This window comes from Acidovorax delafieldii, from assembly GCF_007993815.1.
Classification (GTDB): domain Bacteria; phylum Pseudomonadota; class Gammaproteobacteria; order Burkholderiales; family Burkholderiaceae_C; genus Acidovorax; species Acidovorax delafieldii.
In genome coordinates, this window is record NZ_VJWE01000013.1 from 115,071 (window position 1) to 227,814 (window position 112,744).

The following is a 112,744-nucleotide window of genomic DNA, read 5'->3' on the forward strand; positions in this document are numbered from 1 at the left end:
GGTACCAACATCACCGTGTTGGGGACCCTGACGCTTCAAGGAGCACCGGGACAAAACATCCAGCTGATCTCTTCGGGTGGCGGCACTGCCGTCATCAACCTCGGGCCCGGCGCAACAGTCAACCGCACCTTCGCCACTGTGGCGGGTAACGTTCAAATCGGCGCGGCCGTTGCGGCCAGCAGCATCCCGACACTCAGCGAGTACGGCTTGATGCTTCTGGCACTCCTGATGGGCATGGCTGCCTTCTGGCACCACCGCCGTGGTGCCACAACACCGCACGCTTGATATCTGCAACCAGGAGCGATTTGCCATGACATTCCCCTTCCATCCCCTTCGCCTGATGGTTGCACTGAGCGCAGCCTATGCCTTGCACACGCCGCTGGCCCTGGCCGCCGACATCTCCGCCACTGTCCCCAGTGGTGGTGGCTTTGTGATCAAGAACTCCGCCGGCACCCAGGAACGCTTTCGGGTACAGGACAGTGGTGAAGTGCGGGCCCCGGGCCTGAGCGGCGCAACGCCCAACACCAGTCTCACCTGCTTTGATGCTCCCACAGGTCGCCTGGGCCCTTGCGCCAGCGGTATCGGCACTGGCGCCACCGGTGCAACAGGCCCGACAGGCGCTACTGGAGCCATTGGAACGACCGGCCCCACAGGCAGCGCGGGAGCAGCAGGTGCCACTGGGGCAACTGGCGCAACGGGACCCACCGGGGCCACGGGCGCCACCGGTGCCACGGGAGCAGGCGCTACCGGTGCAACCGGCCCAACCGGTGCAACAGGCCCTGTGGGAGCCGCTGGAGCGGTGGGCCCCACAGGCGCCACCGGGGCCGACAGCACTGTGCCCGGACCACAGGGCACCCAGGGGATTCAGGGGATTCCAGGTCCTACGGGGCCGACCGGCCCCACAGGCAGCGCTACCGTATCGTTGACAGAGTATTCCAACGGATCCAATTGCGACAACGTCACACCACCGTACACGGTCCAGGTAGAAGCCACCTGTGGCGCAGGAAAAGCTGTGGTCAGTGGCGGATGTGAGACGGCCTCCCCGCGCGACGACGTGTTTTCGATCAGCAAACGCGTGGGCACAGACAAGTGGAGCTGTACCTTCTCTTGTGGAAGTGCGAGCGCCATCACAGCCTACGCCTACTGCCAATAAGGGGCGCCACCGCCGCCATTCGCACACGGACGAAATCGATCTTCAACCACGCGCTGCAATCATTGGCTCCGCTCCGCATTTGCCTGAACATGATCGTGAAGGACGAGGCACCGGTGATCACCCGGTGCCTCGCTTCGGTGAAGCACTGGATAGACCATTGGGTCATCGTTGATACGGGCTCTACCGATGACACACAGGACATCGTCCGTGAGTTCATGCGAGACATTCCCGGCACTCTGCATGAGCGCCCCTGGAAGAACTTTGCGCACAACCGCAACGAAGCACTGGAGCTGGCACGCCCTCATGGCGACTACCTGCTCTTCATTGATGCCGATGAGCAACTGCGCGTATCGCCAGACTTTGTCTGGCCCGCGCTCTCGGCCGATGGGTACACCCTCACCTGCCATATGGACGGCTGGGAATACCAGCGCAACAGCCTGGTGGCCACACGCATCGGCTGGCGCTGGGAGGGTGTGCTGCACGAGTACCTTACGGCCAAGCAGCATGGCCCCTGGCAGACCCTGCAAGGGCCCGTCATCCACGTATCCCACGATGGCGCCCGCGCGCGCGACCCGGAGACCTACCTGCGCGACATGGCGCTGCTGGAACAGGCAGTGCGGGATGACCCCACGAATACACGCAACGTTTTTTACCTTGCCCAGAGCTGCCGCGATGCCGGGAAAATCGAACCCAGCTTGCAGTGGTACCAGCGACGGGTTGACATGGGGGGGTGGGACGAAGAACGCTGGTATGCCCTGTTCCAGATCGCCGTGCTGCATGAGCGCAACCAGGCCCCACCCACCACCGTGCGCAATGCTTATCTGGCTGCCTACGCGGCCCGCCCGCAGAGAGCTGAGCCCCTGTGCGAACTGGCCCGCTATCACCGCGAACGGGCCGAACATGCACTTGCCACCGTGTTTGCCTTGCAGGCGTCACAGATTCCGCAACCTGCGGACATTCTTTTTGTGGATACACAGGTGTACGCATGGCGTGCACTGGATGAACTGGCCGTCAGTGCCTTCTACACCCCCCACCGAGACCTGGGCCGTGCTGCGCTGCAGCGGCTGCTGGCCGAGCGCCGATACCCGACGGACCAAGCCCAACGCATTGAAGCAAATCAGGCGTTCTACGGACTGTGACCTCCAGCACGGTACAGGCTGAAGGCGCTGCGACAATGCGCACATGCAGATCCCGCCCTCCCCTACTCGATGGCTCCACGAAGCCATCGCCCGCATCGAAGCAGACTACCAGCGCAGCGCTGACACCCACCTGATCCCACTGCGCCTGCCCGCGTTTGCCGCACATGGCATTGACCTGTACCTCAAGGACGAATCCACCCACCCCACGGGCAGCCTCAAGCACCGGCTGGCGCGGTCGCTGTTTCTGTATGCGCTGTGCAATGGCTGGGTGCATGAGGGCTCGACCATCGTCGAGTCGTCCAGCGGCTCCACAGCGGTGAGTGAGGCTTACTTTGCCCGGCTGCTCGGCCTGCCGTTTGTGGCGGTGATGCCGCGCAGCACGTCACCCGAGAAAGTGGCGCAGATCGAGTTCCATGGCGGGCGTTGCCACTTTGTGGACAGCGCGGGCGCTGTGTATGACGCGGCCCGTGCGATTGCCGGGGAGACCGGCGGCCACTACATGGACCAGTTCACGTACGCCGAGCGCGCGACCGACTGGCGGGGCAATAACAACATTGCCGAGAGCATGTTCACGCAGATGGCGCGCGAGCCGCACCCTGTGCCGCGCTGGATTGTGGTGGGCGCGGGCACGGGTGGCACCAGTGCGACCATTGGCCGCTATGTGCGCTACCAGCGCCATGCCACGCAGGTGTGTGTGGCCGACCCGGCGGGGTCGGTGTTCAGCGCCTACCACCGCACAGGCGATGCCCAGCTGACGGCGCCAGGATCGCGCATTGAAGGCATTGGGCGCCCGCGTGTGGAGCCGAGCTTCATCCGCACGCTGGTGGACCGCATGGTGGATGTGGCGGACTGCGAATCCATCGCCGCCATGCGCGCGCTGTCGCAGTTGCTGGGGCGGCGCGTGGGCCCGTCCACGGGCACCAACTTTGTGGCCATGCTCACGCTGGCCAGCGAGATGCGCGAGCGGGGCGAGCGCGGCTCCATCCTGTCGCTGCTGTGTGATGCGGGCGAACGGTATCTGCCCACGTACTTCGACACGGCATGGGTGGACCGCACGTTTGGCGATTGCTCGGCTGCGCAGCAGAAGGTGGATGGCCTGATCGGCTGATGCCAGCCACGCACTGCACCATGCCCTCCCACCCATTGCCCCCAGGTTCTTTGCCGCTTGCCCCCGGTCCCATGGTCACGCGCCGGCGGTGGCTGGCGCAACAGATGCACTGGGGCCTGGCCGCCATCGGGGCTGCGGGGTGGTTGCCCCTTTCCGCGCATGCCTTGCCTGCACGCACGCTGGCCTTTCCGCGCGACCACGGCAGCCACCCGGAGCTGCGCACCGAGTGGTGGTACATCACCGGCCATGTGCAGGCGCAGGGGCAGCCCTGGGGTTTTCAGATCACGTTCTTCCGCTCGCGGGTGGATGGCACGCAGCAGTTGCAGTCCGCCTTTGCGGCCAAACACCTGCTGTTTGCGCACGCCGCCATCACCGATGTGCGAGGCCAGCAGCTGGTGCATGACCAGCGGATTGCGCGTGCCGGTTTTGGGGTGGCGCAGGCCAGTGAGGCCGACACCCGCATCCGCCTGCAGGACTGGACGCTGGAGCGCAGCGACACATCGCGCGGCAAGTCAGACTTTGCAGCCAGCCGCTACACCACCCACATCGTGGGCAGCGATTTTGGGCTGGACCTGGTGTTTGACAGCACCCAGCCCGTGCTGCTGCAGGGGCAGCAAGGGCTGTCCCGCAAGGGGCCGGACGCCGAGCAGGCCAGCTACTACTACAGCCAGCCCCAGCTCGCCGTCAGCGGCACCTTGCAGGTGGGCAACAAACGCATGGCGGTGACACCCGACACGGGCCGCGCCTGGATGGACCACGAGTGGAGCGAGGCACTGCTGCACCCCGACGCGCAGGGGTGGGACTGGATCGGCATGAACCTGCACGACGGCAGCGCGCTCACGGCATTCCGACTGCGGCGGGCCGATGGATCAGCGCTGTGGGCTGGGGGATCGTGGCGGGCACCCGGGCAGCCGGTGCAGGTGTTTGGGGCGCAGTCTGTGGCGTTCACCCCCATGCGGTGGTGGACCAGCCCACGCAGTGGCGCGCGCTACCCGGTGCAATGGCAGGTGCAGACGCCCGCAGGCAGCTTTGCAGTGAACGCGCTGCTGGACAGCCAGGAGCTGGACAGCAGCGGATCGACGGGTGCGATCTATTGGGAAGGGCTGTCGGACCTGATGGGTGCCACAGGCCAGCCCGTGGGCAGGGGTTACCTGGAGATGACTGGATACGCAAAGCCGCTGCGCCTGTGAAGGCTGCAGCGGCTTGATGTCAGAAAGATACCGCCAGATCGGGCGGCGTCACCCCCTCAATGCTTGGCGGAGTTGCCTGCGCGGCGCTGCGCCAGCCAGGCGATGATCTCGCCCATGATGCCGCGGCGGAAGGCCAGCACGCAGATCACGAAGATCAGGCCCGTGACCATGGTGACGGATTCGCCCAGGGTCTTGAACCATTCCACGCTGGTCAGTGCGGCCAGCAGGTTGCCGAATTCGCCGATCTTGTTCTCCAGCAGCACCACCACGGCCGAGCCGATGAGCGGGCCCGACAGCGTGCCCAGGCCGCCTACCAGCGTCATCAGGATGACCTGGCCCGACGCGGTCCAGTGCACATCGGACAGCGTGGCAAAGCCGAGCACCAGGGTCTTGAGAGAGCCTGCAAGGCCCGCCAGAGCCGCCGACAACACAAAGGCCAGCAGCTTGAAGCGGTGCGTGTCATAGCCCAGCGAGATCGCGCGGGGCTCGTTCTCCTTGATGCCCTTGAGCACCTGGCCAAACGGCGAGTGGATGGTGCGCACGATCAGCAAGAACGCTGCGACCACGATGACCAGCGCGACGTAGTACATGACGAGGTCGCTTTGCAGATCGATCACGCCAAACAGCTTGCCGCGCGGCACACCCTGCAAGCCGTCCTCACCACCCGTGAAGGGGGCTTGGAGACAGGCGAAGAACAGCATCTGCGCCAGCGCCAGCGTGATCATGGAGAAGTAGATGCCCTGGCGGCGAATGGCCAGCCAGCCAAACAGCAGGCCCAGCAGCGCGCCACCGGCGGTGCCGAGCAGCAGGCCCACTTCAGGCGTCAGGCCCCACACCTTGATGGCGTGGCCAGCCACATAGGCGGCGCCACCGAGGAAGGCCGCATGGCCAAAAGACAGCAGGCCGGTGTAACCGAGCAGCAGGTTGAACGCGGAAGCAAACAGTGCAAAGCACATGAGCTTCATCACGAAGACGGGATAGGCGCCGAGAAAAGGCGCGGCAATGAGGGCCAGCAACAGCAGGCCGTAACCAATGGTGGCAGTGTTCTTGGAATTCATGCTGGCGGCCCCTTATTTTTCTTTGCCGAACAGGCCGGCGGGGCGAATGAGAAGAACGATGACCATGATGACAAACACCACGGTGGAAGACGCTTCGGGGTAGAACACCTTGGTGAAACCTTCGATCACTCCCAGGCCCAGCCCGGTCAAGATGGAGCCCATGATGGAGCCCATGCCGCCAATCACCACCACGGCAAACACCACGATGATCAGGTTCTGGCCCATGAGCGGGGTGACCTGGTACACGGGGGCGGCCAGCACACCGGCAAAGGCGGCCAGTGCGGCACCAAAGGCGTAGGTCAGGGTCACCATCACCGGCACGTTGATGCCGAAGGCCTCCACCAGGCGCGGGTTTTCGGTACCGGCACGCAGATAGGCGCCGAGCTTGGTTTTTTCGATCACATACCAGGTGGCCAGACAGATCACCACCGACGCGACCACCACCCAAGCGCGGTAGTTGGGCATGATCATGAAGCCGAGATTGGTCGCGCCTTCCAGCAGTTCGGGTGTGTCGTAGCCCAGGCCCGACACGCCATAGATGGAGCGGAACACGCCTTCGATCAGCAGGGTCAGGCCCAGCGTGAGCAGCAGCCCGTACAGGTGATCAAGCTTGTAGATCCAGCGCAGCAGCAAGCGCTCGATCAGCACCCCGAACAGCCCCACCACGAGCGGCGCCAGCACCAGCATCAACCAGTAGTTGATGCCGAAGTAGTTCATGGCCATCCATGTCAGCAATGCCCCGGTCATGAACAGTGCACCGTGCGCAAAGTTGATGACGTTGAGCAGGCCGAAGATCACAGCCAGCCCCAGGCTGAGGATTGCGTAGAACGATCCGTTGACCAGCCCCAGAAGGAGCTGGCTCAACAGGCCGGGCAATGAGACACCAAAGATTTCCATGGGAGGCAGCAGCAGGTGGAGAGAGTTCAGGTCAGAGGACCACACCGGGCCCGGCGCCCCGCAGGGACAGCCAGGCCGGTGTGCGCCCTCTCAGGGGTTTACTTCCAGAGCGGGCACTTGCTCTCGGCCTTGGTGGTGAACACCGAGTCACCAGGCAGCTTCTTGATCAGCTTGTAGTAGTCCCAGGGCTTGGTGGACTCTGCGGGCTTCTTCACTTCCATCAGGTACATGTCGTGCACATAGCGGCCATCAGGACGAATCTGACCAGAGGCGAAGAAGTCATTCATCTTCATCTTGCGCCAGGTTTCCATGACCTTGTCGGCATCCACCGACTTGGCTGCTTCCACGGCCTTGAGGTAGTTCATGGTGGCTGAATAGTCAGCAGCTTGAATTTCACCAGGCATGCGCTTGGTTTTCTCGAAGAAGCGGGCAGAGAACTTGCGGGTCTCGTCGTTCAGGTCCCAGTACCAGCTGGTGGTGAACTGCAGGCCTTCGGTATTGCGCAGGCCCAGGCTGTGCACGTCGGAGATGAAGATCAGCAGGCCGGCGAGCTTCATGCTCTTGCCGATGCCGAACTCCTTGGCAGCCTTGATGGAGTTGATGGTGTCACCACCTGCATTGGCCAGGCCCAGGATCTGTGCCTTGGAGTTCTGTGCCTGCAGCAGGAAGGACGAGAAGTCGGACGCGTTCAGCGGGTGGCGCACGGCACCCACCACATTGCCGCCCTTGGCCTTGACCACTGAGGTAGTGTCGGCCTCGAGCGCATGGCCGAAGGCATAGTCTGCCGTCAGGAAGTACCAGCTCTTGCCACCGCCATCCACAATGGCCGAGCCAGTGCCCTTGGCCAGCGCCACGGTGTCATACGCATAGTGGACGGTGTAAGGCGAGCACTGTTCGTTGGTCAATGCCGAACTGGCAGCGCCGTTGTTGATGTAGACGCGCTTCTTCTCGGCGGCTACCTTGGCAATGGCCAGTGCGGTGCCGGAGTTGGTGCCACCAAACACCATGGTCAGGCCCTGGGTGTCGATCCACTCGCGGGCCTTGGAGGCTGCGATGTCGGCCTTGTTCTGGTGGTCGGCGCTCATCAGTTCGATGGGCATGCCCAGCACCTTGCCGCCAAAGTCATCAATGGCCATCTGGATGGCGACTGCGCCGTTCTTGCCTTCCACGTCCGCGTACAGGCTGGACATGTCGGTGATGAAACCGATCTTGACCTTGTCCTGTGCGTGCGCGGCCGAGGTGGCCAAGCCTGCAACGCCCAGCATCAGTGCCAGCACTTTGAGTTGTTTCTTCATGGATTTGTCTCCTGTGGGTGTGGTGGAAGAAAGCGGTAGGGAAAGGGTGTGGGCGTGGCTCAGACGCCCAGCAGTTCGTTGAGCACAGGCATCTTGGCTTCCAGCTCGGCAGCGCCGAACTTCTCCACGATGCGGCCGTGCTCCATCACGTAGAACCGGTCGGCCAGCGGTGCGGCAAAACGGAAGTTCTGCTCAACCATGACCACGGTGTAGCCCTTCTGGCGCAGCATGGTGATCATGCGGGCCAGGGCCTGCACAATGACGGGCGCCAGGCCTTCGGAGATTTCATCGAGCAGCAGCAGGTTGGCGCCGGTGCGCAGGATGCGGGCCACGGCCAGCATCTGCTGTTCACCGCCCGACAGGCGCGTGCCCTGGCTGTTCTTGCGCTCGGCCAGGTTGGGGAACATGGCGTAGATCTCCTGCACCGACATGCCCGGCGTGCCCGTCTTGAGGGCGGGTGGCAGCAGCAGGTTTTCTTCGCACGACAGGCTGGAGAAAATGCCACGCTCTTCAGGGCAGTAGCCCACGCCCAGGTGCGCAATACGGTGCGTGGGCATGTTCACGGTTTCCACGCCGTTGATCTTGACCGAACCCTTGCGCGCACCGGTCAGCCCCATGATGGCGCGCATGGTGGTGGTGCGGCCTGCACCGTTGCGGCCCAGCAGCGTGACCACCTCGCCCGGCTGGACGACGATGTCCACGCCGTGCAGCACATGCGACTCGCCGTACCAGGCTTCGAGGTTCTTGATTTCGAGTGCGGGAGCGCCAGCCATCAGTGCGCTCCCTGCAGTTGGCCGTCGGTCGTGCCCATGTAGGCTTCCATGACTTGGGGGTTGTTGGAGACTTCTGCGTAGGGGCCTTCGGCCAGCACGGCGCCGCGCTGCAGCACGGTGATACGGTCTGCGATGGTCGACACCACCTTCATGTTGTGTTCCACCATCAGGATGGTGCGGCCTGCCGAGACCTTCTTGATGAGCTGGGTAACGCGGTCCACGTCTTCGTGGCCCATGCCCTGCGTGGGCTCGTCCAGCAGCATCAACTCGGGCTCCATGGACAGCGTGGTCGCGATCTCCAGTGCGCGCTTGCGGCCGTAGGGCAGGTTCACGGTCACTTCATCGGCCAGGTCTTCCAGTCCCACCTCGGTCAGCAATTGCATGGCGCGGTCGTCCAGTCGCCGCAGGGTGCGCTCGCTGCGCCAGAAATGGAACGAAGTGCCCAGCTTGCGCTGCAGGCCCAGGCGCACGTTCTCGATGAGTGTCAGGTGCGGGAACACGGCCGAGATCTGGAACGAGCGGATCACTCCACGGCGCGCAATCTGTGCGGGCTGCTCCCGCGTGATGTCATGCCCGTTGAAGCGGATCACACCCGAAGTCGGCTCCAGAAACTTGGTGAGCAGGTTGAAGCACGTGGTCTTGCCTGCACCGTTGGGGCCGATCAGCGCGTGGATGGACCCGCGCCGAACGGCCAGGTTCACGTCACTGACGGCGGTGAAGCCCTTGAACTCTTTGGTCAGGCTGTTGGTTTCAAGAATGACGTCGCTCATTGCGCCTTGGCCGCTCCGTAAGGTGCTGAAATGAGGAGCCTTGCAACAAGGTCTCCGGGGAGGTTGGATCGCAACGCATCGTATGTCTCCCTACCCCGCGGTAGATACTGGGACTAATGCCTATGTATAAATGCCTACGTACCCGCCCTGAGGGCGCATGGCGCTGGGGATGTACGGGCGCGGGCAGCGCGCCAATGCTCAATCTGGCGCCGTGGCAGGCACAGAAGACCACACGCGGTGGTGGTGCAGCGCCGCGCCCATCACTGACTTTTTACTGACAAGCCTTGGTATTCACCGCCGTGGGCACCACTTATAACCATAGAGGGGCCTGACCGCGCTCCTTCTGCGGCACCCAGCTGCGCCGCCTACACTGCCACGATGCCCTCCCCCTCCTCCTCCACACCCGCCCGTGGCGCCCCCCGCTCGCTCACGGGACTGCTGCCCTTTTTGCGCCCTTATCGGGCGCGCATTGCACTGTCGCTGGTGTTCCTGGTGCTGGCGGCATTGGCCACACTGGCGTTTCCCATGGCACTGCGCAATCTCATCGATGGAGGCCTGGTCTCTGCAACGGGTGACCGGGGAGCGCAGGCCATGGCCCTTCGCGGGCATTTTGAAGAGCTGTTTGCGGTGGCCATGGCACTGGGCGGGTTTTCGGCCGCGCGCTTTTATATGGTGAGCTGGCTTGGCGAGCGCGTTACCGCTGACCTGCGCAACGCCGTCTACAGCCATGTGCTGCAGCAAAGCCCCCAGTTCTTCGAGACCACCCAAACCGGCGAGGTGCTGTCGCGGCTGACGTCGGACACGACGCTGGTGCAGACCGTGGTCGGCTCATCGCTGTCCATGGGGCTGCGCAATGCGGTTCTGGGTCTGGGTGCCCTGGTCATGCTGGTGTGGACGAATCCCTATGTGATGTCGGTGGTACTGCTGGCCGTCGTGCTGGTGGTGCTGCCCACGATGTGGATCGGTCGCAGGGTGCGCCGATTGTCACGCGACAGCCAGGACCGCGTGGCCGACTCCAGCGCCATCGCGGCCGAAGTGCTCAACGCCATCCCGGTGGTGCAGAGCTATACCGCTGAGCCACGCGAGGCCTCAAGGTTTGCGCGGGCCACGGAAGACGCCTTTCGCGCGGCGGTCAAGCGCACCAAGGCACGCGCCTTGCTCGTGGCCTTCATCATCATCGCCAACGCGGCCCTTCTGCTGTGGGGGTTGTACCGGGGCACAGAAGCCGTGCTGGCAGGGCAGATGAGTGCGGGCCACCTGGGCCAGACCGTGGTGTACGTGATTCTGCTGGCGAGCGCGGTGGCAGTATTGGGGGAAGTGTACGGAGACCTGCTGCGTGCTGCCGGTGCCACCGAGCGCTTGATGGAATTGCTGTCGAGCCGTTCCCCCGTGGCAAACCCTGCGACACCCAAGCGGCTGCCCACTTCGGATCAAGGGCTGGAGGTGCAGTTTGACAACGTGCAGTTTCACTACCCGTCGCGCCCGAACCAGCCCGCGCTGCAGAACTTCTCTCTGCACCTGTCACCCGGAGAGACCGTGGCACTGGTGGGCGCCAGCGGGGCAGGCAAGACCACGGTGTTTCAGTTGCTGCAGCGCTTTTATGACGTGGATGGGGGCAATGAAGGGGGTGCTCAAGGTTCACGAGAGAGAGGCATCCTGTTGAACGGCGTGGACATCCGCGACCTGAGCCTGGACACACTGCGCGCCCATACGGGCACCGTGCCCCAGGATGCCGTGATTTTCTCCGCCTCGGCCATGGACAACGTCCGCTATGGCAGTCCGGATGCCTCCGACGAAGAGGTCATGGCGGCCACCCGGGCTGCCTTTGCGCATGACTTCATCGCAGCCCTGCCCGAGGGCTACCACACGTTTCTGGGCGAACGGGGTGTACGCCTGTCGGGCGGCCAGCGCCAGCGTATCGCCATTGCCCGAGCCATGCTCAAAAATCCGCCCCTGTTGCTGCTGGACGAGGCCACCAGCGCACTGGACGCAGAAAGTGAGCGCATGGTGCAGGCCGCGCTGGACACCGCCATGCAGCGCCACACTGGCAGAAGGACCACGCTGGTGATCGCCCACCGCCTGGCCACGGTACAAAATGCCGACCGCATCGTGGTGCTGGACCACGGTCAGATCGTGGAGCAAGGCACCCATAGCGCATTGATGGCACAAGGTGGGGTGTATGCGCGTCTGGCTGCACTGCAGTTCACCAGTTGATCCCGGCACCATTCCGCAAGGTTTACCCCCAGGACCGGGTGCAGTGGCTACTGCAGGGTTTCCTTGACTGCCGCTGGCAGCGGCATGACGGCAATGCCCTCATCCAGCAACTGCAACGCCTCCTGCGCGGTGGCCTGGCCACGAATGGCCCGATCCTGAACCTCGCCGTGGTGCATGCGCCTGGCTTCGTCGGCAAACCGGGAGCCGACATCTTCGGTATTCGCGACGACCTTGCGGGCCAGCTCCAGCCACGCTACCTGTAGTGCTGGGGGAAGCGTCGATGCCTCGACCTGCGCGCTGGAAACAGCATGTGAAACAGAAGTTGTGCCGGGCGGTGCCGCCGCAGCTGCGGCGGGCTCACGGGCGCCCAGATTCAGGCGCGGCGCGCTCAGCCGCTTGTCGATATGGACGTCTGCGCACAAAGGGCACTGCACCAACCCGCGCTGCTTCTGGCTCTGAAAGTCATCTTCAGAACCAAACCAGCCTTCAAACACATGGCCGTGCTGACATTGGAGATCCAGTACCTTCATAAGATGCATCGTACGCTGGTGAGCGCAATCCCATGATGGGCGCTACCAGGCACATCAACGTCCAGGTGCAGAGTTGTGTTCAGAAGTGCTCCACCCCATCTGCCGGCCTACAGCTGGCAACGGGGAAGTGCCCTCAAGGCTTTGTCGAATGGCTCTGCCCGGAACCGACCGCTGCTTCAACCGTGGCGCCGCAGCAGATACCGATAGACAAACCCGGGGAAGGCCAGCGTGAGAAACATGGTGCCGGTGATGGCGTAAAACTCCCAGCCCTGAGGTGCAATTTGGCCTGCACGACGCTCCAATAACAGAGCCATCCCGCCCACCAAGAAGTACAAAACGATCAGTTCGGCCATGCGCCCGACCAGAGGCTTGCCGTTGGCGACGGAGGGGCCCACCACCAGCCAGCGCTGATTGACGAAGGGCAGATTGGCGGCAATCAAAGCCGCCACAATCACAAGCCAAACCGAACCGGTAAGTGACACAGAGGAACTGATCGAGGCAGCAAATTGGGAATGGGAGCAGTAGCCCGCGCGGCGTGTGCGCGCAGGCTACCGATCAGGTCGCCAGTGCGCGGACCACGGCGTCGGCACACAGGGCCATCAAACCGCCTGGCAGCAAGCCCAACACCAGCACCAAAGCGCCGTTGATGGTCAGCACCACGCGCACATCGGCGGGCGCCGATACATTGGTAGCGGTCAGGGGCGCGTCGAAATACATGACTTTCACCACCCGCAGGTAGTAGAACGCACCGATCAACGACATGATCACGGCAAACACAGCCATCGCCATGTAGATGTTCTGCCCCGAAGCGATCAGGGCTTGAAGAACCGCCAGCTTGGCATAAAAGCCCACCAGAGGAGGAATACCTGCCATGGAGAACAGGCAGACAGCCATCACGCCAGCGTACAGGGGGCTTCGCTGGTTGAGGCCTGCGAAATCGGAAATCTCTTCGCTCTCAAAACCTTCCCGGGCCAGCAGCAGGATCACACCAAAGGCCGCCAGCGTGGTCAACACATAGGTGATGACGTAGAACATCGAGGCGCTGTAGGCGTTCTCCACCGCAGTGGCGTCCACGTTGCCATTGATGACCCCGGACATCAGGCCCAGCAACACGAAGCCCATCTGGGAGATGGTGGAGTAGGCCAGCATGCGCTTGAGGTTGGTCTGCGCAATGGCTGCCAGGTTACCCACGAGCAAAGAACCAATCGCCAACACGGCCAGCATCTGTTGCCAGTCGATAGCCAGGGGCAGCAGACCATCCACCAGCAAACGGATGGTGATGGCAAATGCAGCCAGCTTGGGCGCACCACCAATCATCAGCGTCACTGCAGTGGGTGCGCCCTGGTAGACATCGGGAATCCACATGTGGAAGGGCACCACCCCCAGCTTGAAGGCCAGACCGGCTACCACAAACACCAAGCCGAACACCAGCACCTGATGCTTGATCTGACCGGAATTGACTGCCTTGAACACCTGACCAATATCCAGCGAACCCGTGGCACCGTACACCATGGACAACCCGTACAGCAGAAAGCCACTGGCCATGGCGCCCAGCACAAAATACTTCATGGCCGCTTCTGTAGCAGTAGCGTTGTCGCGACGCAATGCCACCAGGGCATAGCTCGACAGCGTGAGCAACTCAAGCCCCAGGTAGATCACCAGGAAGTTGTTGCCCGAGATCATGATGAACATGCCGAGCAAAGCGAACATGGACAGCGTGAAGAGCTCCCCCCCCCGCAACATGTCGCGGTCGGCAGCATAGGGGCGGCCATACACCAGGGTGACCATCATGGCCACGGTGGCAAAACACTTGAGCCAATTGCCCATGGCATCACTCACCACCATGTTGCCAAAACCGTAGAAGGTGTTACCGCTGCTGGCATACATGGCCTGCAGGGCAGCCACCACGGCCAGCGTGAGCATGGTCAGCACGTAGGTGCTGGTGCGACGAGGGCTGTGTACGCCCAGATCAACCAGCGCAATCACGCAGGCCATCGTCAACAGCACAATTTCGGGGTAAATCGCTAGCCAGCTGATGTTGTCAATCATCTCGAATCTCTCAGTTCAGTCTGGTCTGTTCAGTTCAGCTTGGTCTGCGCGACATGCTTGAGCAGTTCTGCCACCGAGGTGTCCATCACGTCGGTGAACGGACGGGGGTAGAGGCCCATGGCCAGCACCGCGATGCCCAGTACAGCAAGCACCAGGAACTCGCGGCTGTCGATGTCCGTCAAGCCCTTGACGTTGTCATTGCCCACGGGGCCCAGGTACACACGCTTGAACATCCACAGGGTGTAAGCAGCACCAAAAATCAGCGCAGTGGCGGCAGCCAGACCGATCCAGAAATTGGCCTTGACGGCACCCAGGATCACCATCCACTCACCCACAAAACCGGCCGTACCCGGCAGACCGCAGTTGGCCATGGCAAACAGCAGGGCAAACGCCGTGAAGTTCGGCATGGTGTTGACCACACCACCATAGGCGGCGATTTCACGGGAGTGCACGCGGTCGTACAAGACACCGATGGACAAGAACATCGCACCGGACACAAAACCGTGCGCAATCATCTGGACAATACCGCCGGACACGCCCAGATCGTTGAAGATGAAAAAGCCCAAGGTCACAAAACCCATGTGCGCCACCGACGAGTAAGCCACCAGCTTCTTCATGTCCTTCTGGACCATGGCCACCAGGCCCACATAGATCACGGCGATCAGCGACAAGGCAATCATCAGCCAAGCCCACTGGCGTGCAGCGTCAGGAGCGATTGGCAGCGAAAATCGCAGAAAACCGTAGGCACCCAGTTTCAGCATGATGGCGGCCAGCACTGCTGAACCGCCCGTAGGCGCCTCCACGTGCACATCGGGCAGCCAGGTGTGGACGGGCCACATGGGCACCTTCACAGCAAAGGCGGCAAAGAATGCGAAGAACAGCAGGGTCTGTGCACGTCCGCTCAACGGCAGCTGATGCCAGGTCGCAATGTCAAAGCTGCCACCCGACTGGTTGTACAGGTAGATCAGCGCGATGAGCATCAACAGCGACCCGAGCAGCGTATACAGGAAGAACTTGAACGCTGCGTAGATCTTATTGGGGCCGCCCCAGATGCCGATGATCAGATACATCGGGATCAGCGTTGCCTCAAAGAACACATAGAACAGAATGCCATCGAGTGCGCTGAACACACCGATCATGAGCCCCGAAAGGATCAGGAAAGCGCCCATGTACTGGTTCACGCGCTCCGTGATCGACTCCCAGGAAGCAATCACCACAATGACGGTGATGAATGCTGTCAGCGGCACGAACCAGAAGGAAATGCCGTCCACCCCAAGGTGGTAGTGGACGTTGAAGCGCTCGATCCAGTCAGCCTTCTCCACAAACTGCATGGCTGCTGTACCCAGCTTGAAGCCATCGTACAAAGGCAGCGTGACCAGGAAGCCGATCAGCGCGCCGACGAGCGCCAGCCAGCGCACGGCACGCGCGTGCTCATCGCGCCCCATGGCGAGCAACAGCACGCCAAACGCAATCGGTGTCCAGATTGCAAGACTCAACAGACCCATTTTTATTCTTCTCCTACTTGTTGAGCCAGACGAAATACGTCATGAGCACGAAAACACCCAGGATCATGACCAGCGCATAGTGGTAGATGAACCCCGACTGCACCCAACGCACAACACCGGCCACCCACCGCACCAGCTTCCAGGACCCGTTGACCAGGGCGCCATCGATCACAGCCTGATCCCCGCCCTTCCAGAGACCCACGCCCAGCGCACGTGCACCACGGGCCAGAATGTTCTCGTTGATCCAGTCGAGGTAGTACTTGTTTTCAAGCAATGTGTAGATGGGCTGTACGCGCGCCTTGATCGCCGTGGGCAACGCAGGATTGACCATGTACATGTAGTACGAAAGCGCAACACCTGCCAATGCGAGCCAGAACGGCGCCGTCTGCAGACCATGCAATGCCATGGCCCAGGCGCTGTGGAAATGCTCCGCCATGTGTGCCATGGAAGGATGCTTGGCCGCATCCACAAAAATGACATCCTTGAAGAAGTCCCCAAACAGCATGGGCTGGATGAATAGAAAACCCACCACCACCGAAGGAATGGCCAACAGCACCAGAGGCACCGTCACCACCCAGGGAGACTCGTGCGGTTCGTGGTGATCATCGTGGCCGTGGCCATGGTGATCGTCGTGGTGGGCATCCGGATTCTGGTCGTAACGCTCCTTGCCATGGAAGACCAGGAAGTACATGCGGAAGGAATAGAACGCCGTGATGAACACACCTGCGAGCACTGCGAAATGTGCAAAACCGGCTGCTGGCAGATGGCTGAAGTGCACCGCCTCAATGATGCTGTCCTTGGAATAGAAACCCGAGAACAGCGGCGTGCCGATCAGGGCCATCGAACCCAGCAGCGAGGTGATCCAGGTGATGGGCATGTGCTTGCGCACACCGCCCATCCAGCGGATGTCCTGGTTGTGGTGCATGCCCATGATGACCGAGCCTGCGCCCAGGAACAACAAGGCTTTGAAGAACGCATGGGTCATCAGGTGGAACACAGCCACCGAGTACGCCGAGGCGCCAAGCGCTACTGTCATGTAGCCGAGCTGCGAAAGCGTCGAGTACGCCACCACGCGCTTGATGTCGTTCTGGATGATGCCCAGGAAACCCATGAACAATGCTGTGATGGCACCGATCACCAGGATGAAGTTGAGCGCAGTGTCCGACAGCTCGAACAGAGGCGACATGCGCGACACCATGAAGATTCCGGCGGTCACCATGGTGGCAGCGTGGATCAGAGCGGAGATGGGAGTCGGACCCTCCATCGAATCAGGCAGCCAGACGTGCAAGGGAAACTGCGCTGACTTGCCCATAGCGCCGATGAACAGGCAGATGCAGATCACCGTGACGAGCATCCAGCTGGTGCCGGGGAACGACAGAGAGCCCAGTTCACCCGCCTTGGCGAAGATCTCGCCATAGTTCAAGGTGCCGGTATACGCTGCGATCAGGCCAATGCCCAGAATGAAGCCAAAGTCGCCGACACGATTGATCAGAAACGCCTTCATGTTGGCGAAGATGGCAGAAGGCTTGTTGAACCAGAACCCGATGAGCAGGTAGGACACCAGACCCACGGCTTCCCAGCCGAAGAACAGCTGCAGCAGGTTGTTGCTCATGACGAGCATGAGCATGGAGAAGGTGAACAGCGAAATGTAGGCAAAGAAGCGGTTGTAGCCCTCGTCTTCTTCCATGTAGCCAATGGTGTAGATGTGAACCATCAGCGACACAAAGGTCACCACCACCATCATCATCGCCGTGAGGCTGTCGATCAGGAAGCCCACTTCCATCTTCAAGCCACCCACCACCATCCAGGTGTACAGGGTTTCATTGAACCGGGCACCATCGAGCGCCACGCTCTTGAGCGTCATCGCCGAGAGGATGAAAGCAACCAGCACCCCGAGGATGGTCAGGGTATGGCTCAGGCGACGACCGATCCAGTTACCACCGAAGGTCGTACCGAAGACGCCGGCCAGTAAGGCGCCTGCCAGCGGTGCCAACGGCACTGCCAGGAGGGTTGAAGCAGAGAGGGTTTGACTCATTCTTGAGAACCTTGGGAATACTCGCGACCCATCAACCCTTGAGGGTGTTGAGGTCTTCCGCGTTGATACTGGATTTGTTGCGGAACAGCAGCACCAGGATGGCCAGGCCAATCGCCGATTCAGCGGCTGCCACGGTCAGGATAAAGAACACGAACACCTGGCCGTGCATGTCTCCCAGGTAGTGGGAGAACGCCACGAAGTTCATGTTCACGGCCAGCAGCATGAGCTCGATCGCCATCAGCAGCACGATCAGGTTCTTGCGGTTCAGGAATATGCCGATCACAGCGAGTGCAAACAGCATGGCGCCCAGCGACAAAAAGTGGCCCAGAGTCAATGTCATGCTTTTTTCTCCTCAGCAGCAGCTTGCGCAGGCTCTTCAGCAGCAGGCTTTTGGGTGGCGGCCACCTTGACCACTGCCAGACGATCGGCCGCACGCACTCGGATCTGCATTGAAGGATTGATGGCCTTGCTGTCCTTGCGCTGACGCAGGGTCAGTGCGATGGCAGCCACCATGGCCACCAGCAAAATGACTGCAGCAATCTCAACGGGATACAGATACTGGGTGTACAGCAGCTTGCCCAACGCCTTGGTGTTGGAGTACGGGACCACATGACCAGCGGCATCGACCATGGCAGCGACGGCCTTGGGCTCTTCCATGCCGCGGAATCCGCCCATCAACACGGCAGCCATTTCCAGGGCGATGACCGCCCCAATGAGGGCCGCCAAAGGGAAATGCTTCCAGAACCCCTTGCGTACGGTATCGATATGAATGTCCAGCATCATCACCACGAACAGGAAGAGCACCATGACCGCGCCCAGGTACACCAGCACCAGCGCAATTGCCAGGAACTCTGCCTTGAGCAACAGCCAGACAGCCGCCGCCTGCGAGAACGCAAGGATGAGATACAGCACTGCATGCACAGGGTTGCGTGCAGTGATCACCCGGAAGGCTGCAAACAGCAACACCACCGAGAAGAGATAGAAGAAACCAGTCTTGGCGTCCATGAATCGGGTCTTTATAGAAAGTCTGGCAAAGAGGCTGAACCCCGTACCGCTCAGCGGTACTTGGCGTCTGCAGCCTTGGCTGCCGCAATTTCACCTTCGTACCGGTCGCCCACAGCCAAGAGCATGTCCTTCGTGAAATACAGGTCACCACGCTTTTCGCCGTGGTATTCAAAGATGTGTGTCTCGACAATCGAATCGACCGGACAGCTCTCTTCGCAGAACCCGCAGAAGATGCACTTGGTCAGGTCGATGTCATAGCGCGTGGTGCGACGCGAACCATCTGCTCGCACATCCGATTCGATGGTGATGGCCATCGCAGGGCATACGGCTTCGCACAGCTTGCAAGCGATGCAACGCTCCTCGCCGTTGTCATAACGGCGAAGTGCATGCAGGCCACGGAAGCGTGGCGACAAAGGCGTCTTCTCTTCGGGAAACTGCACGGTCACCTTGCGGCGAAACGCATAGCGGCCAGTCAGGGCCATCCCCTTGAGCAACTCCACGAGCATGAAGCTCTTGAAGAAATCCTTGAACGAAAAAGGTGCAGCAGCAGCAACAGCAGTCATTTGTGTCCCCGCTTATTTCCAGATATTCCAAGGCGAGAGCAACCACCCGCCAACAAACAACAAGTACACCAGCGTGACCGGAATGAAGATCTTCCAGCCCAGACGCATGATCTGGTCGTACCGGAACCGCGGGAAGGTAGCCCGGATCCAGATGAACATGGATACCACAAGGAAGGTCTTGAGACCCAGCCAGATCCAGCCTGGAATCCAGTTGAACACCGCGCTATCGATGGGAGACAGCCAGCCGCCCAGGAACATGAGAGCCGCCAGGATGGACACGAGCCACATGCTGGCGTACTCGGCCAGGAAGAAGATCGCGAAGCCCATACCGGAGTACTCGACCATGTGGCCGGCCACGATTTCTGCCTCGCCTTCCACCACGTCGAAGGGATGGCGGTTGGTTTCTGCCACGCCAGAGATCAGGTACACAAGGAAGATCGGCAGCAGGGGCAGCCAATTCCAGGACAGGAACGTCAGGCCCTTGTCTGCGGCCATGCCCCGCCCCTGACCCAGCACGATTTCCGTCAGGTTCATACTGCCCGACACCATGATCACGACGAGGAAACAAAAGCCCATCGCGATTTCGTAGCTCACCATCTGTGCCGAGGCCCGCAGTGCGCCCAAGAATGCGTACTTGGAGTTGGAAGCCCAGCCCGCAATGATCACGCCATAGACTTCGATGGAAGTGATGGCCATCACCAACAACAGACCAGCATTCACATTCGCCAAGGCCACATCGGGGCCGAAAGGAATGGCCACCCAGGCAGCCAGGGCCGGCATGATGGCCATGACGGGCCCGAGAACAAACAGGCCCTTGCTGGCCGCCGTAGGCTGGATGATTTCCTTGGTCAGCAGCTTCAGTGCGTCAGCAATGGGCTGCAGCAGCCCCATCGGTCCCACGCGGTTGGGACCGTGGCGCACTTGCATGAAGCCCAGCAGCTTACGCTCCCACAAAGTGAGGTAAGCCACGGCACCCATGAGCGGCGCCAAGATGCAGACGATCTTGATCAGTATCCAGAGCACTGGCCAGACGATGCCGGTCCACCACCCAAAGGAGAGCAGGTTCAGGCCCGCGTTGTAGATCGCGTCGATCATGCGGCCACTCCTTCGCGTGCCATGCGTGCGTCGGCAGTGAGCTGCAGCGACGTAGAACGGCGCACCAAGCCGTCCAGTTGATAGATGGATGCCACGACCGGATCACCAGCTGCAGCCGTTGCGGCTGGCGGCGCCTTCACTGCATTCGACAACTGTGCGGCGGGCACCTGCGTAACGGCACCGGCAGCAGCGTTCGTCGCACGAGCCAGGACGTCCTGGGAGGTCTCAAAGTCAAAGCCTGGCACACCCAGCAGGTTGGCCAGCACGCGCAGAACCTTCCAAGCGGGACGGGTATCGCCCAGAGGGCGCACCACGGCGTGGAAACCCTGTATGCGTCCCTCGGCGTTGACAAAGCTGCCCGAGGTTTCCGTGAACGGAGCAATTGGCAACAAAACGTCACTGAACTCCATGTTGGCCTTGAAGGGGCTCAACGTGACCACCATTTCTGCACCAGCAAGAGCAGTTGCAGCTTGAGCACCCGTCGCAGAATCATGGACAGGCTCGGTGTTCAGCAGCACCGCCGCCTTCAAACCACCGGAGAGCATTTGAGCCGCATTCAGTCCATCGTTGACAGGGTGAGCGCCCGCAAACTGCGCGCCCACCGTATTGGCGGCCTCAGTCAGGTAGCCCACCGTTGCACCGGTGTTCTCTGCAATCCAGTTGGCCCATGCCAGCAACTGCGTAGCTTGCGCGTGGTGCGCCGCCGCATTGCCCAGCAACACCGCCTTGCGCTCGCCGCCCAGCAGCGAGCGGGCGATGGCCTGGGCAGCCTCGTTGGCCGCGCTGGCACCTTGCGGAGCGGCAATGCCCTTTTCATGGGCGATGGCGGAAGCAATGCCTCCGAGCATATCGACCCACTGGCCGGCACCTTGTGCCACAAATGTCTGCACCGGCATGGCCCAGTCATGGGATACCGAAGCGATGGCACTGACCTGGCAGCCATGGCGGGCCGCCTGACGGATGCGCTGCGCAAACAACGGATGGTCCTTGCGCAGGTTGGAACCCACGACCAGCACGCGCTGGAGCGTGGACAACGAAGCGATGGACGTACCGAGCCAGCGAATACCTTCGGGAGCAGCGAACTCGGCGTTGCGCAGACGATAGTCGATGTTGTCGCTACCAAGACCGCGCACCAGGGCGCTGGCCAGATACAGCTCTTCCAACGTACTGTGAGGACTCACCAGCGCACCAATGCTGGCAGCGCCGTGGTCGTTCTTGATGTTCTTGAGGCCATTGGCCACGTATTCCAACGCAGTCTGCCAGTCCACTTCCTTCCACACCCCGCCCTGCTTGAGCATGGGCCGGGTCAGGCGGTCGTCACCGTTGAGCGCTTCATAGGAGAAACGGTCGCGGTCGGCAATCCAGCATTCGTTGACAGCCTCGTTTTCAAACGGGACAACGCGCATGACCTTGTGGTTCTTGACCTGAACAATCAGGTTGGCGCCGGTGGAGTCATGTGGACTCACCGAGCGGCGGCGCGACAGTTCCCAGGTGCGGGCGCTGTAACGGAAAGGCTTGCTGGTCAATGCACCCACGGGGCAGATGTCGATCATGTTGCCCGACAGTTCGGAGTCCACCGTGTCGCCGGTGACCGTGGTGATTTCAGAATGCTCGCCACGATGGATCATGCCGAGTTCCATCACGCCCGCCACTTCCTGGCCGAAGCGCACGCAACGGGTGCAGTGGATGCAGCGGCTCATCTCCTCCATGGAGATCAGCGGGCCCACGTCCTTGTGTAACACCACGCGCTTTTCTTCCTCGTACCGCGAGGAGGAGCCACCGTAGCCCACGGCCAGATCCTGCAACTGGCACTCGCCGCCCTGGTCGCAAATGGGGCAGTCCAGAGGGTGGTTGATGAGCAGAAACTCCATGACCGACTGCTGCGCCTTGATGGCTTTGTCGCTCTTTGTACGCACGATCATGCCCTGCGTGACCGGCGTGGCACAGGCTGGCATGGGCTTGGGAGCCTTCTCCACGTCCACCAGGCACATGCGGCAGTTGGCGGCGATCGAAAGCTTCTTGTGATAGCAGAAATGCGGAATGTAAGTGCCAGCCTTTTCAGCCGCATGCATCACCATGCAGCCCTCGGCGACTTCCACTTTCTGACCGTCCAGTTCAATTTCAACCATATGTTTTCTCGCGATCAGACGGAAGTCGCGGCTTGTGGAGCCTTGTTCCGGATCAGTGCCTCAAACTCGGGACGGAAGTGTTTGATCATGGCACGCACAGGCATGGCGGCAGCATCACCCAGCGCACAGATGGTGCGGCCCTGGATGTTGTCCGCCACCGAATTGAGCAGATCCAGGTCACCCTCACGACCCTGGCCATGCTGGATGCGATCGATCACGCGCCACATCCATCCCGTGCCTTCACGGCAGGGCGTGCACTGGCCGCAGGATTCATGCGAATAGAAATACGACAGGCGCAGCAGACTTTCGACCATGCTCCGGGAATCGTCCATGACGATCACGGCACCAGAGCCCAGCATGGAGCCAGCCTTGGCGATTGAGTCGTAGTCCATCGTGCATTCCATGATGACGGATGCAGGCAGGACAGGGGCCGATGAACCACCAGGAATCACCGCCTTGAGTTGACGGCCTTTGCGCACGCCACCGGCCAGTTCCAGCAGCTTGGCAAATGGGGTACCCAACGGCACCTCATAGTTGCCTGGTTTTTCGACGTCACCAGACACCGAGAAAATCTTGGTGCCGCCGTTGTTGGGCTTGCCGCACTCCAGATAAGCCGCACCGCCATTGCGGATGATCCAAGGCACAGCCGCAAAGGTTTCCGTGTTGTTGATGGTGGTGGGCTTGCCATACAAGCCAAAGCTGGCCGGAAACGGTGGCTTGAAACGGGGTTGCCCCTTTTTCCCTTCCAGCGATTCGAGCAATGCAGTTTCTTCACCACAAATGTAGGCACCAAAACCGTGGGCTGCGTGCAGCTGAAAGCTGAAACTGCTGCCCAGGATGTTGTCGCCCAGATAACCTGCTGCCCGCGCTTCTTCCAGAGCGGCTTCAAACCGTTCGTAGGTCTGGAAGATCTCGCCATGGATGTAGTTGTAGCCCACCGAGATGCCCATCGCATAGGCTGCGATGATCATGCCTTCGATGACGATGTGCGGGTTGAACTGCAGGATGTCACGGTCCTTGCAGGTACCAGGCTCACCCTCATCGGAATTGCACACCAGATACTTCTGGCCAGGGAACGAGCGGGGCATGAAGCTCCACTTGAGACCCGTAGGAAAGCCTGCACCACCCCGACCACGCAAGCCAGACTCCTTGACAGTGGCAATGACCTGATCCTGCGTCAGGCCCTCTTCACCGTCCTTGCCCAGGATACGACGCAGCGCCTGATAGCCACCACGCGCTTCGTAGTCCTTGATGCTCCAGTTGCTGCCATTCAGGCCCACATAGATTTGGGGGTTGATATGGCGGTCGTGGAAACAGGTCTGAACACCCGTAGCCTGGAACTGGGAAAGTATTTGTGCTGCCGTGGTCATCACTGGCCCTCCGCGGCCCGCAGGCCGTCAACGAGCTGGTCGAGCTTGTCGTTGTCCATGAAGCTGCACATCGTGCGATCGTTCACCAGCATCACAGGCGCATCAGCGCAAGCACCCAGACATTCGCATTGCTGCAGAGTGAACAGGCCGTCAGGTGTGGTCTCACCCATCGAAACACCCAGCTTCTTTTCCAGGTGATGCAGCGCCTTTTGCCCGTCGCGCAGCTGGCAGGGCAGATTGGTGCACACGTTGAGCTTGTACTTGCCCACCGGTTGCTGGTTGTACATGTTGTAGAAGGTCGTGACTTCGTGCACAGCGATCTGAGCCATGCCCAAATAGTCGGCGATCACTGCCTCGCTCTCGGCGCTGACATAGCCCTGTTCTTGCTGAACGATGGACAAGCAAGCCATAACCGCAGACTGCTTCTGGTCCGCAGGGTACTTGGCCACTTCGCGCGCAAACCGCGCCTTGGTCGCTTCGGTAATCATCGGTCAATCTCTCCGAACACGATATCCATGGTGCCAATGATGGCGACAGCATCCGCGATCATGTGGCCACGCGCCATTTCGTCGAGCGTCGCCAGATGCGCAAAACCCGGCGCCCGGATCTTGAGTCGGTAAGGCTTGTTGGCACCATCACTCACCAGATAAATACCGAATTCGCCCTTGGGATGTTCCACCGCCGCATAGGCCTCGCCTTCCGGCACGTGGAAACCTTCCGTGAAAAGCTTGAAATGGTGGATCAGCTCTTCCATGTTCGACTTCATGGATTCACGCGCAGGCGCAGCCACCTTGTGGTTGTCCGTGATCACAGGACCGGGGTTGGCCTTGAGCCAGTCCACGCATTGCTTGATGATGCGATTGGACTCGCGCATTTCCTGCACACGCACCAGGTAGCGGTCGTAGCAGTCACCGGTCTTGCCCACCGGCACATCGAAATCCACACGGTCGTATACGTCGTATGGCTGGGTCTTGCGCAAGTCCCAGGCGATACCGGAGCCACGGAGCATGGGGCCAGTCATACCCAGATTCAGGGCCCGCTCGGGCGGCACCACGCCGATGCCTACCGTTCGCTGCTTCCAGATGCGGTTGTCGGTGAGCAGCGTTTCGTACTCGTCCACACAGCCTGGGAAACGCTGGGTGAAATCGTCGATGAAGTCCAGCAGAGACCCTTGACGATTCTGGTTCAACGCCTCCAGCGCCTTGGCATTCTTGATCTTGCTGACCTTGTACTGCGGCATGCTGTCGGGCAGATCGCGGTAGACGCCGCCCGGGCGGAAATAGGCCGCATGCATGCGCGCGCCAGAAACCGCCTCATACATGTCGAACAGGTCTTCACGCTCGCGGAAGGTGTAGATCAGGATGGTGGAGCTGCCGCAGTCGTTACCGTGCGAGCCCAACCACATGAGGTGGTTCAGCAAGCGCGTGATCTCGGAGAACATCACGCGGATGTACTGCGCGCGCACCGGCACTTCCAGGCCCAGCAGCTTCTCGATGGCAAGGCAGTAGGCGTGCTCGTTGCACATCATCGACACGTAGTCCAGCCGGTCCATGTAGGGCAGTGACTGGATGTAGGTCTTGTGCTCGGCCAGCTTCTCGGTGGCGCGATGGAGCAGACCGATATGCGGGTCAGCGCGTTGCACAACCTCGCCGTCCAGCTCCAGCACCAGGCGCAACACACCGTGCGCCGCAGGGTGCTGCGGACCAAAGTTCAGGGAGTAGTTCTTGATTTCAGCCATGATGGATCACATGAGGCGCGAGGCGGCTCAGTGCAGGCCTCCGTACTTGTCTTCGCGGATGATGCGGGGCGTGATTTCCCGCGGCTCGATGGACACGGGTTCATACACGACACGGCGCTGCTCGGCGTCGTAACGCATTTCGACATGTCCAGACAAGGGAAAATCCTTGCGGAAAGGGTGCCCGATAAATCCGTAGTCCGTGAGAATGCGGCGCAGGTCGTTATGGCCATCAAACACGATGCCAAACAGATCGAAGGCTTCGCGTTCGTACCAGTTGGCTGCATTCCACAACTCAGCTACCGAAGCAACAACCGGGAAATCATCGTCTTGGCAGAACACCTTCACGCGCACTCGCTGGTTGAGGCTGACCGACAACAGGTGCGACACCACACAGTAGCGTGCACCCTCGTGGGCTGCATCGCCATATGCAGAATAGTCCACACCGCACAAATCGATCAGCTGCTCGAAACGGCAACGTTCCGAGTCGCGCAGCAAGCGCATCGCATCCAGATAGTCCGCAGCAGCGACCACCAGGGTGACCTCATCGAGAGCGATCGAAATCTGGCGCACTTTGGCACCCAGCGCCGCAGAGATATTCTCTTTAAGCTTCTCAGGCCGAATGGCAACAGCTGTCATCATCAACCCTTCAGACACGAGCAATGGTGTTGGTGCGGCGGATCTTCTGCTGCAGCTGGATGATCCCGTAGATCAGAGCTTCTGCCGTCGGAGGGCAACCTGGCACATAAACATCCACCGGCACGATGCGGTCACAACCGCGCACCACCGAATAGCTGTAGTGGTAGTAACCACCACCATTGGCACACGACCCCATCGACAGGACCCAGCGCGGCTCGGACATCTGGTCGTACACCTTGCGCAGTGCGGGGGCCATCTTGTTGCACAGCGTGCCCGCCACGATCATCAGGTCGGACTGACGAGGGCTGGCACGGAACACTTCCGCACCAAAACGACCGATGTCATACCGGGCCGCCGCAGCGTGCATCATCTCCACAGCACAGCAAGCCAGACCAAACGTCATCGGCCACAGAGAACCGGTCTTGGCCCAGTTCACCACGGAGTCGTAACTCGTGGTGATGAAGCCTTCCTTCATCACGCCTTCAATCATTGCATTGTCCTTGTTGAAGTCCGCTCATTCCCAATCCAGGGCACCCTTTTTCCATTCGTAGGCAAAACCCACGACCAGAATGGCCAGGAAAATCACGACCGCCACAAAACCGGCCACACCCACCTCGTGCAGCGTGACCGCCCACGGGAAGAGGAATGCGATTTCCAGGTCGAACAGAATGAAGAGAATGGCCACGAGGTAGTAGCGCACATCGAATTTCATGCGCGCATCCTCGAAGGCTTCAAAGCCACATTCGTAGGGGGAGTTCTTTGCGGCATCCGGGCGGTTGGGGCCCAGTATGTAGCCGAGTACAAGGGGGACAACGCCTACGGCGATGCCGACCAAGATGAACAAAAGGACGGGGAGGTACTGATCGAGGTTCATCTTGAGGATGTGCTCACCGCTGTGGCCTTGCCCGTCAGGACCCGAGCCGGGTCATGCAGGCAGGCCTTTGTTTTGGTGCCGTCGGCGAGACTCGAACTCGCACAGCTTTCGCCACTACCCCCTCAAGATAGCGTGTCTACCAATTTCACCACGACGGCTGATTTTTGCATCTGGATGGCATGAGGAACCTTGCGGCTTTGGCTTTCCAGACAATCCAGAATTCTACTCCGGAAAAACCCTGCTTCGGCCCTGCGGGCCGAAATTCAGTTCAATTATTTGGTCGGGATCTGCGCGGCGCCCGAAGCGGGAGCGGCAGGCGCTGCAGGCACCTCAGAAGCAGGTCCGCCGGCAGGCACGGCAGCGGCTGGCGTTTCCAGAACGCTGCCCGAACTGGCGGGACGAGCGTTACCAAAGTAGGCCAACGCGAGCGTAGAAACAAAGAACACTGCAGCCAGCACGGCCGCGGTACGGGACAGGAAGTTGGCGCTGCCGCTGGCGCCAAAGAGGCTGCCCGAACTGCCGCTACCGAAAGCCGCCCCCATGTCGGCTCCCTTGCCATGCTGAATCAAGATCAGGCCGATCATGGCCAGGGCCGCCAACATCTGCACCGCCAAAATCACATTCACGATCACGTTCATTCTCTGTTCACTCCTGATTGAATTGTTTGACTCGCAGCCGCCTCAACGAGCGGCCGCAATGATTTGTAGAAAGTCGGGCGCCTTCAGCGAAGCACCACCGACCAGGCCACCGTCGATATCGGGCTGCGCCAGCAACTGGGCTGCATTGGCCGCATTCATGCTGCCGCCGTACAGCAACCGGATGCGGTCCGCATGCTCGCTCGCAGCTGCCAGCTGGGTGCGCAGCACGGCATGCACGGCTTGCGCCTGCTCCGGCGACGCAGTGCGACCCGTGCCAATGGCCCACACAGGCTCGTAAGCCACCACGATCTCGCTGATGCAATGACCGTTGAGATGAATTACCGCTGCCAGTTGCCGCTTGACCACCGCCTCGGTCAGTCCCGCTTCACGCTCCTGCAGTGTTTCCCCCACGCAGACCACCGGCGTCACACCGGCCGCCAGCGCGCGCTGGGCCTTCTCCGCCACAATCGCGTCCGTTTCACCATGGTACTGGCGGCGCTCAGAGTGCCCAACCAGCGCATAGCGCACACCAAAATCCTTCAGCATGGCCACCGATACCTCACCAGTGTAGGCACCCGCCTCGTGCGAAGACACATCCTGTGCTGCCACCGCAATGGCAGTGCCGGCCGTCAACGCCTGCACCTGCGCCAGATAGGGCGCTGGCACTGCGACGGCCACATCACAAGCCACATCTGCAGCACCCGCAATCAAGGCCTTCAACAAAGCTTCGTTGGCAGCGAGGCCGCCATTCATCTTCCAGTTGCCAGCGATGAATTTTTTCTTGTTGTTCATGATTACCACGTCAAAACAATCTTGCCAACATGCTGGTTGGACTCCATCAGCGCATGGGCTTGTGCCGCATCCGCAGCAGCAAACGTGCTGTGGATGACCGGACGCACCTTGCCCGCTGTCAGCAAGGGCCAGACATGCTCACGCAGCGCCCGTGCAATCGCACCCTTGAAAGCCACGGGACGCGGACGCAGTGTGGACCCTGTGATGGTGAGCCGCTTGCGCAGCACCAACCCGGCATTGAAACCGCTCTGCACACCCCCTTGCACGGCGATGATGACGATCCGGCCGCCCTCGGCCAGGCATTCGACCTCGCGGGCGACATAGTCACCCGCCACCATATCGAGCACCACATCAACACCACGCGCCTCGGTGATTCGTTTCGCCTCGGCCACAAAGTCCCGAGACTTATAGTTGACGGCGTGGTGCGCGCCCAGCGCCAGGCACGCTGCACACTTGTCATCGCTCCCAGCGGTGGCAATCACGGTAGCACCAAAGGCACGTGCCAGCTGAATAGCCGTCACGCCAATGCCACTCGTACCGCCTTGCACCAGGAAGGTTTCACCGGCTTGCAAACGCGCACGGTCAAAGACATTGCTCCACACCGTGAAGAACGTCTCCGGAAGTGATGCAGCCTCTACGTCACTGAAGCCGTCAGGCACCGGCAGGCATTGCACCACCGGCGCCACACACCACTGGGCATAACCACCACCCGCCACCAAGGCGCAAACACGGTCACCCACACGAATGCCCGCCTCTGCCATCGCCAAAGCATCGCCCGACTCAACCACCCCCGCGACCTCCAGCCCCGGAAGGTCCGAGGTGCCAGGAGGCGGCGCATAGTGGCCCATTCGCTGCAATACATCTGGGCGGTTGATGCCACTGGCCGCCACGCGGATCAGCAGCTCACCCGCACCCGCTACAGGAGCGGGGCGCTCACCCAGACGCAGCACCTCAGGCCCGCCAAACGATGTGATCTCAACAGCATGCATAACGGGGTTTACCGAAGATGGATTCAGATGATTTAGGCCGCTAGCGCATGATTTATATGCACCAGCAGCTACCAAATCAATAGCAGATCAACAATTTAGCCATTCACCTGAACAGACGCACCATCTGCAGGCAGGGCCTGCTGCTGTTGCTGCTCTGCGGGATGACGGCCGCCATCGCGACCATGATCACGGCGGGGTTCGCGATCGCCACGTTCTGCAGGCGCTGGACGGTCGCTGCCACCGGCGGGACGATCTGCCAACACCTTCATGGACAGCTTGATACGGCCCTTTTCGTCGGTTTCCATGACCTTGACCTTCACGATCTGGCCTTCGGTCAGGTAGTCAGACACCTTTTCGACGCGCTCGTGAGCGATCTGGCTGATGTGCAGCAGACCATCCTTGCCAGGCAGCAGATTGATCAGCGCGCCAAAGTCGAGGATCTTGGTCACAGGGCCTTCGTAGATCTTGCCGATCTCGACTTCTGCCGTGATCTGCTCGATGCGCTTCTTGGCTTCGTCGGCCTTCGCAGCGTCGGTGGCGGCAATGGTGATGGTGCCGTCTTCCTCGATGTTGATCTGGCAGCCAGTTTCTTCGGTCAGCGCACGGATCACCGCGCCGCCCTTGCCGATCACGTCACGAATCTTCTCGGGGTTGATCTTCATGGTGTACAGCTTGGGCGCGAAGTTCGACACTTCGGTCTTGGCTTCACCCATGGCCTCCTGCATCTTGCCCAGGATGTGCATGCGCGCTTCCTTGGCCTGGGCCAGTGCCACTTGCATGATTTCCTTGGTGATGCCCTGGATCTTGATGTCCATCTGCAGGGCCGTGATACCGCCCGTGGTACCCGCCACCTTGAAGTCCATGTCACCCAGGTGATCTTCATCACCCAGGATGTCGGTCAGTACGGCGAAACGGTTGGCGTCCTTGATCAACCCCATCGCAATACCAGCCACGTGGGCCTTCATGGGCACGCCGGCATCCATCAGCGACAGGCAGCCGCCGCAGACCGAAGCCATCGACGAGGAACCGTTGGACTCAGTGATTTCCGACACCACACGCATGGTGTAGGGGAATTCTTCCTTGGTCGGCAGCACAGCAACCAGCGCGCGCTTGGCCAGACGGCCGTGGCCGATTTCGCGGCGCTTGGTCGAGCCCATGCGGCCCACTTCGCCGGTGGCGAAGGGAGGCATGTTGTAGTGCATCATGAAGCGGTCTTCGTACTCGCCAGCCAGTGCATCGATGCGCTGTGCATCACGCTCGGTGCCCAGCGTGGTCACGACCAGCGCCTGGGTTTCGCCACGTGTGAACAGGGCTGAGCCGTGGGCGCGGGGCAGCACGCTGTTGCGGATCTCGATGGGGCGGACGGTGCGCGTATCGCGGCCGTCGATGCGGGGCTCGCCAGCCAGGATCTGGCTGCGCACGATGCCCGCTTCGATGTCGAACAGCATGCCTTCAACCTTGACGGCGTCGAACTCAACACCATCGGCCTTCAACGCCGCCATCACGGCTGCATAAGCTTCGCGGCAGGCCTGGGTGCGGGCTTGCTTGTTGCGGATCTGGTAGGCAGCGCGCAGCTTGTCGTCGGCCAGTGCCACCACCTTGGCGATCAGGGCTTCGTCCTTGGCAGGCGCTTCCCATTGCCACACGGGCTTGCCCGCGTCGCGCACCAGTTCGTGAATGGCGTTGATGGCCACATTGCCTTGCTCGTGACCGAACACCACGGCACCCAGCATGATTTCTTCAGACAGCTGCTGGGCTTCAGATTCGACCATCAGCACTGCGGCTTCGGTACCCGCCACCACCAGATCCATCTGCGAGTTCTTGCGCGCAGTCTGGCCAGGGTTGAGCACGTACTCGCCGTTGATATAACCCACGCGTGCGGCACCAATGGGTCCGTTGAACGGAATGCCAGAGATGGCCAGGGCAGCACTGGTAGCGATCAACGCAGCGATGTCGGCATCTACTTCAGGATTCAGCGACACCGTGTGGATCACCACGTGCACTTCATTGAAGAAACCTTCGGGGAACAGCGGACGGATCGGGCGGTCGATCAGGCGGCTAGTCAGGGTTTCGTGCTCGCTGGGCTTGGCTTCGCGCTTGAAGAAGCTGCCAGGGATCTTGCCGGCCGCGTACGTCTTCTCGATGTAGTCCACCGTCAGGGGAAAGAAGTCCTGGCCGGGCTTGGCGGACTTGGAGGCGACCACAGTGGCCAGCACCACGGTGTCGTCAATATTCACCAGCACGGCGCCAGAGGCCTGGCGGGCGATTTCGCCGGTTTCCATGATGACGGTCTTGTCACCCCATTGGAAGGTCTTGGTGACTTTGTTGAAAATGCTCATGTTCAGCTCCTGTTTTAATAGCTGGTAGTGCCCTACCAGATTGTCTTGGAGAGCAATTCAGAACACGATGCCATTCCAGGGAAGTTCTGCGCCAGGCAGTAACAACAACTTCATTGGAATGACACAGCTTCGCTCTGTTTTGCGGCTCCGAAGTAAAAAACGCCTGAGCTAGCGGACTAACCCAGGCGTTTTGGCATGCAATGAAGATTACTTGCGCAGACCCAACTTGGCGATCAGCGCGGTGTAACGGTCAGCGTCCTTGGCCTTCAGGTAGTCCAGCAGCTTACGACGGCGGCTCACCATGCGCAGCAGGCCACGGCGACCATGGTGGTCCTTGGCGTGCGTCTTGAAGTGGGGAGTCAGTTCGTTGATGCGAGCGGTCAGCAGGGCCACTTGCACTTCTGGGCTACCAGTGTCATTGGCAGCACGGGCGTTCGCCTTGACGACTTCGGCCTTGATGGAGGATGCGATCATGTTTTTCCTTGAATGTAGTCTGCCGCAGGCGGAAGACCATGGTTTTTACTTGCGCCAGCAGCTGGAACGGCCGCAGGCGTGCGTCTTGCACCATGCAAAACCCGCGGATTATAACCCGAGGCCCTCAATTCGCCTCTGCCCGGCCTATCGGCACCTTGCCAGCCCGATATCGCCGGACCAGAACACGGGGGCTTGCTGCCGCCCTTCGCCGCCGGTATAGCGTAGAGAATACGCCGCAGCACAGGCCTCATCGGCGTGAGCCCGCCTCGACGCATTGCAGCCCAAGCTCACCTTAAGATCACCCGGCGCCCCGGCATCCCAACATTCACTCCCCCGGACCACTCAACATGCCATTCCCCCCGGCCCTCCACCCATCGACCAACGTGGCACTGCGCAAGGTTATCGCTCCCCTGCTTTTGTGGATGCTGGCCCTTGGCCTCGGGCTGCATACCGGGGCAAGCCACGCCACCACCAAAAATGCGACCCAAAGCGGCCATAGCGAAGTGAGCAAGAAAAAGAAATCCACCAAAGTAAAACAGGAGCGAAGCTCATCCGAGGAGAGCCGCTCGGAACGCGACCGCCGGCTGTATCGGGAGTGCAAGGGGCGCGCCAATGCGGGCGCCTGCCTCGGATACACCCACAAACCGTGACCCCACACACCACGCTGCCAAGCCTGAAGTCATCCGCATCCCTCAGAGACACCCCGGGGCGTGGCGCCGGCGCTGCGAAAAGGCCGTGGCTTGTTCAGGCGTTGGCCGCCGTGATCCCCCAGCGCGCGAGCGCTGCATCGTCACTCACCCGTGCATCCACCCAGCGAGCGCCATGTGAGGTTTGCTCTTTTTTCCAGAACGGCGCCTGGGTCTTGAGGTAGTCCATCAAAAACTCGCAGGCCTGAAAACTCTGACCCCGGTGGGCACTGGTCACCGCCACCAGCACGATCTGGTCCAGGGGCTGCAGCAGACCTACGCGGTGAATCACGCGGGCGCCAAAAATATCGAAGCGCCGAAAGGCCTCGTCCACCATGGCCTCGATAGATTTTTCGGTCATGCCAGGGTAGTGCTCTAACTCCATGGAGGACACCTTATCCCCCTCGTTGCGATCACGGACAGTGCCCACGAAGCTGCAGACAGCGCCCACACCCTTGTTCTCACGACGCAAGGTAGCGATTTCGATGGACAGGTCAAAGTCCTCGGTCTGAATAGAAACGCGGGGCAAGGTCATGACAAAAGGCTCTCAGCAGGGAGTGTGGAGTTCAGACAGGAAGTCGCGTCAGGGCGAACGATGCAGCCGTGGTGCAGCCAGCAAGGCGCGTTCTTCCTCCACCACCTTGTTCAACTGCACCAGTGCGGGCGATGGGGGCAACTGCGCCAGCAATGCCTGCAGCCGAGTGACGTCGCCCACGGTCGGTGCCACCTTGATCTGAGCAATGGCAGCGGGCAGGTTGCCGCCCCGAACCAACGCCAGCACCTTGGCGGGCCATTCACTTTTATTGCGTGCCATAGATTGGTAATAACGTTTGTCTGTACGATTCGCCCGCACTGTACCCGCATGCGATCCGGTACGTGATCTTCCAAGCCCTTTCCACCCATGGCCACACAAACGATTCAGACCGATCTCTACAAGCTCTACCCATCCCCGCGCAATACGGTCCGCGATGTGTTCGAGCACCAGGTCTTCGTGCCCCACCCCTACGCCATCATTGACTTGGATGTGATGGAGCTGGCGGGCAAAACGACGCTGTTTGGTGCCTGCCGCCTGTCGGACATGAAAATGGGCCAGGTGGTGACTTTCGAGCTGGCCTCCGATCAGGCCAAGTTCGAACGGCTGTTCACCCCCGACTAAACCACCCCATGGATGACGACAACCAGATCCACGTGCCGCCCTCCTTCATGGCGGTTTACACCGACACCCGAGGGCGCCTGACGGAAAAGGCGGACGGCGTGCGCGCCCGCTACGAACTGTGCGAAGACCTGGCAGGCCACCTGGTGGAGCACGCGCAGACGCTGTACCACGTGCAGGCGCCTTCCGAGACCGAGATCCTGCAGCGCATCCACGCGGGGCTGTGCACGGCCGAATCCGGCGTGGCGGTGGCCGAAGCGACATGGATCGTCACCCGGCTGGCAGAGCTGCTGGTGTGGCAATGCCCCGTGCTGGTGCCGCCGCAGCCTGAATCTGCAGCCGACGCGGCCCAGCCACCGCAGGCAGGCTGACCAACCTTGGGACACGGTGGGCGCTTGGCTATACTGCGGCCCATGTCCACGCACACCCCCTTTGCCATGACCGCCGCACTTGCGGTGGCGTTGCAGTGCGTGGGCAAAACCAAAAAACCAGAGCTCATCTGACCGGAGCTGTGGTTCCGTCCGGATGAGCGACGGAACCACCTGGTAGGGAAATTTCCTTTTCTCTTTTCACTCCCCGGCATTCCGCGCGCGCTCCCTCCGGACGGTTCTTCCCCTGGTCGAACCCTGAAAGGACGCTTCGCATGTCTGCCACCGATACCGCTACCTCCCACCAGCCGCTGTTCAGCGGGCTCTGGATCGCCTTGGTCACACCGTTCAAGGACGGCGCCGTGGATCACCCGGCCCTTGCCGCCCTCACCACCCGGCTGCGTGCCGACGGCGTTGCGGGCTTCGTTGCCTGCGGCTCGACCGGTGAGGCCGCGGCCCTCGACAAGGCCGAGCAACTGCAGGTGCTGGATACCGTGCTCAGCGCCGCCCAGGGTTTGCCCGTGGTGATGGGCGTGTCGGGCTACCACCAGGGCCAGGTGCTGGAGCAGGTGCAGGCCCTTGCACACTACCCGGTGGCAGGCCTGCTGGTGTCCGCCCCGCACTACATCCGCCCCTCGCAGGAGGGCCTGCTGCACTGGTTCCGCACTCTGGCCGATGCCAGCGCGGTGCCCCTGCTGATCTACGACATTCCGTACCGCACAGGCGCCACGCTCACCACCGAAACGCTGCTGGCGCTGGCGGCACATCCGCGCATAGAGGCCATCAAGGACTGTGGCGGCAACACGGCCAAGACGCAGGCCCTGATCGCCGATGGCCGGCTGCAGGTGCTGACGGGCGAAGACGCGCAGATCTTCCATACGCTGGCCCTCGGCGGCGCAGGCGCCATCTCTGCCTGTGCACACTGGCAGACGCCGCTTTTTGTGGAGTTGATGGCATTGCTGCGTCAGGGCGACCTGCCCGCAGCCCGCCATTTGTGGCAGGCCTTGCAACCCTGGGTGGAAGCGTGTTTTGCAGAGCCCAACCCTGCCCCGCTCAAGGCCATGCTGGCGCATGCAGGGTGGATGCACAGTGAACTGCGCGCGCCGATGATGCCGGCCTCAAAGGCGCTGCAAGATCGTTTGAAGGCGCTTTGAGGTGACGTGCTGGCGAGCGCGGGAGCGCCCTGGCTAGCCGCCCGTCACCGGGGGGAAGAAAGCCACCTCGGCCCCATCGGCCAGGGTGGCGGACTCGTCGCTCAAGGTCTGGTTGAGTGCCATGCGCACGGCCCGGCCCCGCGCCAGGCTGCTGGCATGGGCACCACCGCGTGCGATGAGCTCGTCGCGCAAGGCGCCCAGCGTGGTGGCAGCGGTTTCGACCGCCTCGCTGCCGTGCCCAATGGCCTCACGGATCGAGGCAAAGTAGCGCACAGAGACCTTCATCCCAGCAACTCCGAAAACGCGATAAACCGCACCATATCGCCTGGCGCAATCGTCTGGCCCGCCGGGTTGTCCACCACGCCATCACCCCAGGCGGCCGAAGTGAGCACGCCCGAACTCTGGTTGTTGAACAGGTCCAGTCCGCCCGCCGCGTTGTGCCGCACGCGCAGAAATTCGCGGCGTTTATCGGCTTTGGGCCAGGTGAAATCGGCACGCACCGCCACGGCCTCTGGAGTCACGTCCTGCACGCCCTGCAGCCGCAGCACAAAGGGCCGCACCAGCAATGCAAAGGTCAGAAAGCTAGACACCGGGTTGCCGGGCAGGCCCATGAAGTGGGCAGCACCGCCTTCACGCGGGATCTGGCCATAGGCAAACGGCTTGCCGGGCTTCATCGCTATCTGCCACAGGTCCAGCGTGCCCAGAGTCTCCACAGCAGGCTTGATGTGGTCTTCCTCACCCACACTCACGCCCCCGCTGGTCAGGATCAGGTCGTGCGCGCTGCTGGCCTGGCGCAGGGCGTCGATGGTGGCCTCGCGCCGGTCGGGCACGATGCCCAAATCGGTCACCTCGCAGCCCAGGCGTAGCAGCATCGCACGCAGGAAAAAGCGGTTGCTGTTGTAGATGGCACCGGGGCGCATCTGCTCGGGCGGGACTTCGCCGGGCATGACCAGTTCATCGCCCGTAGAAAACAGCGCCACGCGCGGGCGGCGCACGACCTGCAGCTGGTGCTGACCAATGCTGGCGGCCAGGCCCAGTTCGGCCGGAGTGAGACGCGTGCCAGCCGACAGCACCACCGCACCCCGGGTGATGTCTTCGCCAGCACTGCGAATCCACTGGCCCGCTTGGGGCACAGCGTTGACCCGCACCGAACCCAGGCCATCGGCGGCCGCCAAGGCCTCGCAGTCCTCCTGCATCAGGATGGCATCGGCGCCTGCAGGCACCGGCGCGCCGGTGAAGATGCGCGCCGCCGTGCGAGGCAGCAGCGGGTCGCCCGCACTGCCCGCAGGAATGCGCTGCGACACGGGCAACACCACACCGGCCGCCGCCACATCGGCGCAACGCACGGCATAGCCGTCCATCGAGCTGTTGTCCTGCGGGGGCACTTGCAAGGCCGACACGCAGTTCTGCGCCAGCACACGGCCGTCGGCATCAAAAGTGGTGACCGTGTCGGTGCCCGGCAGCGGGTGGGCTTGCGCCAACAGGTCTGCCAGTGCCTCGTCCAGCGGCTTGAGTGGCTTCATTGCGGAGCGCATGGCAGCAGCCCCCCGTGCAGTTCCCAGTTGTATTCAAAGCGGTGTTCGTACTGGATGAGCCAGTCCACCACCTGGTCGGGCGCGTTGAGGTCCAGCAGCGGTAGTTGCGTGGGCACCGGCAGGCTCTCGGGCGCATCGGTGGCCACAGCCACCACAAAGTCATCTTCCGGGTAGCGCACGGGCTTGGCCAGTTGCCCGGGCTCTGGCGCGCGCCAGACCTCGATCTTGAGCAGGTCGCTGTCCTTGAAACCCTCCACCAGCACCCAGTCCACGCCCTGGTACAGCTCCGCCAGCAGGTGGTGCACGCTGAGAGTGGCGGGCTGCTCGAACTCGCGCACCAGCATCAGGCGCTTGTCCGATGCCGCGACCACCTCGAAAGCCCCCGCCTCGCGGTGGCGGTAGGTGTCCTTGCCCGGGTGGTCCACATCAAAACTGTGGTGGGCATGCTTGACCACCGACACTCGCAGGCCCCGCAGCCGCAGCGCGGGGATCAACTGCTCGACCAGCGTGGTCTTGCCACTGCCGGAAAACCCGGCAAAACCGACAACCTTCATCCACTGCTCCTTGATTAGCTATGTTATTTATAGCTTTAAGTGCATACCAGACTAGCGCCCGGGGCAATATTGACCACAAAAGAGCCTGTCCTGGCCCGCCCGGCATCTGCCGGCCGCTCACGCGGACAGGCAGGTACAGACCGTTCACCCCAACGCTGCAGGGGAGCAATGGCGTTCGATGTAGGCCTTGACCAGGTCCACATCGGCGGGCATCACCTGTACACGCTTGGGCAGGTCTTCGATGCCTGCAAACTTGGCAGGCCGCTCGGGCGCATGGCCCAGCGCTTCGACGATGGTTTCGGCAAACTTGATGGGCAGCGCCGTTTCCAGCACGATCATCGGTACGTTGGGGTCTTGGTGATGCTCCAGGGCCACCTTCACCCCGTCGGCGGTGTGGGTGTCGATGGTCACGCCATGTCGCTGATAGTTGTCGCGGATGGTGGCCAGGCGGTCGGCGTGGGTGCTCTTGCCACTTTCAAAACCGTATTTGGTGGCGGCATCGGCAAACAGCGGCTCTGCGCTCAAGTCAAAGCGGCCGTAGGTTTGCAATGCAGCGCCGAACAAGGCCTTGGTACGTTGGCCGTTGCGGCCCAGCAGGTCGAAAATGAAACGCTCGAAGTTGCTGGCCTTGCTGATATCCATCGAAGGGCTGGACGTCTCGTGCGTGTCGGCACTGCTGCGCACGCGGTACACGCCGGTGCGGAAGAACTCGTCGAGCACGTCGTTCTCATTGGTGGCCACCACCAGCTTGGCAATGGGCAGGCCCATCATGCGCGCCACATGGCCCGCGCACACGTTGCCAAAGTTGCCCGATGGCACCGTGAAACTCACCTTCTGGTTGTTGGTCTCGGTGGCCTGGATGTAGCCCGCAAAGTAGTACACCACCTGTGCCAGCAGGCGCGCCCAGTTGATGGAGTTGACGGTGCCGATCTTGTACTTGTGCTTGAAGGCGTGGTCATTGGAGACGGCCTTGACAATGTCCTGGCAGTCGTCGAACACACCTTCGATGGCGATGTTGTGGATGTTCTCGTCCTGCAGGCTGAACATCTGCGCCTGCTGGAAGGCGCTCATGCGGCCGTGCGGGCTGGTCATGAAGACACGCACGCCCTCTTTGCCGCGCATCGCGTATTCGGCGGCGCTGCCGGTGTCGCCGCTGGTGGCGCCCAGGATGTTGAGCTGCTCGCCACGGCGGCCCAGCTCGTACTCGAACAGGTTGCCCAGCAGCTGCATGGCCATGTCCTTGAAAGCCAGCGTGGGGCCGTTGGACAGGGCTTCGAGCCACAGACTGTTTTCGAGGTGGCGCAGGGGCACGATCTCGCCCGTGCCAAACACTTCGGCGGTGTACGTCTTGGCGCAGATGGCCTTCAAATCGGCGGCAGGAATGTCGTCGATGTAGAGCGACAGGATCTGAAACGCCAGCTCGGCGTAGCCTTGCTCGTGGTAGGCCTTGCGCAGGCGCGTGAGCATGGCGTCATCCACCTGCGGGTAATGCTCGGGCAGGTACAGGCCACCATCGGGCGCTAGGCCTTCGAGCAGGATGTCGCAGAACTGTTTGCGGTCTGCATGGCCGCGGGTGCTGAGGTACTTCATGAAGGATTCCCGTCGGTATCGGTGAAGGTGGTGAACTGGCTAAAAGCTGATGCCGTACACACGGATGTCAATGTAGAGACGCGAGGCGATCAGCAGGAAGAACCCGCCGATCAGGATGAGCCAGTGCAGCGCCCGGTCCTGGCGGTTGTCGGTGCACTCCAGCAGCACAAAGTACAGCCACGCGGCCAGAAAGCTGCCCACACCGTTGAGCAGGGCCTGTGTGCGCGACATGGCCCCGAACAGGGCCAATGCGACCAGCAGGCCGAACCAGAACGCCAGATGCCAGCGCGGCAGATCGACATGCGCCATCTTGAGCAGCGCCGACAGCGTGAGGGCGGCAACCAGAGTGGGCATGGCGAGGCAGCATCATGGTGTGGCGTGGCCCATCATCAGTTGAGTTCTTCCTTGCGAATGCGCGTGATGGGTGCCAGCACGGTCGGCAGCGCCTGCATTTGTGCAATGACGGCATCCATCGTGCCTTCGCGGGTGTCGTGGGTCAGGATGATCAGGTCGGTCTGCGTCGATCCCTCGCCGCCCACTTCGTCAGCCTCGCGCTGCAGCACGGCATCGATGCTCACGCCTGCCTCGGCCAGCAGGCCGGTGACCTTGGCCAGCACGCCAGCCTGGTCGGCGACGCGCAAGCGCAGGTAGTAGCTGGTGACCACTTCGCTCATCGGCAGCACGGGCAGCTGGTCCATGGCGCCCTGCAGCGTGTTGGCCTGGAAGGCCAGGTGCGGCACGCGGTGTTCAGGGTCGGCCGTGTGCAAGCGTGCGATGTCTACCAGGTCGGCGATCACTGCACTGGCGGTGGGCTCACTGCCTGCGCCCTTGCCGTAGTACAGCGTGGTGCCCACGGCATCGCCCTGCACCACCACGGCGTTCATCGCGCCTTCGACGTTGGCAATCAGGCGCTTAGAGGGTACGAGGCTCGGGTGCACGCGCAGCTCGATGCCCTTTTCGGCGCGCTTGGTGATGCCCAGCAGCTTGATGCGGTAGCCCAGTTGTTCTGCGTATTTGATGTCGGCGGCGGAGAGTTTGGTGATGCCTTCCACATAGGCCTTGTCGAACTGCACCGGGATGCCGAAAGCGATGGCGCTCATCAACGTCGCCTTGTGCGCGGCATCCACGCCTTCAATGTCGAAGGTGGGGTCGGCCTCGGCATAGCCCAGGCGTTGCGCTTCTTTGAGCACCACGTCGAAGTCCAGGCCCTTGCTGCGCATCTCGGACAGGATGAAGTTGGTGGTGCCGTTGATGATGCCGGCGATCCACTGGATGCGGTTGGCCGTGAGGCCTTCGCGCAGCGCCTTGATGATGGGAATGCCACCGGCCACGGCGGCCTCGAAGGCCACCATCACACCCTTGGCCGATGCGGCCGCAAAAATCTCGGTGCCATGAACGGCCAGCAGCGCCTTGTTGGCGGTGACCACATGCTTGCCTGCAGCAATGGCTTCGAGCACCAGTGCACGTGCGATGCCGTAGCCGCCAATCAACTCGATCACGATGTCGATGTCGGGGTTGGCGATGATGGCACGGGCGTCGTTGACCACCTGGATGCCGTCACCCACCACAGCCTTGGCGCGCGCTACGTCCAGGTCCGCCACCATGGTGATCTCGATGCCACGGCCAGCACGGCGGCTGATCTCGTCCTGGTTGCGCTGCAACACGTTGAACACGCCGCTGCCGACGGTGCCGATGCCCAGAAGGCCTACTTGGATGGGTTTCATAGCAATGGGAAGGGAAAGAAAAACAATGATTCGGGAGGGATGTAGAGGGCGCGGTGTCGAGCAGCAGATCCCTCAACGCGTGACATAGGTCGGCAACTGCCAGGCGCCGCCCGCAAAGCCACGGCACATGCCGTCGCCAGACTCGCCGCGCAGCACAAAACCCTGGCCGTCGAACTGCCACTCACGCACCCACCAGCAGTCGCCAATGCCCCGGCCCTTCATTGCCGAATGCACCGTGCCCGAGGCCGGATCGAAATCGCCGTCCACGTCCTGCAAGGGCTCTGGCTTGTAGGGCGGGCGGTCGTTGGCCACCCACAGCAGGCTGCTGAAGTTGTAAGCGCCCATGCCACAGGGCACGGACAGCAGCACCTTGCGCTCTGTGAGCCGGTAGACCTGCACATTGGCGGGGTTGAACGCATCGTCGCCGTTGCACTGGCCTTCGGTACTGGCGCGGTCCAGCACAGCCACCAGCGGCTTGGCCAGTGCGGCATCCCCCTTGCGCGCAGGCATCGGGGTCACAGCCTTGATGACAGGGGCAGGCAAAGACGGCAGCACGGAAGCCTCTGGCTTCGTGCCCTTGCGCACCAAGGCGCCCGGTGTGCCCACCCGGCCCTGGGCCTCGTCCATCTTGAGCAGAACCGCGGTGACACCCGCCAGTGACAGCAACCAACGGTCCTTGCCAGCGGCCACCATGGCCTCTTCGTTCTTGAGCAGCTCCTGCAGCAGGCGGGGCACCTGCGCTGCAGGCACTCTGGGGGTGTCGCCCTTGAGCCCTGGCAAAGACAGTGTGCCCACCTTGAGGTGCAGCGACGCTGGAGTGGCTTTCTCGGTGGACACCTGCAGGTCCACCAGCACCGGCGTGTCAGGTCCCGCCTCGCGGGTCAGGCGCATGGAGACCGGCTCCGACTCGCCACTCTCCGACTGGTACCCCACAGCCCTGCAAGTGCGGGTGTTGTCGCATTGCAAGGCCCAGTCCTTGTGCTGGAAGCTCACGGGCTCTTTGCCCTTGTCGGCAGCCTGCACAGCAGCGCCGTGCAAGCCCGCTGCCACCAGCCCACAGGCGGCGACATGCCGGGCCAGGTCAAGAACGGGGGGGCTGTGCATGGAGCGTATCGCCTTGTCTTCTGGGCAACGCGACGGATCAGGCCGCGACGGCTGCCGCAGCGGTCTGCTTGCGCTTTCGGTATTGCTCCAGGAAACGCGCCACGCGGCCAATGGCATCGCGCAGGTCGTCTTCATGGGGCAGGAACACGATGCGGAAATGGTCCGGAGCAGGCCAGTTGAAACCCGTGCCCTGCACCAGCATGACCTTCGTCTCCTGCAGCAACTCCAGGAAGAACTGCTGGTCGTCCTCGATGGGATACACCGCCGGGTCGAGGCGCGGGAACATGTACAGCGCGGCCTGAGGTTTCACACAGGTCACGCCCGGGATGGCCGTGATCAGTTCATAGGCCAGATCACGCTGCTTGCGCAGGCGGCCGCCCTCACAGACCAGTTCGTTGATGCTCTGGTAACCACCCAGCGCCGTCTGCACGGCCCACTGGCCAGGAACGTTGGCACAAAGTCGCATGTTCGAGAGCATGTTCAGGCCCTCGATGTAGTCCTTGGCGGGCTTCTTGTCGCCCGAGACCACCAGCCAGCCAGCACGGTAACCGCAAGACCGGTAGCTTTTGGACAGCGAGTTGAAGGTGAGCGTAAGCACATCCTCGCTCAGCGAGCCGATGGCCGTGTGCTTGGCGCCGTCGTATAACACCTTGTCGTACACCTCGTCCGCAAAGATCACCAAGCCGTGTTCGCGGGCGATGGCCACGATGCCCTTGAGCAACTCGACTGAGTACAGCGCACCCGTGGGGTTGTTGGGATTGATGACCACGATGCCTTTGGTACGCGGCGTGATCTTGGCGCGGATGTCCTCGAGGTCGGGCATCCAGCCATTGGCCTCATCGCACAGGTAGTGCACGGGCGTGCCGCCCGACAGGCTGGCCGCAGCGGTCCACAGCGGGTAATCCGGCGATGGCAGCAACAACTCATCGCCCGTGTCCAGCAACGCATTGGTGGCCATCACGATCAGTTCGCTGGCGCCGTTGCCCAGGTAGATGTCATCCAGCACCACGCCCTTGATGCCCTGCTTCTGGGTCTCGTGCATCACGGCCTTGCGTGCGGCGAAGATGCCTTTGCTGTCCGAGTAGCCCGCCGAGTTGGGCAGGTTGCGGATCATGTCCTGCTGGATTTCTTCGGGGGCATCAAAGCCAAACACCGCCAGATTGCCGATGTTGAGCTTGATGATCTTGTGCCCATCCTCCTCCATCTGCTTGGCCGCGTCCATGATCGGGCCCCGGATGTCGTAGCAAACATTGGCGAGCTTGGCGGATTTTTGGACGGTTTTCATGCGCTGACAGTAGTGCGGTGGGGTCAGGAGGCCGCCGGAGCCGGCGCCCTCAGGCGAAACCTATAATTTGACCACAGAACCGTTGCCATCCCCTGGCGCCGGGCGCCGCTGCCACACCCCGCAGCACCTGAGGCCCACCACTTCCTGCCATGAAATTCCAGCCCGACCGCTCCAACGCTCAGACCATCAGCGGCTACGGCCCCGGCTGGATCGGCATCGACGCCGACAAGATCACCCACAGCGTCATCATCGGGTCGGCAGGCCTGCGCCAGCCCTGGCCCTGCACCCGCTTTGAGGACCTGACCCCGGAGCATTTCGCCCAGTTGGCCGGGCTGGAAACCGAACTGGTCATTTTTGGCAGCGGGCTGCGCAATCGTTTTCCCCCGCCCGCATGGCTGGCTCCCCTGATAGCGCGGCGAGTCGGGCTGGAGACCATGGACACCCAGGCAGCATGCCGCACCTACAACATCCTGGCGAGCGAAGGACGCAACGTGGTCGCGGCCCTGATTCTGGAAGTCTGAACGGGCGCTCACGGCCTGCATCAAAGTCTGGCGCACCGGGAATGCCACTTATGCACGGCCGTGCCAAAGTGCCCGCCGCCCCACGCAGGACACACTGTCTTACATTTGGCCGGGAACCGATTTCAGGGTAAAATCACCGGTTGCGGTCGGGGGCACCACCAAGAGCAATAACACACCCACTCCCCCGGCTTACCAACGACTACATCCTAAGAGATTGAAGTGATATGGCGATCGTTGTCAACAAACCCCTCCCTGAATTTGAAGCCAACGCAACCGGTGGTATCAAGGTCTCCAACACCTCCCACCTTGGCCAAATTCTGGTTCTCTACTTCTATCCCAAGGACAACACGCCGGGCTGCACCACGGAGGCCATGCAGTTTCGCGACAAGTACAAAGATTTCGTGAAAGCTGGCGCCGCAGTGTTTGGCGTCTCTCGCGACAACATGAAGTCGCACGACGACTTCAAGGAAAAGCTGGAACTGCCGTTCGAGCTGATCGCCGACACCGAAGAAAAGATGTGCCACATGTTCGGCGTGGTCAAGAACAAGATCATGTACGGCAAGAAGGTCAAGGGCATCGAGCGCAGCACCTTCCTGATCGGCCCCGATGGCCTGCTGGTGCAAGAGTGGCGTGGTCTCAAGGTACCAGGCCATGTGGACGAAGTCCTCAAGACCGTCAAATCCCTCAAGGCCCTGAAAAAGGCCGCCTGAGCGGACAACCTGATCGCATCAGCGCTGCGGCGACCGTTGCAATCCACCAAAGGGCACTGGAGCATCCACGCGACACACCGCCCGTTTTGCTCTGGCAAGACACATGGAGTGGGCATAATGGATCAATGCCCCTGGTTCTTGCACCGTTAGCACCCATCCAAAAAGCCGCCTTGGCCTCCAGGCGGCTTTTTGCTTTCTGACCCCATCCGTTACCCCTTTACCGACCGAGGCCCTGCCACCATGCCCCTGCCCCCCGCCCCCAGCCGGCGCGCTGCACTCCTCGCGCCAGAAGCCTTTGAAGTCACGGCCCGCCCCCGCGTAGCCACCACCTCGGCCAACGAAGCCGTTGCCATGCCTCAGCGCGCCGCTGCAGCCCCAGCCCGCGCGGGACGCAAGGCAGACAGTGTGGCCTCGTCGCTGGCAGCGCCTGACACCGTTCCACTGCTACAGATCGAGACACGAACCCGGACAGCCGCCCCCTCTGCCGCTCCCGTGGCTCGCAGCACTGGCACGCGCAAGGCGCGCGGTACCGCCACTCCTCCTGCCGTCACCGCCAGCCCCGCGCCAGCCACCGCAACCACCACACGCAGCCGCAAGTCCGCATCGCACGGCCCGACCAAGCTCTTCGTGCTAGACACCAATGTGCTCCTGCATGACCCGACCAGCCTGTTCCGCTTTGAAGAGCACGACATCTTCCTGCCGATGATCGTGCTGGAAGAATTGGACGGCCACAAGAAAGGCATGACCGAAGTCGCGCGCAACGGCCGCCAAGCCAGCCGCACCCTGGATGCGCTGGCGGCCGCCCAGGGCGCCGACATGGCCAAGGGCCTCAAGCTCGACTCCACCGGCCAGCGCGCCGCGGGCGGCCACCTGTTCTTCCAGACCGTACCGCTGGATTACAGCCTGCCCACCAGCCTGCCCCCCGGCAAGGCCGACAACCAGATCCTGGGCGTGGTCGAAGCCCTGCGCAAGCTGCACGCCCCGCGCGAGGTGGTACTGGTATCCAAGGACATCAACATGCGCGTCAAGGCGCGCGCCCTGGGCCTGAACGCCGAGGACTACCAGAACGACAAGACGCTGGAAGATGGCGACCTACTGTACGCCGGCGTGCTGGCCCTGCCCCCCGACTTCTGGGCCAAGAGCGGCAAGAATGTGGAAAGCTGGCAGAGCGGCGCCCACACCTACTACCGCATCGGCGGGCCCATCGTGCCGCAGCTGATGATCAACCAGTTTGTGTACTTCGAGGCCCCCGGCGAGCCCAGCCTGTTTGCGCGCGTGAGCGAGATCCGTGAAAAGACTGCGGTGCTGCAGACGCTCAAGGACTATGGCTCCACCAAGAATGCTGTGTGGGGCGTGACCACGCGCAACCGCGAGCAGAACTACGCCATGAATCTGCTCATGGACCCCGAGATCGACTTCGTGACCCTGACCGGCACTGCAGGCACCGGCAAGACCCTGCTGGCCCTGGCCGCGGGCCTCACTCAGGTGTTGGACGACCGCCGCTACACCGAGATCATCATGACCCGCGCCACCGTGAGCGTGGGAGAAGACATCGGCTTCCTGCCCGGCACCGAAGAAGAGAAGATGGGCCCCTGGATGGGCGCACTGGATGACAACCTGGAGTTTTTGGCCAAGGGCGATGGCGGCAACGCAGGCGAGTGGGGCCGCGCGGCCACCAATGAGCTGATCCGCAGCCGCATCAAGATCAAGAGCATGAACTTCATGCGCGGGCGCACCTTCCTGAACAAGTACGTGATCATCGACGAAGCGCAGAACCTGACGCCCAAGCAGATGAAGACGCTGATCACCCGCGCAGGCCCCGGCACCAAGATCATCTGCATGGGCAACCTGGCGCAGATCGATACACCGTACCTGACCGAAGGCTCCTCCGGCCTGACGTATGCGGTGGACCGCTTCAAGGGCTGGCCACACAGCGGGCACATCACGCTGGCGCGGGGCGAACGCTCACGCCTGGCGGACTTCGCCAGCGAGGTGCTCTGAGTTGGCGGCAGGCTGGGTTGCAGCACTGAAGCTGGTGCCCTGGGGCGACGTCATCGAGGCGACGCCCCAGATCCTGCAGGCGGCCAAGAAGCTGCTGGGCACCACCCAAAAAGGGAATGCCGAAGCGGCGACGGGTGCACTCGATGGTGCCGTTGGCGAGCCCGCCATTCCGGTGGCCTTGCAGCTTCAGCATCTGCGTGACCGCGTGGCGCAATTGGAGCGGGAGCAGCAGGAGTCCGCCATGCTGATCCAGTCCCTGGCCGAACAGCATGCCCAGGTGGTGCAGGCGGTGGAAGTGCTGCGCCGACGCCAACAATGGCTCACCGTGGCGGTGAGCATGCTGGCAGTGGCATGCGCAGGTTTGCTGGTGTGGGTACTAACTCAATAGTGCAATAGCGATACCGCGCATGCCGGGAGCCTGGAACCACGGGCACTGTACGGCATTGCGCCAGAACTTGTTCGCTATAAATTCAATAGCTGCCAGCGCATATAAAACCGGCGCTAGCAGCTATTTTTATTAGAAATCGTCGCCGGAACCCATCGCCAGGTTCTCAAAGCGCGTCTGGTTCTTCTGGAAGAACAGCTTCACGGTTCCGGTGGGGCCGTTCCGCTGTTTGCCGATGATGACCTCGGCCACATTGGGCTCCTTGGAGTCCTTGTTGTAGTAGTCGTCGCGGTAGATGAACATGATGATGTCCGCGTCCTGCTCGATGGCGCCCGATTCGCGCAGGTCGGACATCATGGGGCGCTTGTCGGTACGCTGCTCCACCGAGCGGTTGAGCTGAGACAGCGCGATCACCGGGCACTGCAGCTCCTTGGCCAGCATCTTGAGGCCCCGGGAAATTTCCCCAAGCTCCGTCGCCCGGTTGTCCGATCCCGACGAACCCGAGCCGCTCATGAGCTGCAAGTAGTCCACCACGATCAGGCCCAGCTTGCCGCACTGGCGCGCCAGACGGCGCGCGTTGGCACGCAGCTCGCTGGGCGTGAGGCCCGGGGTTTCGTCGATGTGCAGCGACACCGTGCGCAGCTTTTCGATGGCTTCGGTCAGGCGCGGCCATTCATCGTCGGTGAGCTTGCCGGTGCGCAGGTTGCCCTGGTTCACCCGGCCGATCGAGCCCACAATACGCACCGCCAATTGAGCTGCGCCCATTTCCATCGAGAAGATGGCGACCGGCAAGCCCTCGTTGAGCGCCACGTGCTCAGCGATGTTCACCGCGAACGAGGTTTTGCCCATGGACGGGCGTGCTGCCAGCACCACCATGTCGCCCGCCTGCAAGCCACTGGTCATGCGGTCCAGGTCGGCAAAGCCGGTGGGGACGCCCGTGACGTCCACAGGGTTGTCAGCCATCTCCTGCACGCGGTCGAGCAGGTCAATCACCAGCGTGTCGAGCGACTGGAAGCCCTGCTTGGTGCGCGAACCCTCTTCGCCAATGGCAAAGATCTTGGCCTCGGCTTCGTCCAGGATGCGTTCCACCGTTTTACCCTGGGGGTTGAACGCGTTGGTCGAAATTTCGTCGCTGGCCGTGACCAGCTTGCGCAGGATGGCGCGTTCGCGAACGATTTCGGCATAGCGCCGAATATTGCTGGCACTGGGTACGTATTGCGCCAGATTGTTCAGATAGGCCAGCCCGCCCATCTCCTGCGCCTTGCCCTGGTTCTGCAGATGCTCGAACACCGTGATCACGTCGGCTGGCTTGCTGGCATTGATCAGCGCGCCAATGGCCGTATAGATCATCTGGTGTTCATGGCGGTAGAAATGGCTCTCCACCAGCAAGTCGCCCACACGGTCCCAGGCGTTGTTGTCCAGCAGCAGCCCCCCCAACACGCTGGACTCCGCCTCGATGGAGTGCGGCGGCACACGCAACTGGGCAATTTCACGGTCCGGCACGGGCGTGAATCCATCATCAAGGGGTGGGAAAACGGCAGACATGGAATCCTCGGAGTCAACCCGGCATGCTATCGCCCACGCGGCGTGTCGTCATGGCACAAGTCTGTGGATAAGGCGGGGGTAACCCGTGGGCAACCGTGTACAAACTACGGTCACACAAAGACAAAAGCCGCCCAAGGGCGGCTTTTTTGAGAGGTCCTGACGGACGATCAGGCGGTTTCGCCGTAGACCGACACGTTGACTTCCACGACCACGTCGGTGTGCAGAGCAACGCTCACAGCGCTGTCGCTCACGACCTTGATCGGGCCGTTGGGCAGGCGGATTTGCGACTTGGCAACCTTATAGCCTTGCTTGTTCAGCTCTTCGGCAATGTCATGGTTGGTCACGGAACCAAACAGACGGCCATCCACGCCAGCCTTTTGTGTCAGCTTGACAGTGGTACCGGCCAGCTTTTCACCTTGGGCCTGGGCTTCTGCCAGCTTGGCAGCAGCGGCCTTTTCGAGTTCAGCGCGCTTGGCTTCGAACTCTGCCTTGGCGGCTTCCGTGGCGCGACGTGCGCGGCCGGCGGGAATCAGAAAGTTGCGGGCATAGCCGTCTTTGACCTTGACGATTTCACCGAGGTTGCCGAGGTTCACAACCTTGTCGAGCAGGATGATTTGCATGGGTTGTGCTCCTTAGATCTTGTGCTGGTCGCTGTAAGGCACCAGGGCCAGGAAGCGTGCGCGCTTGATGGCAGTGTTCAGCTGACGCTGGAAGATGGCGCGCGTGCCGGTCAGGCGTGCGGGGATGATCTTGCCGTTTTCGGCGATGAAATCGCGCAGCGTATCGACATCCTTGTAGTCGATTTCTTCAACACCGGTCACCGTGAAGCGGCAAAAGCGCTTGCGCTTGAACAGCAGGGACTGGGTGTTGCGCTTTGGGCGCTTGTCTTTGTTGAACTTCTTGAACGTGGCCATTGCGGACCCCTTGAAAATTAATTTTGTTGAATATCCTGGATGTGCAGCACTGCAGTCTTGCCATTGCGCGGTGTGGCCAGAAATCCATGAAAAGTCCAGAGACTTCCGATGTTTTGCCTTGCCAGTCGCTCAGCCATCGCTCCAAAGGCGGTGGCTTTCATGGCGGCCTTGACTTCGCGGGGATGGCCTGCCTCAGTTTGCTGGGACTCGTGTTCGAGGCGCAGCGTGAGGGCAGGCAGTCCGGCGGGCGTGTACCGCAAGGGCTCAGCCTCTGCGATACAGGCGGTCAAGACGACGCGGTTCTCCACTCCAAAGAGAGAAGAGGATCAGCGCTCGCCGGCCGCTGCGTATTCAGCTTGGCTGGCCTTGCGGGCTTCTTCGCGCTCGACGGTCTTCATCATGGAAGAAGGACCGGTTTCAGCCTTCTTCTTTTGCACGGTCAGGTGGCGCAGCACGGCGTCGTTGAACTTGAAGGCGTGCTCCAATTCAGCCATCACAGCCTGGTCGGCTTCGATGTTTACGCACAGGTAGTGGGCCTTGGCCAGCTTGTTGATCAGGTACGCCAGTTGACGACGGCCCCAGTCTTCCACGCGGTGCACCTTGCCACCGCCAGCGGTGATCATGCCCTTGTAGCGCTCCAGCATGGCTGGAACTTGTTCGCTTTGATCCGGATGGATCAACAAAATGATTTCGTAATGACGCATGCAGACTCCTTTTGGGTGAGACCACCCACCGCGTCTAGAAGTGGTGTGGCAAGGGAAAGCCTGCGATTATAACCCGACCGCTTGCGCTTGTACACTCAGCACACCCGCTACAGCATCGTCCACACCCCATTTGTCCAGCCATGGAAGGTGCGGCCCTTGCAAAAACGGCGGTTGGGCCGACATGCCCTACAACCACTTGCGCCAACCCAGGGCCGTCATAACGACAAATCCCTGGCGCAGACCTTGAGATTTCCCGGCAAGCCCCCAGATGCCGCGCGTACTGCTTTTTTACCTCTTCAAATCCTGACATGTCAGACCACAGCCAAACCAACCCCTCCCCAAGCGCCCCCGCCCCCGAAGAAGTCGAAGCCGCCATGGCCGCCCACGCCTCCGACGAGCTGGCACGCCTGCAGGGCGAGCTGGCCGAGCTGAAGGCCAAAAGTGCCGATCTGGCGGACCAGTTCCTGCGCGCCAAGGCCGAGGCGGAGAACGCCCGCCGCCGCGCTGAAGAGGAAGTGTCCAAGGCCCGCAAGTTCGGCATCGAGAGTTTTGCCGAGAGCCTGCTGCCCGTGGCTGACAGCCTGGACGCGGCCCTGGCCATCAAGGAGGCAACGCCCCAGCAGCTGCGCGAAGGCGCCGACGCCACTTTGCGCCAGTTGACGTCTGCGCTGGAGCGCAACAAGGTGGTGGCCATCAACCCCGCCGCAGGCGCCAAGTTCGACCCCCACCAGCACCAGGCCATCAGCGTGGTGCCCGCGGAGCAAGAAGCCAATACTGTGGTGGCTGTGCTGCAAAAGGGCTACGTGATCGCGGAGCGCGTGTTGCGCCCAGCCTTGGTCACCGTGACTGCGCCCAAGTAAGCCTCAAAAAAATCGACCTGGAAGACTTGAAGCAAACCAAGTTATCCACAAGTTACTAGCCATCCAAACCATTCAAGCATTCGGAGAAAAATCATGGGAAGAATCATCGGCATTGACCTGGGCACCACCAACAGCTGCGTTTCCATCATGGAGGGCAACACGACCCGCGTGATTGAAAACAGCGAAGGTGCACGCACCACGCCCTCAATCGTGGCCTACCAGGAAGACGGCGAGATCCTCGTCGGCGCCTCGGCCAAGCGCCAGGCCGTGACCAACCCCAAGAACACGCTGTACGCCGTCAAGCGCCTGATCGGCCGCAAATTCACCGAAAAAGAAGTGCAAAAGGACATCGACCTGATGCCCTACAAGATCGTGGCTGCCGACAACGGCGACGCCTGGATCGAAGTGCGCGGCAACAAGCTGTCGGCCCAGCAGGTGTCCGCAGACATCCTGCGCAAGATGAAGAAAACGGCTGAAGACTACCTGGGCGAGCCCGTGACGGAAGCCGTCATCACCGTGCCCGCTTACTTCAACGACGCCCAGCGCCAGGCCACCAAGGACGCTGGCCGCATCGCTGGCCTTGATGTCAAGCGCATCATCAACGAGCCCACCGCTGCAGCCTTGGCCTTTGGCCTCGACAAGCAGGAAAAGGGCGACCGCAAGATTGCCGTGTATGACCTGGGTGGCGGCACGTTCGACGTGTCCATCATCGAAATCGCCGACGTGGATGGCGAAAAGCAGTTCGAAGTGCTGTCGACCAATGGTGACACCTTCCTGGGCGGCGAGGACTTCGACCAACGCATCATCGACTTCATCATCGGCGAGTTCAAGAAGGAACAAGGCGTGGACCTGTCCAAGGACGTCCTGGCCCTGCAACGCCTGAAGGAAGCCGCCGAAAAGGCCAAGATCGAGTTGTCGAATTCGGCAGCAACCGACATCAACCTGCCCTACATCACGGCCGACGCCTCGGGTCCCAAGCACCTGAACATCAAGCTGACCCGCTCCAAGCTGGAACAACTGGTGGAAGAGCTGATCGAGCGCACCATCGCTCCTTGCCGCATGGCGATCAAGGACGCGGGCGTGTCGGTGTCCGACATCCATGACGTGATTCTGGTCGGCGGCATGACCCGCATGCCCAAGGTGCAGGAGAAGGTCAAGGAATTCTTCGGCAAGGACCCCCGCAAGGATGTGAACCCTGACGAAGCCGTGGCCGTGGGCGCAGCCATCCAGGGCCAAGTGCTGTCGGGCGACCGCAAGGACGTGCTGCTGCTGGACGTGACCCCCCTGTCGCTGGGTATCGAAACCCTGGGTGGTGTGATGACCAAGATGATCACCAAGAACACGACCATCCCGACGAAATTCGCTCAGACCTTCTCGACGGCCGATGACAACCAGCCTGCCGTGACCATCAAGGTCTATCAGGGCGAGCGCGAAATGGCCACCGGCAACAAGCTGCTGGGCGAGTTCAACCTCGAAGGCATTCCACCCGCAGCCCGTGGTGTTCCGCAGATCGAAGTGTCGTTCGACATTGACGCCAACGGCATCTTGCACGTGGGCGCCAAGGACAAGGGCACCGGCAAGGAAAACAAGATCACCATCAAGGCCAACTCGGGCCTGTCGGAAGAAGAAATACAGAAGATGGTGAAGGACGCCGAGCTGAACGCTGCGGACGACAAGAAGAAGCTGGAACTGGTGCAAGCCCGCAACCAGGGTGAAGCCGCTGTACACAGTGTCAACAAGAGCCTGGCCGAACACGGCGACAAGCTCGACGCAGGTGAAAAGGACGCAATCGCTGCAGCCGTGAAGGCCCTCGAAGAAGCCCTCAAGGGTGAAGACAAGGCCGCGATTGACGAAAAGACGACCGCGCTGATGGCCGCCAGCCAGAAGCTGGGCGAGAAGATGTACGCCGAATCGCAGGCAGCGCAAGCCGCCCAGGCGGCCGGTGGTGCAGACGCCGCAGGCGCATCGGCCGGTGCAGCCAACAAGCCCGCAGACGACGACAACGTCGTTGATGCCGAGGTGAAGGAAGTCAAGAAGGGCTGAACGAGCCCCCGTTGACCCGAGCCGCCGCGCAATGCTCGTCAGGGGCTGCGCGGCGTTCCTGTTCCAACCGGGTTCTGAATCACTATGTCCAAACGAGACTTTTACGAAATCCTGGGTGTTCCGAAGAACGCCTCGGACGAAGAAATCAAAAAGGCCTATCGCAAGCTGGCGATGAAGCACCATCCTGACCGCAATCAGGGGGACGCAGCCAAGCCTGCCGAAGAGAAGTTCAAAGAGGCCAAAGAGGCCTACGAGATGCTCTCGGACCCCCAAAAGCGTGCGGCCTATGACCAGTATGGCCATGCGGGGGTAGACCCCAACATGCGCGGCCCTGGTGGCGCGGGAGCGGAAGGATTTGGCGGTTTTGCGGAAGCCTTCGGCGACATCTTTGGCGACATGTTCGGCCAACAAGGCGGGCGCGGGCGCGGCGCCGGTGGACGTCAGGTCTACCGTGGCAGTGACCTCAGCTATGCCATGGAGATCACGCTCGAAGAAGCAGCTCGCGGCAAAGACGCGCAGATTCGTATCCCATCCTGGGACACCTGCGATACCTGCCATGGCAGCGGCGCCAAACCCGGCACCAGCGCCAAGACCTGCGGCACCTGCCAAGGCGCGGGCACCGTGCAAATGCGCCAGGGCTTCTTCAGCGTGCAACAGACCTGCCCCCACTGCCGTGGCACGGGCAAGATCATTCCTGAGCCTTGCACCACCTGCCATGGCCAAGGGAAGCTCAAGAAGCAGAAGACGCTGGAAGTGAAGATTCCTGCCGGCATCGACGATGGCATGCGCATCCGTTCCACCGGCAACGGCGAGCCGGGCACCAACGGCGGCCCACCAGGCGACCTGTACATCGAGATCCGCCTGAAGAAACACGACATCTTCGAACGCGACGGTGACGACCTGCACTGCCAGGTACCGGTAAGCTTCATCACAGCGGCGCTGGGTGGCGAGATCGAGGTGCCCACCCTGCAGGGCAAGGCGGCCATCGACATCCCCGAAGGCACCCAGGCCGGCAAGCAGTTCCGCCTGCGCGGCAAGGGCATCAAGGGTGTGCGCGCCAGCTACCCAGGTGACTTGTACTGCCACATTGCGGTCGAGACACCCGTCAAGCTCACCGAACACCAGCGCAAGCTGCTGCGCGAGCTGGAAGACTCCCTCAAGAAGGGCGGCGCACGCCATTCGCCCAGCGGCGAGAGCTGGACGGACCGGCTGAAGAACTTCTTCAGCTGATCACGCGCGGGTTTCCCGCCAAAAACCGCCTGCAGCCCCAAGGCCGCAGGCGGTTTTTTCTTGATGCAAGGCAAGAAACCCCCTGGCAACGTCCGCAGGCGCAATCCGACCAGTAGGATGGTCATCATCGATGATCACCCGGGAGTCTGGACACATGAACGTCAACATCACCTTCCTGGGGGGCTCCGGCACCGTCACCGGCTCCAAGTACCTGGTGCGTTACAACGGCAAGAGCCTGCTGGTCGATTGCGGCCTGTTCCAGGGCTACAAGCAGTTGCGCCTGCGCAATTGGCAGCCCCTGCCCGTCACGCCGCACCAGATCGACGCCGTGGTGCTGACCCATGCCCACCTGGACCACAGCGGCTACCTGCCGCTGCTGGCGCGCGACGGCTACACCCACGCCATCCACTGCACCCCGGGCACACGTGACCTGTGCACCATCCTGCTGCCCGACAGCGGGCACCTGCAAGAAGAGGACGCGGCCTTCCTCAACCGCCACCAGCTCAGCAGCCACAGCCCCGCCCTGCCCCTGTATACCCGGCTCGACGCGCTGCACTGCCTCAAACAATTCCAGATCCATGCCTTCCACAAGGCCTTCGAGCCCCTACCCGGCTGGCGCGTGACCCTTTCGCCCGCAGGCCACATCCTGGGTGCGGCCAGCGTGCTGCTGGAGGTGGGCGGCAGGCGCATCCTGTTCTCTGGCGACCTGGGCCGGCCGGACGACTTGCTGATGAATCCACCGGACGCCCCGCCCCAGGCGGACACCGTGCTCATCGAATCCACCTATGGCGACCGCGAGCACCCGCCCGAAGGTCTGCTCGACGAACTGGGCCCCGCCCTACAGCGCCTGGCCGCACGCGGGGGCATCGCCGTGGTGCCCGTCTTCGCCGTGGGCCGTGCACAGGTCGTGCTGCACGCCATCGGGTTGTTGAAGGCGCAGGGTGTGGTGCCAGCATCGCTCAAGGTATTCCTCGACAGCCCCATGGCCGTGAGCACCACCGGACTGTTCCAGCACCACATGCAGGAACACCGCCTGAGCGGCCGCGAGGTGCAGGCGCTAGAGCATGGCGCCACCATGGTCCAGACACCCGACCAATCCAAAGGACTGGCCAAACTGCATGGTCCCATGGTCATCCTGTCAGCCAGTGGCATGGCTACCGGGGGCCGCGTGCTGCACCACCTGGCACTGCACGCTGGCGATCACCGCAACATGATCATTCTGACCGGGCACCAGGCGCCGGGCACACGCGGCGCGCGGCTGGCTGAGGGCGAAAAGACCATCCGCATTCACGGCCAGGACGTGGCCGTGCGCGCCGAAGTGGTCAAGTTGTCTTCCGCATCGGCCCACGCCGACGGCAACCAGCTCATCGCCTGGCTGCGCAGCATGGGCCACGCGCCCGACCAGGTGTATGTGGTGCATGGCGAAATGGGCGCCGCCGACCTGCTGCGCCAGCGCATTGAACACGAACTGCGCTGGCGGGCCTCAGTGCCAGAGCACGGCAGCACCTGCGCGGCCTGAGCCTCGGTCTCTTTCTGCACTCCAGAGAGCCACTCTTGCGCAGAAGGGCATCTCATCCATCGCGTATCGCGATGACAAACCACCGACAATGGGGAGAAAATATGAAACCTTCTCTTTATGAGAAGTCAAAACCCCATGAAAAGCTCCGAGCGCAGTTTTGCGCGCCGTATTGACCTCACCTCGCTGCAATTGTTTGTGGCGGTGTGCGAGCTGGGCAGCATCGGCCGCGCCGCCGAGCGCGAATTCATTGCAGCATCGGCGGTCAGCAAGCGCCTGTCGGACCTGGAAACGGCTGTAGACACCGCCCTGCTCTACCGCCACAGCCGGGGTGTGACGCTCACGCCCGCTGGCGAGAGCCTGCTGCATCATGCGCGCACCGTGCTGTTTGGCCTGGAGCGCATGCAGGGCGAACTGAGTGAATACGCCGACGGCGTTCGCGGCCATGTTCGCATGCACGCCAACATATCGGCCATCTTCCAGTTTCTGCCCGAAGACCTGGGCGCCTTTGCGCGCGAGCATAGCCAGATCAAGATCGACCTGCAGGAGCACCTCTCCAGCGATGTGCTGCACGCCGTGCAAGAAGGGGCCGCCGACCTGGGCATCTGCAACATCGGCATGGCGAACGGCGGCGGCGTCCTGGAGCTGCAGAGCCGCCCCTACCGCGCCGACAATTTGGTGCTGGTTGTGCCCCGAGCGCATGATTTATCTGCGCTGGATGCTATCAATTTTGAAGAAGTCCTGGACTGGGACATTGTGGGCCTGCACGCCAACAGCAGCATCAGCCTGGCCATGCGCGCAGCCGCCGCCGCCGCCGGGCGCCCCCTGCGCCAGCGCATCCAGGTGACGGGGCTGGACGCCATGTGCCGCATGATCGACAACGGCCTGGGCGTGGGCCTGCTGCCCGACCGGGCGTTTGCGCTGATGCGCGGCGTGGGCAACCTGCAAGCCATTCCGCTGAGCGATGCCTGGGCCCACCGCGAACTGCGCGTAGTAGCCCGCGACTTTGATGCCCTGCCCGTCACCGCGCGTTTGCTGGTGGAACACCTCTCACCCCGGGCAGAACCCGCCCCGGCGCACCCGGCCCCCGACACTAAAATCCAATCACCCACCTGAAAGCAGAAAGAAAGCCACGCCATGGGACGCACCCTGTACGACAAGATCTGGGACGAGCATGTCGTCCACACCGAAGAGGACGGCACCTCCATCCTCTACATCGACCGCCATCTGGTGCATGAAGTCACCAGCCCTCAGGCATTCGAAGGTCTGCGCGAAGCGGGCCGCAAGGTCTGGCGCATGAGCTCCATCGTGGCCACGGCCGACCACAACACGCCCACCACGGGCTGGGAAAACGGCTACGACGGCATCACCGATCCGATCAGCAAAGAACAGATCACCACGCTGAACGACAACATCGCGCAGATCACACCCGCCGCGTTCTTCCCGTTCATGCACAAGCGCCAGGGCATCGTGCACGTCATTGGCCCTGAAAACGGTGCCACCCTGCCCGGCATGACGGTGGTGTGCGGCGACAGCCACACCAGCACGCACGGCGCGTTTGGCGCCCTGGCCCACGGCATCGGCACCTCCGAGGTCGAGCACGTGATGGCCACGCAGACCCTGCTGGCCAAAAAGGCCAAGAACATGCTGGTGCAGGTGGACGGCACGCTGGCCAAAGGCGTGACCCCCAAGGACGTGGTGCTGGCCATCATCGGCAAGATCGGCACGGCCGGCGGCACGGGCTACACCATTGAATTTGCAGGCTCCGTCTTCCGCGCCATGAGCATGGAAGGCCGCATGACCGTGTGCAACATGGCCATCGAAGGCGGCGCGCGCGCGGGTCTGGTGGCGGTGGACGACAAGACCATTGAATACGTCAAGGGCCGCCCCCTGTCGCCCACGGGCGTGGAATGGGACCAGGCCGTTGCGTACTGGAGGACGCTGCACTCCGACGCCGACGCAAAGTTCGACACCGTGGTCAAGCTTGATGCGGTCGACATCGTGCCGCAGGTCACCTGGGGCACCAGCCCCGAGATGGTGCTGGGCGTGGACGCCCGCGTGCCCGACCCGGACAAGGAAAAGGACACCAACAAGCGTGGCGCCATCGAGCGCGCGCTGACCTACATGGGCCTGCAGCCCGGCAAGCCGATCAATGACATCACCATCGACAAGGTGTTCATCGGCAGCTGCACCAACAGCCGCATCGAAGACATGCGTGAAGCCGCTGCCGTGGTGAAGAACCTGGGTCGCAAGGTGGCCAGCAATGTGAAGCTGGCCATGGTGGTGCCCGGCTCGGGTCTGGTCAAGGAGCAGGCCGAGCGCGAGGGCCTGGACAAGATTTTTGTGGCCGCAGGCTTTGAGTGGCGCGAGCCCGGTTGCAGCATGTGCCTGGCCATGAACGCGGACCGGCTGGAGCCTGGCGAACGCTGCGCCTCCACCAGCAACCGCAACTTTGAAGGCCGCCAGGGCGCTGGTGGCCGCACGCACCTGGTGAGCCCGGCCATGGCCGCAGCCGCTGCCGTGCACGGCCACTTTGTGGACATCCGCCAGTTCACCTGAGCTGATCATTCATCCCATCATCCGCCCGTTGTCCTCTCTACTGCCCCAACCGCCTGAAGGAGCCTTGTCATGAAAAAGACCGCCACCCTCATCGCCCTGTCCCTGGCCTTTGTGCTGGCTGGCTGCAACACCGTCAAGGGTGTGGGCCAGGACATTGGCAAAGCCGGCAGCGCCATCGAGCGGGCCGCCAAGTAACTGATACCGCCATGCAAAAATTCACCTTGCTCAAGGGCCTTGTGGCCCCCATGGATCGCGAGAACGTCGATACCGACGCCATCATCCCCAAGCAGTTCCTCAAGTCGATCAAGAAGACCGGCTTTGGCGTGAACCTGTTTGACGAATGGCGTTACCTGGACCACGGCGAGCCCGGCCAGGACCCCGCCAGTCGCAAGCCCAATCCCGACTTCGTGCTGAACCAGCCGCGTTACCAAGGCGCCAGCATCCTGATCGCACGCAAGAATTTCGGGTGTGGTTCCAGCCGCGAGCACGCGCCGTGGGCCTTGGATCAGTTCGGCTTCCGCGCCATCATCGCGCCCAGCTTTGCGGACATCTTCTTCAACAACTGCTTCAAGAACGGCCTGCTGCCCATCGTGCTGCCCGAGGCCACGGTGGCCCAGCTGTTCGATGCAGTGCTGGCCTTCCCCGGCTACCAGCTCACCATCGACCTGGAGCGCCAGGTCATCGTGCGCCCCCAGGGCGAAGAGATCCCGTTCGACGTGCAGGCCTTCCGCAAGTACTGCCTGCTCAACGGTTTTGACGACATCGGCCTGACCCTGCGCCAGTCGGACAAGATCAAGGCCTTTGAAGCCCAGCGCCTTGCCACCAAGCCCTGGCTGGCACACACCATGGTGTCGTAACTCAAAAATTCAGCCCAATCGGCCGCAAGCGATACATCCATATGCGCTAGCAGCTATCAAAAACAAAGCAAAATCAATGAAAATCGCAGTTCTGCCGGGTGACGGCATCGGTACCGAAATCGTGGCCGAGGCCGTCAAGGTCCTCAACGCACTCGACCTGAAGTTCGAGATGGAATCGGCCCTGGTCGGCGGCGGCGCCTACGAGGCCCACGGCCACCCGCTGCCCGAATCCACCCTCAAGCTCGCCAAGGAAGCCGACGCCATTCTGTTCGGTGCCGTGGGCGACTGGAAATACGACAAGCTCGACCGCCCCCTTCGCCCCGAGCAGGCCATCCTGGGCCTGCGCAAGAACCTGGGCCTGTTCGCCAACTTCCGCCCCGCCATCTGCTACGAGCAGCTGGTGGGTGCATCGAGCCTCAAGCCCGAGCTGATTGCCGGCCTGGACATCCTCATCATCCGCGAGCTGACCGGCGACATCTACTTCGGCCAGCCGCGCGGCCGTCGCACGGCAGTGGACGGCCACTTTCCCGGTGCCGAAGAAGCGTTTGACACCATGCGCTATAGCCGCCCCGAGATCGAGCGCATCGCCCACGTCGCCTTCCAGGCCGCCCGCAAGCGCAATAAGAAGGTCACCAGCGTGGACAAAGCCAACGTGCTGGAAACCTTCCAGTTCTGGAAGGACGTGGTCACCGACGTGCACAAGGAATACCCCGACGTCGAATTGCAGCACATGTACGTGGACAACGCGGCCATGCAACTGGTCAAAGCCCCCAAGGCGTTTGACGTGGTGGTGACCGGCAACATGTTCGGCGACATCCTGTCGGACGAAGCCTCCATGCTGACGGGCTCCATCGGCATGCTGCCCTCGGCCAGCCTGAACAGCAGCAACCAGGGCCTGTACGAGCCCAGCCACGGCAGCGCACCCGACATCGCTGGCAAGGGCGTGGCCAACCCGCTGGCCACCATCCTCTCGGCAGCGATGATGCTGCGCTTTAGCCTGAACCAGGAAGCCGCCGCCCAGCGCATCGAAGCCGCCGTGCAGAAGGTGCTGGCCCAGGGCCTGCGCACGCCCGACATCTACAGCGAAGGCACCACCAAGGTCGGCACGGCGCAGATGGGCGACGCGGTGGTGAAGGCGCTGCAGACGTAAATCACCCCAGCCGTCCGAGCTGCCCACAGCGGCGGCGCGTGGCATCCACAAAAGGCGATCCTCTGTGATCGCCTTTTTTATGGGCGCGGACCGACTCGCACACCCATCCAGCCCGCCAGGGGCGCCGTCGCCGAGCGGGCCATGGCGTTCCCGCAACGCTGCAAGCCCCGTGCAAGCCGCGATCCATTACAATCATGCCCATGTTTGCCGCCCGCCCGTTCGACCTGAACACCGCTACTGCCGCCCTGGCAGGCTTGGCTGTGCGCGCAATCACCACCAAAACCACGACCATTATTAAGGGCTGATCCAGCTCCGGTACCGTCGTGCGCCCTCTCCCGGCCAGACGAGCCGGGGCAAACAGTCTGGTCTGGCACTGTTTCTTAATCTGAAAGGGGCGTTGAAATGAGCAAGTTGGTAGGTTTGGTCGGCTGGCGCGGCATGGTCGGCTCGGTGTTGATGGACCGCATGGTCGAGGAAAAAGACTTCGACCTGATTGAGCCATTGTTCTTCTCCACATCCAATGCCGGCGGCAAGGCCCCTGCGCAGGCCAAGAACGAAACCACACTGCAAGACGCCTTCAACATCGACGCCTTGAAGCGTTGCGACATCATCATCACAGCCCAAGGCGGCGACTACACCACCGAAGTCTTCCCCAAGCTGCGTGCCGCAGGCTGGAACGGCCATTGGATCGATGCTGCTTCGACCCTGCGCATGGAAAAAGACGCGGTCATCATCCTGGACCCCGTCAACATGCCCGTCATCAAGGACGCGCTGGCCAACGGCGGCAAGAACTGGGTGGGCGGCAACTGCACCGTGAGCTGCATGCTGATGGGCGTGGGCGCACTGTACAAGGCCGGGCTGGTCGAGTGGATGAGCACCCAGACCTACCAGGCGGCATCGGGCGGTGGCGCGCAGCATATGCGCGAATTGCTCACCCAATACGGCACGCTGAATGCCGAAGTGAAGGCCCTGCTCGACGACCCCAAGAGCGCCATCCTGGAAATCGACCGCAAGGTCATCGCCAAGCAGCGCGCACTGACCGGTGCAGAAACCGCCAACTTTGGCGTGCCGCTGGGTGGCTCGCTGATCCCCTGGATCGACAAGGACCTGGGCAACGGCCAGTCCAAGGAAGAGTGGAAGGGCATGGCTGAAACCAACAAGATCCTGGGCCTGGGCGAAGGCTTTGACTCCGCAGCCATTCCAGTCGACGGATTCTGCGTGCGCGTGGGCGCCATGCGCTGCCACAGCCAGGCCCTGACCTTCAAGCTCAAGAAGGACGTGCCCGTGGCCGACCTCGAAGCCATGATCGCCGCCGACAACGAGTGGGTGAAGGTGGTACCCAACACCCGCGAAGCCACCATCAAGGACCTGACACCCGTCGCCGTGACGGGCACCATGACCATCCCCGTGGGCCGCATCCGCAAGCTGGCCATGGGCCCCGAGTATGTCGGCGCCTTCACCATCGGCGACCAGCTCCTGTGGGGAGCCGCCGAGCCACTGCGTCGCATGCTGCGCATCTTGCTCAACGCCTGATCGTCTCACTTCATAAAGCGCGCGCAAGCCCCCTTGCGCGCGCTTTTTTACGCCTGAGACATCGACACACTCGGTTACGCTGCGTTGGCAATTGGCAACATCTGCATGCCCCAATTTGGGGCACCGGGACCCCACTCAAAGCTTCGGAGCCACCTCAGCTTGTCAGTGCAAAACATTGATGCTATGGTGCTTTTTACATATTTTCACGCGCCGGGGCGGGGATCAGACCATGAGAACAAAAGCACCGCTCGTCCGAGCCGCAAAAAATCCTAATCAGTTGTTGGCAAACATGCATCGTTGGAAATTTTCTGTCCTGGCGGCCGCGGCCGTGGCTTGCGCTGGTTTCTACACCAGCGACGCGTCTGCGCTGGCACTGGGCCGCATCACCGTGCAGTCTGCCCTGGGCGAGCCGCTGCGCGCTGAAATCGACCTGCCACAGATCACTCCTGCCGAAGCGGACTCGCTGCGTGCCACGACGGCCACGCCTGAGGTTTTCCGTGCCCAGGGCATGGAATACACGCAAACCATGAACAACCTGCAGATTCAACTGCAGCGCCGCGCCGACGGCACCGCCGTGTTGCGCCTGTCAAGCGACCGGCCTGTGAACGAACCCTTCCTGGACTTGGTGCTGGATGCCAACTGGGGCTCAGGCCGCATCGTTCGCAGCTACACCATGCTGTTTGACCCGCCAAGCATGCGCCGCGCAGCCCCTGCCGTCACAGCAGCGCCCCAAATTTCTGCCCCGGTGGCGCCCCAGGTCCCTGCAACGCGCCCCGCAGCCACAGCCCGTGCCAGCGAGGCAACCGCCGCTGCACCCGCACCCCGTGCGGCAGCCCCACGCCCGGCCCCCGCAGATGGCGTGACGGTACAGGCCGGCGATACCGCCGGCCGCATCGCGAACGCGTACAAGCCTGCAGGCGTTTCGCTCGACCAGATGCTGGTCGCCATGATGCGTACCAACCCGGACGCATTCATCCAGGGCAACGTCAACCGCCTGAGGGCAGGTGCCGTGCTGCAAATGCCCGACCAGGCCGCAGCGCAATCCACCACAGCCCCCGAAGCACGTCAGATTCTGGCCGCACAGGCCCGTGACTTCAACGACTTCCGCCGCAAGCTCGCGGGTGCGGCTCCTTCGACCGAAGTGGCGGCTGCCCAGCGCTCCGCTTCTGGCACCGTACAGACGCGCGTAGAAGACAAAAAACCCGCGACCGCAGCGCCCGACAAGCTCACCCTGTCCAAGGGGGCCGTCAAAGGCCAGAAGGCAGCCGAAGAGCAAGTCGCCAAGGACAAACAGGCCAGCGAAGCCGCCACGCGGATGGCAGAGTTGTCCAAGAACATCACCGACCTCAACAAGCTGAGCGCAGCCTCTGCAGCCGCCGGAGGCAGCCCTGCGCCCGCCGCAGCGGGTGCAGCCAGCGCACCTGCGGGGGTGGCTGTGCAGGCCCCAGCCGTCCCGGCAACACCGACCACGCCGCCGGCGCCCGAAGCCCCGGCATCCGCCCCCGCAGCGGCCGCGAGCACCCCGCCAGACACCGCAGTGGCAGCAGAAGCGGCCGCCTCGGCACCCGCCACGGAGGCGTCTGCACCCGCACCGGCCCCCAAACCAGCGCCCACACCCAAACCTGCTCCGGCCCCCGTCGAGGAGCCCGGTTTCCTGTCCACCCTTATGGACGACCCACTGCTGCCTATTGGCGGCGGCATCCTGGTGGCGGGTCTGCTCGGATTTGGCGCTTACCGCCTGGTCCAGCGCCGTCGACAGAACGGTGGGGTGGACAGCTCCTTCCTGGAAAGCCGCATTCAACCCGACTCGTTTTTTGGTGCCAGCGGCGGCCAGCGTGTAGACACGGCCAACAGCGATATGACCACTGGCTCGTCCATGGCCTATTCACCCAGCCAACTGGACGCCGGCGGTGACGTGGACCCCGTGGCCGAAGCCGACGTTTATCTGGCCTACGGCCGCGATCTCCAGGCCGAAGAAATCCTGAAAGAAGCCGTGCGCCACAACCCGGGCCGCGTCTCAGTGCACGTCAAGCTGGGTGAAATCTACGCCAAGCGCCAGGACCGCAAAGCCCTTGAGGCCGTCGCAGGCGAAGTGTTCAAGCTAACCCAGGGCGAAGGGCCTGACTGGAACCACATTGCCGAACTCGGGCGTGACCTGGAGCCCGAAAACCGCCTGTACCAACCTGGCGGCCGCCCCGGAATGGCCGAGGATGAATCACCCTCCGTGCCACCGGGCGGGTTCCCCAGCACCTTCACTGGTGCAGGCAGCCCTGCCGCAGCCCCGCCCCCAGACTTGGACCTCGACCTGGATCTGGACCTGCCCGATGACGCGCTGACGGACGCCCCCCCCGCTGCAGCCGGTGGTTTTGCTGCGGCTGCTGCGGCTGCTGCGGCCAACAACCGCAGTGAAGCCAGCGAACCACAGACGCTGCGCCCCGAGTTGGATCTGCCCAGCATCCCCGACGAGCCCACGGCCGCGTGGAGCAGTCAGGAAACCGCTCCGAGTCCCATGATGGCGCCGCCTCCAGTGGCCAATCTGGACTTCCCCAGCAGCGACGACCTGACCATGGCGCCGTCCGGCCCCATGCCTCTCCATGGCGAGCCCCAAGACTCCGGCCCTATGGAGTTTGATCTGGGCGACCTGTCGCTGGACCTGAACGCCCCCTCCAAGCCCATGGCAGCTCCCGCCGCCAAGGCCCCGGCGGCTCCCGCACCGGAATTCACCGACGATGGATCGGCCGCAGCGCAGGACGACCCGCTGGCCACCAAGCTTGCGCTGGCCGAAGAGTTCAACGCCATCGGGGACACCGACGGCGCTCGTACGCTGATTGAAGAGGTGGTGGCAGAGTCCAGCGGCGCCCTCAAGACCCGCGCCCAGCGCATGCTGGCCGAACTGGGCTGATGCCGCTCGGCCCCTCCGCTGATTTAACCCCCAGCACGTCCCCAGGCCGTCCCGTGACCCGGGTGGCGCTGGGTGTCAGCTACAACGGCCAGGCCTACAGTGGCTGGCAGAGCCAGCTTTCTGGCAACACCGTGCAGGACAAACTCGAAGCGGCCCTGGGCCGCTTTGCTACGCATCCGGTCAGCACCCTTTGCGCAGGCCGTACCGATGCGGGTGTGCACGGCCTGATGCAGGTGGTGCACTTTGACACCCCGCTGAACCGGCCCGCGGCGTCCTGGGTCCGGGGTACCAACACCTTCCTGCCCTCCGACATCGCGGTGCAATGGGCTCAGGCCGTCCCAGACCACTTTCATGCGCGTGCCAGCGCCGTGGCCCGGCGCTATGCCTACGTGCTTCTGCAATCGCCGGTGCGGCCCAGCGTGGATGCCGGGCGGGTGGGCTGGGTGTTTCACCCGTTAGACCATGACGCAATGCGGCAGGCGGCCGACTACCTGATCGGCGAGCATGATTTCACCTCGTTTCGCGCGTCCGCCTGCCAGGCCAAGACCCCGGTCAAGACCTTGCAACGCATCGACATCGTGCGACGGGGGGCGGACACACCGCACCCCGAACTGGGCTGGAGCCCCTGTTACTGGCGTTTTGAATTCGAAGCCAACGCCTTCTTGCACCACATGATCCGCAACATCATGGGCTGCCTGATCACCATCGGCCAGGGCACGCAGCCTCCCGAGTGGATGGCCGAGGTGCTGGCAGCCCGGTCCCGCAAGATGGCTGCGCCGACATTCTCGCCAGACGGGTTGTACTTTCAAGGGCCCGTCTACGACGCCGCCTGGGGGCTACCCCAGCGCACGGCTGCGTATGATTGGCTTCCATGAACCAGGCCACTACACCGACCACAACGGCCCCCGCCGTCAGTCAACGCCTCCACGCTCCTTTCCAGGCGTCTGCCAACGTACGCACCCGCATCAAGATCTGCGGGCTGACCCGCGAGGAAGACGTGGATGCAGCTGTGGCTGCGGGCGCCGATGCGGTGGGTTTTGTACTCTACGCCCCCAGCCCACGGTCGGTCACCCCCCAGCGGGCCGCGCAGTTGGCACGGCGCCTGCCGCCGTTTGTCACGCCCGTGCTGCTGTTCGTGAACGAATCCACTCCTAATGTGATAGCAGCCAGTGCAATGATTGCTGGCGCTACAGTGCAATTCCATGGTGATGAGACGCCACAGGACTGCATGGCGGCCACCCACCAGGGGGCACGCCCCTACCTGCGAGCCGCCCGAATTCCCCTCGGAGATGGAGCGGCGCAGTTTGACCTCGTAAAATACGCCCACGATTACTCTCACGCCCAAGCCATCCTGCTCGACGCCCATGTCGAAGGTTTTGGCGGCAGCGGCAAGGCATTCAATTGGTCACTCCTTCCACCAAGCGTCAGCTCTCACCTCGTTTTGTCTGGTGGACTCACGCCTGCAAACGTGACCGATGGCATTTTGCAAGTCCGCCCGCGGGGTCTCTCGCTGGCGGTTGATGTCAGTTCCGGCGTCGAAACCGATGGTCCTGATGGCAAACCCGTCAAGGGCATCAAGGACGCCGTGAAGATCCAACGCTTCGTTGCCGCCGTGCGTGCGGCCGATGCACAACTTGCAAAGAACCCCCATGAATTCCTATCAGCAACCTGATGCTTCCGGCCACTTCGGCCCGTATGGTGGCAGCTTCGTCAGCGAAACCCTGACCCACGCCATCCAGGAGCTGCGCGAGGCTTACGCGCGCTACCAGAACGACCCTGAATTTCTGGCTGAATTCCATTACGAACTCAAGCACTTCGTGGGTCGCCCCTCCCCCATCTACCATGCAGCGCGCACCAGCCGCGAGATGGGCGGCGCGCAGATCTATCTCAAGCGCGAAGACCTGAACCACACAGGCGCGCACAAGATCAACAACGTGATCGGCCAAGCCATGCTGGCCAAGCGCATGGGCAAGCCCCGCGTGATTGCCGAGACGGGTGCGGGCCAGCACGGCGTGGCCACTGCCACCATCTGCGCGCGCTACGGGCTCGAATGCGTTGTCTACATGGGTGCCGAAGACGTGAAGCGCCAAAGCCCCAACGTGTACCGCATGAAACTGCTGGGCGCTACGGTGGTGCCCGTGGAGTCTGGCAGCAAGACCTTGAAGGACGCCCTGAACGACGCCATGCGCGATTGGGTGGCGAATGTGGACAACACCTTCTACATCATCGGCACGGTGGCGGGCCCGCACCCCTACCCCATGATGGTGCGCGACTTCCAGAGCGTGATCGGCAAGGAATGCATTGAGCAAATGCCCAGCATGCTGGCCGAGCAAAAGGTGCTGGGCCAGCAACCCGATGCCGTGATCGCCTGTGTCGGCGGCGGCAGCAATGCCATGGGCATCTTTCACCCTTACATCCCTTTCGAGAAAACGCGCCTCATCGGCGTGGAGGCAGCGGGCGAAGGCCTGGAGTCGGGCAAACACTCGGCATCGCTGCAGAAGGGCAGCGCGGGTGTGCTGCACGGCAACCGCACCTTCATCCTGCAGGATGACAACGGCCAGATCACCGAAACCCATAGCATCAGCGCAGGCCTGGACTACCCCGGCGTGGGCCCGGAGCACGCCTGGTTGCAGGAAATCGGCCGCGCCGAATACGTCGGCATCACCGACCAGGAAGCGCTGGACGCCTTCCACTACCTCTGCCGCACCGAGGGCATCATCCCCGCACTCGAATCCAGTCACGCCGTGGCCTACGCCATGAAGCTGGCCAAAACCATGCGCCCAGACCAGTCGATCCTGGTCAACCTCTCGGGCCGGGGCGACAAGGACATTGGTACTGTGGCCGATCTCAGTGGCGCCGACTTTTACTGCCGACCCAGCTGCCAGGGGCAGTCCGTCAAGGGCGGCGAGCAACCCATCAAGGTGGTGAAATAAATGAGCCGTATCGCATCCACCTTTTCTGCCCTGCAAGCACAGGGCCGCAAGGCGCTGATTCCTTATGTGACCGCCGGTTTCCCGTTTGCCGACATCACCCCCGCGCTCATGCACGGCATGGTCGAGGCCGGTGCCGACGTGATCGAGCTGGGCGTGCCCTTTTCCGACCCCATGGCCGATGGCCCGGTGATCCAGAAGGCGGGTGAAAAAGCCCTCAGCCTGGGCATTGGCATGGTGCAGGTGCTCGACCATGTGCGTGAGTTCCGCAAGCGCAACAGCACCACGCCAGTGGTGTTGATGGGCTATGCCAACCCTGTGGAACGCTACGACCAGAAGCACGGCGAAGGTGCGTTTGTGCGCGACTCTGCCGCTGCGGGCGTGGACGGCGTGCTCATCGTGGACTACCCGCCCGAAGAATGCGAAGCCTTTGCCGCCAGCCTGCGCGCGCACAGCATGGACCTGATCTTCCTGCTGGCCCCCACCAGCACGGATGAACGCATGGCCCAGGTGGCGCGTGTGGCCAGCGGCTATGTGTACTACGTGTCGCTCAAGGGCGTGACCGGCTCAGGCGCGCTGGACACGGCGGCCGTGGAGCAGATGCTGCCCCGTATTCGCCAGCACGTGACCATCCCGGTGGGTGTGGGCTTCGGCATCCGCGACGCCGCCACCGCCCAGGCCATCGGCAAGGTGGCCGATGCCGTGGTCATCGGCAGCCGCATCATCCAGTTGATTGAAGACCAGGAGCACGCCAAGGTGGTGCCCCTGACCATCGACTTCCTGCGCGGCATCCGCAAGGCCCTGGACGCCTAGTCGCATAATGCAGCCCGGCGCATCCTGCGGGGTGCGCCGACAGATTCACACCCGGCCTGCCCCGCAAACGCCTACGGGCTTTGTAGCAGGTCGCGCCACTGAAGAGGAGAACACCATGTCCTGGCTCGAAAAACTTCTGCCCGCCAAAATCCAGCAAACCGACCCCACCGAGCGCCGTCAGGTGCCCGAAGGCCTGTGGATCAAGTGCCCGAGCTGCGAGACGGTGCTCTACAAGGCCGACCTGGAGCACAACCAGAATGTGTGCCCCCACTGCAGCCACCACCACCGCATCGGTGCGCGCGCCCGACTGGACGCATTTCTGGATGCTGAAGGCCGCTACGAAATCGGCCAGGAAGTGCTGCCCGTAGACGCGCTCAAGTTCAAGGACAGCCGCAAGTACCCCGAGCGCCTGAAGGAAGCCCTGGAGAACACCGGCGAGACCGACGCCCTCATCGTGATGGGCGGCGCGGTCAAGAGCATCAACGTCGTCGCCGCCTGCTTCGAGTTCGACTTCATGGGCGGCTCCATGGGGTCCGTGGTGGGCGAGCGATTTGTGCGTGGCGTGGAAACCGCCATCGAGCAAAAGGTGCCCTTCATCTGCTTCACCGCCACCGGCGGCGCACGCATGCAGGAAGGCCTGCTGTCGCTCATGCAGATGGCAAAGACCAACGCAGCGCTGACCCGCCTGGCCAAGAAGGGCCTGCCCTACATCAGTGTGCTGACCGACCCCACCATGGGTGGCGTGAGCGCAGGTTTTGCCTTTGTGGGCGACATCGTGATTGCCGAGCCCAAGGCGCTGATCGGCTTTGCTGGCCCGCGCGTGATCGAATCCACCGTGCGTGTGACCCTGCCCGAGGGCTTCCAGCGTGCAGAGTTCCTGCAAACCAAGGGCGCGGTGGACTTCATCTGCGACCGCCGCGAACTGCGCAACACCGTGGCCAGCAGTTTGGCTATGCTGCAACGACTGCCTGCTGACGCGGTGATGTAAATACCCGGTCCCCGAAAAGGGGACTGAGTGAGGCCTCACCACGCCATTGCTATATTTTCAATAGCAAACAGAGCATACTTGGCTAGCGCATCGGGCCTTTGGGATGCTTAACGCATCACACTGGCCTGCAAATGACCCAGAACAATCATCACGACCTGCAGCGCCACCAGCGCCACCAATGGCGACAGGTCGAAGCCGCCCATCAGCGGAATGACGCGCCGAAAAGGACGCAACACGGGTTCACACAGGCGCGCGATCACATCCGCCAGCGGTGAACGGCCACCCTGTACCCAGGACAGGACGGCATAGACAATCAGCAGGCCGATCAGCCCCGAGACCGCCACGCGCAGCAGCCCGAACAATGCCAGCCAGGGCAACCACGCCCATGCCGATCCTGCACCGAGCAGCAACGTCAACAACGCGTACTGCACCAGCTGCACCAGCATCGCTGCCACCAGACTGGACACATCCCAACGCCCCGCAGGGGGGATCACCCGTCGCAGCGGCATGATCAGCCAATCGGTCAACGCAAACACCAACCCACCGACCGGGTTGGAGAACGGCACCCGCTGCCACTGCATGTACAGCCGCAAAAGGCAGGCTCCGGTCAGCAAGCCGCCAACAACATCGAGCAGGAAAGAGGCGATCTGATAGAGCATGGATGAGACAAAAACAGTGGTGTGCAGCAAAAGCCGACGGTGTCATGGGATGATAGCGGGCGAAGGCATCCGCGCGCCCATGACCCCACCCCTCACCTTGTCGTCCCTGCCGCTTTTCCCCCTGGGCTCTGTCTTGTTCCCGGACGGAGTGCTAGCTCTGAGGGTGTTTGAGGTGCGCTACCTGGACATGGTGCGCAAGTGCCACCGGACAGGCGCCCCCTTCGGCGTGGTTGCACTCACCCAAGGCCAGGAAGTGCGCCAAGCCGGAGCGCCAGAAGAACGCTTCAACGACATCGGTACCCTGGCCATCATCGAGCAATTGGAGACACCCCAGCCCGGACTGGTCACCCTGTTATGCCGTGGTAGCCAGCGTTTTCGTATCACTCAGCGCCATCACCTGCAGCACGGCCTTTGGATTGCTGACGTCGATCACGTCGAACAGGATCTGACAGTGCCGGTTCCAGACGATCTCAAAAAGGCGTCAACTGCATTGGCGCAGGTCTTGCACACGCTGCAGGTACGCGACCCAGACATGCCCCACTTGATCACCCCCACGGCAGCACAACTGAACGATTGCGGCTGGGTGGCGAACCGATGGTGCGAACTGCTGCCAGTGCCACTGGAGCTGAAACAGCGACTGATGGAGCTAGACAACCCCCTGGTCCGCCTGGAACTGGTGGGGGATGTGCTGGAGCGGACGGGGATCGCGCAGTAGCGCGAGAGACACAGGCCGCAGCCTGAGTCAACGGACTGTGTATTCAGGTACCAGACTCTGGAGCCAGGCACGCAGCGACGAAGCTGCCGGGGCAACCCCTAAACTCTCAATATCGCTGCAGACCGTCTCAGGGTTCAGGCGGCCCGGTGAGCTGGTTTTGGCTACGTGCAGTTTGGGATGTGGTGTCGGAATAGTGGTTTCGCCATTGGCAAGAAGCTCTTCGTAGAGTTTCTCTCCGGGTCTGAGCCCTGTGAACACCACAGGAATTTCCTGCTCGTTTTTGCCAGACAACCGTATCAATATCTTCGCGAGATCAAGGATTTTGACGGGCTCCCCCATATCCAGCACAAAAATCTGCCCTGATTGCCCCATCAAACCAGCCTGCAGAACCAGTTGGGCAGCTTCCGGAATCGTCATGAAGTAACGAACAATGTCCGGATGCGTGACTGTTACAGGACCGCCACGTGCGATCTGAGCAGAAAACAACGGAACAACCGAGCCACTGGAACCCAACACGTTTCCAAAACGCACGGCCACAAAACGCGTGCTTTCGCATTCGCTAGCCACCGACTGCATAACCAGTTCAGCGAGCCGTTTACTCGCACCCATGACATTGGTCGGGTTGACCGCTTTATCGGTGGATATCAGCACAAAACGCGTAGCTCCGACAGCGCCAGCGACGCGAGTAGCATTCAACGTTCCTAACACATTGGTGCGCAGGGCTTCCACCTCGTTCAAAGACTCCATCAAAGGAACATGCTTGTAGGCGGCAGCATGAAATACCACCGTCGGTCGGTGGAGCTGAGCAATGGCAAGCAATCGCTCATATTCTCGGACGTTGGCGGTGTAGTAAAGCCCTTGCATTTGGGGATGAGCCCTGCGTAGCTCTTGCTCCAATTGGTAGATGGCGTATTCGGACACGTCAACACACACAAGCCGCGCAACACCAAAGCGCGCAATCTGGCGGCACAATTCAGATCCAATCGAACCTCCTGCACCGGTGACCAGCACCGTCTCTCCGGTAATGAGATCAGACAGGCCCTTTTCATCCAGCGCCACAGGCGCTCTACCCAGCAAGTCCTCCAGCTCGATACGCCTAGGTTGACCATCTTCAGCGCGCAGCCACTCGTCCGGCCGCGGCATTGTCAAAAGGGGCAGACTCGCTTCGCTAGCACCCATGAGCACTTCTCGCCGGGCATCAGACCCTGCGGCCAAGACCACAAGGGCGGCTACCGCTTGGGTGCGCGCAGCAATATGGGAGAGGTCGCCCAAACCTCCCAGCACGCTCAGTCCCTGCAGGCTGCGGCCTTTTTCGGCGGCGATGGGACTGACGATACCCACCGGCGACCACAGCCGCGCCCCGCGCAACGCAGGCAGTGCCGCTGCCGCGTCTTGAACCGAACCCACCAGCAGCAAGGGCTTGCCGGTAGGTGCACTTTGCCCACGGTTGACCAGCAATAGTCGGGCGCTGATGCGGGCACCGCCCAAAAGCAGCAACACCAACATGGGATGCAACAGCAGCACCGAGCGCGGGAAGGACCCGACTCGCAGCATCAGCACTGCAGACGCAGACAACAAACCGGCGAACACCACGCCATATACAAGGCGCGTGAGTTCGGCCACGCTGGTATAGCGCCAGATGTGGCGGTACACCCCCCATACCAGCAGACTCGTACCAAACCCGAGCAACGGCCATGGCAGGGTGTCAACCATCATGGCCTGGAATTCATCGGGTGTCTCGAGGTTGAAGCGGAGCCAAAACGCAAGCCACCAGCCAAGTGCAACCAGTGCCAAGTCGATCGGCAGCTGCAGCCAACGGTTGCTCATAGGCTGCACACTGCTCACGGGCATATCGGTTGCGTGACACAGGGTAGCACGGCGCTCACGAGTCCTGGCCTTCACCTAGCAGCGACCATGCCATGGGGGTGCCGGCCTTCACATCTTGTCCGATGGACAAACCCAATAGGCTGCCCAGATGCTTGGGCGCGAGACCGAATCCGGGCCGCACACAGCGCAAGTTTTCAGAGGTGAGCACCTCACCGGCCTGCAAGTCCTTCGCGATGTAGAGCGATCGGCGAAAAGCAAGTGACCTCATCTCGGCTGCTGTAGGGCCGTAGCTCACTTGCCCCAGTGCCTGCCAAGCACGCTCAGTCTCTTCACGCAACTGACGCAGCTCCTGAGGCTCCATCGAGAAAGAAGAATCTACGCCACCGTCGGCGCGGTGCAGAGTAAAGTGCTTTTCGATCACCGTTGCGCCTAAAGCTGTAGCCGCCACCGCCACGCCGCAACCCAGGGTGTGATCCGACAGACCGACTTCGCAGCCGAACAGAGTGCGCATGTGCGGGATGGTCGAAATATTGGTGTTGTCGGCACTCGCCGGGTAAGTGCTGGTGCACTTGAGCAGCACAAGGTCACGGCATCCGGCGTCGCGCGCAGCGCGCACGGCCTCATCAATCTCGCCTGCCGTGGCCATGCCGGTGGACATGATTATGGGCTTGCCGGTAGCCGCCACGCGGCGGATCAGCGGCAGGTCGGTGTTCTCGAACGAGGCAATCTTGTATGCCGGCACATTCAGCGATTCAAGAAAGTCTACCGAACTGAAATCGAACGGTGTGCTGAAACAATGCACACCGTGGCTGGCAGCGCGCTCCATGATTGGCACGTGCCATTCCCAAGGGGTATGGGCTTCCGCATACAGCTCGTACAACTGGCGCCCCGCCCATAGACTTTTGGGGTCGTCAATCGTGAAGCCGGGCATGCACAGGTTCAGCGTCATGGTATCGGCGGTGTAGGTCTGCAGCTTGATGGCGTCAGCACCGTGCGCGGCGGCGGCATCCACGATGGCCAGCGCACGTTCCAGCGACTGGTTGTGGTTGCCAGACATTTCCGCGATGAGATAGGGGCGCTGGCAGAGGCCTATGGTGCGATCGAGGATTTTCATGATTCGGTGTATTCCGAGGCAGGCAATGGGCCAACCAATTTCCGGTATCGCAAAGGCCCCCAATGGTATCCAGCAACCTGAAACAGACGTTGTGATGCGGTGTTGCCAGGCAGGACCTGTGCCTCCAAGGTGAAGCCGCCGGGGTGCAACGCAAGCAGCGCCTGTTCACCGGCCGCCAGCAGTCGCTGCCCCAGGCCCAGGCCTTGCAGGTCTGGGTCGGTATAGAGCGAAACCTCAACATGTCCGCTGTCGAGCCAGTCGAAACGGATGCTGCCCACGGACAATTGGCCGATCTGGGCAACGAACAACCAGCGCGCAGGGTTCTCCAACACGGCGTGCAGCCAGCGCTGGTGCGCGTCAAAGGCGATTGTGTCCTGGGAGACCGACACCACGCGCACAGAGAGGTGGTTACGCCACGCATGCAACTGCGAGGCGTCGTCGGGGGTGGCGGGGCGCAGTTGCAGATGGTCGCGCAGAAGCATCAGAGCCACGCGCTGGGCGCCACGGCCATCAACCAGTGCTGCCGCACGCTCAGAAAGCACAAGCCGTGCAGTGGGATCCGCGATAAGTTCACGCAGCACGCCCGGCAGGGTCGCTTCATCGGCGGAACGCACCGCGCCCAGTTCTGCCAGACCAGCCACCACAGCCGATTGGTTGGCCGCCATGACCAAGGCGACGGTGGGGGCACCGACACAGCAACGCTCCCAGGTCGCCCCACCACCAGCGCCGATCTGCAGGTCATGGCGTGCGAAGAAGGCCGAGAGATCGGATTGATCTACTGTCAACATGACGCTGGAGTCCGCGGCACAAACCTCACGCAGCGCGTCCAGGCGCGGATTGGCCGAAGTGGACACAACCTCGATGAGTCCGACAAAACCTGCTGCCCTGCAGGCATCCAACACGCGGGCCGACACGCCCTCCGGGTCGGTTCCTCCCATGAAGATACCAAGGCTGCTCACCTTGGGCTGGTAGGCGTAGCGCAACCCTCTCCGGTATGCGGGTGAGAGCAAAGCGTAACGCGGACCAGCCAACCAGCGCGACTCGCACGCCAGCCGACCCGCGTATTTGGCACGGTGGTCGGGCGCCCAGTTGGGGTCCAGCAAGACATCGGCACTTATTGCACGGTCTGCGGTGTCGTCAATCACTAACAGGCGGCAGCCGAGGGATGTACGAACAGTCTCATGCCAGCGCGCATCAAAGGCATAGTGGTCTACCACAATCCAGTCGGGTTGCTTGCTTCGCAGGGCGTTCGCGGTGTCCTCGGCGTCCTGAAACCACGAAACACGTGCCCATGCAGCATGTGGCGTGGCGGTTGTATTGGTCGAAGTGTCGCCACTGGGTGCAGGCAACCAGTGCAAACAGCAAGGCGTTTCACGCGACAACACCTGCGCCGCTACAGCGTCCAGAGCGCGCGTTACCAGTATGACCTGAGCACCTTGTTCTAGGAGCGCGTGCGTCAATGACAGGCAACGCGTTAGGTGACCGGTGCCCATGTTCGCAGATGCATCTACGCGAATCGCCACAAGCGTCATGTCAGGTCAACGCTTTTCCATCAAGAACCAAGTGATGTCGTCCTGCGGAAAGCTGGGGTCGCGGCGGTAGGCAAAGCCGTAATCCACTAGTTGCAATTGCGGGTGGCGATCCATGATCTCGCCCGCAAAGTCGCGCTTGAACAGACGGTCGTCGTGGCCACGATAGGGAATGGCCACCGGCACCGGGTTGTAGTACTCAGCTACCAGAAGATAGCGACCGCAGGCGGCGAACAGCTTGTCGTACACCTGGGGGAGCACCTCCTGGTTGATGTGGATGAGCACACCTTTGACAAGGGTCAGGTCCCATTGGCGCATAGGCACGAAGTCCAAGATAGACGTGTTATAGACTTTTGCCGACGGGATGACCTCGCCCAGTTGGTTCGCGGCCGCGGCGTTGATCTCTATGGCGTAGGCGTCAATGCCAGGGTGCAGCAGCTTAAGTGCCCTGAGGTTCATGCCGATGTTCGCGCCGAATTCGATACAGCTGCGAAAGCCGCTGGCCTGACGCAGGGCCTTGCCGAAGAAATCGAGGTTGGAGGCGAGCAGCGCATCGCCCTGGTTGCGCCGGATGTACTCGGTGCCGAAATCGCCGGCCCAGAAGGCTTCCTGCTCAGTCTTGAAGGTCATGGGTTATTCTTGACGGTCTGGGTTTCGTTCGCTGGCTTCTGCATGATGTGCTGGTTGAGCGCGATCCAGTCGGGGTGCTGGTCCAACAGTGTCAACACGTCGGCCTGATTGAAATAGGGCTTGGTCGGCATCAAGTGGTCGAACAAACGACTGACGAGCGCATAGTCCTCGGGGGTATCCACAGTCCAGCGATGCTGGCTCAGGTCCACAGGGCTGGCAACATTGCACAGGCGGTAACGCTCGGGGCGCCAGTAGAGAAATGGCGTGACGTGCTCACGCTCGGCCGCTTGGGTGGCTTCTTCATGGGCCTGAGCCAGCACAGCCTCGCTAAACACCTCCACAGCCATGCCGTATGGCCAGGTTGGCGGCAGCATATTGGAGACGTAGTCGCCGCAGCCCTCTTCATAGGCGTTGATCACCCGGTCGATCAACGCCGGGTCGATCAGCGGACAATCGGAGGTGACGCGCACAACCGTGTCGGCGCCGTGCAGTCGTGCAGCGTCGGCATAACGGGAAAGCACGTCGTGTTCGAGCCCCCGATGGCAGGAAACGCCCAGCTGCGCGCACAGCCCAGCGATCGGATCGTCGGTCACGTTGGTGGTGCTGGCAACGACGATACCGTCGGCGCGCTGCACTCGGCGCAGCCGCTCGACTAGCCGCGTGAGCATAGGTTCGCTAGCCAAGGGCAGCAGCACCTTGCCCGGCAGTCGGGTCGAGGTCATGCGCGCCTGGACGATGATCAGTGTGGTCATGCCTGCAAGGCCGCTGTCAGCGCCGCCACCACACGGTCCTGTTGAACATCTGTCAGGGATGGGTAAAGCGGGATTGAAAGGGCTTGTACAGCATAGGCCTCGGCGGCCGGGAACTGGCCAGGCTGAAAGCCCAGGCCGCGATAGTACGGCTGCAGCGGAATCGGTTCGTAGTGCACATTGACACCGATGCCAGCCTCGCGCATACGAGTGAACACGGTGGCGCGGTCGGCCACGCCAAGGCCCGGCAGCAGCTCCACCACGTAGAGGTGCCAGGACGAATGGGCAGTCGAGCCCGGGCCGGGCACGCGGGCCGGCCGCCGCAGGGGCAGCTTAGCCAGCAATTGGTCGTAGCGTTCGGCCAGACGTTCGCGGGCGGCTTGGAAGCTGTCGATGCGCTGTAGCTGCGAGTGGCCCAGGGCGGCCTGGATGTCCGTCATCCGATAGTTGAAGCCCAGGCTGTGCTGTTCGTAGTGCCAAGCACCCGTTTCAGGGTGATCCATCTCACACACCTCACGCGTGATGCCGTGCGACCGAAGCAGCTGTAGACTGCGCGCCAGCGCAGCGTCCTGCGTGGTCACCATGCCGCCTTCACCGGTGGTCACGATCTTGACCGGATGGAAGCTGAACACGCTGGCGTCGGCATATGCGCTCCCAATAGGCTGGCCGTTGTAAAGGGCGCCCACAGAGTGGGACGCATCTTCCAGGACCTTGAAACCGTAACGGTCCGCCAACGCTCGCATGGGCACGAGGTCGCAGGGCAAGCCGCCGAAATGCACCGGAATCACTATGGCGGGCAGGCGGCCGTCGCGTTCGGCCTGTTCCAGTCTCACAGCCAAGCCCGCCACACTCATGTTCCGGGTGACGGGGTCGATGTCCACGAAGTCCACATCTGCACCGCAGTACAGCGCGCTGTTGGCCGAGGCAACGAAGGTATTCGGGCTGGTCCACACGGTCTTACCTGGACCTGCACCTAGAGCAAGGCAGGCGATGTGCAAGCCGGCGGTGGCGTTGGACACGGCCACCGCGTGAGCTACACAGTGCCGCTGCGCGAAAGCCTGCTCAAACCTTGGCACAGCTGGGCCCTGGGTCAACCAACCCGAGGTCAGAGCCTCGCGCACTGCTGCCAAGTCGTCTTCATTGATCGACTGTGTGGCGTAGGGGATGAAGTCCATGACGCTGCCCGGATCAGATGCGGCCGATCTTGTCCTGGTGCTGGGCGATCCAGGCCTGCAGGGCGGACACGTCCATCCACTCGGTGTTATTGTCACTGGCGTAGGTGAAGCCTGCGGGCACGCGCCGCCCGTCCTTAATACGCTTGAAGTCCTCGTGCCAGCTGTGAATGGCGGGCAGTATCTTGAAGTGCTCCGGGTATTCATAAGTGTAGTAGGCGTCTTCCGGACTGATCATCTGTTCATGCAGTTTCTCGCCAGGACGGATACCCACGATCTCGTGCTGTGCTTCAGGGTCGACCGCCAGGGCGATATCGGTCACCTTCATCGACGGGATCTTCTTGACATAGATCTCGCCGCCCTCCATGTCCTCGAATGCGTGCCAGACCAGCTCCACGCCCTGTTCAAGGCTGATCATGAAGCGGGTCATGCGCGCGTCGGTCACTGGCAAAGATCCTTTACCCTTCTGTGTCAGGAAGAATGGAATGACCGAACCGCGCGAACCCATGACATTTCCGTAGCGCACTACCGAGAACTTGCATCCATCGACACCAGCGTAGGAATTCCCTGCAACGAACAACTTATCAGAAGCGAGCTTGGTCGCTCCGTAGAGATTCACTGGGCTGCTGGCCTTGTCGGTGGACAGGGCCACCACACCCTTGACCCGCCGGTCAATACATGCATCGATCACGTTCATAGCACCATTCACGTTAGTTTTGACGCATTCGAACGGGTTGTACTCTGCTGTGGGTACGATCTTGGTGGCGGCGGCGTGAACCACGTAATCCACCCCATCCAGCGCCCGGTACATGCGCTCGCGGTCGCGTACGTCGCCGATAAAAAAGCGCACTCGTTCGTCACCCCGGAACAACTTGGCCATTTCCCACTGCTTCATCTCGTCGCGCGAGTAAACGATGAGCTTGCGAGGGTTGTAGCGCGCCAGGGTCATGGGCACGAAAGTGTGGCCGAACGATCCGGTGCCGCCGGTGATGAGTATGGTGGACTGGTTCAGCATGTCCTGAGAGCGGATTAAAGTGGAAAAAAATGCCTAGCGATTCACCTAGTCACTGAGCTCGTGTCTCCTCCAGCCACCATCAAACCACCATACCCGCGGGTCCCGGAAGGTGTCAGCGATAGCATCGAAGGTGGTTTCATCCATACCCACGTAATTCAGCCAGCGCTGCACATCAAACGGCTTGACCGGGTCGTGATGCCGAGCCAACGCAATGCCTTCAGCGCGCGATAGTACGCCACTGCGGATGTCTTTGGATGCGTGATCTGTACAGCGGCCATAACCGAACTTCACGTATTTCATGTAGTCGTGCGCGCCGTTCTCGTGCATGTCGTCTAGGTTGGACGCTCGGCGGTAGGTGCGTTCAAACGGCGTGTTGCCTGCCTCAAAACCGTACAACTCAGAAGCCAGTTTACTGTTAGCGTTACCGTCCCATGGTACATAGTTAGAGAGGTAGATACCCTTGAGGTTGAGGTCAAAAAGCTCTTGATCACTGGGGTACTGGTAAGGCACCATGTCAGCCGCCGTGATGTCTTCGAAGCCCACCATGTAGTTCCACTCGTAGCCGCGGCCAAAATGCTCAAGGCGATTGCGGTAGCTCCACTCAACAAAGTCGTTCATGGAGAACTGCCCGCACAAGTCGGCATAGCCGTGCTCACCCCAAACTACCAAAGGAATCTTATGCAACGCAGCGATTTTCATTGGCAGTGTGGCGATACCCATATGGCCGTGCCAGTTCATATCCCCCATAATCTGGAAGCCTAGGCGATTGAGCTTTTTCAGCAGGGTCACACTGGGTTTGTAGATGATGTGATCTACATCGAACACCTCGGCCATGCGCCGCAAGTTGTATTCGCCCTCTGGGGTGTAGTTGTTGCCGTAATACGTTACCAAGAGCGGTTTGTAGCCCAACACGTTCTTTACGTAGTGAGTCTGGAAGTAGCTATCCTTGCCACCTGAGACGCCAATGACGCAGTCGTGCCGCGTTCCGTCGGATGAACGGGCTTGTTCAAAAATTCCTCGCAGGATTGTGCCGCGACGTTGCCATTCCGAGGCTCCGAAATCGGTCTTCATCTGCGCCATCTGGCAACCCGTGCACAACCCCTTGGCGTCGTACTCCATGGGTGTGGCACTCAGTGATGGATACAGACATTGTGTGCACCAGCGCATCTTTCGTTCACGCGGATCCTGCGCCGCTGCGAAAAGACCTTGGCGCGCATGGCTCATCCGCATCTCGAGTTTGGCTTTTTCAATTTGAAAGTCGTATTGCGGTTCACGCGTAAACCACTTGTTGGCGAGTTGCACGGGCCGCATGGCAACCCCCGCATCGATGCAAGTTTTTTTGGCGTGCGGGTAAGCCAGCTCATAGAAGTTGAAGATGTTGGCTGCAGCTGCGGCACTGGCGCCGGCTTCATTCAAAGCGGGCACGAAGTCAGCGTATGTGCCGACACCACCGCAAGCAATCACGGGGATCGATACTGACGTTGTAACCGCCTGAACCAATGCAAGGTCATAGCCGGTGCCAGCACCATCGCGGTCCACAGAGTTGAGCACGATCTCGCCCGCGCCCCGTTGTTCACACTCGCGTGCCCACGCCAATGGATCAAGCCCAGTCGGCGTTCTACCGCCGTCGATCATCACTTCCAAGCGACCATCGCGATGGCGAAGCACGTCGATGCTTACCACCACGGCCTGGGCACCAAATGCCCTCGAGGCCTCAGTCAGCAGTGCAGGGTTGCGCACCGCCTCGGAGTTGATGACGCATTTGTCTGCACCTGCAGCAAAGCGTTCGCGCATAGCCTCGATATCTCGAATGCCGCCTCCCACCGCCAGCGGCATGAAGCACAGTTTGGCGATCTCAGGAAGCAAGCCCAGCAGGGTGGTGCCTTGGTATTGCACCTGGAGGTCGTCGCGACGCAGGTCATGGCGGTCTTCGGTAGAGATATCGAGCAAGATCAGCTCATCAACGTTCCAGTTGGAGAGCCGACGCACCGTGTGCATAGGGTTACCGATGCTTTGATGGATACTGAACAGTTGGCTACGTACTATCAGTCCGTTCTTGAGCAGTAGCACCGGGATGAGGCGTTTCATGTTCGATCAGCGGAAGTGACAAACTAGTGCGTGAAGGAGGTCCAAGCCGGGCTCCTGGCTTTTCTCAGGGTGAAACTGAGTCCCCAGCACTCGACCCCGAGCCACAATGCTGGCGATGTCTTCTTCAGCAAAACGCGATGTGCCGATGCAGTGAGAAGGCGACTTCACCTCAAAGTGGTAGCTATGCACATGGTAGAAATTAGCGCCGTCGAGAACGGCTGGTAGCATTGCCGTTGAATACTCGTTCAAATGAACCGTGCGCCAGCCTACATTTGGCACGCGATGGTCTGGCAGCTTTTCTCGCAACCTGACCACCTGCCCTGGGATCAGTCCCAAACCTGGATGTTCGCCATGCTCCTGGCTGGAATCTCCGAGCAGCTGCATGCCCAAACAGAACCCTACAACGGGACGCTGGCGCTCTAAAGCATGGTGTTGAATCACCTCCGCCAGCCCGCTTTGAAACAAGCGTCGCGAAGCCTCTGCAAATGAGCCTACACCCGGCAGTACCAGCAGGTCAGCCTGCGCTATCGCGGCTGCATCGCGTGCAACTATCACCCGCGCGCCCACCAAATTCAGAGCTTGGGTCACTGACAATATATTCTGGATTTGCAAGTCCACCAAAGTAACTACGCGTTGGGGCATCGAAGACCTGTTCGTGTGACTGGATATGGTAGTTGCTCAAATTGGCTTGCGCGCCAAGACCCAGAGATTTGAGGAAAGCCCTTGCGCTATCAGATAGTCTTGGAACGCTTGGCCATGCTGCTCCCATCCGTCAAGCAACACCCTCTTCAAAAACGGCTGATGGCTCAGGTCGAATGAACCTTCGAGCACCTTGTTGCGCACCAATTCGGCATCCAGCAAACCCGGGGTGAACGACTCTAGTACGTCCAAGCCAACGCGCCGCAGCATTTTTTCAAGCGATGCGGCATTGAAGTAGTTCAGATGCTCATGATCAACCGTATCGCTCACAGGGCCAAGTGTCTCGATGTCAAAGCCTTGTCCATTGGGGCAGGTCAGCAACAGCAGCCCGCCAGGGCGCAGCAAGCGAACCATCTGCAGGGCAAAGTCCAGGGGGCTAAACAGGTGTTCGATAACTTCGAAGCTGGCGACTACGTCGAACAAGTCCGTAGACTGCAGAGTGACCTCCTCGATCGGCATTTCGAGCACTTCAATGCCACGCTCTCGGCAACTGATGGCAAGCCCTGGTGTCGGCTCGACAGCCACGACTCGCTTGAAAACGTTTCGCGACATGAGCTCAGCACAGAAAGTACCGAATCCCGCACCGACTTCCAGTAGTGAGTCCGTCCGGGTCTGGTGCCGGGCGCATATCTCCAGCAAGCGATTGACCCGAGGCACAAAAATCCGAGTCCTCCGCGAAACCTCCGATGCAGGGAAGATGTGGGCATTCCAGTACGCGTAGTTTGGAGAGTCGCGGTAAAACCAAGCCAAAACTTCAGCTGTAGGCCGGGGTGAGACATAGAGAGTTTGGCAATCTTCACACCGAACGTACCGTAGTCCATTTTTGCTGTACTGCGCTGTACGTCGATGAACGCCACACGCTGGGCAATCCACCTCAACGAATTCACTGTAGCGCGTGAGAAGACGACCCACGTCGGTAAGTGCTGCGACCTTCTGGCCCGTCATCAAATTTTTCGGGCGAATTTCTTCCTCAGTCAGTTTTGTCGTCATGGAGAGTTCAAAAGTTGTAGAGCCAGCTCGGCAATGCGGGGTGTAGCAGGCCCTTGAGGGACAGACACAGGGCGGTCAGCAGCTGGCGCTGGGCGATTGTTGAGCATGGTTGCAATCTCGTCGAGGCTGTTTACCAACTCACTGGGGCCAAGACTCCCCAAGTCGAAGTCGGCACTCTGAACCCAGGCGGAAAACCCAAGGTGGAGTACGCGCTTACCGAGCACGGCCGCTTGCAGTCCAACCGTACTAACTTGGTGGATCACCGTATCAGCTGCTTGCAGCAAGGGGGCAATCGGATCCACCCTCGGGATACTCAAGTGCACACATTCCTGCGGTGCTAGGCGCGCAAACTCGTGATACTGAGCCGGGTGGTAGCGAACGATCAGACCGGTCTGAGGCGTATTCTTGACCCAGGCTCGCAGAGCTTGCTCTACGGCCAGGCCAAAAGCAGCGCCGGGAAAAGTCGCGTGATCCGGCTCAAGTATCCCGGCCCAAAGCACTATGTGAAATCCTTCCCAGCCCAACTTCGCCCTCAGAGCTCGACCCTGCTCCACAGCGCAAGGGTCAAAAAGTTCGTCGAAATCGGGGCTACCGGTCACAAACACCTGATTAGATGCGAGGCCGTGGGCAAGGAATCTCTCACGCACCTCTGTGGCGATGACAGTAATGCACCGGGCATGCACAGGTCTGTAGAGAAAGGGGTCAGACTCTGGCGCAAACAAATCAACCATCGTGAGCGTTGGGATACCACGACTAACTGCGGAACGAATCGCTGCCTCCTCGGATCGAGGCGTGCTGGTAGCCACGACTAGGCCGGGCTGCAGAGCATCCAGCACCCGCCCCATGAAATCGACCGGCATGAACCCTTGGCGACCCCTCTGCTGATACCGCAGGCGGGCGGCCACCTCACCTTCGGCATCAACCCATTGCAAGAAGTTGATACCCAAGTAGCAACGCGTTTCCTCCAAATCGACTTCGGGATGTGTGTTGCCGACCAGCAGGCGATCTCCCCACGATAGTGCCTCCTCCATTCGAGGACCTAGCAGGGGCAGGAAATCCCGATAGCCCATAGGTTCAAGTCCCAGCTGCCGAGCCTTCGGATAGCCAATCGTGAGTGCCATCAACAAACACTCAACGCCCTGTCGTCGCAACTCGCGAACCACTGGCGCAATTTTGGCGATGTGGCCAGCGCCATAGCTAACAAAAAAAGCCCTTCGCCGCGGATCGCGCGTGCGGAAGCGCGGCAGAGTCTGCGAGTTCAGCATGCAGTACTCCAAATTTCTAACGCGGCCAGCGCACGTAGCTCCCGAGTGAAGTTACCTTGGCCGTCCCTATGCCGATCCAACATACAGCCCAATATTGTGGGATCGAACAATCGTCCGATTACTTCACTGCCCTGCAGGGTCTGACGCAACCAGCCATGCAACTCGCCTTGGAACCAATCACCGATGGGCACAGTGAACATTTGCTTCTTGCGGTACGCCAATTCGTTACCTATCAGCGGTGCAGCCGCCCGCTTCAACCAATGCTTTTTGTCGCCCCGCGCCGATAGCTTGGTCGCGCCGCGCGAGCGAAAGGCGAACTGCATCATCCGCCAGTCCAGGAATGGTGTGCGCGCCTCAATACTCGCAGCCATACCCATCCGGTCGGGCTTGACAAGGTTGTTACCGCTCAGTAGCAGCTGCATATCTAAGTAGAGCGCCTGGTTGATACGGTCAAAATGGCATGCCTCTTCGAACCAGGGTTGGGCCGCAGCAGTGAAGCTGTCGACGCCAGCCAGTTGCGCGCGCACTTCTGACCGATACAGCGCGGTCTTGGCCTTGGGAGTGAATAGCGAAATACTGTCAAAGTAACTGCGCTCAAACGCGGTTTGCGGCAAAGTCAGTGCATCTGGCTGCGCGAAGAACTGGGCATATTTGTCGTAACCAGCAAATAGTTCGTCGCCGCCGTCACCTGTCAGCACCACCTTGACCTGCTTCGCCGCGAGTTCGCTCACGCGCAGGGTGGGCATGAAAGAAGCATCACCATGCGGCTGGTCCAGGTGATGCAGTGCGCGGGGCCACTGCGCCAACATATTCAATTCGGCAACTTCCATCGTATGGTCACAACCAAAACGCTGGGCGGCCTGTAGAGCGAAGGCCGACTCGTCGTAGCGCAAGTCTTCAAAGCCTATACAAAAGGTTTTGACCGGCTCCCGCACGTGGCGCGCCATCAGTCCGACGATGGTGCTCGAATCGACCCCACCCGAAAGGAAAGCGCCAAAGGGTACGTCGGCACGCAAGCGGATGCGGGTGGCGTCGTCGAGCAAAGCCATGAACTCATCGGACCAATCGCCAAACTCAAAGTCTTGCTCACGCTGGTCTGCCAGGCTCCACCAGCGCTGCGTCTGCACATGGCGGCCCCGCGTGTATTTGTGCCAGGTGCCAGGCATGACATGGCACACGCCTTCGTAGGCCGTCCACGGCGCAGGGACATAGTTGAACGTCAGGTAATGATGGATTGCTTCCAGGCACATACCAGGCTTGCGCCGAACGGCCGGCCACAGGGCCTTGGGCTCAGAGCCAAACAGCATACGTTGGCCGTCGTCGTACACAAACAGGGGCTTGACGCCGATGCGGTCGCGCGCCAGATACAACGCGTCTTCGCGCGCATCGTCGATGGCAATAGCGAACATACCGTTCAGGCGACTCAGGCAGGAGATGCCCTCGCGCTCGTACAGGCGCAGGATGACTTCGGTGTCCGACTGCGTGCGCAGACGCACGCCCTGGGAGCGCAGCTCGGCGGCCAACTCCAAGTGATTGAAGATTTCGCCGTTTTGCACCACGGCAACCAAGCCGTCGTCGCTGACAAAGGGCTGGTGACCGCCGCCTAGATCGATGATGGACAGCCGCCGGTTGCCGATAGCTACACCCCGCTGGGGCTGGTGGTGGATGCCTTCGTCGTCCGGTCCGCGGTGCACCAGCGCTTGCGCCATGCCGCGCAGGACTTTATCGTCCAACGACTGTTGTATGCGATCCCAGTAGCCAAAGATACCGCACATGGTTCAGTTCGCGCCCTGGCCGCCCAGGCGCTTGAATGTCCACCAGCAGATCTTCAGGTCGAGCCAGAGCGAAGCTTCGCGTGTGTAGCACAGGTCGGCTTCGAGCCGCTGCACCTCTGTCGAATCGGACCGGTACAGGGCCTGAGCCAGCCCTGTGATACCGGGTCGCACGCTGCAACGCTGCGCCCAATCAGCGTCGGTGTATAGGCTGCGCTGAGCGGGCACGTCGGGACGCGGGCCGACTAAGCTCATCTCACCCGTAAGCACATTAAATAGCTGAGGCAGTTCATCGATGCTGGTGCGGCGTATGAAGCGGCCAACGCGGGTGATGCGCGGATCATTTTCAGCGGTGAAATATGGCCCCATCTGAGCCGCATTCTTCACCATGCTGCGAAATTTGTACATGCCGAACTCTTGGCCATTCAGACCCAGGCGGGTCTGCCGGAAAAGAACCGGAAAACCCGTTTCTAAAGCAATCGCCAGCGCAGCCACCAACAGCAGCGGGCCCAGGACCAGCAGCGCCACCAAGGAAAGCACGATATCCACGCCGCGCTTCAATCCACTGCCTCTACAGTCCGCACGAACATGGACGTTGCAATAGAACGTATCACACTGCTGATACGTAGCCTGTCTGCAACGACCTGCTCTGCCGTACGCGTTGACAAGGTCTGCTCAGACTGCCGCAGGGCTTCAACCTCGGCCTCAAAGGTGTGCACGGCAGCCCCCGATTCGTCTGGTCGATGAAAAGTGCGCGACAAAATCACGCCTCGTGAGCCTAAGCGAACATGCTCAGCCAACACATCACGGCCCGGAAGCAGCCCTTCGTCCAATCGTGCGATGCCGCCAAAACCAAAGCGCAATCCATACGCATGAGCCTTGAGTGCCACGCCGTCCAGCAGCCCCTGCGCCAGGGGCTCGAACATGAATCTGCAGCCCAGCGACAGATGCAAGTCGTTCAGCCCCACGAACACTTCACACAGCCCCGGGGTATCCGCCCAAGCATCCAGTGAATGCAGTGCACCCGCCGTCTCCAGCAACGCAACGATAGGAGCCCGCCCTGCCACGATACGGCTGAAGGCACGCAACTCGTCGGGGGACTGGAACATGGGCAACATCACCGAGTCGGCACCTTGCGCCAGCACTGTGTCTAACTCCATGGCCGTGCCTTCGTGCAACGGGTTCACCCGCACCATCAACTGGGACCGCCGCAACTGAGCCTTGATACGACCTACATCCTCGGGTTGGTGCGTGCTGATGAACGTGTTACGTCCTGCCTGGCGCGCGGCCTTGCCATTCCTTTCCAGATCGACAAACAAGCGCATACCGGGCAGCGCATCGCAACGGCGCGCCAGATCTGGGTCATTGGTGATCTGTAGAAAATCCATCATGGTTGGGATCGGATTATGACCGCAGGGCTTGGCGCAATCCGGGGCCAACGAACCAACCAGACGCTATAACAAAGAGAGCAGCTACCACAGATAGAAGAAACGCTTGAACCTGTTTTGATCCAGAAATCGAAGAAGGCGTTGCTCCTGCAAGGCCAAGCCATTGCGTCACGGTCACCCAGGCCACCAGCATGAAAAAGGGCGACAGCAAGGCCCTCACCGGAACCCAGCGCCGCATGGCAGGAACGCCCAGCGCGCCCCAAGCCACCACCGCAGCACCAAGGAACCCCGCGTTCAGAGCCCACATCAACTGGTGCCCCGCCGTGTAACCCATGACTCCAGCAACGAGCACTATCGCCAGGGCGAGCGCATAGGCCAGCACTGCAAAACGCATGCGCCCTACGGTGGCCAAAATTGTCAAAGCTACTGCCAAAAGTGCTTGCGGCAACAAGCCCCAGGCACCCACACTACCCCAGGCTGCAATCTGCACCAAAGCTGAGGCTTGCATGCGCCCCCAGCCGAAGAGCACACTGGAGATAGCGGGAGCCCCCACCAACAACGCTGCTGCTGCTGCGCAGGCCAATGTCCAGGCCAATATCAGGGCGCCGCGTACGGCAGATGCCATCGCTTCCTCGTTTGAATTTTCAGAGTCGGTTTGCCTACCGTGGGCGTGGGCGATGGCGGGGAAAGCCAGCGACGCCACCAATTGGATCGCCAGAACCAACGGCAACTCCACCAGTTTCCATGCATAGTTGAAGGTAGCAAGAGCCCCCTCACCCGCGCCAGACGCGAAGGTACGCGCCACGAAGGGCAAGGTCAGTGGCAGACCGGCCCCCAAAACCGCCCATATCCAGATGCGCCAGCCGGGCAAAGGGCCAGGCGCGATGGAAGAAGAGGGCGGGGAGTTGCCATGGCGGTACAGCGGTCGCATGCGCCAGCCCTGCCACAGCAGCCTCATGAAGACCGCTACCAACAGAAAGACACCCAACGTTGGCACCGCCCCTTCGCCCGTCGCAGATCCACGCGTGCTCCAAAAGACCAGCGCTGTAATCAATACACCATTGACCACCAGGTTCGCGCTATACATGCCCAGGAAGTCCCTCTCATGCTGCAGCCGCGTTGCCCACAGACCCGCCAGCATGGCGGCTGGCAAGGCAAGAGCACTCCAAACCACCGCTTGACCGACTGAGCCCTCAAGGGAAAGCGATATTCCCGGCACCAGCAGAGGCCCCAATGAAGCATGGGTCGCCGTCATCACACTTGTAAGCAGGATGCTTCCCCACAGCAGATACCTGGCCACCCGATGTTGTGTGGCATTCTGCTGCGTGGCCGACTCTCTCGCCCAATGCGGCAGCAGAACATAGGCCAACGCACCGCTGACGAATACGCCCGCAAGCCAATCCGGCAGGGTCAACATGACGATGGCCACATCTGCCATGCCTGAGCTGCCAAAAGCAGCGGCCAATGCTGTTTCACGCAACACCCCCAATACGCGACTGACCAGCAGCAACAGCAGTGAGAGGAGGCCCGCTTTAAGAAACATGCGGCAAATTATCCGGGCTCAGACGGGTACAAGCACCCCACGGCACGTGCAAAAAACTAAAATCACAGGTTTTGGTTCGAATAACGCCTCTGAACGCCTCCATTTGCGGGCGGCTCTCCATGTCTGACACCACCACCACCCTCCCCCCCCAGGACGACAACCAGCTCATCGCCGAGCGCCGCGAAAAGCTCCGCGCTCTGCGCGAAGCCCAGGCCAACGGCGGTAGCGTTGCGTTCCCCAACAACTTCAAGCCCGGCCACAAGGCTGCCCAGTTGCACCTGGAACACAGCGCTGCCACGAACGAGTCTCTGGAAGCCACGCCGGTGAATGTGTCTGTAGCTGGCCGCATGATGCTCAAGCGGGTGATGGGCAAGGCCAGCTTCGCCACGATCCAGGATGGCTCGCTGGGCGAAGTGGGTGGGCGTATCCAGCTCTACGTGACCCGTGACGCTGTGGGCGAAGAGCTGTATGCGGCCTTCAAGCACTGGGATCTGGGCGACATCGTGGGTGCCGAAGGCTTGCTGATGAAGACCAAGACCGGCGAGCTGTCGGTCAAGGTGAACAGCCTGCGCCTGCTGACCAAGAGCCTGCGCCCGCTGCCCGACAAGTTCCACGGCATGGCCGACCAGGAGCAGAAGTACCGCCAGCGCTATGTGGACCTGATCACCGATGAGCAGGCCCGCAAGCGCTTCGTGGCCCGCAGCAAGGCCGTGAGCGGCCTGCGCGAGTTCATGGTGAGCCACGGCTTCCTCGAAGTCGAAACGCCCATGCTGCACCCCATCCCGGGCGGTGCCAATGCCAAGCCGTTTGTGACGCACCACAATGCTTTGGAGCAGGAGATGTACCTGCGCATCGCGCCCGAGCTGTACCTGAAGCGCCTGATCGTGGGCGGCTTCGAGCGCGTGTTCGAGATCAACCGCAGCTACCGCAACGAAGGTATCTCGGTGCGCCACAACCCCGAGTTCACCATGATGGAGTTCTACGCGGCGTACTGGAACTACCTGGACCTGATGGACTTCACCGAGACGCTGATCCGTGAAGTGGCGCTCAAGGCCACGGGCTCGCTGCAGATGACCTACCAGGGCCGCGCGGTGGACCTGACCCAGCCGTTTGCCCGCCTGACCATCCGTGAAGCCATCTTCCAGTACACCGAGGCCGGTGCCCATGTGGACGATGCCGCCTGGCTCATCAGCGCATTGAAGAAGCTGGGCATGACCGAAGAGAAGGACAAGCTCTCGACCCGCACGCTGGCCAGCCTGCAGGTGTTGTACTTTGAAGAAACGGTGGAAGACAAGCTGTGGCAGCCCACCTTCATCATGGAACATCCCACCGAAATTTCGCCCCTGGCGCGTGCCAACGACACCCGCCCCGAGGTGACCGAGCGCTTTGAGCTGTACATCACCGGCCGCGAGTTCGGCAACGGCTTCAGCGAGCTAAACGACGCCGAAGACCAGGCCGCACGCTTCCATGCCCAGGTGGCCGCCAAAGACAGTGGCGACGACGAAGCCATGTTCTACGATCACGACTTCGTGCGCGCATTGGAGTACGGCATGCCACCCACGGGGGGTTGCGGCATTGGTATTGACCGCCTCATGATGCTGCTGACTGACAGCCCCAGCATTCGCGACGTGATTCTGTTCCCTGCGCTGCGCCGCGAGTCCTGAGGCCTGATTTGCGTCGGAGGGCGGTCTGCGACTGCCCCCTCTACCGGTCACCAGGCACCAAGGAGACATACCGTGCCCTTCAGCTCCAGCAACGCGCCCTACCCTGCCAACGAGCCCCCGCCTTCGGGCAATGCTTTTTCGGTACTGGTGGTCGAAGACCAGGGGTCCGTGCGCGCGGCGCTGGTGGCCGAACTGCGGCGGGCGGGGGTGTCAGACATCTTCGAGGCACCCGAGGGCCCGGCTGCGCTGCATCTGTTCAAGACCCACCGGCCCGATCTGGTGCTGCTGGACATCAAGCTGCCGGGCCAGGATGGCTACTGGGTGGCGCAGCAGATGCGTGAGAGCGAGGCGGGGGACTGGACGCCCATCATCTTCCTGTCGGGCCTGGACAACGAACTGGATGTGTGGCGCGGCATTGAGGTGGGGGGCGACGACTACCTGGTCAAACCCGTCAAGCCCATCGTGCTGATGGCCAAGCTGCGCGCCATGCGGCGGTTGCTGGACATGCGCCGACGGCTGGTGTCGATGTCGGCCGAGTTGCATGTCGCCAACCAGCGGCTCAACGAGATGGTGGAAATCGATGCGCTCACGGGCCTCGTCAACCGCCGCGGGTTTGACCGCATCCTGCACAACGAGATCCTGGCCGCGCGACGCGACGGCACGCCGCTCACGCTGATGCTGTGCGATCTGGACCACTTCAAGCTTTTCAACGACGCCAGCGGCCACGTGCAAGGAGACGCCTGCCTGAAAGAGGTGGGCCGCCTGTTGCGCGAGGTCTGTGTGCGCCCCCGGGACGTGGCCTCGCGCTACGGGGGGGAAGAGTTCGCACTCATCCTGCCCAACACGCCCCGCTCCGGCGCCATGACCTTTGCACGCGCCCTGGGGCAGCTGCTCAAGGTGCGTGCCATTGCACACGCAGACTCCCCACTGGGCGACACACTGACCCTGTCGGGTGGCATCACCACCTGCGTGCCCGACGACAGCACCAACGCCGAGAGCATGATCATGCGGGCCGACCAGGCGCTCTATGCCGCCAAGGCCCAGGGCCGCAACCGCTTCTTCAGTTTTGAAATGCAAATGGACACCGTGGAGCAATTGCGCAATTGAGTTTCTTCCACTTCTTCTCGTTCGACGCGACCGAACGCAACGCCCGTACCGCCGTCTCCCGCATGCAAGTTCTGAAAACCCGACTGCCCGAGTGGATGCAGGACTGGCTTGAGGTCATCATCCCTGGATCGCAGATCCTGCTGATTCTGTTTGTCGCCTGGCTGTTGCAGCGCACACTGAGGCGCCTGGTGCGCCGTGCCAGCGCCCACTACCAGTTGCCCAATGAACTGCTGGTGCCCATCAACGGCCTGATCCGCTGGCTCATCATTGCCAGCGCCGTGCTGCTGGTGCTGGAGCGCATGGGGGTGTCCGCCACGGTGCTCTGGACCGCCTTCACCGGTTTTGCCACTGTGGGTGCCGTCGCGTTCTTCGCAGCCTGGAGCGTGCTGTCCAACCTGTTTTGTGCGCTGCTGATCTTCACCGTGCGGCCCTTCAAGATCGGCGACTACATCGAGGTGCTGGACACCGCAGAGAAGCCTGGCGCCAAGGGGCGCGTGGTGGACATCAACCTGCTTTACACCACGCTGGAAGACCACGGGGCAGCCACCGGTCACACGGCCTGGCTGCAGATTCCGAATGCGCTGGTGTTCCAGCGCGTGGTGCGCAGGTTTCAGGGGGTACCGCCGCCCCCTGCCCCGCCTGCGACCACTGCGGATGCGATAGCCAATGCCTCACCGGCCGCACCGACACCTGTGACGCCAGGGCCCTTCAACACGCCCTAGCGGGTAACACACTCGGCACCGCAAGGGGTGGCGCCGTACCGGACACACCACCACGCGCAGGTCAAGGCAACAGGTCCAGCGCCTGCAGGTAGGCAGGCTGGTACATCAGTTCATCCCAGGCTTGCGGCAGGGTTTCGGGCAGCAGCGCCAGGCGGCGGGATTCGCTGTCCACACTGGGTTGCCAGCGCCCCTGGTTGCGGGCGTTGTCGAGGCCCGTGATGAGTTCGTCCACCGCCTTGCCATCGCCCACGCTCTGGTTGCACAGCAGCACCAGGTCGCAACCCGCTTCCAACGCCGCCACGGCGGCATCGGTGTAGCTGACCACCTGGCCGTCCAGGCGGCGGGCACCTTCCATGCTGAGGTCGTCGCTGAAGATCGCGCCATCAAAACGCATCTCTCGGCGCAGGATGTCTTGCAGCCAGCGCTGCGAGAAACCGGCGGGGCGGTTGTCCACCTTGGGGTAGATCACATGGGCCGGCATCACACTGGTGAGCGTGCTGCTGAGCCAGGGGTAAGGCGCCGCATCGTCGGCCAGGATGGCCTTGAGGCTGCGCTTGTCTACAGGTACCTCGGTGTGCGAGTCCGCCTTGACAAAGCCGTGGCCAGGGAAGTGCTTGCCGCAGTTGGCCATGCCCGCCTGCAGCAGGCCGTGCATGAGGCTCTTGGCCAGCAGCGCCACCACACGGGGGTCGCGGTGGAAAGACCGGTCTCCGATCACTCCGCTTTCGCCCCAATCCAGGTCGAGCACGGGCGTGAAGCTGAAGTCCACACCGCAGGCGCGCAATTCGGTACCCAGCACATAACCCGCCGCCGTGGCCGCATTGGTGGCGCGCAGGGCGCCGCTGCCGGGCACAGCCTTGGCGCCCTTGCCGTCATCCATCCACATCTCCCCCAGCGCACGCATGGGCGGCAGGTGGGTGAAACCATCGGTGCGAAAACGCTGCACGCGGCCGCCTTCGTGGTCCACACAGATCAACAGGTCGTCGCGCACGGCCTTGATGCTGCTGGTGAGCTGCAGCAGCTGTGCGCGGTTTTCCCAGTTGCGGGCAAACAGGATGACACCACCCGTGAGTGGGTGCGCCAGGCGGCGGCGGTCATCGGCATTGAGGGTGGTGCCAGCGACGTCGAGGATCAGGGGTGCGTGTTCAGTCATGGGACGTTTCAAGGGTCAATTGCTACTCAATTGATAGCTATCAGCACATATGAATCATGCGCTTCAAGGTAATTTGGTTTGGATTTTTTCTACCACACAGAAGCTGGCGGCGTAGTCGGTTTCGTCGGTCACGCTCAGGTGCGCCTGCAAGCCTTGGGCCTCAAACCATTCCTTGAGCGCGCCGTGTAGCACGATGACAGGCTGGCCGCTGCGTAGCTTGGCGACCTCGCAATGGCGCCAGGTCATCGGCATGCGCATGCCCAGACCGATCGCCTTGCTGAAAGCCTCCTTGGCCGAGAACCGGGTGGCAAGGTAGCGCAAACCCCGGTCGGGCCAGCGCGCGCTGCGTTCACGCCAGGTGGCCAGTTCGCCCTCGGCCAGCACCTTTTCAGCAAAGCGATCGCCGTGGCGCGCCAGGCTGGCCGCGATGCGGCGCACGTCGCAGATGTCGGTGCCGATGCCGTAGATCATGAAATTTCAATCAAAATGGCTAGAAGCGCTAGTGAAACATGCTTCTGCAGCTATCAAATCAGGAGTTCCCAGCGCCCAAAAAGCCCTGGGCAATGCAGTCCAGGTACGCCTGCACGGTTGCGGCGTAGCCCAGCTCCAGCGCATCAGCAATCAGCGCATGGCCAATCGAGACCTCCAGAACGCCCGGCACTTCGCGCACAAAAGCCGCAAGGTTGTCCCGGTTGAGGTCATGGCCAGCGTTGACGCCCAATCCGACGTCCAGCGCGGCCTGGGCGGCTGCGGCATAGCGTTTGAGCTCGGCCGCCTGCTGCGCCGAGCCCCAGGCGGCGGCATAGGGCTCGGTGTACAGCTCCACCCGGTCGGCTCCCACGGCCTTGGCCGCTGCCATTTGCTCGGGGACCGGGTCCATGAAGAGGCTCACGCGCACACCCAGTGCCTTGCATTCAGCCACCAGCGGCGCCAGGCGCTCGGCATCTTGCGGAAAGCTCCAGCCGTGGTCGCTGGTGAACTGGTCCTCGCTGTCGGGCACAAAAGTCGCCTGCTGGGGGCGCACCTGGCGAATGAAGTCCATCAGGTTCTGCGACGGGTTGCCCTCGATGTTGTATTCGCGGTCGGGCCATGCCTTCATCAGGGTTGCCAGCTCATGCACGTCCTGGCTGCGGATGTGGCGTTCGTCGGGCCGGGGGTGCACCGTGATGCCCTGCGCACCCGCTTGCAGGCACAACTCGGCCGCGCGGGTGACGCTGGGAATGCCCAGGTGTCGCGTGTTGCGCACCAAGGCCACCTTGTTGACATTGACGGACAAGGCGGTGCGCAGGGGAGAGTGAGAGGATGGATTCATAGGGCCTGCAAATCAATCATGAGCTGGCGGGTGCGCAGCGTCGGGCTGCCGCAATGGTATTGCAGCAGGGCACGCAGCTGCGGCTTGAGTTCAGTCGCCACGGGGGCACATGCGCGCAAGGTGGCGGTGTAGCTGGCCACGTCATCCAGGCCATGCTGCAGGGCCCGCCACTGGCTGCCCAGCAGGCCTGCGCGGTCCGCTGCCGACGCGGCACGCAAGCCGCCTTCGGGCACCAGGGTGTAGCGGGTGCCCGGCTCCAGGGGGGCGAAGGTCATGGTCTGCACGTCCAGTCCCGGCAAGAGGCCGATCTCGCGCAGGAGCAGCAGCTCAAAACTGCGCAGCACCGCCTCGAGCGCATCGCCATGCTCACTGGCCAGCACGCGCACCACTCCTGCATAGGCATCAAACAATGCCGGGTGCGGGTCTGCCCTCGCCAGCAGGCGCAGCAGCAGTTCATTGAGGTACATGCCCGACAGCAAGGCATCTCCCGTGGGCATCACATGCCCCCCCACCCATTCGGCGCCCTTGAGCGTGTGGATGTCCGCATGGCCATCGCCCGTGAGCGTGTAGGTCACCAGCAAGGGCTGCAGCGGCAGCAGCACCGGGCGGAAGTTGGAGCTGGGCTTCTTGGCCCCTTTGGCCACGAGTGCGGTCCGCCCTTGCTGGCGGCAGAAGACTTCCAGGATCAGGCTGGATTCGCTCCAGTCGTAGCTGTGCAGCACGAACGCAGGTTCATCAGAAATGCGCTTGGCTACGGCCACGGTGCTGCGGGGATGAATGGTACGGAGGGATCGCCCGTGACGCCTGCTGCGGGGTGTGCGCGCAGGAAGACGGGGAAGTCAGCTTTCGGGGTTATTCGTAGCCGAAGGAGCGGACCCGGGCTTCGTCATCGGCCCAGCCGGAGCGGACCTTGACCCACAGCTCCAGGAACACCTTGGCGTCCATGAGCTTTTCCAGCTCCTGGCGGGCCTCGGTGCCAATGCGCTTCAGGCGCTCGCCCTTGTCGCCAATGACCATCATCTTGTGGTTGTCACGCTCCACCACGATGGTGGCGGCAATCTTGACCAGGCGTTTGTGCTGCTTGCTCTTTTCCTCATCGAACTTGTCGATGACCACGGTCGAGGTGTAGGGCAGTTCGTCGCCCGTGAAGCGAAACAGCTTCTCGCGCACGGTTTCAGAGGCCAGGAACTTCTCGCTGCGGTCGGTCAGTTCATCCTCGCCATACCACCAGGCCTGCTCGGGCAGGTATTTGGCGCAGATGCCAAACAAACGCTCGATGTCGCCCTTGTTCTTGGCCGACATGGGCACGAACTCGGCAAACGGGTGGCGCTCCTGCATGCTCTTGAGCCAGGGAGCCAGCTCGGCACGGCGGTGCACCATGTCCAGCTTGTTGGCCACCAGCAGCGTGGGAATGCCCGGCTTGAACAGCGAAAGCACCTTGGCATCCGCCAGCGTGAAGTTGCCGGCTTCCACCACAAAAAGGATCAGGTCCACGTCGCCAATCGCGCCCATCACAGTCTTGTTCAGCGACTTGTTGAGTGCGGTGGCGTGCCGGGTCTGGAAGCCAGGGGTGTCCACAAAAATGAACTGCGTCTGGTCCAGGGTGCGAATGCCCGTGATGCGGTGGCGCGTGGTCTGCGCCTTGCGCGAGGTGATGCTGATCTTTTGCCCCACCAGGGCATTGAGCAGGGTGGACTTGCCCACGTTGGGCTTGCCAACAATGGCGATCACACCACAGCGTTGGCCGGGCACAGCCGCCGGAGCCCCCGCAGCAGCCAGCATGGCTTCCAGATCGTTTTGCACCGGGGCGCTTTCAGCACCCTGGTCAGGAGCTACATCTTTGGTAGCGTCATTCATAAATTCTTTGCTTTCAATGTGGCCAGCATGGCCGCGGCGGCGGCTTGCTCGCCTGCCCTGCGGGAACCGCCGATGCCACGCTCGGTCAGGCCCAGTTCGGGAATATCGCACTCGACGTCAAAGGTCTGGCGGTGGGCCGCACCCACCGTCGCGACCACCTTGTACTGCGGCAGCCTCATTTTGCGGCCCTGGAGCCACTCCTGCAACGCGGTTTTGGCGTCCTTGGATGCTGCCTGCATCTGCGGGTTGATCTCCACGCCCTGGAAAAGACGGTGCACCAGCGCTTCTGCGCTGGCGTAACCGGCATCCAGATACACCGCGCCAATCAGGGCCTCCAACGCGTCCGCCAGGATGGAGGGGCGCTGCTGCCCCCCTGATTTCGCCTCCCCCTCTCCGAGGCGCAGTACCTCTGAGACTTTGAGTCGCACCGCCAACTGGTGCAACGTGTCCTGCTTGACCAGATTGGCCCGCACCCGCGACAAGTCACCCTCGGGCAAGGCAGACAAACGCTGGTACAGCAGGCTGGCCACCGCCAGGTTCAAAACCGAGTCGCCGAGAAATTCAAGCCGCTCGTTATGGTCCGCAGAGAAACTGCGGTGTGTGGTGGCACGCTGGAGCAGCGAAGGATCGGCAAACACATGCTGCAGGCGATCCTGCAGAGCTAAAAGACCGGGCTGCACCTAGTTGGTCTGCGCATCAAAGCGGTAGACCAGATAGGCTGGGCCCGCCAGGGGAATCTCGCGCGAGTATTTGAACGACACCACCACCTTGTCGCCTCGCTTCGTTACCTCAAGGTCCGACCCCTTGATGGATTTGATGTCGTCAATGGCCGCAGCACGATCAAACGCAGCGCGCACCCCGGGCACCGTACTCTCCACCTTGGCCTTCTCAATGGCCTTTTTCGCCGAAGCGAACTCTAGGAAGATCGGAACTGATTGACCTCCGATAGCAAAAGCCGCCACAGCGATCAGCCCCACAAAAATCAGCCCGAAAAACGACAGCCCGCGTTGGCTTGAGCGGCTTGCAGTGCGATATGTTTTCATCAATGACCCCCTCAATGTTATTTGCAATCGCCCGCACTCAATGGAACGAGCCGATGCGCTTGAGATTACCGAAATTCATCCAGACAAAAAAGGCCTTGCCCACGATGTTGCCCTCGGGCACAAACCCCCAGTAACGGGAATCGAGCGAGTTATCGCGGTTGTCGCCCATCATGAAATAGTGCCCCTCCGGCACCTTGCAAGTGACACCTTCTACACTGTAGCGGCAGTTTTCACGATAGGCAAAATTGCTGGCGCCTTGTACGAAAGCGGGCACATCGGGGTTATTCAACAACCGATGGGGCTGATCGCCGAGTTGCTCTTCAAACTGCTTGAAGTAACGCATGGAGTCTTCTTCAAAGAAGTCGGGCAACGCCTTGGTGTCAACAGCTTTACCGTTGATGGTGAGGCGCTTGTTGATGTAGGCCACCTCATCGCCCGGCACCCCTACCACACGCTTGATGTAGTCCATGCTGGGCTGTGGTGGATAGCGGAACACCAGAACATCGCCGCGAACGGGCCTGGAGCCCTCGGTCAACCGTGTGTTGATAACAGGCAGTCGAATGCCATAGGTGAATTTATTCACCAAAATCAGGTCGCCAACGAGCAGCGTTGGGATCATGGAGCCCGATGGAATCTTGAAAGGCTCGAAAAGAAACGAGCGCAAGAAAAACACCGCAGCGATGACTGGGAACAACCCCGCAGTCCAGTCCAGCCACCAGGGTTGCATGAGGATGCGGCCCTTGGCTTCCTGCACATCCACATCCACCTTCTGGATGCCCATGCGATCTAGCTCCGCACGCCGCTCGGTTGCTGCGTCCTCGATGGCCTGCGCCGCGCGGCGCCGCCGGGGCAGAAAATAAATGCGCTCTGCCAGCCAGTAGATGCCGGTGACGACCGTCGCCAGAAACAAAAGCAGTGCAAAGTTGCCCTCGATAGCTCCGGTATACCAGGCACCGATATAGCCCACGAAGGCCGTCAGCACCAGTGACGTCAAAATTTGCATGAATTGCATCAATCTTCCACCTGCAAAATGGCCAGGAATGCCTCTTGAGGCACCTCGACCGATCCGATCTGTTTCATGCGCTTTTTGCCTGCTTTCTGCTTCTCAAGAAGCTTGCGTTTGCGGGTGATATCGCCGCCATAACATTTGGCCAACACGTTTTTGCGCAGTGCCTTGATGGTTTCGCGCGCAATGATGTTGGCGCCAATGGCCGCCTGGATGGCCACGTCATACATCTGGCGGCTGATGATCTCGCGCATCTTGGCAACCACTGCCCGGCCGCGGTACTGCGACTGCGAACGGTGCACGATGATGGACAAGGCATCCACCTTTTCTCCGTTGAGCAGGATATCCACCTTCACCACATCGGAGGCACGGTACTCCTTGAACTCGTAGTCCATGGAGGCGTAGCCGCGCGAGACCGATTTGAGCTTGTCAAAGAAGTCGAGCACGATCTCACCGAGGGGCATTTCATAAGTGAGCATTACCTGGCGACCGTGGTACGCCATGTTCATCTGCACGCCACGCTTCTGATTGGCCAGCGTCATCACCGGGCCCACATAGTCCTGCGGCATGTACAGATGGACCGTCACGATAGGCTCGCGGATTTCCTCCAGACGACCCTGGTCAGGCATCTTGGAAGGGTTCTCGACCATGATCACTTCGCCGTCGGCCTTGACCACCTCATAGACCACACTGGGGGCCGTCGTGATGAGGTCCTGGTCGAATTCGCGCTCCAGCCGCTCTTGCACGATCTCCATGTGCAACAGTCCGAGAAAGCCGCAGCGGAAGCCAAAGCCCAGCGCCTGACTCACCTCGGGCTCATAGTGGAGCGAAGCATCGTTGAGCTTGAGCTTTTCCAGGGCGTCACGCAGCGAGTCGTACTCGCTGGCTTCGGTGGGGTAAAGACCTGCGAACACCTGGGGCTGGATCTCCTTGAAACCAGGCAGCGCGTCCGTAGCAGGCCCTGCATTGTTGGGGAGCTTCTTCTCGAGCGTGATGGTGTCACCCACCTTGGCGGCCTGCAGCTCCTTGATGCCGGCAATGATGTAGCCCACCTGCCCTGCATCGAGGGAATTGCGCGGCTCGTTGGCGGGCGTGAACACCCCCAGGTTGTCGGCGTTGTACACCGCGCCCGTGGCCATCATCTTGATGCGCTCGCCCTTGAGCAAGCGGCCATCGACCACACGCACCAGCATGACCACCCCGACGTAGCTGTCGAACCAGCTGTCGATGATCATCGCGCGCAGCGGGCCATCGGCATTGCCACGTGGTGCGGGCACCTTGGCAACAATCGCCTCCAGAATCTCATCGATTCCCATACCGGTTTTGGCAGAACAAGGAATCGCGTCGGTGGCATCAATGCCGATCACATCTTCGATCTCGGCCTTGGCGTTGTCTGGATCAGCGTTGGGCAGATCCATCTTGTTGAGCACCGGCACCACTTCCACACCCAGATCCAGAGCGGTGTAGCAGTTGGCCACAGTCTGCGCTTCGACCCCCTGCGATGCATCCACCACCAACAGCGCACCCTCGCATGCAGACAGCGAACGACTCACCTCATACGAGAAGTCCACATGCCCTGGCGTGTCGATCAGATTGAGGTTGTAGACCTGCCCATCCTGGGCCTTGTACTGCAGCGCAGCGGTCTGCGCCTTGATGGTTATCCCACGCTCTTTTTCGATATCCATCGAGTCCAGAACCTGGGCCTCCATCTCACGGTCTGCAAGACCTCCGCACCGCTGAATCAAGCGGTCGGCAAGCGTCGACTTGCCATGGTCGATGTGCGCAATGATGGAAAAATTTCTGATGTGATTCATCAACGGAAAGCGTCAAGTGATTGAATTAAAACAGTGCGCACAAGAAAAAAGGGCGCGTCGAATGGCGACGCGCCCTGAACCAACAATCATTGGCAACTGCGATAGTTGGAGCTTCATTGTAGGCAAAAAGGCCGCCTGAAAAAGCCCGCCCCTCGGCATCCAAGGGAAGTTGCCAGGGTGCAACAGGAATTTTATACACAGTTTATACACAGTCCGCACAAGAACAACGCTGGACAACTTGTGGGTGAGCTGTGGATCAACTGTGCATTGCTCAAAAACATCCCACATCGTGAACAGAGCGCCCGTCGATATGCAGATAAGCGTTGAACGCAAGTCTCTATTCTATCGAAACTGGTTGATGGACCTCTGAAAAGTTAGCAAAAGCTAACATCCAGACTGGTGTGGACGCCTCCTACCAACCCCTCAAAAAAAACCAAGCACCGACAATGGCCCCCTTGAAACGTAGGGAATGGCCCGACTCCGGGCCATCCTCGTTCTCGCTTGTGGCGCTTATCTGCCGGGGCGAATCAGCGCGTACTGAGCCCATTCGCCGCGGCGATACAGCACATTGATGGACTTGCTCTTATCAGCCTTGGAAAGCACGGATTCAAACTCTTTCACGCCCGCCACTTCGGTGTTGGCAACCGACAGGATGATGTCCCCTTCCCGGAGGCCAGCGCGTGCTGCCGCGTCCGTGGCGGTCGCCACGACCACCCCGCCCTTGAGCTTGAGTTCCTTCTTCTGGGCATCCGTCAGTTCCGTCACTGACAAACCGATCTGCTGTGCAGCGGCAGAGGCCTTGGGCTTCTCCTCGCGCTCGGCTACTTTGGTGGCGGGCTTGTCAGGTTCGATCTCCGCGATGGTGATGGCCAGATCGCGGGATGCACCGCGACGGAACACCGTCACCGAACTGCGATTGCCTGGTTTGGTGTTGCCCACAAGGCGCGGCAGGTCTGCCACCTTCTCGATGGGTTTGCCATCAAAGCGCGTGATGATGTCGCCCGCCTCCACACCCGCTTTGTCTGCGGGCGATCCTGCCTCCACTCCGGTCACCAGAGCGCCCTGCGCCTTGCCCAGGCCAATCGACTCAGCAACATCCTTGGTGACTTGCCCGATCTGGACACCGATACGGCCACGCGTCACACGGCCCGAAGCGCGCAGCTGCTCACTCACACGGATGGCTTCATCCATGGGGATGGCGAACGAAATACCCATGAATCCGCCAGAGCGGGAATAGATCTGGCTGTTGATGCCCACCACCTCACCACGCATGTTGATGAGCGGCCCGCCAGAGTTTCCGGGGTTGATGGCCACATCCGTCTGGATGAAGGGCAGGTAGTCACCCGTATCGCGCTGCTTGGCGCTGACGATGCCAGCAGTGACCGTGTTTTCCAGCCCAAAGGGTGAACCGATCGCCATCACCCACTCGCCCACACGGAGGCGACTCACATCCCCCACTTTCACAGCAGGCAATCCTGACGCCTCGATCTTCACAACGGCCACGTCAGTGCGCTTGTCAGCCCCCACGATGCGCGCCTTGAACTCACGCTTGTCCGTCAAGGTCACAATGACCTCGTCAGCGCCTTCAACCACATGCGCGTTGGTCATCACAAACCCGTCAGAGGTCAGAATGAAACCCGATCCCACTCCACGTGGCTGCGCCTCTTCTTCCTGTTGAGGCCGTTGAGGCCGCTGTTGACGCGGAGCATTGGGGATGGGTACCCCAAACCGGCGAAAGAATTCCAGCATCTCTTCGTCCATGCCATTGGCGTTGGCTCGACTGGACGCTTTCTCGACGGTGCGGATGTTGACCACCGACGGCCCCACCTGATCCACCAGATCGGTGAAATCAGGCAAACCCCGAACCAGCGGTGCAGGTTGTGCCAACGCCGCATGGGGCGCTACCGAGACCGTGGCCAGACCACCCATCAGGCATGCCACTGCCACCGAACGCAACATACTTCCATCAAACTTCGGCATCTTCGACCTTTCTTGATTCTTGGCGAATGCTGTTCACGAATTGTGTGTGACTGTGAAGAGTGTGACGCCAAATGGTTCCCCGCATTCGTCACGCCCTCCATGCCCACACAAACCGCCAAATGACCGGGTATGGCGGCCCGCAGCCATCGGCAGCGCGGCTGTCAGCGCAGGCGCTCCAGCTGACCTACAAAAAGGCGTAGTGTCTGCAGAGGTACCTCTCCCACTGCGGTCAACCACGTGTCTGACGGCCCACGCTGGGCTACCAGCTGTGTAGCGCCCATACTGGACACCTGGGGCTGCGCGGGATGGCGCTGCGGGTCGAAGGGCTCCAGAAACAACGACACCGAGGCCAGTCCATCGGAGTACAGGCACTGCAAGACACTGGAGGCATCCGGAGCGTCAGACATCGCCCGTCGGTGACAGCTGACAGGCACGAATCCGGCCACGGGCTGGCGCAAGGCCCAACCTTCGGCCTTTGCCGTAGTTTTGACCACTGAGGGTGCAACCACCTTGTAACCCGACGTCGCGTCCATCAGACGCGTCAGCTGATCAACCTTCACCGGTGCATTGAGATCCAGCTCAGAAAAAGCCGCTTGCTCCAAGACCCGACCATCAGCCGCCAGCGTCTGCAGCTTCACCACCAGCCCGGTTTCACGCTCGCTCCAGAGCCGATAACCGAAACGCAGGGTATCCGTAGGCTGAAACCAGACCACGTCCGACACGAAGCCAGCCACCCGCTCCTGCCCCAGCAGGCGGGGCGTGTAGAACTGGGCGATCGATGTACCGCTGACCACAGGTACGCGCGGAAAGAGCCCAGATGCATCGCGGCGGTCTGACCGCACAATGCGCGCCTGGGGCAGGAAGGTACGAACTTCGTCGTTACGGCGATAGACAGTGCGCGGAGTGCCACTGAGCGATTCAACCCGCTCCAATTGTTGCTGGCCATCACATGCGTGCCAGATGCGTGAACTGGACATGGCGCCGTTGGCCGACAACACCACAAAGGTTCCGGCATAGGCTCGGATGCACGGTGCGCTGTGCATGCGCTCGATCCACTGCGCCATGTCGCGCTCTGCCACTGCAGTGGTAGTTGACTCAGAGGATGCAGCAGGAGCCCCCGCCACAGGCCCCACGAACAAGCCACACATCGCTGCGGCTATCAGCGAGCCAAGCCATCGAACCCGGGTATTTCCAAAGACCTTCGCAACTCCAGAGGGGTTCATCACACGATCTCAGCGCCAGACATACCGTTCACGATTCAGCGGCCAGGAGTCTCAAAAGTAGCGTTGCGCAAAAAGCCAGCAGGCATCTGCAGGGCCGAAGTGCTGCCAAACTGCTTATGGGCCGCCAGCAACTCATCCAAGCGAGGATCCCGGATCATCACTTGCTGGCCGTCCGCATCAGCAACAGCCACGACAGGCGCACCTTGCGCCGTCGCACGCTCGGGGGAAGAAGCGGCCAGTTGAGCCCCCGCTCCGCCCGCCCCCTGCAGTTGGGAGAACGAGGTCCAGCCAATGGCGGCCACGGCGGCCAGCGACGCAAAGCCCGCAACTATCTTCCAACGGAAAACCGAAGCATTGGCAGCCACAGGCAGAGGGGTCGCTACGATGCCCAGTTGTGCTGGAACATGGGGACGCTGTGGCGGAGCTTCCTTGGCCAGCTCTTCGCGCAAGCGGGACAGAAACGCTGGATTTGCTGGCCGCGCCAAATCAGAAGAACGCAACGCATCGCCCACAAGGTGGTAAACCGCCCATGTGTCGCGTCCTTCGTCTTCCGCCGCCCAGGCCAGCGCATCGGCAAACTCATCGCCGTGCAGCTGACCATCCGCCAGAGCAGATAGCTGTTCGCTCCGTCCGCCGGTCAAGCTGACGTCCGCCGAGGCGGTGATACCTGTTTGTGCCTTGTTCATTCAATCACCTCACCACCGTTTGCCCGACTGGTTTTCGAGCAAGGGTCGCACTTTGGCCGAAATGGCTTCTCGCGCCCGAAAAATTCGAGATCGCACCGTACCAATGGGGCACCCCATCGCGGTAGCAATTTCTTCATAACTGAGCCCTTCAATCTCTCGCAGCGTGACAGCTTGGCGCAGATCATCGGGCAAGGCCTCCATGGCTGCATTCACGACCTGGGCGATTTCCTGGGCCGCAAGGACAGTTTCGGGGGTTTCGTCGCTGGTTAGTTCGTGTCCAAGGCGGGAAGTTTCATCCTCGTCCTCCGAACCCCTGAATGCATTTTCGGAAATGACTGGGTTGCGCTTCATGTCCATGAGCGCCTTCTTGGCTGTGTTGACAGCAATCCGGTACAGCCAGGTGTAAAACTGGGCGTCGCCGCGAAACTGGTGCAGCGCCCGATAGGCGCGAATGAAGGTTTCCTGGGCAATGTCCTGCACCAGGTCCGTGTCGCGCACCATGCGCCCGATCAGTCGTTCGATGCGGCGTTGGTACTTGATGACCAGCAATTCATAGGCGCGCTGGTCGCCCGCTACCGTGCGCTCCACCAGTTGGAGGTCGCTGTCTTCGGAGGGGGAAGGCGGAATTACAGTCATGGATACTCAGTATTCACGCCCTGGGGCAGCTTGCCGGGCGGTTTCGTCAGCGTTGTCAGCGCCCGATCTGGCGCGCGAATATACCGCACGGCGCAAGTCCATCCAGCGCTCTGGCTGACTGGAACGCTCCAGCCACAACCACAGCGGCGGATGTCCGACGAGCAAGATGCGCACCCACAGATGCGCCTGCAGATCCAGAAGCACCTCAGGGGGCGCTGAAAGCGTCAGCGGCACACTGGTGGGCGGCACCACTCGGTTCAGCGTCCAGGCTTGGCCGTCGAACTGCAAAACTCCACGGGCTTGGCTCCACCAAAAATGCATTACAGCCGCCATCGCTGGCAGCCAGAAGCACAGGGCCACTGCGATAGACAGATGCGCAGCACGGCTCCCCAAAGCGATCCAGGCAACCAAAACGGCACCACCAGCAAGCACCCAGGCAGCCAACAGCACGCCCAGAGCCCGACTGCGACGCAGCGAATATTGGACAGAGGGAGGCCGCCTCGAAAGCCGCGTCACAAGACAGCTCCCTTCGACGGACGAATCAAGCGCCAACTCGATGACAGACCGACACCACAGTCAATGACACATCGCCCGCAGGCCCACGAGCGATACGTATTGCCACCGGATCCGAGATTGGTATGTGCGCGCAATCAGACGCGTTTGAATACCAGCGTTCCGTTGGTGCCGCCAAAGCCAAAGTTGTTCTTGACGGCCACATCAATCTTCATGTCCCGCGCCGTATTGGCGCAGTAGTCGAGATCGCACTCCGGATCCTGGTTGAACAGGTTGATGGTGGGCGGCACTTTTTGTTCATGCAGTGCCAGCACGGTGAACACACTCTCAATCCCCCCCGCACCACCGAGCAAGTGGCCCGTCATGGATTTGGTGGAGCTCACAACGGTCTTGTAGGCGTGGTCACCCAAGGCCGCTTTGATTGCATTGGTTTCGTTGATGTCACCCAGAGGAGTGGACGTGCCGTGGGCGTTAAGGTAATCCACCTGATCGGCATTGATCCCGGCGTTGCGCAACGCGCTGAGCATGGCGCGCCGGGGCCCATCCATGTTGGGAGCGGTCATGTGACCTGCATCTGCGCTCATGCCGAAGCCGCTGAGTTCGGCATAAATCTTGGCGCCTCGCGCCTTGGCGTGTTCATACTCTTCGAGCACCATCACACCGGCGCCTTCGCCCAGCACAAAACCGTCGCGGTCCTTGTCCCAGGGGCGGGATGCCGTCTTGGGATCATCGTTGCGGGTAGACAGGGCCCGCATGGCAGCAAACCCGCCGATGCCCAGCGGAGATACCGTGGATTCGGTACCGCCAGCCACGACCACGTCCGCATCGCCGTATTCGATCATGCGACCGGCCTCGCCGATACAGTGCAAGCCTGTCGTGCAGGCAGTCACCACGGCAAGGTTGGGACCCTTGAAGCCAAAGCGCATGGACACATGCCCTGCCACCATGTTGATGATGGACGCAGGTACAAAAAATGGAGTGATACGCCGTGGCCCGCGGCTGACCAGCTCGGCGTGTGTGTTTTCGATCAGCGGGAGGCCGCCAATGCCGGAGCCGATCACGCAGGCAATGCGTGTGGCGAACTCCTCACTGAGCGCTTCACCCGTGGGAAGCCCTGCGTCCTGGACGGCCTGCGCTGCAGCAGCGATGCCATAGTGGATGAAGGTATCCATCGCGCGCGCATCCTTGGCGCTGATGTACGACTCCAGGTCAAGACCTTTGACCTCTCCCGCAATCTTGCAGGCGAAGTTCGATGCATCGAACTTGGTGATGAGATCAATGCCGGACTGGCCGGCAAGGAGATTGGCCCAGGACTCGGCCACCGTGTTACCCACGGGGCTGACGCAACCCAGGCCGGTCACGACAACGCGACGACGGCTCATGCGTATAAAACCTTCTGCTGATCGCTTGAGTCAGGCGCAGGGCGCCGCTCAGGCCTTCTGGTGGGTGTTGGCGTAGTCGATGGCGTTTTGCACCGTGGTGATCTTCTCGGCGTCTTCGTCCGGGATCTCGATGCCGAATTCGTCTTCCAGAGCCATCACCAGTTCCACCGTGTCGAGCGAGTCGGCACCGAGGTCTGCCACGAAGGCCTTTTCATTGGTGACTTGGGACTCTTCCACACCGAGTTGTTCGGCAATGATTTTTTTGACGCGTGCTTCGATATCGCTCATGGTTTCCCTCTGGGGGTTGTGAATGAATCCGCGATTCTAGCCGCTTAAGGAGAAGCCCCTAAACGACCTGCCGTCCGGATGAACCGGCGTTAACTTTCAATAACTACATGTACATGCCGCCATTGACATGCAACTCCTGCCCCGTCACATAGCCTGCCTCGCGCGAGGCAAGGTACGCCACCGCGTGCGCGATGTCGGCCGGCTTGCCCATGTGACCCAGCGGGATCTGCGCATTGAGCGCTTTTTGCTGCTCTTCGGGCAACACGGAGGTCATGTCGGTCTCGATGAAACCGGGTGCCACGCAGTTCACGGTGATACTGCGGCTGCCCAGCTCACGGGCCAGTGCGCGCGTCATGCCCGCCACACCCGCCTTGGCCGCAGCGTAGTTGGCCTGGCCTGGATTGCCCGACGCACCCACCACGCTGGTGATGCTGATGATGCGCCCAAAGCGCTGCTTCATCATCGGCCGGATCGCGGCGCGGCTCGTGCGGAATACCGCCTTGAGATTGGTGTCCAGCACGGCATCCCAGTCGTCGTCCTTCATGCGCATGGCCAGAGTGTCGCGCGTAATGCCCGCGTTGTTCACCAGCACATGCAGGCCACCTTGCTGCTTGACGATGGCGTCCATCAGGGCCTCGACCGCAGCCACATCGTTCACATTCAGATTGGCACCGCGGCAACCAGGGTAAGCCGCCAGCGCCTGGCTGATGCGCGCAGCGCCTTCATCCGTGGTGGCTGTACCCACCACCTGGTAGCCGCGCACCGCCAACTCCAGGGCAATGGCAGCACCGATGCCGCGCGATGCACCGGTCACCAGCGCCACTTGCGCCGCTTGCACTGCTGTCTGGGTCGATTCCGTCATGCCAACAACTCCCGGGTTTCAGCCAGCGTGGCCGAGTCAAACAATGCTGCGCCGACCAATTCAGGGTCGATGCGTTTGGTGAGGCCTGCCAGCACCTTGCCAGGGCCACATTCAATGATGTGCGTCACGCCACGGCCTTTCAGCGCGTGCACGCATTCCACCCAGCGCACGGGGCCAAAGGCCTGGCGGTAGAGCGCCTCGCGAATGGCATCAGCGTCTTGCTGTACCAACACGTCCACGTTGTTGACCACCGGAATCTGAGGGGTAGCAAGCGCAACCTCCGCCAGCGCCATACGCAGCTTTTCAGCCGCAGGCTTCATCAGGCTGGAATGGAAAGGCGCCGACACTGGCAGGGGCAATGCGCGCTTGGCGCCTGCCGCCTTGAGCACCTCACAGGCCTTGTCTACACCCGCCTTGGTACCGGCGATCACGGTCTGGATCGGGTCGTTGAAATTGACAGCCTCCACCACCTCAGCCGTACCTGGCCCGAACGATGCCAAAGCCTCAGCACAACCAGCGATGACCTTGGAAGCCTCCATGCCCAGAATGGCCGCCATGGCGCCTGTGCCGACAGGCACCGCCTCTTGCATGGCCGCCGCACGCAGCCGCACCAGCAGGGCCGCCTGCGCGAGCGTCAACACACCAGCCGCCACCAGAGCGGAGTATTCGCCCAGCGAATGCCCGGCAACGGCCACCGGGGCTGCGCCGCCTTCTGCGCGCCACACCCGCCATGCCGCCACGCCAGCGACCAGCATCACCGGCTGGGTGTTGGTGGTGAGGGCCAAAGCCTCCTTGGGGCCTTCCTTGATCAGCAGGCCGACATCCTCACCCAAAGCATCCGAGGCTTCCTGCAGGGTCTGCGCCACCACCGGGTGGTCACCCCAACCATCGAGCATGCCAACCGATTGCGAGCCTTGCCCCGGAAAGACAAATGCAAAAGACTTCATGAAAAATCCAGAAATATGATGAAACCGGCCGGCAGCGCAGGTACTTATTACGCCAGCAGCTACAACTTCAGGAGCACAGCACCCCAGGTAAAACCACCACCCACGCCTTCGAGCAGCAGGGTTTCGCCTTTCTTGACCTGACCGGTGCGCACCCCATGGTCCAAAGCCAGCGGAATGGAAGCTGCCGAGGTGTTGCCATGTTGGTCCACCGTGACCACCACCTTGTCCATGGACATCTTCAGTTTGCGGGCGGTGCTCTGCATGATGCGGATGTTGGCCTGGTGCGGGATCAGCCAGTCGATATCAGCCTCGGTCAGCCCGGCCTTGGCCAGGGCCGCGTGGGCCGCCTTTTCCAGCACACCCACTGCCAGCTTGAAGACCGCCTGTCCGTCCATTTTGAGGACCGGATCCCCAAGCACCTTGCCGCCGGACACATTGCCGGGCACACACAAAATATCGACATGCTTGCCGTCAGCGTGCAGGTCGCTCGACAGAATGCCAGGCGTGTCAGAGGCCTCCAGCACCACAGCGCCCGCACCATCACCGAACAACACACAGGTGGTGCGGTCGTTGAAGTCCAGGATGCGACTGAAAACCTCTGCACCAATCACCAGCGCGCGATTGGCAGCACCTGTCTGGATCATGGCGTCCGCCACCGACAGGGCATAGACAAAACCGCTGCACACAGCTTGCACATCAAACGCAGGGCATCCATTGGCACCCAGCTTGTTCTGCAAGATACAAGCAACGGACGGGAACACCATGTCCGGCGTCGACGTGGCCACGATGATCAGATCGATATCGGTGGGCTGCAGGCCGGCGGCCTGCAGGGCATTGCGCGCAGCCTCCAATCCCAAGTCGCTGGCGGTCACATCCGGCGCCGCAAAGTGGCGCGCCCGGATGCCGGTGCGCTCCACAATCCATTCATCGGAGGTTTCGATACCGCGCTGGCCCAGTTCGGCAACCAGATCAGCGTTGGTCAACCGGCTGGGAGGCAGGTAGCTGCCGGTGCCGGTAATGCGGGAATAACGTCTCATTATTGTGCGGTCGCCGCAACGCCAGGCTGGGGCTGGGCATCTGCAGGCGCCAGCAGGGGCGCCGCGTGCGCAATCCGGGTCCGGACACGGTCGAGCAGGTTGTTGCGGGCTGCATCATACGCCCGGTTCAACGCCTGCTCGAAAGCCATGGCGTCTGCCGATCCGTGGCTCTTGAACACCAGCCCGCGCAGGCCGAGCAGCGCCGCGCCGTTGTAACGGCGGTAGTCCATGCGCTTCATCAACGCTTTTAAGATCGGATAGGCGACGATAGCGGCCATTTTAGTAAAAATGTGGCGCGAAAATTCGGTTTTAAGTGCTCCGATGATCATCGAGGCCACACCTTCGCTGGCCTTGAGCGCCACATTGCCCACAAAACCATCACAGACCACGATATCCACCGTACCCTTGAAGATATCGTTGCCCTCGACATTGCCGTAGAAGTTCAAATCACCGGAATTAGCCGCAGATCGCAGCAATTCACCTGCTTTTTTGATAACTTCGCTACCCTTGATGACTTCTTCGCCAATGTTCAGCAACCCTACGGTGGGCTCGCTACCCTCTTGGAGGACCGATACCAGGGCGGAACCCATCACGGCAAACTGCAGCAGGTGCTCTGCCGAGCAATCCACATTAGCCCCCAGGTCCAGCACCGTCGTGGCACCACCGGTGGCGTTGGGCAGCTGGGTGGCGATGGCAGGACGGTCGATACCATCCAGCGTCTTGAGCAGATAGCGGGCAATGGCCATCAAGGCGCCGGTATTGCCCGCAGAGACAGCAGCCGAAGCCGTGCCATCCTTGACCTGCTGGATGGCCACGCGCATCGAAGAATCCTTCTTCTTGCGCAAGGCCACTTCCACCGGGTCATCCATAGCGACCACTTCGGTAGCGGGAACGATGGTGGCTCGGTCGTGGGAGAACGATTGCAGGCTGTCCGCCAGGCCAACGAGCAGCAGACGGGCATCCGGGTGGTGGTCGAGAAACTGGCGGCACGCCGCGAGCGTGACGCGGGGGCCATGGTCGCCCCCCATGCAGTCAACAGCCAGTGTGATCATGGGCGACTTGTCCGGCCGGCCCAAAGGGCCGAGAGATGAATACGACGGTCAAAACAAAGGCCCGCGCTACAGGGTTTGTAGCAACGGGCCTTTGGATGGAGTGAAGGTCAGGCTTCAGACTTGTTCTTCAGCACCTGACGGCCACGGTAGAAACCGTTGGGGCTGATGTGGTGACGCAGGTGCGTTTCACCAGTGGTGGGTTCCACAGCAATGCCTGGCACGTTCAGGGCATTGTGCGAGCGGTGCATGCCGCGCTTGGAAGGGGACTTTTTGTTTTGCTGAACGGCCATGATGGCTCCTGATCTGGAATAGGTTGGTAAAAACGCGATCAGCCCAAAAAGACACGATGGGGTTCGCGTGAAGCCCACGATTATAACCCAAATGATTTTTGGGTCGATGAATCAGTCTTTGGCGTCTTTGCGCAAGGCTGCCAGCGCGGCAAACGGGTTGGGTTTTTCGGCGTTGGCTTCTTCAAAATCGTCGTCCGAAGACGCCAGCGGCATCGAGGTCGGGCACTCGTCGTGTTTGGGCACCACGGGCAACGCCATCAACAGTTCATCTTCGATGAGTTCGTGCAGATCAAACTCGCGGCTCAGGGCCAGCAGGTCTTCTTCGCTCTCATCGTCAAGGGCCTCGGCCGTGGCTTCGTCCGCCACAAAGCGGAACTCACGATCCACCTCCAGGGGCACATCGACCGGCGTCAGGCAGCGCTGGCACTCCATGGGGAAGCTGGCGCGCACCATGATGTGCAGCCAGACCTGCCCCATGCCTCCCAGGGCAGTGCGCACCTCGCCCGTCGCCTCCCAGTCCACCAGCAGATCGGGGTGCAGGCCCTTGGCCTCCTGCGCCAGGCGTTCGTATTTCAGCAGCGAGTCGTGGCCCGCCAGCCGACCGCCCGCCTGTGCAAAGGCTTTCACGTCGAGGCGCTGTGCGGAGAATTCCTTGGTCATGGCGGCAGTGTAAGAGAATCGGCGCATGCATCAATCCCCCTCCCCGCAACGCCCTCTGGTATTAGGCTCGACCTCGCGCTACCGGCGCGAATTGCTGGAACGGCTGAACCTGCCTTTCGAAGTGACCGCCCCCCATGTCGATGAGACCCCCCTGCCCGGCGAGGCGCCCCGCGCCCTGGCCATGCGCCTGGCTCTGGCCAAAGCGCAAGCTGTGGCGCGGCAGCACCCCGAAGCCGTGGTGATCGGATCCGACCAGGTGGCAGACCTGGCCGGAGAGCCGCTGGGCAAACCGGGCCAGCACGATCGCGCGGTGCAGCAGTTGCGCCAGATGCGCGGCCAGACGGTGGTGTTCCAAACCGCCCTGGCGGTGGTGTGCGCGGCCACCGGCTTTGAACAGGCGGACCTCGCCCCCGTGGAGGTGAAGTTCCGCGACTTATCGGATGAAGAAATCGAGCGCTACCTGCGCGCCGAGCAGCCCTACGACTGCGCGGGCAGCGCCAAGAGCGAAGGCCTTGGCATTGCCCTGCTGGACGCCATCCACAGCGACGACCCCACGGCACTCATCGGTCTGCCGCTGATCCGCACATGCCGCATGCTGCGCGCAGCAGGGCTGGTGCTGCCATGAACGTAAAAACCGGCACGCTGTACCTGGTGCCCGCCCCCCTCGACTTTGGCTGCGACAC

Annotated in this window: 114 protein-coding genes and 1 tRNA gene (2 of these 115 only partly in view); 35 read left to right on the forward strand and 80 right to left on the reverse strand. The window is 61.6% G+C overall.

Going from position 1 to position 112,744, the window contains the following annotated elements:
* From ATF69_RS12570 to ATF69_RS12590, 4 genes are all read left to right on the forward strand, one after another.
* A protein-coding gene (locus ATF69_RS12570) for an IPTL-CTERM sorting domain-containing protein (protein WP_244303722.1) crosses the window boundary here: on the forward strand, nucleotides 1-285 show its end. 414 nt of this gene lie to the left of the window's left edge; 285 of the gene's 699 nt are visible here — the last part of the coding sequence; the start codon falls outside the window, past its left edge; its stop codon occupies nucleotides 283-285.
* Between the two features lie 957 nt (nucleotides 286-1,242).
* A complete protein-coding gene (locus ATF69_RS12580) occupies nucleotides 1,243-2,292 on the forward strand; it encodes a tetratricopeptide repeat-containing glycosyltransferase (RefSeq protein ID WP_146871182.1) in 1,050 nt (349 codons plus the stop codon).
* Between the two features lie 43 nt (nucleotides 2,293-2,335).
* Nucleotides 2,336-3,400, forward strand: coding sequence for a PLP-dependent cysteine synthase family protein (locus tag ATF69_RS12585; protein ID WP_146871183.1), 1,065 nt, complete (start codon nucleotides 2,336-2,338; stop codon nucleotides 3,398-3,400).
* 20 nt (nucleotides 3,401-3,420) lie between these two features.
* Nucleotides 3,421-4,590, forward strand: coding sequence for a lipocalin-like domain-containing protein (locus tag ATF69_RS12590; protein WP_425291776.1), 1,170 nt, complete (start codon nucleotides 3,421-3,423; stop codon nucleotides 4,588-4,590).
* Between the two features lie 56 nt (nucleotides 4,591-4,646).
* Here ATF69_RS12590 and ATF69_RS12595 read toward each other — a convergent pair whose 3' ends face one another.
* From ATF69_RS12595 to ATF69_RS12615, 5 genes are all read right to left on the reverse strand, one after another.
* Nucleotides 4,647-5,648 (reverse strand): branched-chain amino acid ABC transporter permease, encoded by a 1,002-nt coding sequence (locus ATF69_RS12595; protein WP_056747694.1) that lies wholly within the window; start codon nucleotides 5,646-5,648, stop codon nucleotides 4,647-4,649.
* 12 nt (nucleotides 5,649-5,660) lie between these two features.
* Nucleotides 5,661-6,545 (reverse strand): branched-chain amino acid ABC transporter permease, encoded by an 885-nt coding sequence (locus tag ATF69_RS12600; protein WP_056747693.1) that lies wholly within the window; start codon nucleotides 6,543-6,545, stop codon nucleotides 5,661-5,663.
* Nucleotides 6,546-6,643: 98 nt separating this feature from the next.
* On the reverse strand, nucleotides 6,644-7,840 hold the full coding sequence (locus ATF69_RS12605; protein WP_099729744.1) for an ABC transporter substrate-binding protein: 1,197 nt from the start codon (nucleotides 7,838-7,840) through the stop codon (nucleotides 6,644-6,646).
* 59 nt (nucleotides 7,841-7,899) lie between these two features.
* On the reverse strand, nucleotides 7,900-8,613 hold the full coding sequence (locus ATF69_RS12610) for an ABC transporter ATP-binding protein (RefSeq protein ID WP_056747689.1): 714 nt from the start codon (nucleotides 8,611-8,613) through the stop codon (nucleotides 7,900-7,902).
* A complete protein-coding gene (locus tag ATF69_RS12615; protein ID WP_146871185.1) occupies nucleotides 8,613-9,383 on the reverse strand; it encodes an ABC transporter ATP-binding protein in 771 nt (256 codons plus the stop codon). Before ATF69_RS12615 ends, ATF69_RS12610 begins: the two co-directional genes overlap by 1 nt.
* A gap of 378 nt (nucleotides 9,384-9,761) precedes the next feature.
* Here ATF69_RS12615 and ATF69_RS12620 point away from each other — a divergent pair, with 378 nt between their 5' ends.
* Nucleotides 9,762-11,597, forward strand: a complete 1,836-nt coding sequence (locus ATF69_RS12620) for an ABC transporter transmembrane domain-containing protein (protein ID WP_146871186.1) — start codon at nucleotides 9,762-9,764, stop codon at nucleotides 11,595-11,597.
* 47 nt (nucleotides 11,598-11,644) lie between these two features.
* Here the strand turns inward: ATF69_RS12620 and ATF69_RS12625 are convergent, their stop codons facing one another.
* The 22 genes from ATF69_RS12625 to rpsO all read right to left on the reverse strand — a co-directional run bounded on the left by ATF69_RS12625 (nucleotide 11,645) and on the right by rpsO (nucleotide 32,358).
* Nucleotides 11,645-12,127 (reverse strand): DUF1178 family protein, encoded by a 483-nt coding sequence (locus tag ATF69_RS12625; RefSeq protein WP_146871187.1) that lies wholly within the window; start codon nucleotides 12,125-12,127, stop codon nucleotides 11,645-11,647.
* 176 nt (nucleotides 12,128-12,303) lie between these two features.
* Entirely contained in the window at nucleotides 12,304-12,609 is a 306-nt protein-coding gene (locus ATF69_RS12630) for a DUF2818 family protein (RefSeq protein WP_056061582.1), read from the reverse strand.
* Nucleotides 12,610-12,682: 73 nt separating this feature from the next.
* Nucleotides 12,683-14,176 carry an NADH-quinone oxidoreductase subunit NuoN gene (gene nuoN, locus ATF69_RS12635; RefSeq protein WP_146871188.1) on the reverse strand — a complete coding sequence of 498 codons (1,494 nt, stop codon included), beginning with the start codon at nucleotides 14,174-14,176 and terminating at the stop codon, nucleotides 12,683-12,685.
* Nucleotides 14,177-14,205: 29 nt separating this feature from the next.
* Nucleotides 14,206-15,681 (reverse strand): NADH-quinone oxidoreductase subunit M, encoded by a 1,476-nt coding sequence (locus ATF69_RS12640; protein ID WP_146871189.1) that lies wholly within the window; start codon nucleotides 15,679-15,681, stop codon nucleotides 14,206-14,208.
* Nucleotides 15,682-15,694: 13 nt separating this feature from the next.
* A complete protein-coding gene (gene nuoL, locus ATF69_RS12645; RefSeq protein WP_158641485.1) occupies nucleotides 15,695-17,716 on the reverse strand; it encodes an NADH-quinone oxidoreductase subunit L in 2,022 nt (673 codons plus the stop codon).
* 31 nt (nucleotides 17,717-17,747) lie between these two features.
* A complete protein-coding gene (gene nuoK, locus ATF69_RS12650; protein WP_005793248.1) occupies nucleotides 17,748-18,056 on the reverse strand; it encodes an NADH-quinone oxidoreductase subunit NuoK in 309 nt (102 codons plus the stop codon).
* Complete coding sequence (locus ATF69_RS12655) at nucleotides 18,053-18,721, reverse strand: NADH-quinone oxidoreductase subunit J (protein ID WP_056747683.1); 669 nt, start codon at nucleotides 18,719-18,721, stop codon at nucleotides 18,053-18,055. The genes nuoK and ATF69_RS12655 overlap by 4 nt, the downstream gene beginning before the upstream one ends.
* Before the next feature lie 50 nt (nucleotides 18,722-18,771).
* Nucleotides 18,772-19,284, reverse strand: coding sequence for an NADH-quinone oxidoreductase subunit NuoI (gene nuoI, locus ATF69_RS12660; protein WP_010463942.1), 513 nt, complete (start codon nucleotides 19,282-19,284; stop codon nucleotides 18,772-18,774).
* A 12-nt stretch (nucleotides 19,285-19,296) separates the two neighbouring features.
* A complete protein-coding gene (gene nuoH / locus ATF69_RS12665) occupies nucleotides 19,297-20,379 on the reverse strand; it encodes an NADH-quinone oxidoreductase subunit NuoH (protein ID WP_056061569.1) in 1,083 nt (360 codons plus the stop codon).
* Nucleotides 20,376-22,508: an NADH-quinone oxidoreductase subunit NuoG gene (gene nuoG, locus ATF69_RS12670; protein WP_146871190.1), complete on the reverse strand. Its 2,133-nt coding sequence runs from the start codon at nucleotides 22,506-22,508 to the stop codon at nucleotides 20,376-20,378. Before nuoG ends, nuoH begins: the two co-directional genes overlap by 4 nt.
* Nucleotides 22,509-22,522: 14 nt before the next feature.
* A complete protein-coding gene (gene nuoF, locus ATF69_RS12675) occupies nucleotides 22,523-23,878 on the reverse strand; it encodes an NADH-quinone oxidoreductase subunit NuoF (protein WP_056061561.1) in 1,356 nt (451 codons plus the stop codon).
* A complete protein-coding gene (nuoE, locus tag ATF69_RS12680; RefSeq protein ID WP_056061558.1) occupies nucleotides 23,878-24,366 on the reverse strand; it encodes an NADH-quinone oxidoreductase subunit NuoE in 489 nt (162 codons plus the stop codon). The genes nuoF and nuoE overlap by 1 nt, the downstream gene beginning before the upstream one ends.
* Nucleotides 24,363-25,616 carry an NADH-quinone oxidoreductase subunit D gene (locus ATF69_RS12685; RefSeq protein WP_056061550.1) on the reverse strand — a complete coding sequence of 418 codons (1,254 nt, stop codon included), beginning with the start codon at nucleotides 25,614-25,616 and terminating at the stop codon, nucleotides 24,363-24,365. Before ATF69_RS12685 ends, nuoE begins: the two co-directional genes overlap by 4 nt.
* Nucleotides 25,617-25,643: 27 nt before the next feature.
* Complete coding sequence (locus ATF69_RS12690) at nucleotides 25,644-26,252, reverse strand: NADH-quinone oxidoreductase subunit C (protein ID WP_146871191.1); 609 nt, start codon at nucleotides 26,250-26,252, stop codon at nucleotides 25,644-25,646.
* A gap of 10 nt (nucleotides 26,253-26,262) precedes the next feature.
* A complete protein-coding gene (locus ATF69_RS12695) occupies nucleotides 26,263-26,742 on the reverse strand; it encodes a NuoB/complex I 20 kDa subunit family protein (protein WP_007849129.1) in 480 nt (159 codons plus the stop codon).
* 24 nt (nucleotides 26,743-26,766) lie between these two features.
* Nucleotides 26,767-27,126 carry an NADH-quinone oxidoreductase subunit A gene (locus ATF69_RS12700; RefSeq protein ID WP_056061547.1) on the reverse strand — a complete coding sequence of 120 codons (360 nt, stop codon included), beginning with the start codon at nucleotides 27,124-27,126 and terminating at the stop codon, nucleotides 26,767-26,769.
* 73 nt (nucleotides 27,127-27,199) lie between these two features.
* Nucleotides 27,200-27,284: transfer RNA gene (locus ATF69_RS12705), tRNA-Leu, on the reverse strand.
* Nucleotides 27,285-27,398: 114 nt separating this feature from the next.
* Nucleotides 27,399-27,764, reverse strand: a complete 366-nt coding sequence (gene secG / locus ATF69_RS12710; protein ID WP_146871192.1) for a preprotein translocase subunit SecG — start codon at nucleotides 27,762-27,764, stop codon at nucleotides 27,399-27,401.
* Between the two features lie 42 nt (nucleotides 27,765-27,806).
* The gene (gene tpiA, locus ATF69_RS12715) at nucleotides 27,807-28,556 is read right to left on the reverse strand and encodes a triose-phosphate isomerase (RefSeq protein WP_146871193.1); all 750 of its coding nucleotides are present in this window, start codon (nucleotides 28,554-28,556) and stop codon (nucleotides 27,807-27,809) included.
* A 2-nt stretch (nucleotides 28,557-28,558) separates the two neighbouring features.
* Nucleotides 28,559-29,545 (reverse strand): NAD(P)H-quinone oxidoreductase, encoded by a 987-nt coding sequence (locus ATF69_RS12720; RefSeq protein WP_146871194.1) that lies wholly within the window; start codon nucleotides 29,543-29,545, stop codon nucleotides 28,559-28,561.
* A 95-nt stretch (nucleotides 29,546-29,640) separates the two neighbouring features.
* Nucleotides 29,641-31,884 (reverse strand): polyribonucleotide nucleotidyltransferase, encoded by a 2,244-nt coding sequence (pnp, locus tag ATF69_RS12725; RefSeq protein ID WP_056061536.1) that lies wholly within the window; start codon nucleotides 31,882-31,884, stop codon nucleotides 29,641-29,643.
* 207 nt (nucleotides 31,885-32,091) lie between these two features.
* Nucleotides 32,092-32,358: a 30S ribosomal protein S15 gene (gene rpsO, locus ATF69_RS12730; protein WP_005793232.1), complete on the reverse strand. Its 267-nt coding sequence runs from the start codon at nucleotides 32,356-32,358 to the stop codon at nucleotides 32,092-32,094.
* A 347-nt stretch (nucleotides 32,359-32,705) separates the two neighbouring features.
* Between rpsO and ATF69_RS12735 the strand changes: the two genes are divergently transcribed.
* Nucleotides 32,706-33,008, forward strand: coding sequence for a hypothetical protein (locus tag ATF69_RS12735; protein WP_108497204.1), 303 nt, complete (start codon nucleotides 32,706-32,708; stop codon nucleotides 33,006-33,008).
* 94 nt (nucleotides 33,009-33,102) lie between these two features.
* On the opposite strand, the gene ATF69_RS12740 is transcribed toward ATF69_RS12735, so the two are convergent.
* Both ATF69_RS12740 and ATF69_RS12745 read right to left on the reverse strand, forming a co-directional pair.
* Nucleotides 33,103-33,579 (reverse strand): molybdenum cofactor biosynthesis protein MoaE, encoded by a 477-nt coding sequence (locus tag ATF69_RS12740; RefSeq protein WP_146871195.1) that lies wholly within the window; start codon nucleotides 33,577-33,579, stop codon nucleotides 33,103-33,105.
* Between the two features lie 48 nt (nucleotides 33,580-33,627).
* Nucleotides 33,628-33,858, reverse strand: coding sequence for a hypothetical protein (locus ATF69_RS12745; protein WP_146871196.1), 231 nt, complete (start codon nucleotides 33,856-33,858; stop codon nucleotides 33,628-33,630).
* Between the two features lie 87 nt (nucleotides 33,859-33,945).
* Here ATF69_RS12745 and ATF69_RS12750 point away from each other — a divergent pair, with 87 nt between their 5' ends.
* From ATF69_RS12750 to dapA, 3 genes are all read left to right on the forward strand, one after another.
* Entirely contained in the window at nucleotides 33,946-34,200 is a 255-nt protein-coding gene (locus ATF69_RS12750; protein ID WP_056061527.1) for a hypothetical protein, read from the forward strand.
* Between the two features lie 8 nt (nucleotides 34,201-34,208).
* Entirely contained in the window at nucleotides 34,209-34,568 is a 360-nt protein-coding gene (locus ATF69_RS12755; protein ID WP_146871197.1) for a hypothetical protein, read from the forward strand.
* A 272-nt stretch (nucleotides 34,569-34,840) separates the two neighbouring features.
* A complete protein-coding gene (gene dapA / locus ATF69_RS12760; protein WP_146871198.1) occupies nucleotides 34,841-35,719 on the forward strand; it encodes a 4-hydroxy-tetrahydrodipicolinate synthase in 879 nt (292 codons plus the stop codon).
* Between the two features lie 33 nt (nucleotides 35,720-35,752).
* Here dapA and moaD read toward each other — a convergent pair whose 3' ends face one another.
* The 8 genes from moaD to ATF69_RS12800 form a co-directional block, all read right to left on the reverse strand.
* Nucleotides 35,753-36,004: a molybdopterin converting factor subunit 1 gene (gene moaD, locus ATF69_RS12765; RefSeq protein ID WP_056061518.1), complete on the reverse strand. Its 252-nt coding sequence runs from the start codon at nucleotides 36,002-36,004 to the stop codon at nucleotides 35,753-35,755.
* The gene (locus ATF69_RS12770; RefSeq protein WP_425291777.1) at nucleotides 36,001-37,242 is read right to left on the reverse strand and encodes a molybdopterin molybdotransferase MoeA; all 1,242 of its coding nucleotides are present in this window, start codon (nucleotides 37,240-37,242) and stop codon (nucleotides 36,001-36,003) included. Before ATF69_RS12770 ends, moaD begins: the two co-directional genes overlap by 4 nt.
* Complete coding sequence (gene mobB, locus ATF69_RS12775; RefSeq protein ID WP_015013258.1) at nucleotides 37,239-37,808, reverse strand: molybdopterin-guanine dinucleotide biosynthesis protein B; 570 nt, start codon at nucleotides 37,806-37,808, stop codon at nucleotides 37,239-37,241. The genes ATF69_RS12770 and mobB overlap by 4 nt, the downstream gene beginning before the upstream one ends.
* 144 nt (nucleotides 37,809-37,952) lie before the next feature.
* Entirely contained in the window at nucleotides 37,953-39,398 is a 1,446-nt protein-coding gene (thrC, locus tag ATF69_RS12780) for a threonine synthase (protein ID WP_146871200.1), read from the reverse strand.
* A gap of 39 nt (nucleotides 39,399-39,437) precedes the next feature.
* Nucleotides 39,438-39,752, reverse strand: coding sequence for a response regulator (locus ATF69_RS12785; RefSeq protein WP_146871201.1), 315 nt, complete (start codon nucleotides 39,750-39,752; stop codon nucleotides 39,438-39,440).
* Nucleotides 39,753-39,787: 35 nt separating this feature from the next.
* Complete coding sequence (locus ATF69_RS12790) at nucleotides 39,788-41,122, reverse strand: homoserine dehydrogenase (RefSeq protein ID WP_056061503.1); 1,335 nt, start codon at nucleotides 41,120-41,122, stop codon at nucleotides 39,788-39,790.
* Nucleotides 41,123-41,194: 72 nt separating this feature from the next.
* The gene (locus ATF69_RS12795) at nucleotides 41,195-42,226 is read right to left on the reverse strand and encodes a DUF1176 domain-containing protein (protein ID WP_146871202.1); all 1,032 of its coding nucleotides are present in this window, start codon (nucleotides 42,224-42,226) and stop codon (nucleotides 41,195-41,197) included.
* A 37-nt stretch (nucleotides 42,227-42,263) separates the two neighbouring features.
* Nucleotides 42,264-43,511, reverse strand: coding sequence for a pyridoxal phosphate-dependent aminotransferase (locus ATF69_RS12800; RefSeq protein WP_146871203.1), 1,248 nt, complete (start codon nucleotides 43,509-43,511; stop codon nucleotides 42,264-42,266).
* Nucleotides 43,512-43,660: 149 nt separating this feature from the next.
* On the opposite strand from ATF69_RS12800, the gene ATF69_RS12805 reads away from it, so the two are divergent.
* The 4 genes from ATF69_RS12805 to ATF69_RS12820 all read left to right on the forward strand — a co-directional run bounded on the left by ATF69_RS12805 (nucleotide 43,661) and on the right by ATF69_RS12820 (nucleotide 47,131).
* A complete protein-coding gene (locus ATF69_RS12805) occupies nucleotides 43,661-44,032 on the forward strand; it encodes an Mth938-like domain-containing protein (protein WP_146871204.1) in 372 nt (123 codons plus the stop codon).
* A 224-nt stretch (nucleotides 44,033-44,256) separates the two neighbouring features.
* Entirely contained in the window at nucleotides 44,257-44,742 is a 486-nt protein-coding gene (locus ATF69_RS12810; RefSeq protein ID WP_015013251.1) for a peroxiredoxin, read from the forward strand.
* Between the two features lie 240 nt (nucleotides 44,743-44,982).
* A complete protein-coding gene (locus ATF69_RS12815; RefSeq protein ID WP_146871205.1) occupies nucleotides 44,983-46,743 on the forward strand; it encodes a PhoH family protein in 1,761 nt (586 codons plus the stop codon).
* Nucleotide 46,744: 1 nt separating this feature from the next.
* Complete coding sequence (locus ATF69_RS12820) at nucleotides 46,745-47,131, forward strand: hypothetical protein (RefSeq protein WP_146871206.1); 387 nt, start codon at nucleotides 46,745-46,747, stop codon at nucleotides 47,129-47,131.
* Between the two features lie 129 nt (nucleotides 47,132-47,260).
* Here ATF69_RS12820 and dnaB read toward each other — a convergent pair whose 3' ends face one another.
* From dnaB to rpsF, 5 genes are all read right to left on the reverse strand, one after another.
* Nucleotides 47,261-48,673, reverse strand: a complete 1,413-nt coding sequence (dnaB, locus tag ATF69_RS12825) for a replicative DNA helicase (RefSeq protein ID WP_056061481.1) — start codon at nucleotides 48,671-48,673, stop codon at nucleotides 47,261-47,263.
* A gap of 167 nt (nucleotides 48,674-48,840) precedes the next feature.
* Nucleotides 48,841-49,293, reverse strand: a complete 453-nt coding sequence (rplI, locus tag ATF69_RS12830) for a 50S ribosomal protein L9 (RefSeq protein ID WP_015013247.1) — start codon at nucleotides 49,291-49,293, stop codon at nucleotides 48,841-48,843.
* Between the two features lie 12 nt (nucleotides 49,294-49,305).
* Nucleotides 49,306-49,587, reverse strand: coding sequence for a 30S ribosomal protein S18 (rpsR, locus tag ATF69_RS12835; protein ID WP_005795932.1), 282 nt, complete (start codon nucleotides 49,585-49,587; stop codon nucleotides 49,306-49,308).
* Between the two features lie 17 nt (nucleotides 49,588-49,604).
* The gene (gene priB / locus ATF69_RS12840; protein ID WP_056061479.1) at nucleotides 49,605-49,895 is read right to left on the reverse strand and encodes a primosomal replication protein N; all 291 of its coding nucleotides are present in this window, start codon (nucleotides 49,893-49,895) and stop codon (nucleotides 49,605-49,607) included.
* 18 nt (nucleotides 49,896-49,913) lie between these two features.
* On the reverse strand, nucleotides 49,914-50,291 hold the full coding sequence (gene rpsF / locus ATF69_RS12845) for a 30S ribosomal protein S6 (protein ID WP_015013245.1): 378 nt from the start codon (nucleotides 50,289-50,291) through the stop codon (nucleotides 49,914-49,916).
* Nucleotides 50,292-50,599: 308 nt separating this feature from the next.
* On the opposite strand from rpsF, the gene grpE reads away from it, so the two are divergent.
* The 16 genes from grpE to accD all read left to right on the forward strand — a co-directional run bounded on the left by grpE (nucleotide 50,600) and on the right by accD (nucleotide 69,672).
* Nucleotides 50,600-51,151 (forward strand): nucleotide exchange factor GrpE, encoded by a 552-nt coding sequence (grpE, locus tag ATF69_RS12850; protein ID WP_056747651.1) that lies wholly within the window; start codon nucleotides 50,600-50,602, stop codon nucleotides 51,149-51,151.
* 93 nt (nucleotides 51,152-51,244) lie between these two features.
* Nucleotides 51,245-53,194, forward strand: a complete 1,950-nt coding sequence (dnaK, locus tag ATF69_RS12855) for a molecular chaperone DnaK (protein ID WP_056061472.1) — start codon at nucleotides 51,245-51,247, stop codon at nucleotides 53,192-53,194.
* Nucleotides 53,195-53,278: 84 nt separating this feature from the next.
* A complete protein-coding gene (dnaJ, locus tag ATF69_RS12860) occupies nucleotides 53,279-54,424 on the forward strand; it encodes a molecular chaperone DnaJ (RefSeq protein WP_056061470.1) in 1,146 nt (381 codons plus the stop codon).
* Nucleotides 54,425-54,578: 154 nt separating this feature from the next.
* The gene (locus ATF69_RS12865) at nucleotides 54,579-55,943 is read left to right on the forward strand and encodes an MBL fold metallo-hydrolase (protein ID WP_146871207.1); all 1,365 of its coding nucleotides are present in this window, start codon (nucleotides 54,579-54,581) and stop codon (nucleotides 55,941-55,943) included.
* A 135-nt stretch (nucleotides 55,944-56,078) separates the two neighbouring features.
* On the forward strand, nucleotides 56,079-57,056 hold the full coding sequence (locus ATF69_RS12870; protein ID WP_146871208.1) for a LysR family transcriptional regulator: 978 nt from the start codon (nucleotides 56,079-56,081) through the stop codon (nucleotides 57,054-57,056).
* Nucleotides 57,057-57,077: 21 nt separating this feature from the next.
* A complete protein-coding gene (gene leuC / locus ATF69_RS12875) occupies nucleotides 57,078-58,499 on the forward strand; it encodes a 3-isopropylmalate dehydratase large subunit (protein ID WP_146871209.1) in 1,422 nt (473 codons plus the stop codon).
* A 69-nt stretch (nucleotides 58,500-58,568) separates the two neighbouring features.
* Nucleotides 58,569-58,694: an entericidin A/B family lipoprotein gene (locus ATF69_RS12880; protein WP_005795904.1), complete on the forward strand. Its 126-nt coding sequence runs from the start codon at nucleotides 58,569-58,571 to the stop codon at nucleotides 58,692-58,694.
* An 11-nt stretch (nucleotides 58,695-58,705) separates the two neighbouring features.
* A complete protein-coding gene (leuD, locus tag ATF69_RS12885; RefSeq protein WP_146871210.1) occupies nucleotides 58,706-59,356 on the forward strand; it encodes a 3-isopropylmalate dehydratase small subunit in 651 nt (216 codons plus the stop codon).
* A 76-nt stretch (nucleotides 59,357-59,432) separates the two neighbouring features.
* Nucleotides 59,433-60,506, forward strand: a complete 1,074-nt coding sequence (gene leuB, locus ATF69_RS12890; protein WP_146871211.1) for a 3-isopropylmalate dehydrogenase — start codon at nucleotides 59,433-59,435, stop codon at nucleotides 60,504-60,506.
* Nucleotides 60,507-60,908: 402 nt separating this feature from the next.
* Entirely contained in the window at nucleotides 60,909-62,039 is a 1,131-nt protein-coding gene (gene asd, locus ATF69_RS12895; protein ID WP_056061454.1) for an aspartate-semialdehyde dehydrogenase, read from the forward strand.
* A gap of 289 nt (nucleotides 62,040-62,328) precedes the next feature.
* Entirely contained in the window at nucleotides 62,329-64,941 is a 2,613-nt protein-coding gene (locus tag ATF69_RS12900) for a motility hub landmark protein FimV (RefSeq protein ID WP_146871212.1), read from the forward strand.
* Nucleotides 64,941-65,816 carry a tRNA pseudouridine(38-40) synthase TruA gene (gene truA, locus ATF69_RS12905; protein WP_208758726.1) on the forward strand — a complete coding sequence of 292 codons (876 nt, stop codon included), beginning with the start codon at nucleotides 64,941-64,943 and terminating at the stop codon, nucleotides 65,814-65,816. Before ATF69_RS12900 ends, truA begins: the two co-directional genes overlap by 1 nt.
* A complete protein-coding gene (locus ATF69_RS12910) occupies nucleotides 65,813-66,613 on the forward strand; it encodes a phosphoribosylanthranilate isomerase (protein ID WP_146871214.1) in 801 nt (266 codons plus the stop codon). Before truA ends, ATF69_RS12910 begins: the two co-directional genes overlap by 4 nt.
* A complete protein-coding gene (gene trpB / locus ATF69_RS12915; protein ID WP_146871215.1) occupies nucleotides 66,591-67,874 on the forward strand; it encodes a tryptophan synthase subunit beta in 1,284 nt (427 codons plus the stop codon). The genes ATF69_RS12910 and trpB overlap by 23 nt, the downstream gene beginning before the upstream one ends.
* On the forward strand, nucleotides 67,875-68,684 hold the full coding sequence (gene trpA, locus ATF69_RS12920) for a tryptophan synthase subunit alpha (RefSeq protein ID WP_056061439.1): 810 nt from the start codon (nucleotides 67,875-67,877) through the stop codon (nucleotides 68,682-68,684).
* 115 nt (nucleotides 68,685-68,799) lie between these two features.
* The gene (gene accD / locus ATF69_RS12925) at nucleotides 68,800-69,672 is read left to right on the forward strand and encodes an acetyl-CoA carboxylase, carboxyltransferase subunit beta (protein ID WP_015013229.1); all 873 of its coding nucleotides are present in this window, start codon (nucleotides 68,800-68,802) and stop codon (nucleotides 69,670-69,672) included.
* Nucleotides 69,673-69,779: 107 nt separating this feature from the next.
* On the opposite strand, the gene ATF69_RS12930 is transcribed toward accD, so the two are convergent.
* A complete protein-coding gene (locus ATF69_RS12930; RefSeq protein ID WP_146871216.1) occupies nucleotides 69,780-70,331 on the reverse strand; it encodes a YggT family protein in 552 nt (183 codons plus the stop codon).
* Between the two features lie 79 nt (nucleotides 70,332-70,410).
* Between ATF69_RS12930 and ATF69_RS12935 the strand changes: the two genes are divergently transcribed.
* Nucleotides 70,411-71,046 carry an LON peptidase substrate-binding domain-containing protein gene (locus tag ATF69_RS12935; RefSeq protein WP_146871217.1) on the forward strand — a complete coding sequence of 212 codons (636 nt, stop codon included), beginning with the start codon at nucleotides 70,411-70,413 and terminating at the stop codon, nucleotides 71,044-71,046.
* A 27-nt stretch (nucleotides 71,047-71,073) separates the two neighbouring features.
* Here the strand turns inward: ATF69_RS12935 and ATF69_RS12940 are convergent, their stop codons facing one another.
* Genes ATF69_RS12940 through ATF69_RS13010 form a run of 15 tightly spaced genes read right to left on the reverse strand, consistent with a single transcriptional unit; the run spans nucleotide 71,074 to nucleotide 88,827 of the window.
* Nucleotides 71,074-72,873: a polysaccharide biosynthesis protein gene (locus ATF69_RS12940; RefSeq protein ID WP_146871218.1), complete on the reverse strand. Its 1,800-nt coding sequence runs from the start codon at nucleotides 72,871-72,873 to the stop codon at nucleotides 71,074-71,076.
* Nucleotides 72,874-72,928: 55 nt separating this feature from the next.
* The gene (gene pseI, locus ATF69_RS12945; RefSeq protein WP_146871219.1) at nucleotides 72,929-73,987 is read right to left on the reverse strand and encodes a pseudaminic acid synthase; all 1,059 of its coding nucleotides are present in this window, start codon (nucleotides 73,985-73,987) and stop codon (nucleotides 72,929-72,931) included.
* Entirely contained in the window at nucleotides 73,984-75,519 is a 1,536-nt protein-coding gene (gene pseG, locus ATF69_RS12950) for a UDP-2,4-diacetamido-2,4,6-trideoxy-beta-L-altropyranose hydrolase (protein ID WP_146871220.1), read from the reverse strand. The genes pseI and pseG overlap by 4 nt, the downstream gene beginning before the upstream one ends.
* 6 nt (nucleotides 75,520-75,525) lie before the next feature.
* Complete coding sequence (locus ATF69_RS12955) at nucleotides 75,526-76,146, reverse strand: pseudaminic acid biosynthesis-associated methylase (protein ID WP_146871221.1); 621 nt, start codon at nucleotides 76,144-76,146, stop codon at nucleotides 75,526-75,528.
* Nucleotides 76,143-76,898 (reverse strand): cytidylyltransferase domain-containing protein, encoded by a 756-nt coding sequence (locus tag ATF69_RS12960; protein WP_146871222.1) that lies wholly within the window; start codon nucleotides 76,896-76,898, stop codon nucleotides 76,143-76,145. Before ATF69_RS12960 ends, ATF69_RS12955 begins: the two co-directional genes overlap by 4 nt.
* Nucleotides 76,895-78,070 (reverse strand): UDP-4-amino-4,6-dideoxy-N-acetyl-beta-L-altrosamine transaminase, encoded by a 1,176-nt coding sequence (pseC, locus tag ATF69_RS12965; protein ID WP_056747626.1) that lies wholly within the window; start codon nucleotides 78,068-78,070, stop codon nucleotides 76,895-76,897. The genes ATF69_RS12960 and pseC overlap by 4 nt, the downstream gene beginning before the upstream one ends.
* Nucleotides 78,071-78,083: 13 nt before the next feature.
* Nucleotides 78,084-79,082 carry a UDP-N-acetylglucosamine 4,6-dehydratase (inverting) gene (gene pseB / locus ATF69_RS12970; RefSeq protein ID WP_146871223.1) on the reverse strand — a complete coding sequence of 333 codons (999 nt, stop codon included), beginning with the start codon at nucleotides 79,080-79,082 and terminating at the stop codon, nucleotides 78,084-78,086.
* Between the two features lie 45 nt (nucleotides 79,083-79,127).
* The gene (locus ATF69_RS12975; RefSeq protein ID WP_056747624.1) at nucleotides 79,128-81,170 is read right to left on the reverse strand and encodes an N-acetyl sugar amidotransferase; all 2,043 of its coding nucleotides are present in this window, start codon (nucleotides 81,168-81,170) and stop codon (nucleotides 79,128-79,130) included.
* A 6-nt stretch (nucleotides 81,171-81,176) separates the two neighbouring features.
* The gene (gene hisH, locus ATF69_RS12980; RefSeq protein ID WP_146871224.1) at nucleotides 81,177-81,812 is read right to left on the reverse strand and encodes an imidazole glycerol phosphate synthase subunit HisH; all 636 of its coding nucleotides are present in this window, start codon (nucleotides 81,810-81,812) and stop codon (nucleotides 81,177-81,179) included.
* Nucleotides 81,813-81,848: 36 nt separating this feature from the next.
* On the reverse strand, nucleotides 81,849-82,859 hold the full coding sequence (locus tag ATF69_RS12985) for a class I SAM-dependent methyltransferase (protein ID WP_056747623.1): 1,011 nt from the start codon (nucleotides 82,857-82,859) through the stop codon (nucleotides 81,849-81,851).
* The gene (locus tag ATF69_RS12990; RefSeq protein WP_146871225.1) at nucleotides 82,856-84,124 is read right to left on the reverse strand and encodes a glycosyltransferase family protein; all 1,269 of its coding nucleotides are present in this window, start codon (nucleotides 84,122-84,124) and stop codon (nucleotides 82,856-82,858) included. Before ATF69_RS12990 ends, ATF69_RS12985 begins: the two co-directional genes overlap by 4 nt.
* Nucleotides 84,118-85,899, reverse strand: a complete 1,782-nt coding sequence (gene asnB, locus ATF69_RS12995; protein WP_146871226.1) for an asparagine synthase (glutamine-hydrolyzing) — start codon at nucleotides 85,897-85,899, stop codon at nucleotides 84,118-84,120. Before asnB ends, ATF69_RS12990 begins: the two co-directional genes overlap by 7 nt.
* 3 nt (nucleotides 85,900-85,902) lie before the next feature.
* Nucleotides 85,903-86,445, reverse strand: coding sequence for a sugar transferase (locus tag ATF69_RS13000; protein ID WP_146871227.1), 543 nt, complete (start codon nucleotides 86,443-86,445; stop codon nucleotides 85,903-85,905).
* Nucleotides 86,446-86,453: 8 nt separating this feature from the next.
* Entirely contained in the window at nucleotides 86,454-87,287 is an 834-nt protein-coding gene (locus ATF69_RS13005; RefSeq protein WP_146871228.1) for an aldolase/citrate lyase family protein, read from the reverse strand.
* Between the two features lie 13 nt (nucleotides 87,288-87,300).
* Nucleotides 87,301-88,827: a lipid II flippase MurJ gene (locus ATF69_RS13010; protein WP_146871229.1), complete on the reverse strand. Its 1,527-nt coding sequence runs from the start codon at nucleotides 88,825-88,827 to the stop codon at nucleotides 87,301-87,303.
* A 119-nt stretch (nucleotides 88,828-88,946) separates the two neighbouring features.
* Here ATF69_RS13010 and lysS point away from each other — a divergent pair, with 119 nt between their 5' ends.
* From lysS to ATF69_RS13025, 3 genes are all read left to right on the forward strand, one after another.
* Complete coding sequence (gene lysS, locus ATF69_RS13015) at nucleotides 88,947-90,491, forward strand: lysine--tRNA ligase (RefSeq protein WP_146871230.1); 1,545 nt, start codon at nucleotides 88,947-88,949, stop codon at nucleotides 90,489-90,491.
* Between the two features lie 72 nt (nucleotides 90,492-90,563).
* Nucleotides 90,564-91,598: a GGDEF domain-containing response regulator gene (locus ATF69_RS13020; protein WP_146871231.1), complete on the forward strand. Its 1,035-nt coding sequence runs from the start codon at nucleotides 90,564-90,566 to the stop codon at nucleotides 91,596-91,598.
* Between the two features lie 62 nt (nucleotides 91,599-91,660).
* Entirely contained in the window at nucleotides 91,661-92,320 is a 660-nt protein-coding gene (locus ATF69_RS13025) for a mechanosensitive ion channel family protein (RefSeq protein ID WP_146871334.1), read from the forward strand.
* Between the two features lie 61 nt (nucleotides 92,321-92,381).
* On the opposite strand, the gene nagZ is transcribed toward ATF69_RS13025, so the two are convergent.
* From nagZ to ATF69_RS13135, 22 genes are all read right to left on the reverse strand, one after another.
* Nucleotides 92,382-93,473, reverse strand: coding sequence for a beta-N-acetylhexosaminidase (gene nagZ / locus ATF69_RS13030; protein WP_146871232.1), 1,092 nt, complete (start codon nucleotides 93,471-93,473; stop codon nucleotides 92,382-92,384).
* A gap of 63 nt (nucleotides 93,474-93,536) precedes the next feature.
* On the reverse strand, nucleotides 93,537-93,944 hold the full coding sequence (gene acpS / locus ATF69_RS13035; RefSeq protein WP_056747600.1) for a holo-ACP synthase: 408 nt from the start codon (nucleotides 93,942-93,944) through the stop codon (nucleotides 93,537-93,539).
* A gap of 58 nt (nucleotides 93,945-94,002) precedes the next feature.
* Complete coding sequence (locus tag ATF69_RS13040; protein WP_146871233.1) at nucleotides 94,003-94,785, reverse strand: pyridoxine 5'-phosphate synthase; 783 nt, start codon at nucleotides 94,783-94,785, stop codon at nucleotides 94,003-94,005.
* A complete protein-coding gene (gene recO, locus ATF69_RS13045) occupies nucleotides 94,782-95,546 on the reverse strand; it encodes a DNA repair protein RecO (protein WP_056061385.1) in 765 nt (254 codons plus the stop codon). Before recO ends, ATF69_RS13040 begins: the two co-directional genes overlap by 4 nt.
* 91 nt (nucleotides 95,547-95,637) lie before the next feature.
* A complete protein-coding gene (era, locus tag ATF69_RS13050; RefSeq protein WP_146871234.1) occupies nucleotides 95,638-96,642 on the reverse strand; it encodes a GTPase Era in 1,005 nt (334 codons plus the stop codon).
* On the reverse strand, nucleotides 96,639-97,322 hold the full coding sequence (gene rnc, locus ATF69_RS13055) for a ribonuclease III (protein ID WP_146871235.1): 684 nt from the start codon (nucleotides 97,320-97,322) through the stop codon (nucleotides 96,639-96,641). The genes era and rnc overlap by 4 nt, the downstream gene beginning before the upstream one ends.
* A complete protein-coding gene (locus ATF69_RS13060; protein WP_056747597.1) occupies nucleotides 97,323-97,685 on the reverse strand; it encodes a DUF4845 domain-containing protein in 363 nt (120 codons plus the stop codon).
* A gap of 37 nt (nucleotides 97,686-97,722) precedes the next feature.
* Nucleotides 97,723-98,697, reverse strand: a complete 975-nt coding sequence (gene lepB / locus ATF69_RS13065) for a signal peptidase I (protein WP_146871236.1) — start codon at nucleotides 98,695-98,697, stop codon at nucleotides 97,723-97,725.
* Nucleotides 98,697-100,505, reverse strand: a complete 1,809-nt coding sequence (gene lepA, locus ATF69_RS13070) for a translation elongation factor 4 (RefSeq protein ID WP_056061364.1) — start codon at nucleotides 100,503-100,505, stop codon at nucleotides 98,697-98,699. The genes lepB and lepA overlap by 1 nt, the downstream gene beginning before the upstream one ends.
* 510 nt (nucleotides 100,506-101,015) lie before the next feature.
* On the reverse strand, nucleotides 101,016-102,485 hold the full coding sequence (locus ATF69_RS13075; RefSeq protein ID WP_056747590.1) for a Do family serine endopeptidase: 1,470 nt from the start codon (nucleotides 102,483-102,485) through the stop codon (nucleotides 101,016-101,018).
* 161 nt (nucleotides 102,486-102,646) lie between these two features.
* Nucleotides 102,647-103,549, reverse strand: coding sequence for a MucB/RseB C-terminal domain-containing protein (locus ATF69_RS13080; protein ID WP_342212247.1), 903 nt, complete (start codon nucleotides 103,547-103,549; stop codon nucleotides 102,647-102,649).
* A gap of 194 nt (nucleotides 103,550-103,743) precedes the next feature.
* Nucleotides 103,744-104,394 carry a sigma-E factor negative regulatory protein gene (locus ATF69_RS13085; protein WP_146871238.1) on the reverse strand — a complete coding sequence of 217 codons (651 nt, stop codon included), beginning with the start codon at nucleotides 104,392-104,394 and terminating at the stop codon, nucleotides 103,744-103,746.
* Nucleotides 104,395-104,403: 9 nt separating this feature from the next.
* On the reverse strand, nucleotides 104,404-105,030 hold the full coding sequence (gene rpoE, locus ATF69_RS13090) for an RNA polymerase sigma factor RpoE (protein WP_015013192.1): 627 nt from the start codon (nucleotides 105,028-105,030) through the stop codon (nucleotides 104,404-104,406).
* A 6-nt stretch (nucleotides 105,031-105,036) separates the two neighbouring features.
* Nucleotides 105,037-105,480 carry a hypothetical protein gene (locus tag ATF69_RS13095; RefSeq protein ID WP_244303724.1) on the reverse strand — a complete coding sequence of 148 codons (444 nt, stop codon included), beginning with the start codon at nucleotides 105,478-105,480 and terminating at the stop codon, nucleotides 105,037-105,039.
* Between the two features lie 200 nt (nucleotides 105,481-105,680).
* Nucleotides 105,681-106,925, reverse strand: coding sequence for a beta-ketoacyl-ACP synthase II (gene fabF / locus ATF69_RS13100; protein ID WP_056061355.1), 1,245 nt, complete (start codon nucleotides 106,923-106,925; stop codon nucleotides 105,681-105,683).
* A gap of 48 nt (nucleotides 106,926-106,973) precedes the next feature.
* Complete coding sequence (gene acpP / locus ATF69_RS13105; protein ID WP_003058049.1) at nucleotides 106,974-107,213, reverse strand: acyl carrier protein; 240 nt, start codon at nucleotides 107,211-107,213, stop codon at nucleotides 106,974-106,976.
* Nucleotides 107,214-107,316: 103 nt separating this feature from the next.
* Nucleotides 107,317-108,075 carry a 3-oxoacyl-ACP reductase FabG gene (gene fabG, locus ATF69_RS13110; RefSeq protein WP_146871240.1) on the reverse strand — a complete coding sequence of 253 codons (759 nt, stop codon included), beginning with the start codon at nucleotides 108,073-108,075 and terminating at the stop codon, nucleotides 107,317-107,319.
* A complete protein-coding gene (fabD, locus tag ATF69_RS13115; protein ID WP_146871241.1) occupies nucleotides 108,072-109,022 on the reverse strand; it encodes an ACP S-malonyltransferase in 951 nt (316 codons plus the stop codon). Before fabD ends, fabG begins: the two co-directional genes overlap by 4 nt.
* Before the next feature lie 59 nt (nucleotides 109,023-109,081).
* A complete protein-coding gene (locus ATF69_RS13120; protein ID WP_146871242.1) occupies nucleotides 109,082-110,059 on the reverse strand; it encodes a beta-ketoacyl-ACP synthase III in 978 nt (325 codons plus the stop codon).
* Nucleotides 110,059-111,111, reverse strand: coding sequence for a phosphate acyltransferase PlsX (plsX, locus tag ATF69_RS13125; RefSeq protein ID WP_056061343.1), 1,053 nt, complete (start codon nucleotides 111,109-111,111; stop codon nucleotides 110,059-110,061). The genes ATF69_RS13120 and plsX overlap by 1 nt, the downstream gene beginning before the upstream one ends.
* Nucleotides 111,112-111,218: 107 nt before the next feature.
* On the reverse strand, nucleotides 111,219-111,401 hold the full coding sequence (gene rpmF, locus ATF69_RS13130; RefSeq protein WP_005794249.1) for a 50S ribosomal protein L32: 183 nt from the start codon (nucleotides 111,399-111,401) through the stop codon (nucleotides 111,219-111,221).
* 111 nt (nucleotides 111,402-111,512) lie between these two features.
* Complete coding sequence (locus ATF69_RS13135) at nucleotides 111,513-112,061, reverse strand: YceD family protein (protein WP_146871243.1); 549 nt, start codon at nucleotides 112,059-112,061, stop codon at nucleotides 111,513-111,515.
* 25 nt (nucleotides 112,062-112,086) lie between these two features.
* Between ATF69_RS13135 and ATF69_RS13140 the strand changes: the two genes are divergently transcribed.
* Nucleotides 112,087-112,686 (forward strand): Maf family nucleotide pyrophosphatase, encoded by a 600-nt coding sequence (locus tag ATF69_RS13140; protein WP_146871244.1) that lies wholly within the window; start codon nucleotides 112,087-112,089, stop codon nucleotides 112,684-112,686.
* On the forward strand, nucleotides 112,683-112,744 hold the 5' portion of the coding sequence (locus ATF69_RS13145) for an SAM-dependent methyltransferase (RefSeq protein ID WP_146871245.1). Its footprint extends 715 nt past the window's final position; only the first 62 of its 777 coding nucleotides appear in the window; the start codon lies at nucleotides 112,683-112,685; the stop codon falls past the right edge of the window. The genes ATF69_RS13140 and ATF69_RS13145 overlap by 4 nt, the downstream gene beginning before the upstream one ends.

Excerpts from the sequence above, each read along its gene's own strand:
- ATF69_RS13005 (WP_146871228.1), bottom strand. The coding sequence starts at position 87,287 with ATGATGGATTTTCTACAGATCACCAATGACCCAGATCTGGCGCGCCGT.
- ATF69_RS12735 (WP_108497204.1), top strand. The coding sequence starts at position 32,706 with ATGCCATTCCCCCCGGCCCTCCACCCATCGACCAACGTGGCACTGCGC.
- nagZ (WP_146871232.1), bottom strand. The coding sequence starts at position 93,473 with ATGACTGAACACGCACCCCTGATCCTCGACGTCGCTGGCACCACCCTC.
- ATF69_RS13080 (WP_342212247.1), bottom strand. The coding sequence starts at position 103,549 with ATGGCGCAGTGGATCGAGCGCATGCACAGCGCACCGTGCATCCGAGCC.
- leuC (WP_146871209.1), top strand. The coding sequence starts at position 57,078 with ATGGGACGCACCCTGTACGACAAGATCTGGGACGAGCATGTCGTCCAC.
- fabG (WP_146871240.1), bottom strand. The coding sequence starts at position 108,075 with ATGACGGAATCGACCCAGACAGCAGTGCAAGCGGCGCAAGTGGCGCTG.
- ATF69_RS12900 (WP_146871212.1), top strand. The coding sequence starts at position 62,329 with ATGCATCGTTGGAAATTTTCTGTCCTGGCGGCCGCGGCCGTGGCTTGC.
- ATF69_RS12610 (WP_056747689.1), bottom strand. The coding sequence starts at position 8,613 with ATGGCTGGCGCTCCCGCACTCGAAATCAAGAACCTCGAAGCCTGGTAC.
- ATF69_RS12590 (WP_425291776.1), top strand. The coding sequence starts at position 3,421 with ATGCCCTCCCACCCATTGCCCCCAGGTTCTTTGCCGCTTGCCCCCGGT.
- ATF69_RS12615 (WP_146871185.1), bottom strand. The coding sequence starts at position 9,383 with ATGAGCGACGTCATTCTTGAAACCAACAGCCTGACCAAAGAGTTCAAG.
- pnp (WP_056061536.1), bottom strand. The coding sequence starts at position 31,884 with ATGAGCATTTTCAACAAAGTCACCAAGACCTTCCAATGGGGTGACAAG.
- accD (WP_015013229.1), top strand. The coding sequence starts at position 68,800 with ATGTCCTGGCTCGAAAAACTTCTGCCCGCCAAAATCCAGCAAACCGAC.
- grpE (WP_056747651.1), top strand. The coding sequence starts at position 50,600 with ATGTCAGACCACAGCCAAACCAACCCCTCCCCAAGCGCCCCCGCCCCC.
- fabF (WP_056061355.1), bottom strand. The coding sequence starts at position 106,925 with ATGAGCCGTCGTCGCGTTGTCGTGACCGGCCTGGGTTGCGTCAGCCCC.
- leuD (WP_146871210.1), top strand. The coding sequence starts at position 58,706 with ATGCAAAAATTCACCTTGCTCAAGGGCCTTGTGGCCCCCATGGATCGC.
- moaD (WP_056061518.1), bottom strand. The coding sequence starts at position 36,004 with ATGAAGGTCTCTGTGCGCTACTTTGCCTCGATCCGTGAGGCCATTGGG.
- ATF69_RS12695 (WP_007849129.1), bottom strand. The coding sequence starts at position 26,742 with ATGATTGAAGGCGTGATGAAGGAAGGCTTCATCACCACGAGTTACGAC.
- asnB (WP_146871226.1), bottom strand. The coding sequence starts at position 85,899 with ATGTGCGGTATCTTTGGCTACTGGGATCGCATACAACAGTCGTTGGAC.
- ATF69_RS12620 (WP_146871186.1), top strand. The coding sequence starts at position 9,762 with ATGCCCTCCCCCTCCTCCTCCACACCCGCCCGTGGCGCCCCCCGCTCG.
- ATF69_RS12955 (WP_146871221.1), bottom strand. The coding sequence starts at position 76,146 with ATGACCTTCAAGACTGAGCAGGAAGCCTTCTGGGCCGGCGATTTCGGC.
- dnaK (WP_056061472.1), top strand. The coding sequence starts at position 51,245 with ATGGGAAGAATCATCGGCATTGACCTGGGCACCACCAACAGCTGCGTT.
- asd (WP_056061454.1), top strand. The coding sequence starts at position 60,909 with ATGAGCAAGTTGGTAGGTTTGGTCGGCTGGCGCGGCATGGTCGGCTCG.
- ATF69_RS12880 (WP_005795904.1), top strand. The coding sequence starts at position 58,569 with ATGAAAAAGACCGCCACCCTCATCGCCCTGTCCCTGGCCTTTGTGCTG.
- truA (WP_208758726.1), top strand. The coding sequence starts at position 64,941 with ATGCCGCTCGGCCCCTCCGCTGATTTAACCCCCAGCACGTCCCCAGGC.
- nuoG (WP_146871190.1), bottom strand. The coding sequence starts at position 22,508 with ATGGTTGAAATTGAACTGGACGGTCAGAAAGTGGAAGTCGCCGAGGGC.
- ATF69_RS12785 (WP_146871201.1), bottom strand. The coding sequence starts at position 39,752 with ATGCCCACTCTGGTTGCCGCCCTCACGCTGTCGGCGCTGCTCAAGATG.
- pseG (WP_146871220.1), bottom strand. The coding sequence starts at position 75,519 with ATGACGCTTGTGGCGATTCGCGTAGATGCATCTGCGAACATGGGCACC.
- pseC (WP_056747626.1), bottom strand. The coding sequence starts at position 78,070 with ATGGACTTCATCCCCTACGCCACACAGTCGATCAATGAAGACGACTTG.
- ATF69_RS12655 (WP_056747683.1), bottom strand. The coding sequence starts at position 18,721 with ATGGACGCCAAGACTGGTTTCTTCTATCTCTTCTCGGTGGTGTTGCTG.
- ATF69_RS12815 (WP_146871205.1), top strand. The coding sequence starts at position 44,983 with ATGCCCCTGCCCCCCGCCCCCAGCCGGCGCGCTGCACTCCTCGCGCCA.
- ATF69_RS13085 (WP_146871238.1), bottom strand. The coding sequence starts at position 104,394 with ATGAACAAGGCACAAACAGGTATCACCGCCTCGGCGGACGTCAGCTTG.
- nuoF (WP_056061561.1), bottom strand. The coding sequence starts at position 23,878 with ATGACCACGGCAGCACAAATACTTTCCCAGTTCCAGGCTACGGGTGTT.
- rpsR (WP_005795932.1), bottom strand. The coding sequence starts at position 49,587 with ATGGCCACGTTCAAGAAGTTCAACAAAGACAAGCGCCCAAAGCGCAAC.
- ATF69_RS12740 (WP_146871195.1), bottom strand. The coding sequence starts at position 33,579 with ATGACCTTGCCCCGCGTTTCTATTCAGACCGAGGACTTTGACCTGTCC.
- lepA (WP_056061364.1), bottom strand. The coding sequence starts at position 100,505 with ATGAATCACATCAGAAATTTTTCCATCATTGCGCACATCGACCATGGC.
- rpmF (WP_005794249.1), bottom strand. The coding sequence starts at position 111,401 with ATGGCCGTTCAGCAAAACAAAAAGTCCCCTTCCAAGCGCGGCATGCAC.
- ATF69_RS12685 (WP_056061550.1), bottom strand. The coding sequence starts at position 25,616 with ATGGCTGAAATCAAGAACTACTCCCTGAACTTTGGTCCGCAGCACCCT.
- ATF69_RS13075 (WP_056747590.1), bottom strand. The coding sequence starts at position 102,485 with ATGCCGAAGTTTGATGGAAGTATGTTGCGTTCGGTGGCAGTGGCATGC.
- ATF69_RS12640 (WP_146871189.1), bottom strand. The coding sequence starts at position 15,681 with ATGGGTCTGTTGAGTCTTGCAATCTGGACACCGATTGCGTTTGGCGTG.
- rplI (WP_015013247.1), bottom strand. The coding sequence starts at position 49,293 with ATGCAAATCATCCTGCTCGACAAGGTTGTGAACCTCGGCAACCTCGGT.
- dnaJ (WP_056061470.1), top strand. The coding sequence starts at position 53,279 with ATGTCCAAACGAGACTTTTACGAAATCCTGGGTGTTCCGAAGAACGCC.
- ATF69_RS12750 (WP_056061527.1), top strand. The coding sequence starts at position 33,946 with ATGGCCACACAAACGATTCAGACCGATCTCTACAAGCTCTACCCATCC.
- ATF69_RS12585 (WP_146871183.1), top strand. The coding sequence starts at position 2,336 with ATGCAGATCCCGCCCTCCCCTACTCGATGGCTCCACGAAGCCATCGCC.
- ATF69_RS12940 (WP_146871218.1), bottom strand. The coding sequence starts at position 72,873 with ATGAGCAACCGTTGGCTGCAGCTGCCGATCGACTTGGCACTGGTTGCA.
- secG (WP_146871192.1), bottom strand. The coding sequence starts at position 27,764 with ATGAACGTGATCGTGAATGTGATTTTGGCGGTGCAGATGTTGGCGGCC.
- ATF69_RS12795 (WP_146871202.1), bottom strand. The coding sequence starts at position 42,226 with ATGCACAGCCCCCCCGTTCTTGACCTGGCCCGGCATGTCGCCGCCTGT.
- ATF69_RS12745 (WP_146871196.1), bottom strand. The coding sequence starts at position 33,858 with ATGGCACGCAATAAAAGTGAATGGCCCGCCAAGGTGCTGGCGTTGGTT.
- era (WP_146871234.1), bottom strand. The coding sequence starts at position 96,642 with ATGAATGACGCTACCAAAGATGTAGCTCCTGACCAGGGTGCTGAAAGC.
- pseB (WP_146871223.1), bottom strand. The coding sequence starts at position 79,082 with ATGCTGAACCAGTCCACCATACTCATCACCGGCGGCACCGGATCGTTC.
- rpoE (WP_015013192.1), bottom strand. The coding sequence starts at position 105,030 with ATGACTGTAATTCCGCCTTCCCCCTCCGAAGACAGCGACCTCCAACTG.
- dnaB (WP_056061481.1), bottom strand. The coding sequence starts at position 48,673 with ATGTCTGCCGTTTTCCCACCCCTTGATGATGGATTCACGCCCGTGCCG.
- mobB (WP_015013258.1), bottom strand. The coding sequence starts at position 37,808 with ATGAAGGTTGTCGGTTTTGCCGGGTTTTCCGGCAGTGGCAAGACCACG.
- ATF69_RS12805 (WP_146871204.1), top strand. The coding sequence starts at position 43,661 with ATGAAATTCCAGCCCGACCGCTCCAACGCTCAGACCATCAGCGGCTAC.
- pseI (WP_146871219.1), bottom strand. The coding sequence starts at position 73,987 with ATGAAAATCCTCGATCGCACCATAGGCCTCTGCCAGCGCCCCTATCTC.
- ATF69_RS13135 (WP_146871243.1), bottom strand. The coding sequence starts at position 112,061 with ATGACCAAGGAATTCTCCGCACAGCGCCTCGACGTGAAAGCCTTTGCA.
- ATF69_RS13060 (WP_056747597.1), bottom strand. The coding sequence starts at position 97,685 with ATGAAAACATATCGCACTGCAAGCCGCTCAAGCCAACGCGGGCTGTCG.
- ATF69_RS13120 (WP_146871242.1), bottom strand. The coding sequence starts at position 110,059 with ATGAGACGTTATTCCCGCATTACCGGCACCGGCAGCTACCTGCCTCCC.
- tpiA (WP_146871193.1), bottom strand. The coding sequence starts at position 28,556 with ATGAACAACAAGAAAAAATTCATCGCTGGCAACTGGAAGATGAATGGC.
- ATF69_RS12690 (WP_146871191.1), bottom strand. The coding sequence starts at position 26,252 with ATGACAGCTGTTGCCATTCGGCCTGAGAAGCTTAAAGAGAATATCTCT.
- ATF69_RS12720 (WP_146871194.1), bottom strand. The coding sequence starts at position 29,545 with ATGCATGCTGTTGAGATCACATCGTTTGGCGGGCCTGAGGTGCTGCGT.
- hisH (WP_146871224.1), bottom strand. The coding sequence starts at position 81,812 with ATGCCCCAACGCGTAGTTACTTTGGTGGACTTGCAAATCCAGAATATA.
- nuoE (WP_056061558.1), bottom strand. The coding sequence starts at position 24,366 with ATGATTACCGAAGCGACCAAGGCGCGGTTTGCGCGCGAAGTGGCCAAG.
- ATF69_RS12930 (WP_146871216.1), bottom strand. The coding sequence starts at position 70,331 with ATGCTCTATCAGATCGCCTCTTTCCTGCTCGATGTTGTTGGCGGCTTG.
- thrC (WP_146871200.1), bottom strand. The coding sequence starts at position 39,398 with ATGAAGTACCTCAGCACCCGCGGCCATGCAGACCGCAAACAGTTCTGC.
- fabD (WP_146871241.1), bottom strand. The coding sequence starts at position 109,022 with ATGAAGTCTTTTGCATTTGTCTTTCCGGGGCAAGGCTCGCAATCGGTT.
- ATF69_RS12700 (WP_056061547.1), bottom strand. The coding sequence starts at position 27,126 with ATGAACCTCGATCAGTACCTCCCCGTCCTTTTGTTCATCTTGGTCGGC.
- ATF69_RS12870 (WP_146871208.1), top strand. The coding sequence starts at position 56,079 with ATGAAAAGCTCCGAGCGCAGTTTTGCGCGCCGTATTGACCTCACCTCG.
- ATF69_RS12625 (WP_146871187.1), bottom strand. The coding sequence starts at position 12,127 with ATGAAGGTACTGGATCTCCAATGTCAGCACGGCCATGTGTTTGAAGGC.
- ATF69_RS12990 (WP_146871225.1), bottom strand. The coding sequence starts at position 84,124 with ATGCTGAACTCGCAGACTCTGCCGCGCTTCCGCACGCGCGATCCGCGG.
- nuoH (WP_056061569.1), bottom strand. The coding sequence starts at position 20,379 with ATGATCGACGCGATCTACAACGCGGGCCTGAACCTGCTCTCCTTTGGG.
- ATF69_RS12595 (WP_056747694.1), bottom strand. The coding sequence starts at position 5,648 with ATGAATTCCAAGAACACTGCCACCATTGGTTACGGCCTGCTGTTGCTG.
- plsX (WP_056061343.1), bottom strand. The coding sequence starts at position 111,111 with ATGATCACACTGGCTGTTGACTGCATGGGGGGCGACCATGGCCCCCGC.
- dapA (WP_146871198.1), top strand. The coding sequence starts at position 34,841 with ATGTCTGCCACCGATACCGCTACCTCCCACCAGCCGCTGTTCAGCGGG.
- ATF69_RS12975 (WP_056747624.1), bottom strand. The coding sequence starts at position 81,170 with ATGAAACGCCTCATCCCGGTGCTACTGCTCAAGAACGGACTGATAGTA.
- trpB (WP_146871215.1), top strand. The coding sequence starts at position 66,591 with ATGAATTCCTATCAGCAACCTGATGCTTCCGGCCACTTCGGCCCGTAT.
- lysS (WP_146871230.1), top strand. The coding sequence starts at position 88,947 with ATGTCTGACACCACCACCACCCTCCCCCCCCAGGACGACAACCAGCTC.
- ATF69_RS12935 (WP_146871217.1), top strand. The coding sequence starts at position 70,411 with ATGACCCCACCCCTCACCTTGTCGTCCCTGCCGCTTTTCCCCCTGGGC.
- nuoI (WP_010463942.1), bottom strand. The coding sequence starts at position 19,284 with ATGACTGCTGTTGCTGCTGCTGCACCTTTTTCGTTCAAGGATTTCTTC.
- ATF69_RS12865 (WP_146871207.1), top strand. The coding sequence starts at position 54,579 with ATGAACGTCAACATCACCTTCCTGGGGGGCTCCGGCACCGTCACCGGC.
- lepB (WP_146871236.1), bottom strand. The coding sequence starts at position 98,697 with ATGCAATTCATGCAAATTTTGACGTCACTGGTGCTGACGGCCTTCGTG.
- acpS (WP_056747600.1), bottom strand. The coding sequence starts at position 93,944 with ATGATCTACGGCATCGGCACCGACATCTGCGACGTGCGCCGCATCGCG.
- ATF69_RS12800 (WP_146871203.1), bottom strand. The coding sequence starts at position 43,511 with ATGAAAACCGTCCAAAAATCCGCCAAGCTCGCCAATGTTTGCTACGAC.
- acpP (WP_003058049.1), bottom strand. The coding sequence starts at position 107,213 with ATGAGCGATATCGAAGCACGCGTCAAAAAAATCATTGCCGAACAACTC.
- ATF69_RS12580 (WP_146871182.1), top strand. The coding sequence starts at position 1,243 with ATGATCGTGAAGGACGAGGCACCGGTGATCACCCGGTGCCTCGCTTCG.
- nuoN (WP_146871188.1), bottom strand. The coding sequence starts at position 14,176 with ATGATTGACAACATCAGCTGGCTAGCGATTTACCCCGAAATTGTGCTG.
- ATF69_RS12910 (WP_146871214.1), top strand. The coding sequence starts at position 65,813 with ATGAACCAGGCCACTACACCGACCACAACGGCCCCCGCCGTCAGTCAA.
- ATF69_RS13040 (WP_146871233.1), bottom strand. The coding sequence starts at position 94,785 with ATGAATCCATCCTCTCACTCTCCCCTGCGCACCGCCTTGTCCGTCAAT.
- trpA (WP_056061439.1), top strand. The coding sequence starts at position 67,875 with ATGAGCCGTATCGCATCCACCTTTTCTGCCCTGCAAGCACAGGGCCGC.
- nuoK (WP_005793248.1), bottom strand. The coding sequence starts at position 18,056 with ATGACATTGACTCTGGGCCACTTTTTGTCGCTGGGCGCCATGCTGTTT.
- nuoL (WP_158641485.1), bottom strand. The coding sequence starts at position 17,716 with ATGAGTCAAACCCTCTCTGCTTCAACCCTCCTGGCAGTGCCGTTGGCA.
- ATF69_RS12600 (WP_056747693.1), bottom strand. The coding sequence starts at position 6,545 with ATGGAAATCTTTGGTGTCTCATTGCCCGGCCTGTTGAGCCAGCTCCTT.
- ATF69_RS12605 (WP_099729744.1), bottom strand. The coding sequence starts at position 7,840 with ATGAAGAAACAACTCAAAGTGCTGGCACTGATGCTGGGCGTTGCAGGC.
- ATF69_RS12790 (WP_056061503.1), bottom strand. The coding sequence starts at position 41,122 with ATGAAACCCATCCAAGTAGGCCTTCTGGGCATCGGCACCGTCGGCAGC.
- ATF69_RS12770 (WP_425291777.1), bottom strand. The coding sequence starts at position 37,242 with ATGAAGCCACTCAAGCCGCTGGACGAGGCACTGGCAGACCTGTTGGCG.
- ATF69_RS13025 (WP_146871334.1), top strand. The coding sequence starts at position 91,661 with ATGCAAGTTCTGAAAACCCGACTGCCCGAGTGGATGCAGGACTGGCTT.
- ATF69_RS12755 (WP_146871197.1), top strand. The coding sequence starts at position 34,209 with ATGGATGACGACAACCAGATCCACGTGCCGCCCTCCTTCATGGCGGTT.
- ATF69_RS13010 (WP_146871229.1), bottom strand. The coding sequence starts at position 88,827 with ATGTTTCTTAAAGCGGGCCTCCTCTCACTGCTGTTGCTGCTGGTCAGT.
- rpsF (WP_015013245.1), bottom strand. The coding sequence starts at position 50,291 with ATGCGTCATTACGAAATCATTTTGTTGATCCATCCGGATCAAAGCGAA.
- ATF69_RS12810 (WP_015013251.1), top strand. The coding sequence starts at position 44,257 with ATGGCGATCGTTGTCAACAAACCCCTCCCTGAATTTGAAGCCAACGCA.
- ATF69_RS13140 (WP_146871244.1), top strand. The coding sequence starts at position 112,087 with ATGCATCAATCCCCCTCCCCGCAACGCCCTCTGGTATTAGGCTCGACC.
- ATF69_RS12960 (WP_146871222.1), bottom strand. The coding sequence starts at position 76,898 with ATGACCACACTGATCATCGTCCAGGCGCGCATGACCTCGACCCGACTG.
- rpsO (WP_005793232.1), bottom strand. The coding sequence starts at position 32,358 with ATGATCGCATCCTCCATCAAGGCCGAAGTCGTCAAGGCGAACGCCCGT.
- ATF69_RS12985 (WP_056747623.1), bottom strand. The coding sequence starts at position 82,859 with ATGACGACAAAACTGACTGAGGAAGAAATTCGCCCGAAAAATTTGATG.
- leuB (WP_146871211.1), top strand. The coding sequence starts at position 59,433 with ATGAAAATCGCAGTTCTGCCGGGTGACGGCATCGGTACCGAAATCGTG.